This window comes from Staphylococcus sp. GW821-FHT11H10, assembly GCF_058807855.1.
This window is the reverse complement of sequence record NZ_JBXARC010000004.1, coordinates 57,672-146,270: the sequence shown is the minus strand read 5'-3', so window position 1 is coordinate 146,270 and position 88,599 is coordinate 57,672. Positions and strand designations below refer to the sequence as shown.

Sequence of the window (88,599 nt, the reverse complement as noted above, 5' to 3'; positions counted from 1 at the left end):
TAATATAAGAAAAGTAGTAGCTCAACGAGCTGAAAATAATCAAAAAATTTATAAAAAAGACAATTTCTATATTATTTCAATAGAAATTGTCTTTTTTTCACTTATCCAAGAACTTTATGTCCCGGACTCTTCGAATACATCATTATTTAGAAATGTTATTAACTAAATCTTTTACTTCTTCTTGAGTAGCACAATTAATTGCACGATTTGCTAATTCAGACATTTCATTTTTACTTAAACCATTAATTTGTCTTCTAGCTTTTAAGATAGATGTCGCACTCATTGAGAATTCATCTAATCCTAAACCTAATAATAATGGGATAGCTGTTTCGTCTCCAGCCATTTCACCACACATACCAGTCCATTTACCTTCTTTATGAGAAGCTTCAATGACTTGTTTAACCAAGCGTAAAATAGCTGGGTTATAAGGTTGGTATAAGTATGAAACGCGTTCTGACATACGGTCAGCTGCCATAGTATATTGAATTAAATCATTAGTACCAATACTGAAGAAATCCACTTCTTTAGCAAAGATATCAGCTAAAGCAGCTGTAGATGGAATCTCAACCATGATACCTAACTCAATTTCATCAGAAACGTCATGACCATCATTTTTAAGATTTTCTTTTTCTTCTAACAGAATGGCTTTAGCATCACGGAATTCATTGATTGTAGCTACCATTGGGAACATAATGTTTAATTTACCGTAAGCTGACGCGCGTAATAATGCACGTAATTGTGTTCTGAAAATATCTTGTTGATCTAAGCATAGACGAATTGCTCTGTAACCTAAGAATGGGTTCATTTCTTTAGGTAGATTTAAATAAGGTAACTCTTTATCGCCACCAATATCTAAGGTACGAACTACAACTCGTTTGTCTTTCATTGTTTCTAGCACTTTTTTATAGGCTTCAAATTGCTCATCTTCAGTTGGCATTTGATCTCTACCCATATATAAGAATTCAGTTCTATATAAACCGATTCCTTCAGCACCATTTTCCATTACACCGTATAAATCATCAGGTGTACCGATATTAGCAGCTAATTCAGCATGTTCACCGTCGATTGTTACCGTTTCAGCATCACGTAATTTTTGTAATTCTTTTTTATCTTCAAAGAAACGTTCACGTTTGTTTTGATAAGCAATTAACTCATCTTCTGTAGGGTCAACAATAACGTCACCTGTGATTCCGTCAACGATAACCATATCGCCTTGTTTAACTTCTTTAGTAACTGATTTTGTACCAACAACTGCAGCAATTTCTAATGATCGACTCATAATTGCTGAATGGCTCGTACGACCTCCAATATTTGTTACGAAACCTTGAACAAATTCTTTATTTAATTGTGCAGTATCTGAAGGCGTTAAGTCGTTACCAACAATAATAACACTTTCATCAATCATACTTGGATTTGGTAATTCAACACCTAAAAGATGTGCTAGCACACGTTTAGATACGTCTCTAATATCTGCTGCACGCTCTCTCATGTATTCATTATCCATAGATTCGAAGATTGTAATAAATTGTGAAGTTACTTCATCAAGCGCTTCTGGGGCACTTACTTTTTCGTTCGCAATTTTGTCTTCGATTGGTTGAATCAACTCTGGATCATCAAGTACTAATAAATGCGCATCAAAGATTGCGGCTTTATCAGGACCTAATTGTTTTTCAGCATTATTTCTGATTTTTGTTAATTCAATTTTAGAAGCTTCTAACGCATTTCTGAATTTTTGGATTTCGGCATCAGTATCAGTGACTTTTTCATTAGTGAATGATAAATCAGGTTCTACTAATAAATAAGCTTTAGCAATTGCGACACCGTCTGATGCCGCAATACCATTAATTAATTTTGACATAATTATTCAGTTAAACCTTCTTTAGATAAGACATCACTGATAGCTTGAATTGCGTCTGCTTCATCGCTTCCATCAGCATAGATAGTGATTTCAGCATCTTTACCTACACCTAAACTCATAACACCCATGATTGATTTTAAGTTAACTTTTTTACCGTTATATTCTAATTGAATATCTGAATCAAATTTTGATGCAGTTTGAACTAACATAGTTGCAGGACGTGCATGAATACCAGTTTCATCGATAATTACATAAGATTTTTGTTCCATAATCTATTTCTCCTTCGCAAAGTTAGAATATTCAAATTTGTCATAATCTAACATAATTTTATACCATAACACTACCAAAATATAATACTAAATTCAATTCTAATAGGATTGAAAAACTATTATAATCGGTTTTTATAGAAATAAACAAGTGTTTCAAATTGTATAAATTAGATTCTAATCTTCAATATTTATTACTTACTTATGATATGCACAAAACACTAATTAAAATCTCTATAACAACTTCGGTTTAAATGATAATTTAAGACAAATTTGTATGATAATTATTTTAGCTTTATCACTAAGCTCACTTCAATTATACTACAACATTTTCAATTTAAATAATATCATGAAGCACTTTTTCACATTTTTCGATATGTTCACGTCCAAGTTTATTCATGAAATAATAGCTTATTGATGCTGAGACAGCTTGTCCCACAACTGGGAACCATTTAGTTTGTTTTGCTGCCGCACGTTTTGCCATATCTCTAATGATCACTTTAAGCACTGCACTAGACACTTTTTTACCGATAAATGAACTACCTTGTATAGCAGCTGCTGCAAGAATTCGTTCTTTCACATCATCGCCAAGTGTATTAACTTGTTTGTGATCTAAACCATAAATTTTATTAATATCTTCAATAATATCTCTCATTAATTTAATATCTACACCGAAATCTAATCCTGGAATTGGTACAACACTCATACCTGAAGATAAAAGTGACTTCTTCTTCACAATTGTTTCTGCTTTAGCTCTGCGCTCAGCTATTTCTTCTTTAGTTGTTGGCAAAATACTTTTTTCTTTAATTTCTTCAATGTTTAGAACTTTATTACCAACTTTGTTTGTAACTCCACTTGAAAATCTATTCATAATGCCCATTAATAGACACACCTTTCATAATTCATTCATTACACATTTATACCCACTTTTTATTATTTAATGCTTGATATTAATGAATACAGCTTTTAAATATTTTGAGGGTTTATAGTGCGGATGTGTTTTAAAGTCCTTAGGTAAGCCCATTACTTCCTCAATTTCGTATGTTACACCCGCTTCGTTAAGTGTCGTTTTAATAACATTTTTAAATACTTTTAATGAGAAAGTACTTGAATTTGTACATAATAATAACGAGCCATTTGGAGCAAGTATACTTAATGCACCATTAATTAAATCATCATAATTCTTTTGTACTGAGAATGTTTTCTTCTTATTTCTTGCAAAACTTGGTGGATCAATAACTATTGTGTCGAATACTTTACCATGTCGTGCAGCATAATTGTAAAAATCAAATGTATCCATGACATATATATATTGACTTTTAGGGTCAATACCATTTAAACCAAAGTTTTCTTCAGTTAAACTACGTGAACGGTTGGCTAAATCCACACTTGTCGTTGATTTAGCATTTTGAGCAGCCACTACTGAAAACGCACCTGTATAACTAAATAAATTTAGTATATCTTTCTCTTTTGCAAAATGATCACGTAATTTCTTACGTACTTCTTTTTGATCTAAGAATATACCTGTCATCAAACCATCATCTAGGTCTACATTGTAAAATGTAAAATTCTCCTCTATAACTATTGGAAAATCAGGTGCTTCACCGATTACATGTCCACCGGTGTATTCAGAGTCTTTAAAACGCATTTTTTCATAAATTGACTTAAATGGAAATACTTGTTGAATGGCTTCAATGACATTATAGCGAAACTTATATATCCCCTTTGAATACCATTGAATCAATAAGTGGCCATCGTAATTATCGATTGTTAAGCCTCCAACACCATCGCCTTCAGCGTTAAATAGTCTAAACGCATTGGTTCCTTCAATGTGATAGTAATAATCACGCTCTTGTAATGCAATTTGAAATTGTTTTTCGAAAAAAGAAGTATTAATGGCTTCGTTTTGATCATAACTCAATACCCAGCCTAAACCCTTATGTTGACGTCCTACATATGCAGTAGCAACGTACTGTTCTTGACCGTTCATAAGATAAAATAAATCGCCTTCTTTTAAATGATCATTTTTATAAATATCATCTTCATCCACAAGTGGATATTGATTTAAATACTTTGATTCCTTACCTCTATTTAAAGTTGCTATTTTCATTTTTTAAACGCTCCTAATTAGAATGCTTTTGTAGTTTAAAGTTTATAAAAAATTTCTAAATATTATTCGTTATTATTTTAACAAATATGAATTTGTCATTACACAAAATAACATAAACAAAAAAGGTGGATCGCGAAGTCTATTTTGTCACCATAGATTTCACGCTTCCACCTAAGTAAAATTTGAAATAATTAAGGTTTTTCTCTCAATTGTAACGTAAATGCGATAATAACCGCCATCAACATTAAGATTAGAGTTGGAGTAATAAAAATCGATAATAATAATCCATGAATCATAATGTTTACGAATTCAGTTAACAATTTAAAGAATAGAATACTAATCATAAATAATTGTAAATAATAATATTTACCTCTTAAGAAATGTGTAAATGTAGTTGCAATGTATGTAATGATTACAAACATTAACAATAACAATGTTACCCATTCAACAACATATTGCGTTTGAGATAGTTCCCATTCACCAGAAACAAACAATGCGTTTCTGTTATTAAATTCAATAAATGTAAATAAGAATAGAATGAAGCCACAGAATATTTCTACATATGCTGGTTTAATCCATTTAGGACGTCTCATCCAATTTGGTATATCATCTTCTTCAATATTAAATACATTTTTGAATTTATTTTTAAATTTATCACGTTTTGATCTGATTTTTTCTAAATCGACACTTCTTCTCGTCTTACGTGCATATTCTGATGTTTTATCTTGAAGTTGTTTAAAATGAACTTTAGACTGATTCGAAACATTTCCCTTACTTGTTCTTGATAATTCAGGTTCTTCTTCACCCAATTCTTCTTTAGTTAATGGTAAAGCTCTTCTTAAGAATAGGAAATTCCATATTGAAGCTTGCGCTAATAACCACATAACTAAGAAAAATGTATTTACACTTAAGATATCTATTGGTGCAATTTCATTGGCATCAATTTTACCGTATAGAGAAATTTGAGTAATTAAATAACTTATTCCGTATGAAAAGATAATCCATAGATAATGGCTTTTTCTATTAGCAACATTAAGTTCATCTTTATATACAATGTAGCCTGTGTGAATTATAAAAGGAATAATAAAGATAATTGCCCAAAAACTGTACACTTGAGTCATTAAAGTAATTGAAATGAGGAAGTATAAAATCCCAATAATTAAAAAGAAAATTGAGATGTCGTAATCATATTTCGTAGTTCTAAATAATGCATATCCAATAAGCATTACAAGAATACCAAACAGAATAATTATGACTGCACTAATAATAGGAAAGCTGCCTATGAACCTACTCATCACTCTAATTATTTCACTGAAGAATGCATTAAGAAAATCCCATAAATTATGAATTTTCAACTCAACTTTTTCTTTATCTTTTAATTGATTGATTAAAGGTAAGTTTATTAATATTATGAGACCCGTGAAGAGTGAAACGATACCGATAATATAACTAAAAATTATCTCGGTGTGTTTCTTAAGAAAAGACATACTGTTCACCTCAAAATTCATTATATAGTAAGATGTTCATCTTGTCTTTATTAAACAATAAAATACATCTCGAGACCTATATAAGTTTATCCTACTTTTATGTGGGTAAACTTAAATTGTAATCATTAATCTATCAAGGAGTGTTAATTATGACAAACGAAGATGCTAAAAAAGCAAAAGAAGTAGAAGAAAAATTAAAAGAACAAAAAGAAGAAAAAACTGATGACATCGAACAAACTAAAAAAGATGTTCAAGACACTTTAGATTAATTATTAAGAAATCTCAATTCGCAGGAGTTGAGAACAATATACTATTTAACCGCTACACTGCTAAAAAGTAGTAGTTAACTAAAAACTGAGAGAACGCTCTTTCCGAGCTTTTCTCAGTTTTTATTTTTAATACAAGGTTTAAATATTTTAGAGATTTCACTAGTTAAGTGTATTAGGGAATAGCGTATTCAGAGTAAAACCAAATCAAATCCCCTTTTTTATTTGTAACTTAGCAAAATCATCTTGACATTAAATCTTAAAAGTCATACATTTAAAATAAATTAAATATAAAATGCACTAGGGGTGTGTATACTGAGATGAGGTTTAACCTCGAACCCTTTGAACCTGAACTAGTTAAAACTAGCGTAGGAAAGTGTTGCTAATATAAATAATTGTGGTAAATACATATAGCATTTTATTTAAATTCACGCACAACTTTCTACGGATGGTTGTGCGTTTTTTAGGAGGAAATAACATGTCAAAAGGTTTAAAGCTTTCAGAAATATTAGTAACTGTTCTGATTGCAGTAGTATTTGCTATTATTTATAACTTATGGTGGTTTGCATATAATGTGGCCCAAGTTGCCGGTGTTCACATTGAGCAATTAACTTATGGCGTTTGGTTTATGGCAGCTATCGTTGCGTATTTAATAATTCCTAAACCTGGTATTGCACTAATTGCAGAATTTGCCGCAGGTGCTGGTGAAACAATTGTTATGGGTAAATTTGATATCCCTACAATTGTATATGCTATCCTTCAAGGTTTAGCTTGTGAAATTATTTTTGCTATTTTCAAATATAAATCTAGATCATTAATGGTTGCTATATTAGCAGGATTAGCAACTGCATTAATTTCATTTCCAGTTGATTATTATTACGGTTATTTAGCTGAAGTCGCAGGATGGAATCTTCTTTTATTCATTATCTTCCGTTCTATTAGCGGTATTGTCATTGCAGGCTTATTATCTTATCTGATTGTTAAAGCATTAGATCAAACAGGTGTAACGAAATTATTCCGCCCTGCATCTCAAAAAGACTACGACAACCTATAAGGGGAAATTAAAGTGTTAAAAGCGAAAAATTTACGTCTAAAATATCCTAACGGCGAACGTAAAATCTTCGATAATTTAAATATTGAAATTAAAGATAAAGAAAAAGTGCTTTTACTAGGTCCTTCTGGATCTGGTAAGAGCACATTGCTTAATGTTTTAAGTGGTATCGTTCCAAATCTAATTGAATTACCGATGAAATATGATGAGCTTGAAATTGACCCACACTCCGGCGTCATTTTTCAAGATCCAGATACGCAGTTTTGTATGCCTAAAGTGTATGAAGAACTTGCTTTCGTTCTAGAAAATAAGCAAGTACCACGCAATGAAATGGACGCACTTATAGAGAATGCTTTAGCATCGGTTGATTTAAATGTTACGGACAATACTTTTGTCAATCATTTAAGTGGTGGCATGAAACAAAAGCTCGCTATTGTTGAAACTATTTTACAAGAAGCTAATACGCTTTTCTTAGATGAGCCTACTGCCATGTTAGATGTAGATGCTACAGCTGATTTGTGGCAACGACTTATTCAGTTATGGTCCGATCAAACTGTGCTTATTGTCGAACACAAAGTTGAACATATTTGGGAGCATGTCGATAGAGTCATCTTATTGAATTATGAAGGGCAAATCATAGCAGATGGCACACCGGATTACATATTAAACAACTGTGAGCATTTACTCACTGAATTTGGCGTTTGGCATCCTCATGCTTGGGATCATGCGCCAAAGCCGATTACATTTCCATCTAATGAAGCTGAAACATTATTTACTTTTAAGAATGGTCAAGTTATTCGTGGTAAAAAACAATTATTCCAGACATCCGAATTAAATGTTCATTCTGGAGAATGGATTACGATAACTGGGAAAAATGGTACAGGTAAAACAACGCTGTTAGAATCAATGATGCAACTTATAAAATATGAAGGCACGATGGCTTATAAGAATACAATATTGAAGAAAATTAAAGATGCAGCCAAGCATATGTATCTCGTTTATCAAAACCCTGAATTACAATTTATAACAAATTCAGTTTATGAAGAAATATATATACATTATAATCATCAAGAACCTTCAATCGCTGAAAATGAAACGATGAAACTTTTAAAATTATTGCATTTAGAAGCTATTAAAAACCAACATCCATTTGAATTATCTATGGGTCAGAAACGACGTCTTAGCGTAGCTACTGCACTAAGTTCAAAAGCCGACATCATCTTGCTAGATGAACCAACATTCGGACTGGATAGTCACAATACATTCCAATTGATTGAACTTTTCCAAGAAAGCGTCTCTAGTGGTCAAACCATCATTATGGTTACACACGACCCGGAAATCATTCATCGCTATCCAACACGTCGTTTAATCGTCGAAGATAACCAACTCATTGAAGAGGAAGGTGAATCACATGTTTGAACGTTGGAAGAAACACTATTCCTTTGTAGATGACGTTAATATCATTACGAAACTTTTACTTGGTGTAGCGCTATTCATTTTCATTATATTTGTCCATGATTTTGATTATATGATTTACATTACCATTATTATGTTTTTATTTTTAATGGCATTTAATGGTACGCAGTTTAAAATTACCGGAGCCTTTATTTTAGCCACTGTGCTATTTGCGCTATTATCGTCATTATTTATGATTCTTTACGGCGATGGTACACATATGTTATTTAAATGGGGCATTATTCAAATTAGTACTGAAAGTATTGTACGTGGCTTGCATTTATCATTACGTACAATTACAGTGTCGATGTTTGGTATTTTATTGGCCCTCACATCCGAAATTGTCATGATTTTTTATAGCCTAATGCAACATTTAAAAGTAAAACCTAAAATTGCATATGCGTTTATGGCTGCGATCAGAATGGTCCCTCTCATTTTCACATCACTCATTCAATTGAGACGTTCGCTTAAAATGCGTTATCAAATGATTGATGCTTCAAATTATAGAGGGCTTAAACGTCTAAAACATTTATTAATACCTATCTTAAGTCAAAATATCCGTCGTGCGCATCAATTGTCTGTTGCGATGGAATCTAAAGGCTTCAAAGATGGCCCAAGAACATATTATTATAAAGCACCGTTTTCTTATAAAGATATTTTATTTGTAATTTGTGTTGTGGCCATATTAATCATCGCATTTTATCTTTCACAATACTTCCCTATCACTGGGATTACTGATGCTCGTGTATCAGGTTATACCTCATAAAAAAATAGGGCGTATCACTGTCCATCAGGATACGCCCTATTTTTTACATTTACTTATTCAATGCCTTATTTCCAATATCATGACGATAAAATAGGTTATCACTCTTAATTTTTTCTACATTGTTATAAGCTACTTTCTGTGCATCTTCAATTGTTGCACCTTTTCCAAGAGCTAATATCACTCTGCCTCCTGAAGTAACAAATGCATCATCTTCTTTACGCAATCCACTCACAAAATAAGTATCATTTAATTCAAAGCCTGCTACTTTAGCTCCTTTAGCGTAACTTCCTGGATATCCTTTAGAAGCTAACATAACTCCTACAACAAAATCATCTTGCCATTGAAATAGAATAGGTTCTTTACGATCTAAAGCAACAATTTGAGCCATTAAATCACTTTCCAAACGACTTAATAAGACTTGAGCTTCAGGATCACCAAAGCGCGCGTTAAATTCAATTACTTTAGGGCCTTCTGACGTTAAAATCGCACCAATATAAAGTAATCCAAAGTAATCATAACCTTCAGCTTTCATCGCTTTTGCAATAGGCTGTGCAATATCTTTATTCGTACGTGTTAAAACATCTTCAGTTATATGTGGCACCGGACAATATGCACCCATTCCTCCAGTGTTTGGTCCTTCATCATTATCAAAAGCACGTTTATGGTCTTGCGCAATACAATCAAATGGAACTGCATAATCCCCGTTAATAAAAGTCATTAATGAAAATTCTTCACCCTCTAAAAATTGCTCAAAGACCACTTCACCATGTTCTTCAGGATAAAGTGTTTCTACTGCTTTAATTGCGTCTTCACGTGTTTCAGCAATGATTACACCTTTACCAGCAGCTAAACCATCTTTTTTAACTACAATTGGTAAATCACAATGATTTACATACGCCAGCGCATCTGTTTTGTTATTAGTTTCTTTATATTCTGCTGTTGGAATATTATATTTTTGCATAATTTTTTTAGCGAATAGCTTAGATCCTTCAATTTGAGCTGCATCCTTATTAGGACCAAACACTTTAACTCCAGTTTGACGTAATTTATCTGGCAATCCATCAATTAATGGTTGTTCAGGACCAACAACCACCCATTCAATCTTATTTTCTTGAACAAAGTTTAAGATGGCTTCATGATCACTTTCCGCAATGTCAGTATGCACTTCTGCAACATTAACCATAGCGTCATTACCTGGAATTGCGTGTAATTGATCAATTAATGGTGATTGACGCAATTTATTAGCTAAAGCGTGTTCTCGGCCACCCGCTCCGATAACTAAAACATTCATCATTATTACCCCTTCCATTATTTAAATGATAAATTAATGCTTGAAGTGACGCATACCAGTTGTCACCATAGCAATGCCATATTTATTCGCCATATCAATTGAATCTTGGTCTTTAATTGAACCACCAGGTTGAATAATAGCTTTAATACCATGCTGTGCAGCCAATTCAACGGTATCATCCATTGGGAAGAAACCATCTGAAACTAGGGCAACATTGTCATTGATTTCTATTGCACGCTCTAACGCAATTTTTGCAGAGCCAACACGATTCATTTGACCAGCACCAATCCCTACCGTTTGTTTCGTATTACTCAAGATGACAGCATTACTTTTTACAGAAGGGATTACTTTCCAACCTAATAGCATCGCATCCCACTGATCGTCGGTAGGTGCCTTGTCAGTTACAACTTTCATATCTTCTTTAGCAACTTCAAAGTTATCTTTGTCTTGGACTAAATAGCCACCAGATACAGAAACAAATTCTTCTTCACGATTATCAATCGTCATATCAATTTCTAATAGACGTATGTTTTTCTTTTTAGTTAAAATGTCTAAAGCTTCATCAGTAAATCTTGGAGCAATCACTACTTCTAAAAATATAGCATGTAATGTTTCAGCTAAATCAGAAGTTACGGTTCTATTTAATGCAATAATGCCACCAAAGATCGATTGGTTATCTGCATCATAAGCATGTTTAAATGCAGTTTCAATATTATCTCCAATACCAACACCACAAGGGTTCATATGTTTAACTGCAACGGCAGCAGACTCTTTAAATTTCTTAACAAGTGAAAGTGCAGAATCAGCATCTTTAATATTGTTAAAACTTAAAGCTTTACCATGTAATTGTTTAGCACCTGCAATTGTGTGTTTGCTATTCGAAGTACGAACAAAACGCGCTGATTGTTGAGGATTTTCACCATATCTTAATTGTTCGCTATCTCCTTTAAAGAAGCTTACAATAGCATGATCATATTCGTTCGTATGTGCAAAAACTTTGATCATTAATTCTTTACGGAAATCCTCATCGAGTCGGTCTTCCTTTATGCGTTCAATGACTTCATTATAATCAGCTGGATGTACAATTGTAGTCACATGTTTAAAGTTTTTAGCTGCAGCACGTAACATAGTAGGTCCGCCAATATCGATGTTTTCAATTGCTTCTGCTTCAGTTACATCTGGTTTTGCGACTGTTTTTTGGAAAGGATATAAGTTAACTACTACCATATCGATTAAATCAATATGTTGTTCTGATAACTGTTCTAAATGTTCAGGTTTATCACGATCTGCTAAAATGCCACCATGTACTGCCGGGTGTAATGTTTTAACACGGCCATCCATAATTTCAGGAAATTGTGTTAATTCTGAGACAGATTTCACCGGTACAGAAGCATCTTCTAAAGCACCTTTAGTTCCTCCAGTTGAATATAATTCATAATCTAATTTGATTAAAGATTTAGCAAACTCCACTATTCCACTTTTGTTTGAGACACTTAAAATTGCTTTTTTCATGATTAGATTAACTCCTTATTTAATAACTTTAGCTATAACACTTGGATAAAGTTCATACTCCAAACGCTTTACACGTTCTTCCAAATTCTCTTTAGTATCGTCCTGTTTTATATCACATTGTCGTTGTTCAATAATTTCTCCCGTATCCATACCACTATCAACATAATGTACAGTTGAACCAGTTACCTTATCGCCACTATTAAACGCTTGTCCAATAGCATCTTTCCCCTTATATTTCGGTAATAGTGATGGATGGATGTTTAAAATTTTACCTTCGTAAGCGTCTAATAAATCAGGTCCAATTAATCGCATATAGCCAGCAAGTATTATCCACTCAACTTCTTCACGTTGTAACAGTTCTATTAAATGTTGTTCGTAATCTGCTTTTGATTCGAAATCTTTAGGTTCATTAATATTGACAGCTACTTTTAATTGTTCAGCACGTTTGACGCAGTAAGCATCGTGATGATCAGTATATAAAGATGTAATTTCTATATTATTGAGTTCCCCTTTATCTGCGTATAATACAATATTTTCGAAATTACTACCTGAACCAGATGCAAATATTGCTACTTTAGCCACTACTCTACCCCCTCAAGATGAATAGGCGTGTCTTTGTCTTCAATAATTTCACCTATTTCGAAAGCAGATATACCCTCTTGTTTTAAAATATCGAGTGTTTGCGCAACATCTTTTTTATCGATTATGACAGTGAAACCAATCCCCATATTAAAGACATTGTACATTTCTTTAGTATCTATATTGGCTTGTTGTTGTAGCCAATTAAATACGTTTGGTGTTGGAAATGCTTGTGTATCAATGTTAGCTGCTAAACCTTCTGGTAACCCACGTGGAATATTCTCATAAAAACCACCACCAGTGATATGATTCATTCCTTTAATTTGAACAGCTTTTTTTAGAGCAAGAATAGGTTTTACATATAGCTGCGTTGGTGCTAGAAACGTTTCTAAGTACGTACGACCATCAAAATCGTCATTTAAATCTATACCAGATTCTTTAATTAATTTACGTACTAAGCTATAACCATTTGAATGTATTCCGTTAGAGGCTAAACCAATGATGGCTTGACCTTCTTGAATTGCTGATCCATCAATATAGTCGTCTTTCTCGACTGCTCCAACAGCAAATCCGGCAAGGTCATATTCACCTTCATGATACATTTCACCCATTTCAGCTGTTTCTCCACCAATAAGTGCAGTGTTAGTCTCTTCGCATCCATCACTCACACCTTTAACAATCTGTTCGATTACTTCTGGAACAACTTTATTCGTTGCAATATAATCTAAGAAATATAATGGCTCAGCACCAGTAGTCAAAATATCGTTTACACACATCGCTACTGCATCAATTCCGATTGTGTCGTGTTTATCATTATCAATAGCCAATTTCAATTTAGTACCAACACCATCTGTACCAGAAACTAGTACGGGTGCCTTCATATTTAATTGAGACAAATCAAAGGTAGCACCAAATCCACCTAAACCACCTAGTACCTCTTTACGCATTGTTCGTTTAACATGACTAGACATTCTCTCAACCGCTTCATAACCTGCATGAATATCAACACCTGATTGTTCATAAGCTTTAGACATGAATATTACCCTCTCTATCAAAGTAGTGTTTATGATTATTAATATAATCCTGTTGACGTTGACTTAAGTTCTTATAATATTTATCTTCATAATCAAATAGTCCTGCTGGATAATCACCTGTAAAGCTCTCTACACATAAACCACTATACGGTGCGTCATAATCTAATCCAATCGATTCAATTAGACCGTCTACGCTTAAATATGATAATGAGTCTGCACCAATATAATCACAAATTTCTTTAGGTGACTTACTTGCAGAAATGAGTTCAGCAGTCGTTGAAACATCTATACCGTAAAAGCTTGGGAACATAAATTCTGGAGAAGCGATTCTTACATGAACCTCTTTAGCTCCGGAGTCCTTTAACATTCTGACAATACGTTTACTCGTTGTTCCACGCACAATTGAATCATCAACTAATACAATTCGTTTACCTTCTACGATATCCTTGACTGCCGACAATTTAACGCGGACACCTTGTTCTCTTAACTCTTGAGTCGGTTGGATAAATGTGCGAGCTACATATTGGTTCTTCACCAACCCCATTTCATAAGGTAGGTGACTTTCTTCAGCATACCCACTTGCAGCTGATAATGATGAGTTGGGTACACCAATAACCATATCTGCATTTGCAGGGCTTTCTTGTGCTAATTTTTTTCCAGATGCTTTACGAACAGCATGAACATTTTTGCCAGCAATAGTAGAATCAGGACGAGCGAAATAAATATATTCCATAGCTGAAATAGCCGTATTTGTATGACTCGTATATGATTTCACTTCAATACCTTCATTATTAATAACAACATATTCTCCAGCATGGATATCTTGCACGTATTCAGCACCTAATACATCAATGGCACATGTTTCACTAGCTAAGATGTACGTGTCATCTTGCATTTTACCTACTACCAGTGGACGGATAGCGTTAGGATCTACTGCTCCATATAATGCATCTTTAGTAAGTATTGCAAATGTGAATCCGCCTTTAATTTGTCGCAAGCTCTCTTTTAACGCTTTTTCAAAAGTTGGTGCTTTACTTCTGCGTATTAAATGCATAATCACTTCAGTGTCAGATGAAGAATGGAAGATTGCACCATGTTTTTCCAAATATTGACGTAACGTCTGGGCATTAATTAAATTACCATTGTGGCAAATCGCAACGCTCATATCGTAAAAGTGATATAAAAATGGTTGTATATTTTCAATCCCTTTATTACCTGATGTGGCATAGCGAACATGGCCAATGGCGTTGTGTCCATCTTTAAGTTGATCCATTTGATCACCTTTAATTGCTTCTGTTAACAATCCAAGACCTCGTTCACCTTTTAAAATTTCTCCATCTGATACAACAATACCTGCACCTTCTTGACCACGATGTTGTAAACTGTGAAGTCCCATATAGGTTAATTGAGCGGCTTCTGAATGATTCCAAATGCCGAACACACCACATTCTTCGTTTAATCCACTGTAGTTAAACACTGTGCAATTGCTCCTTCCCAACTTTCTTTAATCTCTGAGACTTTTTCAACAATCGAACTTTGAGCATTAGTAACTTTAAATTCATCAACATCTGTCAATTGACCAATTTCTATAGCTTCATCAATATTTAACGTCTGTCCTTCTTTAACAACAATAATATATCGACCTTGCGTTTCACTAAACAATTGTGCATCTGAAAGGTCAATTGAAGCTTCTAATCCTAAACCATAATGGGCACTGATACGCGCTAAAGTAATTAATAAGCCACCTTTACCAACTGTTTGTACGTGAGAAGCCACGCCACTTCTAATCGTATTCTTGACTGCTTCTCCTTTATTAACTTCATCGCTTAAATCAATTGCTTCAAATTCATGATTGACTTTACCGTATAATAATTTTTCAACTTGGCTACCACCAAAATCATCTCTTGTTTCACCAACTAAATATAATTTATGACCAGCTTCAGGATGGAAATCCTTCAGATAATCAATATCCTCTATCAAACCTACCATTCCTACGACAGGCGTTGGGAAAATAGATGTGCCACGTGTTTCGTTATAAAGTGATACGTTACCTGAAACTACCGGTGTTTTTAATACTTCACACGCTTCTGACATACCTTTCGTTGAATCAATTAACTGCTGATAGATTTCTTTCTTTTCAGGAGAGCCATAATTTAAGCAATCCGTCATAGCAAGTGGAGTTGCACCTACTGCTATTAAATTGCGATAGGCTTCAGCTACGACCATTTTTCCACCTTCATAAGGCTGATTAAACACATAACGTGCTTCGCCATCAATTGTAGAGGCTACAGCTTTATTCGTACCTTCAACACGAACAACTGAAGATTGTAAACCTGGTTTAATGATAGTATTAGCACCAACTTGTTGATCATATTGCTCATATAAATAATGTTTTGAGGCAATCGTTGGATGTATTAGAAGTTTCTTAAATGTTTCTTCGACATTTATAGAGCTATAGTCATTTTTAGATGTGTTGTACTCTTTCTCTTCACCTTCTAAAACATAGACCGGCGCTTCATCTGCAAGTGATTGAACCGGTATATCCGCGAATACTTCATCTTCATATTTAAGTACGAAGCGGTCAGTATTTGTTACTTCACCAATTACCGCACTATCAAGTTCATGTTTTTCAAATAAATCTAAGAATTTTTGTTCAGTACCTTTTTCAACAACTAATAACATTCTTTCTTGTGTTTCAGAAAGCATCATTTCATAAGGTGAAATACCTGGTTCACGTGTAGGCACTTGATCTAAATGTAATTCCAGACCACTGCCACCTTTAGCTGCCATTTCTGATGATGAAGACGTTAAACCAGCGGCACCCATATCTTGAATACCAACTAATTCGTCGAAAGTAATCGCTTCTAATGTGGCTTCCATTAATTTTTTACCTACAAAAGGGTCACCAATTTGAACAGATGGTCGTTTACTTTCACTTTCTTCAGTTAACTCTTCAGATGCAAAAGTTGCACCATGAATACCATCACGACCTGTTTTTAACCCTACATAAATGACTGAGTTACCTTCACCTTTAGCAGTCCCTTTTTGAATCATGTCATGATCAATAACACCTACACACATGGCATTAACCAACGGATTTCCATCGTAACGATCATCAAATTCAATTTCTCCAGCTGTTGTTGGGATACCGATACAATTTCCATAACCGCCAATACCACGTACTACACCTTTAAGTAAACGTTGGTTCTGTTTAACTGACAATTCACCGAAACGTAGACTGTTTAACAGATTGATTGGTCTAGCTCCAATTGATACGATATCTCTAATAATGCCACCTACACCAGTTGCAGCACCTTGATAAGGTTCGATAGCTGACGGATGGTTATGTGATTCAACTTTAAATACTACTGCTTGATTATCACCAATATCCACAACACCTGCGCCTTCACCTGGTCCCATTAAGACATGCTCACCAGTAGTTGGAAATTGTTTTAAGAATGGTTTAGAGTGCTTATAAGAACAGTGCTCACTCCACATAACCGAGAAGATGCCTACCTCTGTAAAATTAGGTTCTCTTCCTAATATTTCACAAACTTTGTTATATTCTGCGTCACTTAAGCCCATATCTTGATATAATTTTTCAAGCTTAATTTCTTCAATACTAGGTTCGATAAACTTAGACATTTTGTTCCCTCCAACTATTAACCATTGCTTCAAATAATTTCACGCCACTGTCAGTTCCAAGAATTTTTTCAAGCGCACGTTCAGGGTGTGGCATCATTCCGCAAACATTACCTGCTTTATTTACAATACCTGCAATATTTTCATGAGAGCCGTTTGGATTATCTTCATATGTTAAGATAATTTGATTATTTTCAACTAATTCGTTATATATGTCATCTGTACAATAATAATGACCTTCGCCATGCGCTACTGGATAAACTACAATTTCATTTTCACCATACAAATTTGTAAAAGGAGTTTGATTATTGGCAATTTTTAGATTTTCATTTCTGCTAATAAATAAATGAGAATCATTATGGAGTAATGCACCAGGTAATAAACCAATCTCAGTGAGAATTTGGAATCCGTTACATACACCTAGAACGGGTTTGCCATCATTTGCCAAGCGTTTTACTTCGTTAATTATTGGTGCTACACTAGCCATTGCACCTGAACGTAAATAGTCTCCAAATGAAAAACCACCAGGAATTAATACGCCATCGTAACCATCCAATGACGTCTCACGATAATCAACATAATCTGCTTGCACACCTGACTTAATCGCTGCGTTGTACATATCTCTATCACAATTAGATCCTGGGAATACGAGAACTGCAAATTTCATCTTATGCATTCTCCTTTTCGTCAACAATTTTATAATTATATTCTTCAATTACAGTATTTGCGAATAACTTTTCACTTAATGTCGTCACAATGTTATCAACCGCTTCATCAGTTGCTTCGTCAACCGTCATGTATAATACTTTACCTACACGAATATCATTAACTTGTTTATAACCTAAGTCGTGAACAGCTCGATTTAGTGTTTGTCCTTGAGTATCTAACACCTGTGGTTGTAATGTAATGTGAAGTTCAATCGTTTTCATTATTTTAGTTCCTCCAATTTATTTAAAAATGTTGTATAAGTGTCAATAAGTGAACCTGTATCATTGCGATAGACGTCTTTATCAAAGTTAGTATCAGAATATTTATCCCAAATACGACATGTATCTGGAGAAATTTCATCAGCTAATAAAATTTTACCGTCAGAAGTTTTACCAAATTCAACTTTAAAATCAACTAATCTTAAATCCATCTCATCCATCAATTGAACTAATACTTTATTAATATCTTTAGCCATAGTTTTTAATGTTTCAATTTCACTCTCGCTCGCTATTTTTAAAAGTTTAACGTGATCATCTGTAATTAATGGGTCATTTAAGTCGTCATTTTTATAGAAAAATTCAACTAACGGTGCTTCGAATTCATAACCTTTGTTAAAGCCTAAGCGTTTCGTTATAGAACCTGTTGCTATGTTACGTACTACAACTTCTAGTGGAATGATTTTAACTTCTTCAACTAATTGTTCCGTTTCCGAAAGTTGCTTAATAAAATGACTCGCAATTCCATGATGAGCTAAATATTCAAATATTATAGAGGTAATTTGATTATTTAATCGTCCTTTACCTTCCATTTTGTCTTTTTTTGCACCATTACCAGCCGTAACTTCATCTTTATACTCAACTCTCAATTGACCTTCATTGTCTGTTGAGAAAATTCTTTTCGCTTTTCCTTCATATAATAGCGCCATTAACTATTCTCTCCCTTCAAACTGTTTAAGCATAGCTTTCTCAGTTTCATCTACATTATTCGTTAAAATTGTCATATGCCCCATTTTACGATTAGGTTTACGTTCAGGTTTCCCATAAATATGAACATGCCATTCTGGATGATTAGCAAACTTATCTTCTAATAAATCTAAATCGCGCCCCAACAAATTCATCATTACTGCAGGTTTTAAAATCTCAATTTCTTTTGGAAGATTTTGTCCAGTAACTGCTAATATATGTGTATCAAATTGTGAATAATCACAAGCTTCAATTGAATAATGTCCGGAATTGTGTGGACGTGGTGCAATTTCATTTACATATAAATTATTTGATTTATCGATGAAGAATTCGACTGTAAATGTACCTACAAAATGTACCTCATTAATAATTTTATTTACTTCATCTCTAGCTTCTTGTTCCTTATCACTTCTCGCAGGCACAATGGTTTTAAATAATATTTGATTTCGATGTTCATTTTCTTGAAGAGGGAAATACGTAATTTGTTTTTGGTTACCAATCGTAACAGTTAAAGAAACTTCGAGTGCAATATCAAGAAATTGTTCTGCTACACACTCTTGTTGTGAAATGAGATCTTTAGCTTCTTGAATTGATTCTTCATTTTTAACTAAGACTTGTCCTTTACCGTCGTATCCACCAAAACGCGTTTTAACTATAAATGGATATCCTAATTGATTAATCACAACATTTAGGTCTTTTTCCTCTTTAATAGGTAAAAAAGGAACAATTTTAGATCCCGCCTGTTGTAATGTTTGTTTTTCAGTTAAACGATCTTGTAATAATTGAATAGCTTGATAACCTTGAGGAATATTGAATTTTTGAGTTAGACGAATAAGTTGTTCAGCTGAAATATTTTCAAACTCATAAGTGATAACATCAGATTTCTCACCGAGTTCATGCAAAGCTTCTTCATCGTCATAAGCAGCAGTTATAAATTCGTGAGCTACTGATTTACACGGACTATCAGGGTTAGGATCTAAACAAATGACTTTAAAGCCCATTTTTTGAGCAGATTGACCCATCATTTTACCTAATTGACCGCCACCGATAATACCGATTGTGTCACCGAACTTTAATTTATTGAAGTTCATTTTGCATTTCACCAACTTTATCTACTAGACTTTGCTCATATTCATCTAAATGTTTACGAACCGATTCATTACTAATACTTAAAATTCTCGCAGCTAGTATCCCAGCATTTTTTGCACCTGCATTACCTATTGCAGTTGTAGCCACTGGAATACCTCCTGGCATTTGAACAATCGATAATAAAGAATCCAATCCTTTTAAACTCTTGGACTCAATCGGTACACCTATAACAGGTATTGTTGTCATTGATGCAACCATTCCTGGTAGATGCGCAGCACCACCTGCACCAGCAATAATGACATCGTATCCATTTGTTCTAGCTTGACTTGCAAATTCATACATTAATTTAGGCGTACGATGTGCCGAAACGACTTTCTTTTCGTACGGTATTTCGAATTCATCTAACATCGCACAACTTTCTTGCATAACCTTCCAATCTGAAGAACTACCCATAATAACCGCTACTTTCACGTTGTACACCCTTTCAAAAGTTTGAAATTTAGTTACGATTAGTTGTATATTACAGATATAGCATAACAATCATGAGATGCTTTTTCAATCAAAAATCGAACTTTAACTTAATTTTTACTTTTAATTTACGTCTTTTGACTATCAATTGACGTGACCAAAGATTTAAAGTTAAGGTATAAGTATGATTTAAACAAACAAGGAGGAATTTTTTGTGGTTGCAAAAATTTTAGATGGGAAACAAATTTCTAAGGACTACAGACAAGGTTTACAAGATCAAGTTGAAGCTTTAAAAGAAAAAGGATACACACCAAAATTATCCGTAATCTTAGTAGGTAATGATGGTGCTAGTCAAAGCTATGTAAACTCTAAAAAGAAAGCTGCTGAAAAAATCGGTATGATTTCTGAAATTGTTCATTTAGATGAGGATACTTCTGAAGAAGATGTATTAAAAGAATTAGACCGTTTAAACAATGATGATTCAGTAAGTGGAATATTAGTTCAAGTACCTCTTCCTAAACAAGTAAGTGAACAAAAAATCTTAGAAGCGATTAATCCTGAAAAAGACGTTGATGGCTTCCACCCTTCAAATATCGGTAAGTTATATATTGATGAGCAAACTTTTGTTCCATGTACACCACTAGGCATTATGGAAATTCTTAAACATGCTGATATTGATTTAGAAGGTAAAAATGCAGTTGTTATTGGCCGTAGCCATATTGTTGGTCAACCTGTATCAAAATTATTACTACAAGCAAATGCTACAGTAACTATTCTACATTCACGTACTAAAGACATGCATAGCCATTTGAAAGATGCTGATGTTATTGTCAGCGCAGTTGGTCAACCAGGTTTAGTAACTAAAGATGATGTAAAAGAAGGCGCTGTTATTGTTGACGTTGGTAATACTCCAGATGAGAATGGTAAATTAAAAGGTGACGTTGAATTTGAAGAAGTTAAAGAAGTTGCAGGTGCAATTACGCCAGTTCCAGGTGGTGTTGGCCCATTAACAATTACTATGGTGCTTAATAATACATTATTAGCTGAAAAAATGCGTCGTGGCATTGAATAATGTAATTATTCTTACTTAAACTATATGTATGTTGAGTAATTCGTTTAAACTTCAATTAAACAAAGCGAAATCAAAACCACCCGTGTGAACGGGTGGTTTGTTCTACGGCTATAAGCCTTCCTTACTGGCCAGCCCTAAAAGGGCACTGACAGGTCAGCCAACTGCACTACTTTCCCAGCACCCCTAAAGGGGTACTATTTTTTTCGTCTTTTTTTAATTTCTTCTCCTGTAAAAGGATCAAGATATTCTTCCATTGAAATTTGATCTGCAACGATATCTTCTTGTAATTGATTACGAATATAATTTTCAATTACCTTTTTATTTCTACTTACTGTATCGACATAAAATCCTTTACATCAAAACTTTCTATTACCATATCTATATTTTAAATTAGCATGTCTATCAAAAATCATTAAACTACTTTTACCTTTTAAATATCCAACAAATGAGGATACTCCTAATTTAGGCGAAATACTAACTAACATGTGAATATGATCTTTACATGCTTCTGCTTCTATTATTTCTACGCCTTTTCTTTCACATAGTTGACGCAAAATAACTCCAATATCCCTTTTTATCTTTCCGTATATCACTTGTCTTCTATATTTTGGTGCAAAGACTATGTGATACTTACAATTCCATTTTGTATGTGCTAAACTGTTTGTGTCGGATGACATTAAATAGCATCTCCTCGTGTTGAATATTTGGTTGGCTGACCAATATATATTTTAGCACGTAGAGATGCATTTTTTTAGATAACGGTGAAACCTTTTCTGAACCATACGCATAGCGTATGGTTTTCTTTATACAATAAAAGCACAGGGATGATGTTTATTAAATATCATCCCTGTGCTTTATTCATTTATAATTTATACAAAATCTTATTAATAAATATCTATTTCAATATTAAACTGCAACACTTAATTTTGGTACAAATGTTTCATAATGAATATGACTTTGATCAACATCTAATGCTTTTAATACTTCAATAACTGATTGTATGAATTTAGCACCACCACAAACATAAATCTCTGTATTTTCACTTATATATTTTTCTAAGTATTCTTTAGTTAAATAGCCATTTTTTTCGCGATCATAAAGTTCATATTTTGCTTTGTCTGATTTTTGACTAATATTTTCTAAATATGAAGTGAATGGTGTATCGTTGACATCTCCAGTTACTTGAATAAATTGAGCATTGCTATCTTTAACAATCACTTCATTAAACATTGAAACTAATGGCGTAACACCGATACCCGCACCAATAAATAATTGAGGGTTTTCAGGATTTGCAACCGCAAATGGACCTACAGGTGCTGATAAATTAATTTTGTCTCCTTCGTTTAATTCATCATGCAATATAGTTGAAACTTCACCTTCATGGTCAGTTGTCACATCACGTTTAACAGCAAATGTTAAGCGCTCTTTTTCTCCAGATACAATTGAATAATGTCGTTTTGCACGATAAGGTATTTTTTCACTACTTACATCCACAGTGATGTATTCACCAGGTGTAAATTGACTTAAATCATAGTCAGTAGATTTAACTGTGAAAGCTTTGATATCTGAAGATAATTGTTCGATTTTTTCGATTTCAAAAGGTTGGAAACCTTCCCAAAGCATACTAGCATAGATATCTTTTTCAACTTGAATAAACACATCTGCGATTTCTTGATAAGCTTTCTTCCAAGTTTGGATAATTGGATGATCATCTTCTAGTCCTACTACTGCCTTAATTGCTTCTATTAAATTTTCTCCAACAATGTCATAACCTGCTGGCGGAACTTCTAATGCACAATGTTTATAAGCGATTTCTTTAACTACAGGCATGATGTTGCCTAAATTATCAATATTAACAGCTGCTGCTAAAACACTTTGTGCTAATGCAGTTGATTGAAATCCTTTTTGTTGGTTCGTTTGGTTAAACATATTTTTTAATTCTGGATGTTGATTAAACATTCTATTGTAAAAATATGATGTTATTTCAGTGCCTTTCTCTTGTAATACAGGTACCGTTTCTTTGATAATGCCTTTTTCTTTTTCATTTAACATGAAAGTCACTCCCATTTAGTTAAATATTTCAAACCTTTTCCAAGTTCATTCTATTCCAATTTGCAAAATTTTTAAATCAATTGTAATTAAATTCACAAATTGTTCATTTTACATAATCTTAATATATATTTTTCTTCTTATTATTTAAATTCTTAAAATAATACGATATATTAGGACTATAGTATGATGTTTATTTTCAGCATATATTGTATAGTTTAATTAAATTACTCAATGACTTTATTTTTTTAACGGAGGTTAACTTAATGAATAAACTAATCCAGTCACTTTCAGCGCTAGGCGTCTCCGCAACTCTAGTTACCCCCAACTTAAGTGCAGAAGCAACAACTAATCACTCCCCTGAGCTTAGAGGTGTGAATGATATCGTAATCGAAAAAGGCCAAAATTATAATCTACTAAATGGAATTAGTGCTTATGATAAAGAAGATGGTGATTTAACACATAAGATCACTGTAGATGGTCATGTTGATACTTCTAAAGTAGGCAAATATAAAGTGAAATATAATGTCATTGATTCAGATGGTGCAGAAGAAACTTCAACTCGATACATAGAAGTTAAATAATATGACAAATTTTTGAGATGAGATGAATAATCTCATCTTTTTTTGTGTCAAAAAACCTTGAAAACACTGAAAATGATAACGTTTCTCAACTATATGCGTATTTCACTTAAATTTGTCATTTTTCACAGAATAGACACATAATTTTAACAAATCTTACATTCCCCGTCATTCCTATTGTTTCTAGTTGTTTCCTATATATAATTATAATTTTTTTCGGATAAGTACTTGTAAATATTGCGTAATAAACTAAAATTAATGATAAGCCCTACATTTGTAGTATTAGGAGGTCAAAAAAGTGTCAAAATTTAAGTCTTTGCTTCTAATGTTCGGCACGCTAATTTTACTTAGTGGTTGTTCGAATGTTGAAGTATTTAATGCAAAAGGGCCAGTAGCAAGTAGTCAGAAGTTCTTGATTATCTATTCAATCATCTTCATGCTTGTTATTGTTGCTGTTGTACTTACCATGTTCGCTATTTTTATTTTCAAGTATAGCTACAATAAAAACAGCGAAACTGGTAAGATGCACCACAATTCTTTAATTGAAACAATTTGGTTTGTGGTACCTATCATTATCGTAATTGCTTTATCTATTCCAACAGTTAAAACTTTATACGATTATGAGAAACCACCAGAAAGTAAAGAAGATCCAATGGTTGTATACGCAGTAAGTGCTGGATACAAATGGTTCTTCGCTTATCCAGAACAAAAAGTTGAAACTGTTAATACTTTAACTATTCCTAAAAATCGTCCTGTAGTATTCAAATTACAATCTATGGATACGATGACAAGTTTCTGGATTCCTCAATTAGGTGGTCAAAAATATGCCATGACTGGCATGACAATGAATTGGACTTTACAAGCCGATGAAACAGGTACTTTCAGAGGACGTAACTCAAACTTTAATGGTGAAGGTTTCTCTCGCCAAACGTTTAAAGTTCACTCTGTAGACCAAAGTGAATTCGATTCTTGGGTTAAAGATGCTAAGAGCAAGAAAACACTTAGCCAAGATGAGTTTGATAAACAACTCTTACCAAGTACACCTAATAAAGAATTGACATTCAGTGGTACGCATATGGCATTCGTTGACCCTGCAGCTGATCCAGAGTACATCTTCTACGCTTACAAACGTTACAACTATGTTCAAAAAGATCCTAACTTTGTAGCTGAGAAAGACTTGTACAAAGATGTTACTGATAAACCACAAAAACCAGCTCGTAAGGTTCAAATCACTAACGCTAACTATAAGCGTCATGGTATGAAACCTATGATTCTTGGTAACAATGATCCTTATGATAATGAATTCAAGAAAGAAGAAGATCATAACTCTAAGGAAATGGAAAAAATCAGTAAAAGTGCAAAAGACGAAAATGCGTCTAAATTTGGTAGCAAAGCAGACAATGATCATGGAGGTGGACATTAATGAATTTTCCATGGGATCAATTGCTCGTTAAAGGTAACTGGATGATTACAATGGCACAAATTGGTGCGCCATTCCTAGTTATTGGTTTAATCGCAGTAATTACTTACTTCAAGTTATGGAAATATCTTTACAAAGAATGGTTCACATCCGTAGACCATAAAAAAATCGGTTTAATGTACTTAATTTGTGCCGTACTTATGTTCGTTCGTGGTGGTATTGATGCATTACTATTACGTACTCAATTAACAATTCCAGATAATACTTTCTTGGAATCAAATCACTATAACGAAATCTTCAGTACGCACGGCGTTATCATGATTATCTTTATGGCTATGCCATTCGTATTTGGTTTATGGAACGTAGTCGTTCCACTACAAATTGGGGCTCGTGATGTGGCGTTCCCAGTTATGAATAACATTAGTTTCTGGTTATTCTTCGTTGGTATGATTTTATTCAACCTTTCATTCATTATTGGTGGTTCACCAGCAGCTGGTTGGACAAACTATGCACCATTAGCTGGTGAATTTAGTCCAGGCCCAGGTGTTAACTATTACCTAGTCGCAATTCAGATTTCAGGTATTGGTACTTTAATGACTGGTATTAACTTCTTCGTAACAATACTTAGATGTAAAACACCAACAATGAAATTCATGCAAATGCCAATGTTTACTGTAACAACATTTATTACGACTTTAATCGTAATTCTTGCGTTCCCAGTATTCACAGTTGTACTTGCATTAATGACTTTTGACCGTGTATTTGGAACTGCATTCTTTACAGTTGCCGATGGCGGTATGCCAATGTTATGGGCAAACTTCTTCTGGGTATGGGGGCACCCTGAGGTTTATATCGTTATCTTGCCTGCATTTGGTATTTATTCAGAAATTATTCCAACATTTGCTCGTAAACGTTTATTCGGACACCAAAGTATGGTGTGGGCAACTGCTGGTATCGCATTCTTAAGTTTCTTAGTTTGGGTTCACCATTTCTTCACAATGGGTAATGGTGCTTTAATCAACTCATTCTTCTCAATCTCAACAATGTTAATCGGTGTACCAACCGGAGTTAAATTATTTAACTGGTTATTAACATTATATAAAGGACGTATTACGTTCGAGTCACCTATGCTATTCTCATTAGCCTTCATCCCTAACTTCTTATTAGGTGGGGTTACAGGTGTAATGTTAGCGATGGCATCAGCTGACTATCAATACCATAATACTTATTTCTTAGTAGCTCACTTCCACTATACATTGGTTACTGGTGTTGTATTTGCCTGCCTAGCTGGTTTAATCTTCTGGTATCCTAAGATGATGGGTTACAAATTAAACGAAAAATTAAACGCATGGTGCTTCTGGTTATTCATGATTGGATTTAACGTATGTTTCTTACCACAATTCATTCTTGGATTAGACGGAATGCCTCGTCGTTTATACACTTATATGCCTTCTGATGGTTGGTGGTTATTAAACGTAATCTCTACTATTGGTGCATTATTAATGGCTGTTGGTTTCCTATTCTTAGTAGTAAGCATTGTATACAGTCATATCAAAGCTCCACGTGAAGCTACTGGAGATAACTGGGATGGTCTTGGACGTACTTTAGAGTGGTCTACTGCTTCTGCAATTCCACCTAAATACAACTTTGCTATCACTCCAGATTGGAATGACTATGATACATTTGTTGATATGAAAGAACATGGTCGTCATTATTTAGATAACCATAATTATAAAGACATTCATATGCCAAACAATACACACACAGGTGTAATTATGGGTATATTCATGTTATTAGGTGGTTTCTTCTTAATCTTCGAAACTGTAATCCCTGCTGCAATCTGCTTAGTAGGTATTCTTGGTTCATTAGTTTACCAAAGTTTCGTACAAGATCATGGTTATCATATCCCTGCTTCTGAAGTTGCTGAAAATGAAGCTCGCTTAAGAGAAGCTCGTATTAAAGAAAGGGAGGCTGTAGGTCATGAGTCATGATACAAATACTGTTGATTCACGTACGCACGAAGGTCAATTAAATAAACTTGGCTTCTGGATTTTCCTTACAGCCGAATTCTCATTATTCGGTACCTTGTTCGCAACGTTATTAACGTTGCAACATGGTGGCGATTATGCTGGCAAAATGACAACAGAATTATTCGAGTTACCGCTTGTATTAATTATGACGTTTGCCTTATTAATTAGTTCTTACACATGTGGTATTTCAATTTATTACATGCGTAAAGAAAAACAAAACTTAATGATGTTCTGGATGATTCTTACTGTCCTTTTAGGTCTAGTGTTCGTTGGATTCGAAATTTACGAATTTGCTCACTATGTTTCTGAAGGCGTAACACCACAAATTGGATCTTATTGGTCTAGTTTCTTCATCCTATTAGGTACACACGGTGCTCACGTATCATTAGGTATTGGTTGGATCATTTGTTTATTAATTCAAGTGGCTACACGTGGTCTTAATAAATATAATGCTCCTAAATTATTCATTGTAAGTTTATACTGGCACTTCTTAGATGTTGTTTGGATCTTCATCTTCACTGCCGTATATATGATAGGGATGGTGTATAGCGGATGAATACAATCGTAAAACATACAGTCGGCTTTATTGCCTCAATCGTCTTGACGTTATTAGCAGTTTTCGTAACTCTATACACAAACATGACATTCCATGCTAAAACAACAATCATCTTTGGCTTTGCTTTTATTCAAGCTGCAGTTCAATTATTAATGTTCATGCACTTAACTGAAGGAAAAGATGGTCAAGTACAATCGTTCAAAGTTATCTTTGCGATTATCATCACATTAGTGACTGTTATTGGTACGTATTGGGTTATGCAAGGTGGACATTCTCACCACTTATAATTTAATATTTATCTCACACAAAGAACCTGTTATGAAACTCGTCAGAGTTTCAAACAGGTTCTTTCTTTATGCTTTCATATCATACCTGATTTAAGTTATCTTTAATTTAAATCATTTATTGTGAAGGAGATGCATTTGAATAATGACTTTACCTATAATCATAGATACTGATCCAGGAATTGATGATGCTGCTGCATTGAGTGTTGCCCTATTACATCCATTCTTCGATGTAAAAATGATTTCCACAGTCAATGGAAATGTCAGTATAGAAAAAACGACTGCTAATGCTCTGAAATTAAAAGCTTTCTTCAATAGTGACGTACCTGTTCACAGAGGTTCTGCAAAACCGTTAATTAATAAAGCAATAGATGCAAGCCAAGTTCATGGAGAAAGTGGTATGGATGGATACGACTTCCCATCTATATCAAATGACCAATTAGCTTCTACTAACTCAATATCTGCAATGAGGGAGATACTTTTACATTCAGACACCCCTATTACGCTTATAGCGTTAGGTCCACTTACGAATATTGCTCTATTGATAAGTACGTTTCCTGAAGTTAAAGATCATATTAGAGAAATTGTCTTAATGGGAGGAAGTTCAGGACGAGGTAATGTAACGCCACTTGCAGAGTTTAATATCTATAGTGATCCTGAATCAGCACATATTGTATTTGAGAGTGACCTTCCCATTACTATGATTGGACTTGATTTAGCACGACAATCGCTGTTAACTCATGACTATTTAGCATCATTTGAGCATTTGAGTAGAACAAGTGCAATGCTCTATCAAATCTTTCAACATTATAGAGAGAATGACTTCGCTAAAGGGTTAAAATTATATGATGTCTTCACTGTATTATATTTACTTGATCCTGAAAGCTATGAAACGATACTAGCTAGTGTACGAATTGAATTACATGGGACATTGACCAAGGGAGCTACAGTTGTTGATTACGACTCCCACTATCCAAATTGTAAAATTGTTACTTCAAGTATAAATAAGAACTACTGTTCAATATTTAAAGACACAATTAAATAATTCATTTAAATTAAAAAAGCTATAACAAAATGCATTTTTATTACATTTCGTTATAGCTCTCTTTATTTGGTTTCATAAATATTTTGACCGAGTAATTGATAATAAATATGAGAAATAATTGACTCATTTGACACTTTAGAATAATCAACTTTATTCGTAGCCAGTACAATAATATAATCTTCATTAAAATATACCGTGAATATTTGACCGAAAAACACACCATTAATTCGATTGACTTGAGGAGTCGAATAGAATCCATATCTATAAGATTCTGGATATTTAGTGCTTCCAATTTCTTGGAGTAAAGATGTTGTAACTGCTTGATTGAAAATATTATTTTGCTGTAAATCATTAACTAATCTAGCCATATCATGTGTAGACATAAATAAATTTCCTGCACCATAATATTGATCTAATGTATTAGGTTTCATCGTTTTTAGTTTCTCATTTTTCACTTTATATCCAGTAGCCATATTCTTTTTATAAGGCTTTTCATTAAAGAAAGCACTATGCTCTAAATGATAGGGTTCTGCTAAGAATTTATAATAATTTTCCACATAAGAATGATGCGTTACTGCTTCTATAACTTGCGCAAGAACTAGATAGTTAGCATCGTTATATAAATGCTTATGATAATATTTACTATTAATCCCTCTTCTTTGAATATCATGAACTGCCCCATCTAAACTCTTTGTATTAGGATTAGCACTAAATTTATATAAACCACTTCTATGTAACATTAAATCTTTCAAGGTAATAGTTTTATTTGTCTTAAACCAAGGCAAATACTTAGTAACAGGGTCATTAATATTAATTTTGTTTGATAATTCTAAGTGCTTGAGTATTAAGCCAGTAGTGAATTTTTGAGCTGATCCAATTAAATACATCGTATTTGCATTGCTTTTTTTCTTACTGCTAATATTTTGATAACCATAACCTTTATCAAGCATTAATTTTCCATCTTTTAAAACTGTAATTGATCCATTGAAATGGACATTTTTTAAATACGTATTAATTTGTTCAATATTATCATCTTTTGCTTGAACCGTTTTGAGCTTATCGACTGTTTTGTGGTTTTTATCACGATGTTCTATATAAGCCTTATTATCATTAACATTGTTATATTCACTGTCCTTGATACTATATTTAGTAACTTTAATGACGAATAATATAATGAGAAGTATTAAAACAATTAATACTAAAATAAAAGCTATAATTTTTAATTTGTTATTTTTCATGGGGTCCCTCTTACGTCTAATTATAGAAGTATATCTAAATTAAAACCTATTCTATCTAAATCATTTTTTATTCGTTTAATATTTTATATTATATAACACAACACCATTGAATTCATCTCTTTAATCATACACCTATAATTTTTTATTACATCGTACTTTAGTATGATAAAGTATTATCTAATATTGCTTTATCATCTTTTGTAAATTCTATTTTAATAATGTAAATTTTGTATTAAACTTAAAGTTGTAATTCTCTCCAAAAAGTAATACAATTTAAGGCTATGAGAGTATACATTATATATAATTGCACCATCCTTACAACTTTGAATACAAGCAAAAAATAAAAAATATAAATTTATTTTTGATTTTATACTTCATGTTAAATAAAAATATAACGATTTTTATTTTTCAAATCATAAAATCTCTTATAAAAGATAATATGTATAGGAGCAAATGCTATGAACCGATTTTTAAAATATTTTATGATGCTACTTACATTAGTACTAATCGTTGTTCCTGTAATTTTTATCATCAATTTGTATAAAACTTCTGAAAGTGCAATGCAAGCCTCATACGATAAATCTGATTCGAAGCGTCAATCAAACATACGTGAAGGAAAAGTAAATCCTTCTAAAGATGCTGTTTCAATCTTATTTTTAGGAATTGATGATAATGAAGGTCGTCGTAAAAATGGCCAAACTACAGAACATTCAAGAACGGATTCTATGATTCTTTCTACCTTCAGTCCTGAAAAGCGTCAAATACGATTACTTAGTATCCCACGTGATACGATTAGTTATATACCAAAAGTTGGTTATTACGATAAGATAACTCACGCACATGCTTACGGAGGACCTGTAGCAGCTATGGATTCTGTCGAGGCGACATTAAACGTTCCTGTTGATTACTATGTTCGAGTAAATATGGATGCCTTCGTTGAGGCTGTTGATGAACTTGGCGGTATTTATTATGACGTCCCTTACGACTTAAATGAGCCTAATACAGACGATAGCGGTAGAATTAAAATTAAAAAAGGCTATCAAAAACTTAATGGTGATGAAGCGCTAGCCGTTGCAAGAACACGACATCATGATTCTGATTTAAAACGTGGCGAAAGACAAATGGATTTAATTAAATTATTATTCCAAAAAGCTAAGAGCCTTGATTCATATGACAAATTAGATGATTTAGTACAAATAGTTGGGAAAAATGCGAAACATAATTTAACTTCTTCTGAAATCAAATCTCTAGCATCTATGTACTTATCTGACGACATTGAATTTAAAAAATCTCAACTTAAAGGTAAAGATGATTACTTACAAAATATTTACTATTATAATCCGAGCGTAAGTAGTATTATGAAATATTCAAATATATTGCGTTCTGATTTAGGACTATCTAAAATAACAGATAAGGATGAATTCTTAGATCAACGCGTTATTAAACATTACGGTACACTTATACCACTTACACCTCTTGATCAGTCTTTATTGAAAAACAATCAAAAAGATTCATCTTCTTCTGATGATAACAACGATGATTCAACAAATTCAGATAACAATAATAATATACAATCATCTGAAGAAAATAGTTCAAACTCAAATGAAGGTATTGACCAAAGTAGTCAAGGTAGTACTCAAAGTGATAACTACAATCAGACAAATAGTTCTAATTCATTCAATAACAATCAAGATCAAATGAATCAAATTTACTAATTGAGAGGAGCACAAACTATGTCACGTAAAACATATGAAAAAGCTGCTAACATTAATGGTATGTTTAATGTTTTAGAGCAACAAATTATTCATAGCAAAGACATGGCATTATTTAGAAGTGAATTCTTTTACGTTAATCATGAACATCGTGAAAATTATGAAGCATTATTAGTCTACTATGGTGAAAATTCTGTTAATCCAATTGTAAATGGTGCTTGCTACATTCTTGCTTTGCCAGAAATCTTCAATAAAGTAGATGTTTTTGAATCAGATTTACCGTTCTCATGGGTTTATGATGAAAATGGTATTACTGAGACAATGCAAAGTATTAGCGTTCCTCTTCAATATCTTATTGCGGCAGCATTAGAAGTTACTGATGTAACATTATTTAAACCTTCAGGCTTTACAATGGGAATGAATAATTGGAATATTGCTCAAATGAGAATATTTTGGCAGTACAGTGCGATTGTTCGCCAAGAAGCCTTATAATCAAATAATTTCCACTCCTTTTTACAAATTTGTTGTAAAAAGGAGTTTTTTTATATCTTTAAATCATATAGAATAACTTTATACTTTTATAAATTTAATTTTTGCAACTTTTAATAATTACATATATGGGGGGGTAAGATGTTTGAAATAGTAAAAAACAAAGATATGTTATCAGAATGCTTTTATATTAGAAGAGAAGTATTTGTGAAAGAACAAGGTGTTCCCTTGGAAAATGAATTAGATTCATTTGAGGAAGAATCTATACATATTATTGGCTACGACAAAAATCATGTACCTTTTGCATGTGCGAGATTTAGACCTTATAACAACGCAGCAAAAGTAGAAAGAGTTGCTATTTTAAAACCTTACAGAAAAGATGGATATGGCAAAACAATGATGCACGCTATTGAACGTTTTGCAAAAGATAAAGGATACAATCAATTAGTTTTAAATGCTCAAGTACAAGCTCAAGGCTTTTATGAGAAACTAGGTTATATTCAAACTGGCCCAGTTTTTATTGAGGAAAATATCGATCATATAAAAATGTATAAGAATATTTAAACTATTTATATTCTAAATTCATAGAGTGCATGTAATTAATTAAATAAACTATCTCATTTTTTTAATAGTAGCTTAAACTAATGTATTTTAAATTATCATTGCTTAGCAATATCGTCCTTAGTAAAACCATAATTTGTTCACTATTTGTAAGAAAGTATTAAAGTTAGTTTACAAATAAGTTAAATCAAATCATAGTCAAAATTTTAATACTATAATAGCATTGTAATAATAAAAATAATGAGGAGTAACAATATGAAAAAAAAGTTTAATTTAAAATTTCCTTCGATGATTGCGATCACATTATTTGGTGCTGCATTTACTTCACAACATGCACATGCAGCTGAAGCGAATCAAAATTCGAATAATACAAATAATGTTATTGATGATCAACAAAATATAGAAAATGCTGAGCAAGCTAAAAAAGAAGTAACTAATTCAGCTCAAAATGTATCAGGGGTACAAACGTATCAAAACCCTTCTGATGTTAAAGCATCTGTTGCTACAGTAAGCAAAACGTATGATGCTAAATTAGATAATTTAGCGACAACACAACAGACTTCACAAGATCAACAAAGTACGCAAAATCAAAGTACTGCTAACACAAGCGCTACTAATTCAAATAGTGAGCTAGCTAAGGTTCAAGATAACGAGCAAGAAGTTTCAACTTCAAATAAATCTGATCAAACAACTAATATTAATAACACACATAGTAATACTGATGCTAATAAGCAAACATTGCAAGCTTCTAAAAACGCTTTATCATCATCTCAAGTTCAGTCAAATGATGATACGTCTGCTAATAGTAATCAAAACACTACACAATATGTTAATAATCAAATTGATGAAAGTAGCTCTAACTCACAACAAGAGAATAGTCTAACTTCATCAAATAAGAATCAATTGAATTCATCATCTGTTACTCCATCACAATCTAATCAAGTGGCTCAGTCTAACAACCAAATAGAGTCTAAGCAAAGCAGTGATAAGAAAGTAAGTACTTATAGTAATAATGATAATAATGCAACTCAAGTAAACGTAGATCAAGCTAAAACATCACAAGAAGCTAATACTAAGAATGCATCAGCATCAAAAACAACTCAAACATCTACAAGTAACAGTACACAATCAGGTTATTCTGGATTTAGATCTGTTGGTGGCAAAGGTGGTCCTGCTACTTCAGTAAAAACAGTTAAACGTTATGCAGCTAAAGCAACTACATCATCTTTACCGAAATATAAACCACAAGTAAGTTCATCAATCAACAATTATATTCGTTCGAATAACTTACAAGCACCTAAAATCGAAGAAAACTATTCATCTTATTTCCCTAAATATGGATATCGTAATGGTGTTGGCAAACCTGAAGGTATTGTAGTTCATGATACAGCTAATGATAACTCAACAATCGATGGCGAAATTAATTACATGAAAAACAATTACAATTCAGCTTTCGTTCATGCATTTGTAGACGGTAACCGTATTATAGAAACTGCCCCTACTGACTACTTATCATGGGGTGCGGGTCCAAATGCTAATGGTCGTTTTATAAATGTTGAAATTGTTCATACACATGACTATGCTTCATTCGCTAAATCAATGAATAACTATGCAGATTATGCTGCAACACAATTACAATATTACGGATTAACACCTAATAGTGCTGAAAATGATGGTCAAGGTACAGTTTGGACTCACTATGCAATTAGTCGATTCCTAGGTGGTACTGACCATTCTGACCCACACGCTTACCTACAAAGCCATAATTATACTTATAATGAATTATACGATTTAATTAATGAAAAATATTTAATTAAAACAGGCCAAGTAGCACCTTGGGGTACTACTTCAAGCAGTAGTAGTTCATCGAATACCAATAAAGGTGGTTCTAGTAATAGTGGTTCCACTACTACATCACCTAAATTAACTGTTAAGTCTAATAGTGGCTTAGCTCAAATTAAAACTGATAATAGTGGTGTTTACACAACAGTTTATGATGATAAAGGTAAAGCTACTAACCAAGTTCATAACACTTTATCTGTAACTAAATCTGCCACACTTGGTAAAGATAAGTATTATCTAGTATCTGACTACAATAGTGGTAAAGTTTACGGTTGGGTTAAGCAAGGAGAAACCGTTTATAATACAGTAAAATCTCCTGTAAAAGTAAACCAATCATATAATATAAAATCAGGTGCTACTCTATATACAGTGCCATGGGGTAACTATAATCAAGTAGCTGGAACTGTTTCAAAATCTAATACAGCACCATTTAAAGCAACAAAGTCTCAACAAGTTGGCAAAGCCACTTATTTATATGGGTCTTTAAATGGTAAAAATGGATGGGTTAGCCAAGCATTTCTATCTAATATAACTAAACCATCTTCTGGAAGTAAAACACCTACTGTAGATAATACTTTAAAAGTATCGAATCTTAAGAATACATTAGGTCAAGTTTCTACTAAGAATAAAGGAACGTATACAACCGTTTATGATAAAAATGTGAAAGCTAACGCAACTATTGGTGGAAAAACGTACAACATTACTAAGAAAGCTACGTTGAACAATAAAGATTATTACTTAATTTCTGATTATAACGGTAATACTTCACGTGGTTGGGTACCTGCTTCAGAAATTTCTGTTAAAACTACAACACCTAACAAAACTAATGCCACTTATTACGATATTAATGGAAATGCAAATATTTACGACACACCTTGGGGAACAGCTAAACAAGTTAAAGCTACAGTACCTTCAAGTGGTAAACAGTTAAAATCAATTGATAACCTTAAAGTTGGTAACGAAACTTACTTACACGGTGTAATCAACAATATTTGGGGTTGGATTAAATCAACTGATGTTAAACAAACACCTAAAGTAAATGCTAAATTTGCTGTAAACACTAAAGCTACTAAGCCATCTACTACATCAACTCAAACTGTGTCTAAAGTAGCTCAAGTTAATGCGAACAACAGTGGTGCACGTGCAACTGTTTATGATAAAACAGGTAAAAATGCAACTAAGTATGCTAATCGTACTTTCAACGTTTCTAAAGAAAAAACAATTGATGGTAATACTTATGTGTTACTTCAAAATACTACGACAAATACACCTTTAGGTTGGTTCAATGTTAAAGACTTGAAAGTTCAAAACTCTAGTTCTGAACAAAAAACATCAGGTACTTATAAAATTAACAACAAAAATAATGGTCTATACTCAATTGCATGGGGTACAAACCAACAACGTTTAGATAATAAAGATTTAGCTAATAAATCATTTAAAGTATCTAAATCAGTTGTTATTGGAAACACAACTTATCTATACGGTACAGTTAACGGTAAAACTGGTTGGATCGCTAAGAATGATTTAACTTCATCAAATATTTCATCAGATAATGGTGAAAAATATCAATATGAATTTATTATCAACACAACTAATGGTTATTACTATGATGACCCTAGTTCAGCTAAAGCAACTTCATTAAAAGCTTTTAATGAACAAATTTTCCAAGTTACAAATCGTAAAGTCGTTAATGGTAAAACTTGGTATTATGGTAAATTAAGTAATGGCAAATATGTATGGATTAAAGATACTGATTTGAAAAAAGAATTAGTTAAATATTCAAAATCATATAGAACATTAAATCAAGTTGTATCACTTCAACAAAATGCGTACGGGGCTCCACCACAAGTTCAAAGAAATGGTTATGGTTGGTCAAACGCAACTTATAGTGAAATTAAAAATGCTATGAATACAGAAAAATTAGCTAAAGATGATACGCTTAAATACCAATTCTTACGCTTAGATCGCCCGCAAAATCTTTCTGTAGCAAGTTTAAATCAATTACTTAAAGGTAAAGGTGTTCTTGAAAATCAAGGTCAAGCATTCAGTCAAGCTGCTGCTACTTCAGGTATCAATGAAATTTACTTAATTGCACATGCATTAATTGAAACTGGTAATGGTCAATCTCAATTAGCTAAAGGTGCAAACATCGTAAATAATTATGTTACAACTAAAAGTGCTACAAAATATCATAATGTATTTGGTATAGCTGCTTTTGACGCTAATCCACTATACAATGGTATTAATTATGCTAAGCAAGCTGGTTGGAATTCAGTATCTAAAGCGATTATTGGTGGTGCTAAATTTATAGGTAAAGACTATATTAAAGCAGGCCAAAACACGCTATATAAAATGCGTTGGAATCCAGACCACCCTGCTACACACCAATATGCAACTGATATTAATTGGGCTAATGCTAACGCTCAATATTTAAAACAACTTTATAATGAAATTAAAGCTGTTGGTAAATATTTTGATATCTCAAGCTATAGTAAATAAATAACTATATTCACTAATAAATTGAATGAGACATAAAATTCTCATTTGAATTACCAAGATTCTAGGACATTAAGTTCTTGGACAAATTAAAAAGACAATTTCTATTGATAATCTATAGAAATTGTCTTTTTATAATTATTTTAATTATATATGTTGCTAGTTCGTACAATTTTAAATATTGAATTAAAAGTTATATTCTTTATGCCCATTTTACTATACTAAAAAAGCCCTATCGCTATAATGATCATTTGGATAAATTCATTAAGACAATAGGACTCATTTATTTAAATATATATATGACGACTATTTAGCTTATCTAATAGTTGATTTAAACTTTGAATTTCTTCCTTACTTAGACACTGACAACGTGCTTCTATTAACTCACATCTTGCCGTATTGATTTGTTGAATCAAATTACGAGCTTCTTCTGTTAGGTATAAGTCTTTGCAACGTAAATCTTCATGGGATTGTAGACTAGTTATATATCCTTTTTGCACTAATTTCTTAATCCATCTAGATACAATGGATTGTTCTCTACTAATCTTCATCGTTAAATCATATTGCGACAATCGATCATAACTATATAAAATTCTCAATAGTTCTAATTGATCATTTGTAATATCTGTACGTTGTCCAAAACGTCTATTAACCAAATTAAGGTCATTATTAGTTAGTGTAATAAGTTTTTCTAGTTGATTATACATTGTTGTTCTACTCCACTTTTGTAATTGATAATACTATTATACTATGATTTTTTTATATGTCATGTACTTTCAATATTTTGTCACAATACAATTCTAAATAATTCAATTTTAATTTCATTAAGTTTTAAAGCAACTCGCTAAATATATATTTAAACTATGAATCATTGATTAAATCCATTGCTATTGTTATTTATAATTAGGATTGTCCTTGTTAAGGTAATAATTACCGGCATTTAAATAACTTGCAAATGCAGACCAAAGTACGTATGGAATCTGTAATAATCCAGCCACTCGATGTATTTTAAACATTGATACTGCATTAGTAACTACTGAGATAAACAACATGATACTCTCAATGAATGCAATACCTCTTACTTTCTTTTTAAAATAAAGTATCGACCATAAATAGTTTAAAGTTAACTGCGTATAATGTGTCACTTTAATTCGAGTTGTCTTTGTTTTATTTTTAGTAGTGATTAAATAAGAAACGCCCATTAATAAATATAATATTGGCCAGACAATCGGAAATGCTTTTGTAGGTGGAGAAAATGGTGGTTTTCTAAAATTTTTGTAGTCCTGTCGTGATTCCTTTGCTATGATTCGACCGATGATACTCCCACCTACCATTGGATGTATCAGCTTAATTATGTCTTTTAATATGTTAATGTTGATCCACTCCTTTAATGTGATAACTTGCTCTTCCCTATTATGCAAATACTATTCATATTTAAATCTAATTTTCTAAAATCAAATAGAATTTACATACAAATAATAGTTATTACCCAACATTTCATCCTAAATTGTTGCATTTCAATGTTAATATATACTAAATTAAATACAGTTATTAATTAAAAAGGAGACAATCGTATGTCGATGGATACAAAAAGAGATTACTTTTTCGATAACGCGCGCGCCATCCTTATCTTTTTAGTCGTATTCGGTCATATGATTCAACCTTATACTTCTGAAAGTAAATATTTATCCGCATTATATTTGTTAATTTATAGTTTCCATATGCCATCGTTTTTATTTATCTCTGGATACTTTGCGAAACATTTAGATAAACCACATTATCTAGAGAATGTAGCTAAAAAGTTAATCGCACCTTACGCTATATTTTATGCATTCTTTTCTATCTATTATTTTGTAACTGGTAAAAGTGATGCAATTCAAATGGACCCTTTTAATCCTGTATTTGCTTTGTGGTTCTTACTTACATTATTTTGTTTCCATGTCATCCTTGTCATAGTACGTCGCTATAAAGCGTATTATGTGTTACCTGTCGCTTTGATTATTTCAATACTTGCAGGTTTTTCTGATGATATCGATGGTTATATGAGTATTTCAAGAACAATCGTATTTTTCCCGATTTTTTATGTTGGTTATTTAACAACGCGAGCGCATACTCAATTATTGAGAAATAAAAAATTAAGGCTAATTTCAATCATTGTACTTATTATATTTTTCATCGTTTACTATATACACCCAATCAATTCAGATTGGCTTTTGGGTAGTAGTCCCTATACTTCACTTGAAAATAATAATGAAGATGTGTACAGCCCATTGAAAAGACTATTGCTATACTTCGTTATCTTTGTAGCTATGTTCTCATTTCTCAATTTAATGAGTAATCATAAACGTGTTTATACTTATATAGGAAATCGCACAATGTACGTCTATTTATTACATGGTTTAGTTATAGGTATAGTTAGAGGATTGGAAATATATCCTTTTAAAGATCATATATCAGTATTCACTTACGGTTATTTAATTCTCATTTCAGTATTAATTGTATATTTACTATCGACGAACTTTGTTTGTAAATGGACGAATCCTTTAATTAATTTAAAGAAACCTTCTTCTTTTAGAGGATAATAAAAAAATTTAATACAAACGGACTTGCCAAATTATGGTGACTCAAAAATATGTTATTATAAGATTATTCTAAAAATTTTGTAGTAACATTCAAGGTTACTATAATTTGGTTTTTTGAGGTGTAAAAAATGAAATTATCTTTAAATACGAATTCCAAATTTTTAAGAGCACCAAGTATACGCCAGTTCTCCAATCGTATGAAGCACATTGATGATTGTGTAAATTTAACGATTGGTCAACCCGACTTTCCTATGCCAGATGTGGTAAAAGAGGTATACATCAATGCGATTAAAGAAGATAAAACGAGTTACTCACACAATAAGGGATTGCCGGAAACTCGACAGGCAATAAGTAATTATTTCAAAAATAAGTACGGTTTTTATTATAGTGAAGAGGAAATCATTATTACGAATGGCGCGAGTGAAGCGCTTGATACATCATTGCGAAGTATTATCGAACCTGGAGATGAGATATTAATTCCAGGACCTATTTATGCAGGCTACATTCCTTTAGTTGAAACATTAGGTGGTAAGCCTATTTATATAGATACTACAAATACAGAATTTAAAATCACTCCAGAATTAATTGCACAACATTACACTGATAAAACAAAAGCAATTTTGCTGAATTATCCTACGAATCCAACTGGTGTGATATTAGAACGTGATGAAGTAAAAGGCATTGTAAATTATTTGAAAGAAAAAGAAATTTTTATTATTAGCGATGAAATTTATGCAGAAAATACTTTCAAAGGTAGTCATGTCTCATTTGCAGAATTTGAGGAAATTCGTGATCAATTATTACTTATTGGTGGGTTAAGTAAGTCTCACTCCGCTACCGGTATTCGTATAGGCTTCTTACTAGGTCCTGAGTACCTAATTGAAAAGTTAACATTTATGCATGCATATAATTGTATATGTGCAAATGTACCGTCACAAATCGCATGTATTGCTGCACTTAATGAAGGATTAGATGCGCCTCAATACATGAACCGAGCTTATATAGAGCGTCGTAACTATTTAGTAAGTAAATTAAAAGAATTGGGCTTCGAATTGGATGCTCAACCAGAAGGTGCTTTTTATATATTCCCAAGTATTCGTAACTATACTTCTGATGATTTCGATTTCTGCGTCAAAGTGCTTGAAGAAGCACACGTAGCAATGGTTCCCGGATCATCATTCACCGATATGGGTAAAGGTTACATTCGTATCTCTTATGCATATGATATGGATGTCTTAAAAGAGGGTATGCGTCGATTAGAAAGATTCTTAAAAGCAAACTACAATAAATAACCTTAATTAAAAAAGGACACTTAAAATAGTGGTTAACTGTCAATCAGTTTATCACTATTTAAGTGTCCTAAAATTATACATTTTTATATTACCGTTACTGATTTATGGGAATTTAGGGAATTGATCGAAGTCTGGATCACGTTTTTCTTTAAACGCGTCACGACCCTCTTTAGCTTCATCAGTAGTGTAGTAAAGTAATGTAGCATCTCCTGCCATTTGTTGTAATCCAGCCAAGCCATCAGTATCCGCATTCATAGCAGCTTTTAAGAAACGTAAAGCAGTTGGAGAATGTTTCATAATTTCTTTACACCATTGAACTGTTTCATCTTCGATTTGATCTAATGGTACCACTGTATTAACTAAGCCCATGTCTAAAGCTTCTTGTGCATTATATTGACGACATAAGTACCAAATTTCACGTGCTTTTTTATGACCAACGATTCTTGCTAAGTAACCAGAACCATAACCAGCATCGAATGAACCTACTTTAGGACCTGTTTGTCCGAAAATAGCATTATCAGCAGCGATTGTTAGGTCACATACTACGTTTAATACGTTACCACCACCGATGGCATAACCTCTAACCATTGCGATAACTGGTTTAGGAATGACACGGATTAAACGCTGTAAATCTAATACATTTAAACGTGGGATTTGGTCTTCGCCTACATAGCCACCGTGTCCACGTTTCTTTTGGTCACCGCCAGAACAAAATGCTTTGTCACCTTCACCTGTTAAGATGATTACAGAAATATTTTGATCATCACGTGCACGACTAAATGCATCAATCATCTCAGCTACTGTTTTAGGTGTAAATGCATTTCTTACCTCAGGTCGATTAATCGTTACTTTAGCAATTCCTTCGTAGAATTCATATTTTATTTCATCATATTCTCTAAGTGTTTCCCACTGTCTAGTCATTTTGCTCCTCCTTTAAAAAAACTAATACTATTGTATCAAATTCCGCTTTATCTTCCACATGAATTGTATGACCTACATTTGAAAAAATATGGATTTGACTGTATTTCATACCCTTATTCATAGCTTGTCCAGTTTTTACAAATTTTTGGTCTAATTCACCAGTTAAAATAAAACAAGGTATTTGAATATTACCAATTTGTTCCCATAAATTAGGCATTTGACCAGTGCCATAATCACGCAATGCTTTTGCTAATTTATGTGGATCTTGGGATAATCGCATTTCTCTTATAGCCGACTTTTTATCTTTATCTAGTTCATATTGCGTATAAAATAATGGTAATTTTTCCCAATCATTAACGAATACCTCTAACCCAGCAATATCTAATACTTTCGCTCTTGCTGCATCTATTTGTTGACGCTCATGTCGATTATTTTCATCTTTGATTCCTGGAGAACTACTTTCAATTATCAATTTTGACAAAGAGCATTTACCGTACACCGCATAATACAAGGCCACTCTACCACCCATTGAATATCCGAGTAAAGTAATATCATAAGATTTGTATATATCTAATAACTCATCTAATTGTGTCGTAATGTATGGAAAGTCCCAAGTTACATCAATTGGTGATTGATCTTGTCCATGCCCTGGTAAATCGATTGTAAGAACATTAGCCTCCTGTGAAAAATATTGAACATCATCATTAAACGTACGACTATCACTAATAAAGCCATGTAAAAGTACTAATAACTGATTTGAATTGTTTTGTGATTGATAGAAGTTATAGTGTAACATTTAGAATACCACTCAATTTCTTATATAGAATTTGATGTTGTGACATATTGTCATCACGATTGGTTACCATTTCGTAAATATGTGAATTCACATGTGATAGCTTTTCTTGAGTGAAATCTGCCACAGTATTAAATCGTTTGAATGTAAAATCATAAAGTAATGCTGTATATTCAAAATTCAATCCAGTCGGCGTTCCAAACAAACGTTCAAAATATGCTTCAGCAGATGCTTTTTGTGGAAGATATGAGAATATACCGCCACCATCATTATTAAGTAAAACTATATTTAAATTAATATTATTAATTTTAGCCATTAAAAGACCATTCATGTCATGGTAGAATGCTAAATCGCCGATTATCAGCGTGATTTTCTTGTGTACAGCCATTCCAATTGCAGTTGATACAACTCCATCGATACCATTTGCACCGCGATTCGCATATACTTTAACTTCACTATTATAAAGTAGATTATCGATATCACGAACTGGCATACTGTTACTTACAAAAATAGCATCGTCTTTAGTTAATTTATCAATTAAAATTTTTACAAATGCCGCTTCATCTGTTGCATTTGTCATATGTTTATCGATTGTATTTCTAGCCTGTGATTCAAGTGTTCGCCACATGTTTATCCAGTCTTTTCGATCGACAGCTGCTTCTTCGATAAGATTTCTAAAGAAATCATTTGCAGATATTTCGTATGAAATACTCGGTGGCGTTGGAAATACATCTATCTTGTCATTATTCTGCACTAAAATTTGATATGCATTTGTGCGCTTAAGCCATTGATTTAATTTTTTTGAGATAACAGGTTTACCAACTCTTATTACGAAATCAACATCTATGTCGAGTCCTGCACGATAGTATAAATCATATGTCGTAATCACATTTGGATGATTATACTTACGTAATTGACTTAATGGATCTGCAAGTATAGGTATGTCATGCACGGTCGCATAAGTAAGTATTTGATCGATAGCTTGATGTTGCATATCACCAACTATTATTAACCCTTTTTTCTCTTTTAATATATGTCTGATGTCTTGAACATTAATATTTTTTTGATAATGCGGCAGCTTTTTAGAATAAGATGTTAGCCACTCTTGTCTTTCTAAGTTAGGTGTTAATGGCTCTCTAAATGGTAAATTAAAATGGATAGGACCTCTATGTGGACCATATAGATACTGACTTGCAATTTGCATTTGATAATAAATTGCGTCTAGCATGTAATCAGTACCATCTGCTACAGGCATATCAAATTGAAAATTAACATAATTTGCGAACATATTAACTTGGTTAATTGCTTGTGGTGCCCCCACACTTCTTAATTCATGTGGACGATCACTTGTTAATACAATTAAAGGTATACGACTGATTTGGCTCTCTGCAATTGCTGGTGTATAATTTGCCGCCGCAGTCCCAGAAGTACATAAAATAGCTACAGGGCGTTCGCTACCTTTTATTAAGCCTAAAGCAAAAAACGCTGCACTACGTTCATCAGGATGTATCCATGTCTTAATATTAGGATGTGCTTCAAAAGCAATGGCCAATGGCGTTGATCTTGAGCCGGGACTAATTACAACTTCACGTACTCCATAGGCATATAACTCCGAAGCAAATGTATATACTTGTTTTGTTAGTGCTTCATTATGATTCATTCTTATCCACTACTCCTAAAGCATTCATCATCGGTGAAAATTTAACTGCAGTTTCAGCCAACTCACTATCAGGGTCAGAATCTTTTACGATACCACACCCTGCAAATAACGTGGTTTGGTTTTGTTTTATTAACATTGAGCGTATTGCTACAATAAATTCACAATCATCATTCATGTCGATATAACCAACTGGTGCACCATATAAGCCTCGTGTTCCAAATTCATTTTCTTCAATAAATTTGAGTGCTTCATTTTTAGGATAGCCACCTAAAGCTGGTGTAGGATGCATTTCATCAATTAATCCTATAAAGGAATTGTTTTTCAACTGACCTTGAATTTGAGTATATAAATGATATAGATGGTCGTTTTTTAAAATATTAGGTGAATGATTATATTCAATATTATCAACATAAGGCTTTATGTCATCTAGAATACTTTTAACTACAAAATCATGTTCACCTAAATTCTTTTTATCTTTTAGAAATGCTTGTATATTTTTTTCATCTTCGTCTATGTCGTTAGATCGCTTAATCGTACCAGCTACAGCTTTTGTAGATAGAACACCGTCTTCTACTTTTAAAAGTTGTTCTGGCGTTTGTGAAAAGAATACAGATTGATTGGATTCTAAAATGAATAAATAGCTGTTTCTTTCGCTTTGTAATGCTCGATTAAGCACATAAGGTATACTAATTGGTTTATCAAATTTAATCATACGACGTCTTGCAAGAACGATTTTTTTAGTTTCATCAAGCTGAGCAATCGCATCCCTAACGAGTTCTTTCCACTCATCAACATAGATATCTTCCATTCGTAAGATATTCCCCAATGTTTCATCATGTTCAGCTTTAGCAATTTGAGTTTCTTCAAAGTAATTCACTACTTCTTTAAACTGTTCAATATCAAATTGGGCTCTTTCAACTGTATATGTCAGATAAGTAGTTTGTCCGATATTTGATATTAAAACTTGAGGTATTACAAAATGATTAATGCCAAATTCACGCCATTCATCATCAGATTTATGGCTAGAAAATTGAAATCCTCCTATGACTTTCAAATGATGCTTTTCTATATCCGGGTGTACCAATTCAATATCTTTTTTAAATTTTTCCCACTCACGAAAGATCGATTGCTTATTATCAAAGTTATTTTTGAATCTTTGAACAGCATGATAGCCGAAAAATGAAGACGCATTATCATTTAAGCGAAAATAGAAGCGATCTCCTGCCTGAGATTCTGTTAAATTGAACAATTCATCAGGTGCAAGTTCTCTATCAATTTTCACTTCAACAGATATCCAGCTTTTGTTACTTTCATATATTGACTCAATAATGTCATCTTCCTTTATATTCGCAGCCATTCATTTCACTTCTTTCATTATCTATTTTTTCTCATTACAATATTGTATCATTTTTAACTATTTATGGTGGCATAATTGCTTAATCTTCTAGAGAAATATTTCACGTTGATTGACCTTTATTTACTATTCCTTTAAAATACATATATTAAAACAATATACAATAAGAGGTAGATCAAATTATGGCAAATCAATATCAACAATATTCTACTGTTAGAAAATATTGGCATTTGATGCGACCTCATACTTTAACTGCCGCTGTTGTACCGGTTTTAGTTGGTACTGCAACTGCAAAACTTTTTTTATTAGGTAGTCAAGATAACATCAAGTTCATGTTATTTATTGCAATGTTAATCGCTTGTTTACTTATCCAAGCTGCAACAAACATGTTTAATGAATACTATGACTTTAAAAAAGGTTTAGATGATCACACATCCGTTGGTATCGGTGGTGCTATCGTAAGAAATGGTATGAGTCCAAAACTTGTCATGAATCTAGCAATTGCTTTTTATATCGTTGCTGCATTACTTGGTATCTTTTTAGCAGCGAATAGTTCATTTTGGATCATTCCAGTAGGAATCGTTTGTATGGCAATTGGCTATTTATATACAGGTGGCCCAATGCCAATTTCTTGGACACCTTTTGGTGAACTGTTTTCTGGTTTATTCATGGGTATGATTATTATTTTATTAGCGTTCTTCATACAAACTGGCAATATCAATAGCTTTGTGGTTTGGATTAGTATTCCAATAGTAATTACAATTGGTCTAATTAACATGGCTAATAATATACGCGACAGAGTCAAAGACCAAGCGAGTGGACGTAAAACTCTACCTATTTTATTAGGTAAACGCGCTTCAATTACATTTATGGCAGTTATGTATATCATTGCATACGTTTTCGTTGTCTATACTGCATTATTTGTAGATGGTGGTTCACTATTTTATCTACTTGTATTGTTATCATTCCCTATGCCAGTTAAAGCTATTCGTCGTTTCAAAAAGAATGATATACCTGCAAGTATGATGCCAGCTATGGCTGCAACTGGAAAAACAAACACAATTTTTGGTGTATTATACGCTTTAGGTATTTATATTAGTGCTTTATTAGGTGGAATTTAATATATTATTAGACAGATTTTAAATATTCACTAGTAAGATAATACGGGGTGAGGCAATGAAACTAATTAGAGTTTCTGTCTCCTCCGTTTTATTTTTACCTATTTTGAATAAACCATATGTAAATATTGATGGTCATACAATTCTATATCCTCAGTCCATTTAAAACCTAAGCGTTCGTATAATTTCTTAGCTCTAGGATTATCATAGTCACAACTTAAGCTCCACTTTCTATCTGGGTATGTAGATATTAAATAGTTAAATAATTTAGTTGCAATACCCTGTCCTCTATATTCCGAGAATGTTGCAACAGCCTCAATGTACCATTCATCATCTTTAGATTCTTTCAAAGGTAATGGCGTACCTAGTGCTTTTATGTCTTCTTCCAACGGTAATTTATTCCATGCTGCTTCTAACTCTAATTCTTTATCACCCTTATATGCTATGATGCATCCCGCAACATGATTGTCTTGCTCATATACCCAAATGTTATTATAATTCGTTCTATAATTAATATTGACTATACTTTCTTCAATTGCATGAATAACACGTTCTTTAGTGATTTCTTGTACAATATCTAGTTCCATATCATGCCAAATGATATAACATAATTCCGCTATTTGCTTACTGTCGCTCGGACGTGCTTTTCTGATCAATTTACCGTTCTCCTCTCCATAAGTTTTTGTTAACTATATTATATAAAATTTACAAATAATAATAAATTAATTGCAGTAAATTGAAACATATTAATTGTGATTATAATCATTTTTTCAATCACCTTAGTAATATTTGATTTAATTTTTGAAATGCTTAAAATATGAGATTAAGGAGGCAACAAAGTTATGAGAGTTAATAAAACATTATATGTATTATGTTCTTTATTTCTGGGTGGTGTCGGCATTCATAAATTTTACGCAGACAAAGTGTGGCAAGGCGTGCTTCATTTAGTGTTCTTTTGGACTACTATTCCAACCATTATTTCAATTATCCATGGTATTATCATAATCTTTACAACTAAAGCTGATCAAAATGGCTATATATTTATACCAAATAACCGCCATCCAAAAATTTAATCAGTAATTTTAGAAATTATCTTTAATAATGTGTAGAACGGGTAAACTCAAATAAACATAAAAAAGGAGTAAGCTAGTATGAATATTATCAAACGCGTACTTAGAATTGTTATAACAGGATATTTAGTAAAATGGATTCGTAATAAAATTGAGGGAAAATCAAACGGTGGTCAAAAATAAAATGTAAAAAGGTCTATTCGCTAACTTTGATTTAAGTAGTGAATAGACCTTTTATAATGAGTTACAGGATCCTAATTTACTCATTGAGAAATGCCTCCAGATTTTTATATTCAGTGGTATAGTTGATAAATTCTTCCTCGTTCTTATTAATCAACGCTTCATCAATCAATTTCATTAACTGTTTCTTTCGTCCCTGACGAAGTGCCTCTTCAATGACTAGCTCAACGCCTAAATCATTAACTGTCGTTACAAAATCTTCTAGTGTCGTATTCTTGACATTCGTGTTGTGATTCATTGTAATCACTGCCTTTCTTTTTTGTATAAGGATAGTATACAAGCTTTTATTTTTTAAATCAATCGAATATTCTGACTTTTCACAAAAAATAAGTGTAATTTTATATGTAATGATTATCTTGACAACATATAAAAACTTTATATAATAAATTTATATTATTAATCGTTGAGTTTTTAGCGCTTAATAATGATATAAATTTAAGGAGGTTAAGAGATGACAAATATTTCTCAAAGCCAAAATACTGTATATATTATTCGAAAAGGAGATATGATAATCAAACCCGTCATTGATGATTATGAGCAAACAAAAGGATCAGAAATATGGAAATATGATTCCACAATAGTTTCAAGCCCATTCAAAACTCAAAAAATCGTCGAACGCTCATGTAAATTTTATGGTAATAGCTATATTAGTAAGAAATCCGAAACACAACGAATTGCCGGCATTACTAGTAAACCACCTATTTTATTGACTCCTCTCTTCCCCACTTATTTTTTCCCTACGCATTCAGACCGTTTAGAAGAAAACATGTGGATTAATATGCATTATGTACATGAAATTAAACCTCTTAAAAATCGAAAATGTAAAATTATTTTTGCAAATCATCAAACATTAACACTTAATGTTTCCTACCACAGTATTTGGCACCAATACTCTAACTGCATTTTTTATTATTACATGGTCGATAAACAATCTCGTATGAAGTCAAACAATCCAGAAATGCCAATAGATTATGAGAAAACGACTTTAAATATTTTCGAAGCACTTTCACATTATTCACTATTACAAGATAAATAGTTTTACGTTTAATTTTAAATCATACGGGACTTTTATATTAATATAGTGTAAATGTTCCGTATATTTTTTAAATATAATCCCTTGCAAATTTTAAGTTTATTGATATAATAATATTTGTGCTCATAGAGATACATTATATAAATACATATTATTCCGCAGTAGCTCAGTGGTAGAGCTATCGGCTGTTAACCGATCGGTCGTAGGTTCGAATCCTACCTGCGGAGCCATATGGAAACGTACTCAAGTTGGCTGAAGAGGCGCCCCTGCTAAGGGTGTAGGTCGCGAGAGCGGCGCGAGGGTTCGAATCCCTCCGTTTCCGTTCATTAGTAAAAATCTATAAAATTTGTTAACTCAAATCATTAAAGAACGTTGATATATAAACGTTCTTTTTATTTTTCTTAAAAATCTGAAAAAGTCTATTTTAAAAATTTTTGTCAACGAGTGGACAAAGTGGACATAATTTGAAAGTTCGTTGTCCACTTTTGATACCCCCCATGATTTTATTCATTCTAAAATCACGAAGTTATACCACCATCTTTAAGTAGTTGTTCCTAGTATTTAAAACTATATGCATGATTGTTTTGTCTTTTTTGACATTGATTACCCTACTCTACGTACACCTTTTTAAGAACACCTTAATTATTACTAATATTGATCTAAAATTAAAGATTTTTTTCGTTATCACTAACATTTTTATATTTCGCACTATTTTTTAATGTTATAATCTTATTGTAAATCGTTAAATTGTATAAATGAATATTTTATATAAATTAAGTGAAGCGTACGAAATGGATATACATAAAAACAATAAAATTAAATACGGTAACAACACTTATTACAATAATTATTCTATTATGTTTGAATCATTACGAGTGTTTGGATATGAAAATTTAAATTAAAGGAGTTTTTCTCATGGCTAACAAAACTAAAAATTTAGATTTGATAAAAGATGTGTTTTTACATGATAACGAAACAATTATTTATGCAATATTTGGTGCTTATAAAACTAAATCTCTTGGTAAAAATACAATAAGACATGGTGTTCTAGCAGCCACTGACGAAAGAATAATCTTTTGCGCAAAACGATTGAGTGGATACGATTCTGAAATTTTTCATTATAGTAAAATTAGTACTTTTGAATTAAGCAAAATCTTAATGTGGAATACTATTTCTTTTTATTCAAGTGGTAATAAGGTTTCTATGAAGTGGGTTAATGATAAAGATTTAGACAAATTTATAGAATTTGTAAACAAGAATGTTGAAGGAAGTAATAATTCTCTAGGTCTTATTGATCAAGCAACTCATTCAGATAATGACTTACAACCTCTTGAAAAAATTAAAAAATTAAAAGAGTTATTAGATATGGATGCTATTACACAGGAATAATTTGATAAGAAAAAACAGCAATTGTTAAATTCATAAATTGTTATGTCTTAATTATTAAAGGAGATATATAATGAAAAAGTTTTTAGTCTTATTATTTACTAGTTTCTTAATTCTAGGTGCATGTAGTAATAAAGATTCATCAAGCGAAAACTCAAATAAAAGTTCTATAAATAAATCAGATAAAAAATTACACGATAATAAAAAGAAGAAAGATAAATCAAAAGAGAAAAAGAAAGAATATAAGAAAAATTCTTCTAGTAAAGAAAATCAAGCTAGCCAAGAACAAGCACAATTACAACAAGATATCACACAAGTGCCACAACAAAATAACCTACAATCTACATCTCAAGAACAAAGTTCTCAACAAAAACAACAAACTAATGCTAATAATCAACAAACTCAACAAAGATACGACTATGACCACAATGGCGTATATAGAACTCCTGCTGAACAAAAAGCACATGAACAGTGGATTAAGGATCAAGTAGAATGGAACAAGCAAAATGAAACTAGAAAACAAAAGTTACAAGATGAATATTTCAATCTTTCAGATAAAATGTATGAAGATAGAGTTAGCAAAGCCGAATATAATTCTATGGAAAAACGTCAAAATGAAATATTAGATGAAGTTCGACCTATCAACTGAAATACACTACAATGGTTGCTCAATTAATGTTGATTTTTTAATCTTGTATTAGAAATTTTGCAAAAATGAATCATTGATAAAGAAACAATTTATAATCAACTCACTTCTAGCTACGGTGAAAAATTCACACAAAAAGAAGCGCAATATGCTATTGACCATTTAGATAAATAAAAATATAGCGGCTATAGAATTAACTCCTCAATAGCCGCTTAGTTATATTAATAAGACATTAATTTTAAGATAGCCTCTTTCTCAATATCACCGAAATAATGATAAAAGTCAAAGTCTTCCATAGCTTCTTTAATATGCGTATAATCATGTAACGCCCCTATTAAAGCATTCTCTAATTCAGTGACATCTCCTTCACCAAAGAAGTCTCCAAAGATTCTAGCATGTTCAATTTTGCCTTTTTTAACATCGAATTTAATTTGTACAAAGCCTTTTTCAAATTTTTCATCGCGTTCAAAATTATATTTAGGATTTCGCCCGTAGTTCCAATCCCATGTACGGTATTTCTCATTGCTTAATGCTTCAATATTCTTCCAGTCTTCATCTGTTAACTTATATTCTTCGACTTCATGTTCACCAAAGATTGTTTTCAAAATGATTTGTTTAAAGTCATCAATGGAAATCGATTCATCTAAAAATTCGTCGATATTTGCTACACGCTTACGCACTGACTTAACACCTTTAGATTGAATTTTTTTAGGATTAACTTTCAATGCATTTTGTACTTCTCCTAAGTCACTATTTAACATTAATGTACCGTGACTAAACATTCTATCTTTAACTTTAACCATGGCATTCCCTGAAATTTTAGCTTGCCCTACTTGAATATCATTACGACCAGTCATTTCAGCATCTACACCCATTGATTGAAGTGCTTGTACAATTGGCTCTGTAAACTTTTTGAAATTATGGAAGCTATTATCATCATCATCTGTAATAAAACTAAAATTTAGATTACCTTGGTCATGGTATACAGCGCCACCACCTGAAATACGGCGTACAACATGTATGTTATTTTCACCTACATATTGTTTATTAACCTCTTCTATAGTATTTTGATTTTTTCCGACAATGATAGACGGTCCATTTACATAAAATAGAAAGTAACTGTCATCCGAAGGTAAATGTTTTAACACGTACTCTTCCATGGCAAGGTTAATTGTAGGATCAGTAATATTATTATTGCTTACAAATTTCATCTATATCTCTCCTTTGACTCTCTCGTATATGCCCTTAGTTTAGTTATGCCTTATATTTAGTTATTTTGCCAATTATTTACTCAAATTTGACATTATTTTCATAATTAAAATATTATTTGCCATTTTTAGCATATATTTGTTTATTATTATGCAAATTTTTAGTACAATATAGCCTAGTTATGAATTTAGGAGGACTCCGTATGACTGTTGCAGAAGTAGGAAATATCGTAGAATTTTATGACGGTTTAAGAGGCCGTGTTGAGAAAATTAATGACAATTCAGTTATTGTAGACTTAACAATTATGGATAACTTCAATGAATTAGACTTACCAGAAAAAACAGTTATTAATCATAAACGATATACTATCGTTGAATAAGAAGGTATACATTAAAATGAAAAATATATCAAAAGCTTTAATTTGGTTTATAGCAAGTTTCATTGTATTCCATTTGATTTTATTTGTTATGTGGGGAGAGCATCAAGAGTACTGGTATCTATACACTGGTATTATGTTAATTGCAGGTATTAGTTATGTATTTTACCAAAGAGATATAGAATCCAAACGACTTTTAACTTCTATCGGAGTTGGTATCGCTACAGGTATCGTCTTGGTTATAATACAATTAATTTTTTCATTACTTTCACCACAAATAACATATGCAGAACTTATTAAAGAATTATCAAGAACAGGTGTTTATTTCAAATGGCAAATGTTAGTGACGTTAATTTTTGTAATTCCTTGTCATGAGTTATACATGAGAACTGTTTTGCAAAAAGAACTAACTCAATTTAAATTGCCTACTTGGTTAATCATCTTGATTACTGCATTATGTTCTAGTTCTTTATTTATTTATTTAGATAAATGGTGGATAGTGGCATTTATTTTTGTAGCTCAATTAGTATTATCATTGAGTTATCAATATACACGTCGCATCGTAACTACCTCTTTAGGACAAATTGTGGCAATTATACTATTATTAATATTTCATGGATAAAAAACTTTTCTTAGTTAAAACTAAGAAAAGTTTTTTTGAAGTAATTTACAATTTAAATACGTTTACTTATATGAGTACTATTTTTAATACGCTACTGAAAAATTAGAGTCCAACTTTAAATAATAATCAGGTTGATTTAGCTTTTCAGCGATAAGTGAACTCATCGGTCGATCATATGTGGAATGAAGTATTGATTCATCTTCCAAGTATTGACGATAATTTCTATAACAATAATCTGTCATTGTAACTCTATACTTTTCATCTAACTCAATATTTTTTATATTCACTCTATCAAAACGAGGCGCTGACATATCTACCTCATAATCAAATCCTTGCCACAATGTACATAATGTTTCATCAATAATAGTCATACTTAATTGATTTTGCTCAAATTGAATATAAGAATAAGTATATTCAAGCATTTTTTTAATTTGATGGCCTCTAAGTGTTATATCTATTGCTTTATCAGGGTGTGGATAAGCATTATAGACATCCTCATTAGTCACTATACCTTTTAATCCCTTTTCGCCATTTTTAGGCACGTTAATACAAGTAATATTATTCACATAGGCTAAATGTAGACTATCATGTAATAATTGTATAAATGGATGTGGACTACTTAGTAAGTCTTCCAAGCCATTAACCTGTAAATCGACTTTATTCTCTGAAACAATATCCTTTGACCAATGTTCTAAGGCTTTACGATCATAATAAGTTGTCTCAAGTAATTCCTGATCTTCTGGAAACTCACTTAAATTAATTACTGTAGATTCAATATCTTCTTTTTCGAACGAGTTCGTACGTTTTTTAAATTTAATTTTGACATGTACTAACTCTTGAGCATCTTGTCCTGCTTGAACATATACTGTTTCAAAATCATTACCTATAATCGTTTGATGCTGGTGCGCTGTTATCATTAAATCGATCACACCTATTTCCTTCATTATTTTTTCCGCTTCATGAGAACCTTTTCTATGTCTTGTATTTGTTTGATTTATTTTATATAGTCCTCCATGATAGATTACAATTAAGAAGTCAGGATGTTCACTTTCATGTATATATCTAATCCAGCGTTTAGCAGATAATAGTGCTTTTTCAATACTAACCTCTTTCTCCATTTCAGCGAATTCGTTTTTCATTAATCCATCTGCAGTTAAACCTACAATTGCGATTCGAACATTATCGTATTCTTTAATTATATAAGGTGTTGAGAAGTATGGTTCCTTTGTTAATGCAAATTCTATATTCGCAGATAACCATTGAAACCTTGATAGTGATACTGCTTTAGTCAAAAATGATAATCCAAATTTAAAATCATCCGGACTTATACCACTAGCATCATACTGCATAGCATTCATTAATTTAATCATAGGATGACGTTTATAGGGTGCGACAATAGCATAATAATGCGCAGCCAATGAGCCAGCTACACTTCCCCCACTATCTAATAAAATGACTTTATCATTGTTTTCTCTAATATTTTTAACATAGGTACCAGCACGATATATATTTGATCCAAAATCTCCATTCATAAAATGACTATGCATATCTGATGTTGCCAAGATATCTATATTTATATGTTCATTTTTCTCCAATTTACACACCCCTTATTTAAAGCTAGTTTAACATTTATTAATCTGTTGGTGCTATTTATTTCTAATCAAAAAAGCATTCTCAGAATTAATAATTTCTGAGAATGCTAATATATTTAACCAATTTGAACACGTTCTTTAGGATAATGGTATTTATCCGGTTCCTTACGTCCAGCTATCATAATAATAAATGAAATTAAACCAACACGACCTATAAACATTAATATCATTAGTATTACTTTAGTAAGTCCACTAATATCGTCTGTAACACCTAAAGATAGACCACATGTTCCAAAGGCTGACATGACTTCAAAGAATACTTGTAAAAATGTTAGATTTGTTTTTTCAGTAGCGAGAATAACAATCATACTTACAAATGTTAGAATTGATGCCATAGTAAATACGGCGAATGAACGTTGAATATCAACTACATGTATTTCTCGATTGAACACTTTTATAGCTGTTTTTTCAGCATTATTATTAAAGTTAATTACAAAGAGAATTAGTATCGCAAATGTAGTTGTACGTATACCACCACCAACTGAACTTGGAGATGAACCAATAAACATGAGGATACTCATTATTACATTCGTTGCATCACTAAAGTTTGTTACATCAATGGTTTGTAATCCAGCACTACGTGTTGTTGCAGATTGAAATAATGAATAAAATAAGGATTGATGCCAACTTAATCCTTTAAAAGCATGGTGATGTTCTAATGCTAATATGGCTAAAACACCAAAAACAAATAAAAATAGATATGTGCATGTAGTTATTTTGGTAAATAGTGAAAATCTAAAATGGCTGACCCTATTCCTTACATATGCTCTGATTTCAAGTAATACAGGAAATCCTATTGATCCTAATACGATTAGAAACATAACAATCGTTTGAACAAAATAATCCTTAGCGTAAGGTATTAATGATTGCCCTGTGATATCTAATCCACCGTTAGTAGTAGCAGAGACAGACACAAATAAACCTTGCATGAGTGCATTTTTCAAATCTGGATTATCTCTATAGAAATAAAATGCTAATAACAGTGCACCTATAAATTCTATTGTTAATATCGTTTTGATGATTTCTAATATCAGCTTAACGGTTCCACTCATTGTATCTTTATTATTATCTAACATAATTAATTGGCGTTCGCGGATACCTATATGTTTCCCTAACACAACCCATAGTACTGTACCAACCGCCATGACACCAATACCGCCTATATTAAGTATGATTAATATAATAATTTGGCCAAATGTTGAATATGTATCTACTATGTTAACGGGAGATAGTCCAGTAACACTAATGCCTGATACAGCAACGAATAACGTATCGATTGGGCTAACATCCACACCATGTTTATGCACAAATGGGAGGTTTAATAATAAAAAAGCGACAACTATGGCTATCAAATAATATAAAACTATCCCCTGTTGAGGGCTAGATTTTTTAAGCAACTTACTGAAAATAGACACTCATTTGTCACCTCAACATTATTTCAATTTTATTCTTATCTCTTGAGATTTTCCTTCTCTATAAATTTTAGCCGACAATGTTTTTAAGTCTTGTCTATGATTAAAAATTATTTGTCTATACTGTAAATTATTTTGAATTGATTTACTATCTAATTCTACAACTACATCACCAATTTTTAAACCTGATTTTTTACCTAAACCATTTTCTTTTAACTTTTCTACTACGATTCCATTTTGAACATCTTCGGGCACTTTTAATAAATTTCTTTCATAAGGCATTAAATCTGAAACATTTTTAATTCCAATACCAGTATTGGGATATTGAATTTCACCTTTTTTCTCTAGTTCCTCAGCAATTTCTCGTGCAGCATCTATTGGAATTGCAAAGCCCATGCCTTCAATATTAGGCATATTTATTTTTAACGATACTAAGCCTACTAATTCTCCAACTCTATTGACGACAGCACCTCCTGAATTACCTGGGTTAACTGAAGCATCAATTTGAAATGTATTAACCCATTCATCATTCTTATTATCTTTATCGAAATCGACAGGTACTGCCCTATTTAATCCGGAAATAATACCTTTCGTCACTGTATTTTTAAAATCATTTCCAAGTGGATTACCAACAACTAGGATGGATTCACCTAGCTTTAAATGTTTTGAGTGACCTATTTTAATTGGCTGCATGTTTTTATTTTTTATCGTTGCTTTAAGCACTGCAATATCTGACCACATATCTCTCCCAACGACTGTAGCAGTAGCTGTTTTATCATCATCATATGTAATATTTACTCTTTTATTACTTCCAACTATATGTGTATTGGTTAAAATAAAAAAAGTATCGTCTACAGCTTTGTAGACGACACCTGAACCAACTTCATTATTTGAGTTTATATTTGTTTTATCAATTGTTTGTGTTGTTATGTTCTTAGGTGTGTCATTCTCAATTGTTACCACTGATTTAACAGCAGTTTCTGCATTCTTCATTGTTGTTGTGTATTTTGTATCATTATTACTACTTTGTTCAATACTACTATTTTGGTTCATCGTTGAGATAATTGCACTAATTAGTATAACAATTAATATGATTGCAACTACTATGACTATTTTAAGCCAATGCAATTTTAAAAAGTCTTTTACTTTGTCCATCGTATCATTGTTCTTAGGCTCATTTTCTAAGTGTTCATTTTCTTCTAACTTATTAGAATGAGCTAAATTTTGACTAGATGCTTTCTTTAAGTCTTGATTATCTTCAACTTTATTGTTTTTATCTTTAGTATAGGAATTTAATTCCTTGTTAGAAGTTTCATTAGAACTTGCTTTTTGTTCCTTTTGTTCAATTTTTTGACTTTTATTTGTTTCTAAAACGTCTTCCGATGATTCTTTAGTTTCTTTATGTTTTTTAGTTTGTTCACTTTTATCAAGATGATTAACTTCACTTTTATTAATATTATCTTGTTTTTGTTTGCCTTTATTCTTTTCAACTCTACTATATTTAGGTTCTATTTCATCGTGTTTGGAAGAGGCAGAATTATTGTCTTCTTTCTCCTGTTTTTCCATTTCGTCAGTAGATTTAGTTACCTTATCATTATTTTCTTTATGTTCATTTTTTAGTTGTTGCTCTTCAGGTAGTGTTAAATGATGCGTGTTAGTATCATTTAATTCTTGATCAGATTCATTATCAGATCGTAATTTAGCTAAATGTTGTTGCTGGTGAATTTCTTCTTGTGTTAATTTCTCAATTCTTGCTTTTCGCATGTTATCTTTAACACGTTCTTCATTAACTTTTGCTTGTTCTTGCTCTTTTTTGGCAAGTCTCTCACGTTGTTCTCTCTCTCGTTCTAATCGTTCTTCACGTTCTTCATTATGGAAATACTCATGTCGTTTTCGACGATACTGTTCACGTGGTATTACGTGTTTTTTATCATTATCCAAAGGTGTCCACTCCTATCGACTAACTCACAATCTATCATGCTAACGTTAAATTATGTTTTATGGTTGTGGCTTTATTTAAATTATTCATTAACTAAAGTTTAATATCAATATCGCCAATTAGCAATGAATTGAAGGTTCAAAATTAAATTTTTCTTATCAAATCACTAAATTGCACAAATGATAATAATAAAGCCTTTTAAACTTAATGATATACATCAAATCTAAAAGGCTCGAATCACTTATTTAATACTATTTATTGGCTTTCTTCTTGTTGCTACGTACTGATGTTAACCAACCGATTACGACTAAAAGAATCATAACTGTCCAGAAGATAGCTTGCCATAATGTACTATGAGGGAAATGTTCAGGTAAAATACCTATATCTTCATGAGCAAGTACTATAACAACTAATTTAATACCTACCCAACCTACAATTGCGAAGGCAGCTCCTTCTAATCCAGGATATTTATTTAGTAAGTCAACAAACCATGTAGCGGCAAAACGCATTAGAATAACACCGATCATTCCGCCAATAAACATTACTGAGAATTGACCTAAGTCCATGCCACCAAAATGAATGCCAACTTCAGGTAATGTAACAGCAATTGCCATCGCTGCTAACATTGAGTCAATTGCAAAAGCTATATCTGCAAATTCAACTTTTAAAACAGTGCCCCAAAATTGCATAGGTCCGACTTTTTTCTCAACGCCAGACTCGTCAAAATGATGGTCGTCACCTTCAGGCTGATCTTCATGTTCTTTGTGGAAGAATTGCCAGAGATTTCTTATTGACATAAAAATTAAATACGCGGCACCAAGTGCTTGGATAAACCAGAAATTTGCGATAACACTAATTAAGAATAAGGCAAGAAAACGGAATACAAATGCACCTAGCAAACCATAAAATAACGCTTTTTTACGTTGTTCAGGTGGTAAATGTTTTACCATAACAGCCATTACAACCGCATTATCAGCTGCTAATAACCCTTCTAAAAATACAAGAACGAGAATTACCCATAAGTAAGGTAAAATTAAACTCGGATCCATAGTGGACAGCTCCTTTTTGTTTTAATACAAATAAAGAGACCTATGCTAAATAATAGCAAAGGTCTCACTTAGCAAATAAATGCCCACTTTACCGGAAGATAATACTTCGTAATGACGATAAAGCGCTAACCATCAAGTAGTTGATGGTCTTCAAGTTACTCCCCTCTGACAAATTGTCATAGGTATTCATTTGTTAAGTGTATTATACACTATACTTAATATAAATAAACAATTAACGTATAACAAATTGTCTATTTAAAGAGATATTTTTAAATACCCATTATTTTCAATCATAATCTTATAAAAGACTATACAATTTAATTTCTGGGAATTTTTCTTCGAACCAGCGTGTTGCAAATTCATTTTCGAATAAGAAGACGAAATTATCATATCTATCTTTCACTAATATAGAACGAGACGTGTTCATTTTATCTTGTATATCATCTTCGTTTTCAATCCAACGCGCAATTTTTCTACCAACAGGTTCCATAACAACATCAACGTTATATTCGTTTTTCATTCGATGTTCAAACACTTCAAATTGTAATTGACCAACGGCACCTAAAATAATTTGATTAGTGTGAAGCGTTTTATAATATTGGATTGCTCCTTCTTGAACAAGCTGTTCAATTCCTTTATGGAAATGTTTTTGTTTCATTACGTTTTTAGCTGAAACTTTCATAAATATTTCCGGTGTGAATTGAGGTAAATCTTGGAAACTATATTTTTGCTTGCCACCAACTAAAGTATCTCCAATTTGATAATTACCTGTATCATATAAACCAATGATGTCTCCAGCTACTGCATGGTTAACAGTTTCTTTATCGTCAGCCATAAATGATGTTGAACGCGTAATTTTTTGTTTTTTGCTCGTACGTTGTAATGTTACATCCATACCACGTTCGAATGCACCACTAACAACACGCATAAACGCAATTCTATCACGATGTTTAGGGTCCATATTAGCTTGAATTTTGAAAATAAATCCAGAAAATTCATCATCAAATGGGCTTACTTCAACTTCTTCATTTGTCTGACGTGCATTAGGCATCGGTGCATGATCAACATATGCATTCAAGAAGTTTTGAACACCGAAGTTAGCTAATGCAGAACCAAAGAATACGGGTGTTAATTCACCATTTAATAGCGCATCATTATCAAACTCTTCACCTGCTTCTTTTACAAGCATAAATTCTTCGATAGCTTGAGCAAATGCACTGTCATTACGAATAGCATGCTCTTCTTGTAGTTCATAATCATCATTTAAATGTAAAACATTTTCTTCATCTCTAAATGGTTCTATAGATTTAGAATCACGATCGATAATACCAAAGAAATTTTGACCCATACCAATTGGCCAGTTCATAGGATAAGTATCAATGTTTAATGTTTCTTCAATCTCATCTAATAATTCAAATGGCTCTTTACCTACGCGGTCCAATTTATTAATGAATGTAAAAATTGGAATTCCTCTCATTCTACAAACTTTAAATAGCTTTAAAGTTTGAGGTTCAATACCTTTGGCACAGTCAATAACCATCACTGCACTATCCACTGCCATTAAAGTACGGTAAGTATCTTCTGAGAAATCTTCGTGTCCTGGTGTATCTAATATATTAATTTTGTAATCATCATAGTCAAATTGCATTACTGAACTCGTTACTGAAATACCACGTTCTTGCTCCACTTTCATCCAGTCACTAGTTGCAAATTTACCTGTTTTTTTACCTTTAACTGTACCCGCTTCTCTAATTGCACCACTAAAATATAACAACTTCTCAGTCAGTGTCGTTTTACCAGCATCCGGGTGAGATATTATGGCAAACGTCTTTCTTGATTCAACTTCTTCTTTTAAACTCATCTATTGATCTCCTTTAAAATCATTCACAATCCAGTTTGTTAAATTCGAAGCAATTTTGATTGCTTCATTTTCCTCGATAAAAGCAAATAATTGCATTACCAATTCTTCTTTAACATCATTACTGTCCATATTCAAATCAAGTTCTATTGACCAAAATATATCTGGAATAGCCAACATGATTTGATTTTTATCTTCACTTATATATAAGTAAACATTAACAATTTCGTCATTTATAGATAATTGTTTAATGTTCACTTGGGCCACCGCCAAATTTTTTGTATGCCGCTTCAAGTCCAATTAAATCATCTCTATGTGGCACTTTAATATGTCCAGGCATGATTTGATAAGGTTCTCTTCCTTTAGAAGCTAATACTACTGTATCGCCCGGTTCAGCTATATCAATGGCATGTTTGATCCCTTCAGCTCTATCATCAAATTCAACATAATGATTATGTGTTGCGCCTTTAGCTAGTTCAGCAGTCAACATTTTAGGATCATCATTAGCAGGATTATCTGGCGTAAATATTACGTAATCTGCTCTACAAGCTACTGCGCCCATTTCAGGTGTTTTAGTTAAGTCACGTTCTCCAGCCATTCCAATTAAAAAGATTAATTTTTGTTTCACGAAAGGTTTTACTGCATCTATAAGTTTATTCATTCCGTCAGCAGTATGTGCATAGTCAATAATTAAATCAATTGGTAGCGAAGGATCTAGAACTTCCAAACGCCCTTCAACTGGCTCTAAATTCTCAACTACTCTGACGATATCTTCCATAGATGTTCCTTTACTCCAGACGGCAATCATGGCAGCCATAATATTTGAAATATTAAATTTACCTACATATGGTGTTTTAACACTGTAAGTACCTATAGGCGTATCGAAATCAAAGTGAACACCTTGTAAAGATTCTTGAATATTTTTAGCCATAAATTGAGCGTCATGGTCTATTCCATATGTAAATATTTCATATGGTGTAACTGATGCTAAATATTTGGAGAAATCATCATCATTATTTAAAACAGCATATTTCTCTTTCGATAAATCTTCTCCCAGTTGACTAAATAACAATGATTTAGCATGTCCATAGGCTTCCATTGTGCCATGAAAATCTAAATGGTCTTGTGTTAAATTTGAGAATATCGCAACATCAAATTCTACACCTCTTAATCGCCCTAGTGATAAACCGTGACTAGATACTTCCATAGTCATAGCTTCCGCATTTTCATCAACCGCTTGCTTAATCTTTTTAGTTAAAGACACTGTTTCTGGAGTTGTATTGGCACCTCTAGTTTTATGTTCATTTATTTGGAAACCATTTGTTCCTAAATATGCGCTTCCTTTACCTAAACCTCTATAAATAAGATGAATCATAGTAGCAATTGAAGTTTTGCCATTAGTGCCTGTCACACCTATTGTAGTTAATTGATGGCTAGGAAAATCATATAAAGTATGTGCTAACAGGCTAGCAACTCTTAATGTATCTGGTACGATAACCTGCGTCACGTCACCGTTAATGTCTTGTTGATGGTTAACCACAATGACTTTTGCACCTTGATCAACAACATTTTGACAAAATTTATGGCTATCAACTGTATAGCCTTTTGATGCGACGAATATACTCCCTTCACTAGCGGTACGTGAATCTGTAGTGATATCAGTAACATTTATATCTAAAGTACCTATTACTTGTTTAACTCGTATTTTTTCGAACAACTCATTCGCATTCAAAATGTATCGCTCCTTTTTTTACAATAATTTTATTATACACGTTTTGAAGTTGTTGATAAATTTATAATCATTAAAATATTGATTAGATTTAATACGAACTTGATATGTTTTACACCTCACACTAAAGATTTCATTAATATAATTGAAGGAATTATTAATTAATAGTTAATTATTTTAAAATTTCCTATATATATCATTTTAATTCAATACTTTTAAATCTATTAATGCTAGGATAGTTATATAAAGATGATGTTAACTTCCTTAATATGCTATAATGCACTATAAATGAATTTTATACTTTCAGTAGAGGGTATATATATTATGATAACTATGTAAGTATGTTTATTGCTACTATAGTTAAATCAGAATGCGTTATTGCGTGTTTTAAATTTAAATTAATGGAGGGTGACTATTAATGGTTACTCAAAATAAAAAGATATTGATTATTACCGGCTCATTTGGAAATGGACATTTACAAGTGACACAAAGTGTTGTTAATCAACTCAATGAAATGAACTTGTCTCATCTATCAGTTATTGAGCATGATTTGTTTATGGAAGCACACCCAATCTTAACTTCTATTTGCAAAAAATGGTATATCAATAGCTTTAAGTATTTTAGAAATATGTATAAAAACTTTTATTATAGTCGCCCTGATGAATTAGATAAATGTTTTTATAAATATTATGGATTAAATAAATTAATCAATCTACTACTTAAAGAAAAACCAGACTTAATCTTATTGACATTCCCTACTCCAGTAATGTCAGTGTTAACAGAGCAGTTTAACATAAATATTCCAATCGCAACTGTTATGACAGATTACCGTCTACAAAAAAACTGGATAACGCCTAACTCTCATAGATATTATGTAGCTACTGACGATACTAAACGTGATTTCGTCAATGCTGGTATCCCTGCTTCTGATATAAAAGTGACTGGAATACCTATTTCCGATAAATTTGAATCTGACATCGATAAAGTGGCTTGGTTGAAGAAACATAATTTAAATCCTGATAAACCAACTATTCTGATGTCTGCCGGGGCATTTGGTGTATCAAAAGGATTTGACTATATGATTGATAACATCCTTCAGAAAAGTCCACAATCACAAATCATAATGGTTTGTGGTCGTAGCAAAGGGCTAAAACGTACTTTAGAAATGCAATTTAAATCATATGACAATGTCCTTATTCTAGGATATACAAAACATATGAATGAATGGATGGCATCAAGTCAACTTATGATTACAAAACCAGGTGGCATAACGATTTCCGAAGGTTTAACACGTAGTTTACCAATGATCTTCTTGAATCCGGCTCCAGGTCAAGAACTTGAAAATGCATTATATTTCCAAGATAAATCATATGGCAAAATCGCGAATACACCTGAAGAAGCTATAGATATTGTTTCTGATTTAACAAATCACGAGTACCGCTTACAAGCTATGACTAATAAAATGACTGAAGAAAAGGTTAACCATTCAACTTATAGACTATGTACCGATTTATTAAATATCTTGGACAGTTCATCACAACAACAAGAAATATATGGAAAGGTTCCTTTATATGCCAGATTCTTCGTTAAGTAATAAAGGAATTAGTAAAAACTTCAAGATAATGCTCGTTATTTTGTTCTTAATGGAGTTTGCACGGGGAATGTATGTATTAAGTTACGTTAATTATTTACCAACCGTTACCTCTATTGCTGTTGCAGTGACTTCAGCGGCATTATCAATTCACTTTATATCCGATGCGGCAACGAATTTTGTCATCGGATTTCTTTTGAAAAAATTTGGTACTAAGCTAGTATTAACCTTAGGTTTTTTATTAGCTTTTATTAGTTTATTCTTAGTCATTTGGTTCCCAACTAATCCAATAGTTATCATTTTGAGTGCTATCATGTTGGGGATTGCTGTTAGTCCTATATGGGTTATCATGTTATCTAGTGTAGAAGAAGCACAACGTGGTAAACAAATGGGCTATGTTTACTTTGCTTGGTTATTAGGGTTACTCGTAGGATGGGCATTTATGAATGTTCTAGTTAAATTACATCCTACTCGATTTGCATTTATGATGTCACTTGTTGTAGTCATTGCATGGGTATTGTATTATTTTGTTGATATTAAATTAACAAATTATAATACTAAACCGGTTAGTGAACAATTAGGACAAATCGTTGATGTTATGAAACGTCACTTAGTGTTATTCCCTGGTATTTTATTACAAGGTGCTTCTATTTCAGCATTGCTACCTATACTACCTACATATGCTACAAAGGTAGTAGGCGTAAGTACTATTGAGTACACCATTGCCATCGCTATAGGTGGTGCCGGTTGTGCCTTTTCAATGTTATTCTTATCTAAGATTATTGATAAAAATAGTAAAGGCTTTATGTATGCAGTTATTTTTACAGGTTTTATACTATTCACAGCATTTATCTTCGGTTTATCTTTAGTAACAAATATCCTTATCGTTTGGATTGTAGCGATATTTATAGGTTTAATGTATGGGATATTATTGCCTGCATGGAATACATTTATGGCAGGACAAATTGATCCCGCTGAACAAGAAGAAACTTGGGGCGTATTTAATAGTGTTCAAGGATTTGGTTCTATGATAGGTCCTTTATTTGGAGGCTTAATCGCTCAATTTTCTAATGGTTTAAATAATACATTTTATTTTTCTGCAGCAATCTTTTTAGTATTAGCGATATTCTACGGTGTTTATTTTGTAAAGTATCGAGGCAAAGCAAATCGTTTCTAATAAAAAGTAGATAAAACACTAAAAATCTAGTTAATGTACATCATACACTGTACATTAGCTAGATTTTTATTTTACATATTATTTAATTTTACGCTAACTTAAAAGTATCAATCACTTTCCATTTATCCTCTTCTTCGTCATAGCGTAATAATGAAAGTTCTTCAATTTTTTCTTTAAGGTCTACCCCTACTAATTCTACTTGACCAAATATATCCTCGAATTCTTGGCTTGTTAAACCTTGAGCAATCGTAAAGTGTGGCACGAATGGATGCTCAGCTTCACCATGAAAATCTTCAGTATTAAATAAATTGAAAAGTTGTTCTAATTCATCAGTTTTAGCAACTTTAAAATAAATTACATTGTTAGTTGGTTTAAAACTTGAAGCTTTTGTAGCATGAACATCTACAGGTCCGAAACCTTCTAATCTTTTTTTAACTTCTTCTTTTACTGAATCTAATTCATCATCATTGATTTCAAAGTGTGATTTGATCGTAATATGAGGCATGATACGTGCATACTCAGTATCATAACGTTTACGATAACCATTCACTTCATCTTGAAATGATTTTGACGGAATTAATGCTAATCCTATATTCATTGAAATTCCTCCTTTGTTTAACATATTACCATTATAGCAAAATTCTATATTTTACGTTATTAGTTAGCAGAATTTTTTGAAAAGGTTTACAATATCTAAACAATTTATTTCGTAGTATTGTACATTAAATAATCTCAATTACATCTTAGCATTGATTATCCTATTAAAAATACAAGTAATTAAACCTCATTTGACTCTTGTGTAATTAGCTCATCGCTTAAATAATATTTAAGTATGTCTGATAATAGAGGTTTCCAAGATTTCCAGTTATGTCCACCCTCAAATTCTAAATAATGATATGTGAGCCCTTTGTCTTTAATTACTGTTGCTAAATCTCTATTTGGCGTTAAAAAGTTTGCACGTTCTCCAGTTGTTGGCAAAGCAAAATCTTCTTCTTCTAAACCAATAGCGTGCCAAATAGACAATTCACTATATTGTATACACTTATTAAATTTATCTATTACAGTTTCATCTGAATGCGGGCTAAGCATTGCTACTTGACTGAAAATAGTTGGGTAAGTCAAGGCGGTTAAAAGTGCTATACTACCAGCAAGACTATCTCCCATTAAAATTCTGGCATTACCTACTTTATAAGTTGGAAACGTCTTATCAATAAATGGTAGCAACTCTTTACCAACAACTTGTACTGTTTTATGACTTCTAGTACCCTGCGGATGGAATTCTTCTCTACGTTTATCAACATCTTCATAATGAAATCCAATTATAATGGCTCGTTGAATTTCATCTTCTCTTCTCAACCGTTCATATTCACGTTGAAGTCTTCCAAATCTTAAAAAATCTAGCCCGTCAAAACATATAATGACTTGATACTTAAATAATTCAGAGTAATCTTCAGGCAAATATACTGATAATGTAACATCTCTTTCTAAGATATTACTATGTAATATATGTTTATTAATTTTGCCTGGTTTGAAATTCGACATGATATTGACGCCCCCTAAATAGAATATACTTATTGTATCAAGATAATGATGACTTTTAAATCTCTGATAAAAATCTAATGTTTCATACTCACGAAATTTGGTAATTTATACAGAGTTATAACACTTTTTCAAAATGTAGCTCTATATTTATTAATTTCAATATTAAATATGAACTTCATTAATCTCAGTGTACCTCTCTAGAAGTTAAAATTTCCCTTTTTAACGCGTCTTAATTGATATATACTAATTAAATAATGAACAAATGAAAATAGGAGGACGTAAGCTTATGCTTAACAAAGTTTGGTTCCGAACAGGAATTGCCCTAGTTATCTTGTTCGTGCTAATTAAATTGTTTATGGAAGTACAAAGTGTTTTTGCACCTATTGTAACCATTATCGGTTCTGTATTTCTTCCATTTATGATTAGCGGATTTTTATTCTATATCTGCTTACCTTTCCAAAGTATTCTTGAAAAGTGGGGTTTCCCACGTTGGGCAAGTATCACTACAATTTTTATTGGTTTAATTGCTATTATTGCTATCGTAGTCGCATTTATAGCACCAATTATTATCTCTAACGTGAATAGTTTAATCAAAGCAACACCATCACTGCAAAAAGAAGCTGAACATATTGTTAACTTCTCACTTACGCAAATGGATAAACTTCCAAGTGATGTAACAGATAGAATTAATTCTGCTGTAAAATCAATTGGTGATAGTATGACTGGAATTTTGGCTAATTCATTTACATACTTAACGTCATTTATTTCAACTGTCTTCTTACTTATCATGGTACCGTTCTTCTTAATTTACATGTTAAAAGATCATGAAAAATTCATTCCTGCTCTTGCTAAATTTTTCAAGGGAGAACGTAAAGTATTTGTAGTCGACTTAATGAAAGATTTAAACTTCACATTAAAATCATACATTCAAGGACAAGTGACTGTAAGTGTTATTTTAGGGGTCATTTTATATATTGGTTATACCATTATTGGTTTACCATATACACCTTTATTAGTACTATTTGCTGGTGTAGCTAACTTAATACCTTTCTTAGGACCATGGTTATCATTTGCACCTGCAGCTGTGCTCGGTATCATAGATAGTCCTACTACTTTTATTTGGGTTTGTGTTGTTACATTAATCGCTCAACAACTTGAAGGTAATGTGATTACACCAAATGTTATGGGTAAATCTTTAAGTATTCACCCACTTACAATAATTGTTGTTATTTTAGCCGCAGGAGATTTAGGTGGTTTCACACTTATTTTAATTGCCGTACCACTCTATGCAGTACTTAAGACTATTGCGAGCAATGTCTTTAAATATCGTCAACGCATTATTGATAAAGCTAATAGCGACGTTAAAGACTAGATTGATATAAATTTAAAAAACGTTTCAGTAGTGAACTTGAATTTACAATGCATTCAAGTTCACTTCTTTTTGTAAACATAAAAAAAACTTGGTGCTGTACACACCAAGTAATTGATTTAATTTATTATTTTATTGCGTGGAAACCACTATCTACATGGATATTCTCACCAGTTACGCCACTTGAGAAATCACTCAATAAGTAAGCAGCTGTTTTACCTACTTCTTCTTGATCCACATTTCGTCTTAATGGTGCACGTTCTTCAATTTCTTTAAGGATTGTGTTGAAACCACCAACACCTTTAGCACTTAACGTACGAATTGGACCAGCAGAAATAGCATTTACTCGAATGTTGTCCGGGCCTAAATCATAAGCTAAATATTTAACATTAGCTTCTAAACTTGCTTTAGCTACACCCATCACATTATAGTTTTGAACGGCAAATTCACCACCAAGGTATGTTGTTGCAACAATACTACCACCGTTTGGCATTATTTTCTTCGCTTCGTGCGCAACAATTGTTAATGAATATGAACTGATATCTTGCGCAAGTAAGAAACCTTCACGTGATGTTTCAGAGAAACGTCCACGTAAGTCTTCAATGTTTGCAAATGCGATAGAGTGATATACGCCATCAATATTGCCTACTTCTTCGCCAATTTTAGCGAAACCATTTACTACATCTTCATCTTTTTGAACATCGATTTGATATAATTTTGGCTCTTCTTGGTTTAATTGTTCTAATAATTTTTCTAATTCTTTGCGGCTACGGTCTTTACGATAAGTGAAAACAAGTTTAGCCCCTAATTGATCTAATACCTTTGCAACGCCAAATCCGATACTACGTTTATTAGCAATACCCATAATTACGAAGGTTTTATTTTCAAGATTAATCATTCGAAATAACTCCTTAATCATCGTTTTTTATATCTTAATCTCACTGTACAAACAATGTAGACTAATCTAACGTTATTATTTTACCATTTTTGCTTCATAATTATAAAGCAATATTATTACCTGGTCATATAGGAAATAGGCTGGGACAAAATAAAATGTCTCAGCCTATTTTATCATTTTGTCAGTAGCTGACTGATTTGAAAATGCGCTTGAATCAAGCTTTTTTCAAACCTAGTCATCCTTGCCGGGGTAGTACAACGAAATAAATTTTGAGAAAATATTATTTCTGTCCCACTCCCAGACGTCTAATATTGATTTTTCTATATTAATAATAAAACTCTAGATCTGATTTTAACTCATCTACGTATTCTTTTGAACCAGTCACGATAAGTCTATCTTTGTATCTAAGTTGTGTATCACCATGAGGCACGATTGATTCATTATTACGAATAATTCGAACGAAGATAATATCTCCGCCAAATGGGAAATTACGTAGTTGAATATTTTCATATTGATGATTTAACATTTCAATTTCATACAATGATGTTTCAACATTGCTTAAAATGTTTAACATATTTGGTGTTTCAATTAAGCCTTGTAGGAAGATTTTATTACTAATGAAATTACTGAATACTTCAATACCTTCACCTTTCATTTCTTCATCTTCGTTACTATTTTCAAGTCGACAAATTACGCGTTTAACATCATGTGCTTTGGCTAATTTTGCCACATCACGGTTAAGACTATCATCATTAGCAGAACAAACTACGATGTCTTGATTGAATAACCCTAATCTTTCTAGGAGTTGTTCTTCATAATTCGCTATTTCTACAACAGTTATATGGTCAGATAAATTACGCTTATCTCCTAAATCTTTGCGATAATATAATGTCACATTATATAAGTGTGGTGATAAGTTCTGCACAATTGGAATCGTCAATTGATTCTTGCCGATTAATGCAATATCAATTTTACGATTAGCCTCATCTGGAATTGGGAACATTTTCTTGAAAATAATCGGTACAAACACACACGTGATGATTGCACTTAAAATCAATATGCCTGACATTTCAGATGATATTGTATTCAATTGCTCTGCAATTTTAGCAGATGCTATAACTAATGATAATGTTGAAGTAAGTAAAAATGCTGATGCTATCGTTGTCTTATTATCAAACCAACGTCTAATAAAGAAAACTGGAATTAATTTTGAAATAATAAAAGCTAAAATGAGCACCGGAATAATTAATAATAACGATGGTTCTTTAATTAATGACGGAATATTTAAATCAACACCAACCATGATAAAGAAGATTGGTATAAAGAACCCGTATCCAAATGAATCGAGTGTATGCACTAATTCTTCATCTGGTTTCAGCAAGGAAACAACCACACCAGCTAAGAATGCGCCTAGTATATATTCAGCGCCTACACCCTCTGCAAGTGCAACTAAAAGAATAATTAATGCAAAGATTGCTCTTATACCTATTTGTGTAGTACCACCAATTAAGCGATGTAAAAATTTCATACGCTTAAATACAACGCCTAATATATAGAAAATAGCAGTAAATACAAGTAAAATTGCTGAAAGCCAAACTGAACCATTACCACTACCATTGATACCACCGTAAATAGTTAACAGTACCATCGTTACTAAGTCAGCCAATACGGCTACTAATAATATAAATTGACCGATAGTTGTACGCATTATATTCATTTCTTTTAAAGTAGGCACTACGACACCTAGTGATATCGTTGATATGATAATTATCATCAATAAAACATCATCTACGAGTCCTAACCATTTGAACGCGTAAGCTAATATTACTGATATAATCATAATAAATGCGAATACGGTTAGCGCTAAATTAAGATGGCTTGGTACATCTTTTTCATGTTTGTTCGTACCTTGTCGATTTCTCTTATCTTTTTTAAAAGTGCTAAAGTCAATCTCTAATCCACTTAAAAACATTAAAAAGATAAAACCCAACGTTGATAATATGTTGAGCATACTATCTTTATGTACTAGATTTAAGAAAGACTGTCCAATAATAATACCCATGATGATTTCGGCTACAACCACTGGTAAAAAATTGATGTTCAGCCTATTTATAATAATTGGTGTAAAAAACGCTGCAAGAACTACAATGACTAGTGAAAAGAACTCCATTTTGTCCCCCTATGTTAAATATGACATGAATGTTGTTGCTAAACCAAAGTAAATTAACATACTTACAATATCATTAATTGTTGTAATAAATGGTCCGCTAGCTACGGCTGGATCAATATTCAGTTTATTCATAAATAATGGAATCATAGAACCAACTAACGTACCAACCGTCATTGCAATAGTAAGACTGCCTCCAACTATTAGTGCTAAAAATGGTTGTCTATATATAACAACGATGATAATAAATAAAACAATGGCACAAACTAATCCTGAAAGCAAGCCACTTCCCGCTTCTCTCAATGCAACCTTAAATTTACTTTGTTCATCAATTTCCCCAGTAGAGATATTACGTACAGACACCGCAAGTGATTGTGTACCAGAATTTCCGGACATACCACTAATAATAGGTATAAATGCAGCTAATAATGCAACTTGTGATAATGTTGCTTCAAAACTACCCAAAATAGTAGCGGTAATCATGCCTAAAAATGTAAGTATAATAAGCCACGGTAATCGTTTTGTAGCAGTTTTGACAACAGAATCGTTTGTCGAGTCGATATCAGATACCCCAGCTAAACGTGAGTAGTCTTCACTAGCCTCTTCATCCATAACATCTAAGATATCATCGATTGTGATAATACCAAGTAAATGCTGTTGATAATCAATAACTGGCATTGCAATAAAGTCATAATCTCTCATCTTTTGAGCTACATCTTCTTGGTCATCTGCGACATTAACACTAATGACACGTTCACTCATGATATCTTCGATGTAAGCATCATTTTCTGCCACGATTAAATCTCTTAAAGATAATACACCAACTAATTGTCCGTCCGTGTTTACGGCAAAAATAACATAAATCGTTTCGGCATCTGGTGCTTGTTCTTTTACTAACATTAATGCTTCTTTAACCGGAGTATTGACATCTAATGAGATATATTCCGTCGTCATAATACCGCCGGCTGTATCTTCTTCATAATGTAATAGATGCTTAATTTCATTAGCATCGTCACGGTTCATTAACGTTAGCAAACTAGCTACTTTTGGTTTCGAAAGTTCATTTAATATATCTACAGCGTTATCAGAAGACATCTCTTCTAAAACTTTACTAGCATAATGTGCATTCATCGTATCAAAAAGGTCTTCATATGCTTCATCATCTATTTCTAATTGTTCAAAGAATTCCCCTACTTCTTGAGGTGATAAAAATTCAAATATCTTTTGTCTATTTTCATTTGTAGTGTCTTCAAAATATTCACTTTGTTCATACTCGTGCATTGCTAGAAATTCTTCTCTAAAACGATCTATATCGTCTTGTTTTAATAGATCATCTAACAAATTTTGGTTATACACTTCGTCAGTATTATAGTCATTATTTTCTGTTTCTAATGACAACGTCAACACCTCCAAATCTTATTATAATTCTGCAAAAATGTTTTGTAGCCATTTATAATCTATTTCTATCTCAATTTCTCTATTATAAATTGGATGTATGAATGTCACTTTATAGCATTGTAAAGATTGCGTATAAATTTCAGGATGACTTCCTTCATATAAATCATCACCAACAAGAGGATGTCCTACATAATTAAAATGAACGCGTATTTGATGCGTCCTTCCAGTATGTAATTTAATTTCACATAAACTCGCTTCAGGTTTGGTCATTACTGTTTCATATGAAGTCTTTGCGTATTTTCCTGAAGCATCAACTTTCCTAGTAATAATACTCTGGCTATCTCTAGCAATCGGTTCTTCTATAACACCACTCAATTGCATTTGACCATAACATACACACATATACCTTTTATCTATTGCACTCGTCGTCATTAAATGATGGATATGCCCATGCTTAGCAAATATTACAATGCCTTTAGTGTTACGATCTAAACGTGTAACAATATGCGGTACGATCGATGTATCGATTAACTGACCAACATTTAAATAATAAAGTACACGTTCTATCAAACTATCGTGCGGATGTTCTCTTGACGGAGTGCTATTTAAATAGTTTGGTTTTGACACGATGATTAAATAATCATCTTCATACAATATTTCAATTGGATTACGTGATGGAATCAAATATGAGCTAGGTGTTTCATCAGGTAACATAATAGTTAACTTATCTCCTGCCATCATCATTTTCCTGACAGTTACATGACTGTTATTAATAATTAAAGCGCCATTATGTTTAATGGCGCTAATTGTCTTTTTAGAATATTGGTGACGCTGCAAAAAAGACTTAAGCATTTCATTATGCTGTATCACATATTCAAATTTCATCGTCCATCTTCACTTTCAATGAATGAATCATGTACTCTTTTCCAAAATGGGAAAGGTCTAAATCTAGCAAAACGCACTTTCTCATTAGCCACTCTAAACTGAATACCATTGACATTTTTATGTTTTAAACTAACATGATCAATTGTTGTTAAAATGGTATCGTGATTAACAGGTGTGATTAAACATGTATGATGCTTTGGCAAAACAAGTGGTGAACCCACTGTTCTAAATACTCTATTATTGATAGAGGCTATTTCTGCAATCTGCATAGCTTCAAGTGAGGGATGTATTAGTGCTCCACCTAATGCCTTATTATAAGCAGTTGAACCTGAAGGGGTTGATATACATAAACCGTCACCTCTAAAACGTTCAAATTGCTTACCACGAATGCCCACATCAACTACAAGTGTTGAACCATTTTCCGTTTTCATTGTTGCTTCATTTAAAGCTAAATAACGTGTTTCATAACCATTATCATTGTATCTGACAATAATTTCTAATAATGGATATTCAATGACTTGAAATTCAGAGTTATTAATTTCAATAATTAATTTCTCAACTTCATGAGGTAACCAATCAGCATAAAAACCTAAATGTCCTGTATGTACACCTACAAATGCCACTTGAGAAAGCATGTGGCTGTATTGATGAAAGGCTTGTAATAAAGTTCCATCTCCACCTACCGAAATAACAATTTCTGGATTAACGGCATCTTCTACCATGTGGAAATCTTTCATATGATTTATCATTTTATGCTTTAATGCATTGGATTTTGAATCACCTTTAGACAAGATAGTATAACGCATCCCCACACCTCATTAGTCATGTTTTTTTGCACGTTTTTGAGAATAATATTTCTGTGCTTCTTGAATTTCATCTTTAATCTCAGACATCTCTTCATCTAGAAGATATGCCGCTTCAGCTGCACGCTCAAGACGATGCTGAATTTCCGCTGGATAATCCCCGTCATATTTATATCTTAATGTATGTTCAATTGTAGCCCAGAAATTCATTGCTAATGTTCGTATTTGTATTTCCGCTAAAATGGCTTTCTGACCGTTTAATGTTTCAATTGGATATTCAATAATCACATGATATGAACGATAACCACTTTGTTTTGTGTTATTGATGTAGTCACGTTCCTCAATCACTTTGAAATCTTGTCGTTGTCTCAGCATATTAACAACCACATCGATATCGTCCACAAATTGACACATCATTCTAAGACCAGCAATGTCGTACATCTCTTCACGTAGTCTATCAAACGGTATACCCCTTTTATTCGCCTTATCAATAATACTCGTAATTGGTTTTACTCGACCAGTAACGAATTCAATGGGTGAAGCATCTTCTCCAACTTCATATTGCTTACGCAAACCTTTTAATTTTACCTTTAATTCATCAACGGCTTGTTTATATGGTGTTAAAAATTGATCCCATTGATTCATATTGTTTCACTCCGCTTCACTTTAGGTCAAAAGTTTCTTCAACAGCTGAAACAAACTCCTTACCATAGTTATTATTTCCTTCAACATTCTCAAGTATGTAATCTAATTCCTCTTGAAAATGTTCTAAAACCAAGTCATCGTTTACTATTAGTTTCTTGCCTCTATTCTCATGCAACATGGACCATGTTTCTTGAACGAAAATCAAGTAATCATATGATTGTCCGTCATCTAATAAGTAGGCAAATCCGTAATTATCACTATCAACAAGCATTTGCCCTACTTCTACTAATCCATCAGTTGGATCTTCTGAGTAGCAATAAATGCCATCATCTTTAATTTTAATTTCATTTACATAAATACGCATGCTTGTTCCTCCTTATTATTCTTTATTAGTTTAACATAATTTAACTGTATAACACACGTTTGAAATGCACTTCTTACTCGTCTATCCACTATTGAATGAAGCTCATTATGTCGTGACAAATCAAATCATTTTATAAACTATACTTAAGTACTCAGATTTACCTTTTCATTCATATATAATTACTTTAAATATTTATATAACTCAGTCATAATGAATTACAATAAATGGATTTAGAGGTGCAAATTATGGCGACGAATAATGAAATAGAATTTAAACAATTACTAAGTAAAGATGTATACGATAAATTTAAATATACTTTTTTTGAAGATAAAGAACCTTTTATTCAAATAAACTACTATATTGATACTCCTAACTTCACATTGCGAGATCATAAATCCGCATTACGAATCCGAGTTAAAAACGACACATATGAAATGACCTTAAAAGTGCCCGCCGACGTAGGTTTGATGGAATATAATCATATGGTTAAACATATACCTAAAACAGGTGATGTAATATTTAATAACTCACTACCAGAAGATATACGAGAAATTGTCGAATCATACGGTATTAATGACAACGAATTAACTATATTAGGCGCATTGAGAACAGCTCGTTTAGAAACAAACTATAAAAATGAATTGTTAGTATTAGATCGAAGTGATTATTTCGACAAAGTTGATTATGAGTTAGAATTTGAAGTTACTGACTATAACAATGGTTTGAAAAAATTTCATAGTTTATTAGAAGAATTTAATCTTGAGCACACCGTACCTAACAATAAAGTTCAACGTTTCTTTGACTATAAGAATCAAATTGACAAGTAGCAGTACGTCGCTGTAAAAAGTCAAATTACTTTTAAATGTAAAAATTCATGTTATATTAGTAATATATTAACGGAAATTGGTGATATTATGTCTAAAACGCCATACGATATTATAGGTGAAACAGCACTTTATAATATGATTGATCATTTCTATGCTCTAGTTGAGAAAGATGACAGAATCAATCATTTGTTCCCTGGGGATTTTGCCGAAACGAGTAGAAAACAAAAGCAATTTCTCACTCAATTTCTAGGTGGACCAAACCTATATACTGAAGAACATGGACATCCGATGTTAAAAAAGAGACATATGGAATTTAAAATTACAACTTATGAAAGAGATGCATGGTTAGAAAATATGCATACTGCAATAACCGAAGCACAGTTTCCAGCTGGTGTTGGAGAGTATTTATATGAACGTTTACGTCTAACCGCTAACCACATGGTAAATTCCTAAATATAATTGAAGGTGAGTAAAACATGGCTGAAGAACTAAAAATTGTAGACAATAGAAGTCGTGAAGATGCTAATCTGTCACCTGTAAATAAAATTGAAATTTATTCATTTTTTGATCCATTTAATACAGATTGCTTTAAATTATCAGCGATTATTTCTAAATTAAGAATTGAATATAATCAATATATCCGTATCAGACATATTCTAAACCCTTCATTGAAAGTACTTACTAAGTGCCAAGCGCAAAGTACATCTGATTTTGATAATATCGCCTTAGCTTATAAAGCGGCTGAATTACAAGGTCGTTTAAGAGCGGAACGTTTCATCCATTTAATGCAAAATGAAATTATTCCTAAGAAGGATATTATTACGGAAGAAATGATTTGTGACTGCATCATTAATGCAGGTTTAGATTACAATGAATTCAAAGAAGATTTACAAAAAAGCAAATTAACCGAAAGTTTAAAAATAGATTTACACATTGCTCGAGAAATGGAAATTGAGCAAGCACCTTCACTCGTATTTTTCAGTGAAGATGTTCATGAGGAAGGCCTGAAAGTAGAAGGATTATATCCATATCACATTTACACATATATTATTAATGAATTAATGGGTACGCCTATTGAAAAAAATCTTCCACCTAAAATTGAGCATTATATTCAAAAGAAACAACTCGTTACTACGGAAGAACTATTGACCATATATGAGTGGCCCGAAAAGTTAATGACAAAAGAACTTAAGAAATTAGCGTTACAACAAAAAGTAGAAAAACTTCAATATCCTGAAGGAGATTTTTGGCAATCAAAAATGCCTAGAATATAGGATAGCTAACAATAGCCATTCAATGATGATTATATTCATGCATTGGGTGGCTTGTTTTTGTGTACACATCAATTTAAGGTTGAACGACTCTGTTTCTATTATTGTTATATAAATCAATTGCAATGTATAGTAGTGGCGTCGAAGTACAATGAAAAATTTATATACAATGAGGAATTCATTGATAGTGGTAGTTATTAAAAAAGAGTATAAAAAAACGCCGTGTCTGATTACACGACGCTAAACAAAGGGGATGGGAGAAATTTTTCACTTCAAACAAAGGGGTATGTTTGTTATGTGATTAATTTCATGTTCATAATATAACACGCTAATATAGGTGTTTCAATATTAAAGACCCCTTATTTTAAAATTGTCACAAACTTGACATATTGTAAACGGATACAGTCATTCTAAGCTTTCATAAGTTTTTCAAAAGTATCTAATTTTTGTTCAAAGACCTCACAAGCCTGCTCAATAGGTTCTGGTGAAGTCATATCCACACCGGCATTTTTCAGAATCTCAATTGGATAGTTAGAACTTCCTTTTTTCAAGAATTCATTAATATATCTTTCAACTGCAGGTTTACCCTCAGTTAAAATTTGATGACTTAAACTTTGAGCTGCACTATATCCAGTAGCATATTGATATACATAGTAATTCATATAGAAATGAGGGATTCTTGACCATTCTTTGCTAATATTGTCATCTGTTTCAACAACATCACCAAAGTATTGTTTATTCAATTTAGCATATTCATCATTCATACGTGTTGCAGTTAATGGTTCGCCTGCTTCTTCAATTTGATGAATTTTATGTTCGAATTCTGCGAACATAGTCTGACGGAATAAAGTCGCTCTGAATCTTTCAAGTTCTTGATTTAATAATAATAAACGACGTTCATCGTCTAAATGTTTATCCATATAATCACTTAGTAATGCTTCATTACAAGTTGATGCAACTTCAGCAACAAAGATTGAATAATCACTAGAATTAGATGGTTGATGTTTACGACTGAAATAACTATGTGCTGAATGACCAAATTCGTGGATAAGCGTATATAAATCAGAGACAGTATCTGACCAATTTAATAAAATGAATGGATTAGTTAAATGTGCACCAGATGAGTAACCACCTGATCGTTTACCTTTATTTTCATAAACGTCGACCCATCGATTATTCAAACCTTCTTTTACTACATCAAGGTACTCTTCACCCATAGGTTCTAACGCTTTTAACATCCATTCTTTTGCTTCTTCATAAGGCATTTCAAATTTAACGTCCTTAACCATTGGCGTATATAAATCGTACATTTTCAGCTCATCAACAGCTAATAATTCTTTTCTTAGTTTCGTGTATCTGTGCAATAATGGTAAATATTTATGCACAGTTTTTACTAAATTATCATAGACTTCTTCTGGTATATGATTATTACTTAACGCACGCTCACGAGCTGTTTTATAGTTATGTGTTCGAGCATTAAAGACATTCTTCTTAACTTCCCCTGCTAATGTTGAACCTAGAGTATTATTATAAGCACCGTAAGCTTTATATAAATTATTATATGCTGATTGACGTAACTCGCGATCATCAGATTCTAAATATTTGATAAAAGTTCCTTGTGTTAATGGATGTTTTTCACCATCTTTATCTACTGCATCTTCAAATTCTAAATCTGCATTACTAAACATACCGTACACATTACTTGGTGTAGATAGTGCATCTTGAGCCTCAGTAAGTAATCTCTCTTGCTCGGCATCTAAAATGTGTGGTCGTTTTTCATTGATAAGTTTTAAATCAAATTCATAACGTTTTAAGTTGTCATTAGTTTCGATAAATGATTGAAGTTTATCTTCATCAATTTGAAGAATTTCTGGTACTAAGAAACTCCATGCGGAACTAATTTTAATTATAAGTTGATGTGCACGTGACTCGAATCCTGTATATTTATCGTTTGAAGTATCTTGGTCTTGTTTTAAATGTGCATAGACATATACTTTCTCTAGTTTAGTACCAATTTCATCTTCTAATGCAAGCGCATCACATAATGTATCAGCGCTATCTGCTAAGTGCCCTTTAAATTGCTCTTCTTTACCTAGATAACCTTCAACCTCTTTTAATGCTTCTTCAAAAGCTTCATCATTTTTAAAAATCGTTGTTAAATCCCACGTATCATTTGGATATTTACGTTCTTGCTCTTCTCTTGTTAATTGTTGACTCATATAGTAAACCTCCTATAATAACTAATGTTATAATTTTCTCATTATTCCCTATGAATTGCACGTTTTAACTATATTTAATGTAATGATTAATAAGTTCTGAGACAACACAATCCATAGAAATAGTGTTAAGGTACATCTGCCTAAATTTAAGAAAGGCTTTTAAACACTGATGTACATCAAACTCTTGTTCATTAAATAATTTAAATTGTAATTGCCACTGAACTGGATGATTCTCAATATAAAGTTGATAAGGGAATATGTAGCCGAAGTTATGATAAACAGCTTCATCTGTTAATCTTAACTGGTATATTGCGCTTAACGATGGTTCAAGGACGGAATTTTTCCTTCTACATTGATTCAAGTAATAATGTATTTTAGATTTAGTTAGTTTGAAAATGTGTTGATATGGCGTAGACATGATACTAATCAGATTCACTAATTCGTTGATTTCAATTACTGTTTGTTTTGCGATAAATTGTTTGCCACCAATATGCTGAATTTGACTATATAAAACAACACACTTGTTCTTTTGATTCCATACATATAAACACCTATTTATTGGATGTATAAAATGTGCTTGAAATGAATTGAGATATAGCCTCCCCCTATGATATCGACAATCTTGAATTAACCAAATGACTTCCATATTCAGCTGTTTAAATCCCTTTGTTCGTTCTATGATCTCTTCAATATCTATTCTAGAAAATTGAATTTCAATTACGTATTTTGAATTCACTAGTATGTCTGGGTATTGTTGAATAGTTGGACAATAAGGTTCAATTTGAACGTGATAATGTAGTTGTGATAACATCTTCGCAATAAAACACTTTACAAAGTAATGTTGTTCGGATTCTTGTTTTGCACAATAACATACGCTATCAACCTTATGCGCGAAATGCGGGATATTTTTTGTGCCACACTTTAATAGTAGTTGTGAGCTACAATGCGGACAAAAATAGCTGTCCTGTTTCTTTGCACGATGTGCATATACTTGCTCGCCTTGTTGATTTATAGCGATTAACATAAATTTCACTCACCTCATAAGATTAAACGTATGAAATGGTGATTTTACTTCTCAACACAAAAAACCGAAGCAATATTCATTGCCTCGGTAAAAATTTTCATTATTCAACTGTGTCTGAGAAATAACGTCTCACTTGAGCAGTTACATTATGACTCATAATAATCTTAGCATAATCATTTAAGTATACTTCAGTTTTATCTGTTGGATATGCAAACTCTAACATCTGACTATAACTATCGTTAATCATTTCTTGACTGACTGATTCATCAAAGTGAATAGCATAGTAATATTTATTGTCATTCATATATAATAAATCTTCAAATTCATCAGTTGATAAATTATGGTGATATGCATAACTAATAACTTGCTCTAAATCATCAAATTTAACGATAACTGTTCTTATGTTCGGACGTTGTTTCGTTTGTTTTTGTTCAGACTTATGAGAGTGCTTTTGTTGTTGTGCTCTTTGTTCGAATAAATCTTCAATGCTCTCTTCATTTTCTAATGTATTTGCAAGTAATTCGTTAACTTGTTCTTCAAATTGCTCGTTTGCATCTTCATCAGACATATTCATAGCTTCTTCATTTTTAGATTTAGAAACCGTAACTTCCACACCTTTTTCAAAGGCATGTACTTGTATCCAAAGAGGTCCTTCAACTACGAAGTCTTCTTCTTCATTGATTTCATCCATCATTGACCAGAAGAATTCTTCGCCTCTTTTACGGTTAGTCCATAAATCTTCTCGACTGAATCCTCTAGCTTCAATATCACTATAAGTTATAAATAATTTGACTGTTGTGTCATCAACGCGTTCTATTCTCATATCATCTCACTCCTTACAGTCGATGAATAGTAACCATATTGTATTAGAACGTGGTGGAAATTACAATTTATTTGTTTGATTAAATTTAACTATTTTACGATCGTTATATATACTAACATATTCCCTTTTTGAGTTACAAAAAACAGCACTAAAATAGTGCTGTTTCATATTATTATAATCTTCAATTAAATTTTAAAATTAATCAACAAGACGTTGCGCTTCTTGTAATTGGAAAGTACGAACCTTTCTAGGTAAGAAACGTCTAATTTCATCTTCGTTATAGCCAACCTGTAAACGTTTTTCATCTAGAATAATTGGACGACGTAATAGTCCTGGATTATCTTGAATGATTGCATAAAGATCTTGTAGTGGTAAAGAATCAATATCAACATTTAATTTTTGGTATGTTTTAGAACGAGTAGAAATAATTTCGTCAGTACCGTCTTCAGTCATTTTTAAAATTTGTTTGATTTCATCAATTGTTAAATGTTCAGAAAAAATGTTACGCTCCGTATATGGAATGTCATGTTCTTGTAACCATGCTTTCGCTTTACGGCAAGATGTGCAACTTGGTGAAGTAAATAATGTTACCATACATCTCACTCTCCTATTGAATGAATATTATTCATTATTTTTGAATTTATTGATTAAGAAATGTTAATTTATTTAGTCCTCTTAACCCTACAATGTTAGTATAACCAACTAACATTAAAATTAAATGAGAAAATCCTAATTTTTCTGAGAAATCTCAAATTTTCTAAAAACCTAAATTTAAAGGCTTAGAATTAACGTATAACTACATACTAACATAACTTACATTTTAAAGAAATACTGTTATAATTTAAATAATATGAATTAAAACTAAGAAAGTAGGCATCTAATATGGAGACATTATTTTCAGGAATTCAACCTAGTGGAATACCCACAATTGGTAATTATATTGGGGCATTAAAACAATTTGCTGATGTACAAAATGATTATGATTGTTATTTTTGCATCGTCGACCAACATGCAATTACTGTGCCACAAGATAAAATCAAATTACGTAAACAAATCCGTCAACTTGCGGCTATTTATTTAGCATCTGGCATAAACCCAGAAAAAGCTACCTTATTTATACAATCTGAAGTACCAGCACACGTGCAAGCAGGTTGGATGCTCACAACAATTTCAAGTGTTGGAGAACTTGAACGTATGACTCAATATAAAGATAAAGCTCAAAAACGTACTGACGGTATTCCAGCAGGATTACTAACTTACCCACCATTAATGGCTGCAGATATTGTGATATACAATACTAATATTGTTCCAGTTGGTGAAGACCAAAAACAACATATGGAATTAACACGTAACTTAGTCGAACGTTTTAATAGTCGTTATAATGACATTTTGGTTAAACCAGAAATTCGTATGCCTAAAGTAGGTGGTCGCGTCATGAGTTTACAAGACCCAACGAAGAAAATGAGTAAAAGTGATGATAATCAGAAAAACTTTATTTCATTACTAGACGAGCCTAATGTGGCAGCAAAGAAAATTAAAAGTGCTGTAACAGATTCAGATGGAATTATTAAATTTGATCGTGATAATAAACCAGGTATTTCAAATTTATTAACAATATACTCTAGCTTAACAAATGAATCTATTAAAGATTTAGAAGCTAAGTACGAAAATGAAGGATACGGTAAGTTCAAAACAGATTTATCAGAAATCGTCAAAGATTTCTTAATTAACTTCCAAGAAAAATATAATGAATTTTACAATTCAGATAAATTAGATGACATCCTAGATCATGGTCGCGATAAAGCTCAAAAAGCGTCATTCAAAACATTGAAAAAAATGGAACGTGCTATGGGACTGGGACGTAAAAGATAAAATAAAAAGTGAGACGAGTGTTAATTAACTCCTCTCACTTTTTTATTGATCTATATTTATTTTCTACCTTTAGGGTTAAAAGCATCTTTCAACCCTTCACCGACAAAATTAATACTTAAAATTGTAAACATAATCATTAATGCTGGCGGCATCCAAATCCACGGCTTAGAACTAATGATATCTCCTTCTTGAGCATCACTTAACATGTTTCCCCATGATGGAATTGATTTACTAATACCAAATCCTAAAAAACTCAATCCAGATTCTACTACAATCATTCCGGCAAAGGTTAAAGTAGCTTGTACAATAACCACGCTTAAAATATTAGGTAGTAAATGCTTTAAAATAATTTTGTAGGTAGGCGTACCTATTGACTTTGCAGCTAGAAAGTATTCGTTTTCTTTCTCTTGCATTACTTTTCCTCTTACTAATCTAGCAATACCTCCCCAACTTAGGATAATAATAACTGCAACTAGTATTATAGCTGAGCCATATGGATTTTTAATTTTATCGCCTAATGCTGCATTTAATACGATAGCAAAAATTAAAAACGGGAACAGCATTACGAATTCAGTGACTCTCATCAGTATCGTATCAAGTAATCCTCCAAAGAATCCTGATATAACACCGATAGCAATTCCTATAACCAACATACCAATCGTAGAAACTAAACCTATAGACAGTGACATTCTACCTGCATATAATAATCTACTAAAATTGTCCCTACCACCTGAGTCAGTCCCTAAAATATTCTGAGATGTCATATCTCCTTTTATATTTAATAAATCTTGTTGATTAATTGGTAATGGTGCTAATAGTGGCGCAATAATAGATATGATTGCTATTAGAATCAAAAAAATTAATGAAGCCATAGCAATTTTATTTTTAGCAAACTTTTGTAAGGCAATCCTTGTAGGTGAAGATGCTTTATTTATCGTTGTTGAATTATTATGTCGTTTTATCATCATTTACCCCTTCCTCTTCTCATTCTAATTACTACGAATTCTAGGATCGACAAAATTATAAGTTATATCAGATATAAGATTTCCGAATAAACCTAAAAATGAAAAGAACAGGGTTAATGCCATCATTAATGGATAATCTTGACCTGTTACAGATTCTAAAAATAATTTACCAATACCATTAAATGAAAAAATAGTTTCAGTAATTACTGCACCACCTAAAATACTAACGATATCAGCTCCTAAAAAAGTAATAATTGGAATTAATGAGTTTCGTAAAATATGTTTATTATATATTTTATTAATAGTTAGACCTTTTGCTTTGGCAGTTAAAACGTAGTCTTTATTAGCGTTATCAATAATGTCATTTCTTAAATATTGAATATAACCCGCTGTTGATAATAAACCTAAAGTTAAAGCTGGCAAAATAGTATGATAAAGTTTACTCAAATAATATGTGAAACTACCTTCTTGAAGATTGATATTCACTGATCCCTGAAAAGGAAATATTGGAAATTGAAATGCAAAGATATAAATAGCAAATACACCGGCAATAAATGAAGGAATTGCTAGCATAACGTAATTGAATACTTGAATTGTGTAGTCTCCTAACGAGTATGCATATCTCCCTGAAATAATTCCTAGAATAAACGACAATATATATGTAATTATTAGAGATACCACGCCAAGCAATATTGTATTGGGCATGCGTTCGATAATCAAATCCATCACGGGTCGCTTATATTTTATAGATTCTCCTAAATTACCATGTGCAACATTTCCAATCCATCTCACATATTGCGTTGGTATAGAATCATTAAGACCTAGTTTTTCTCTCTGAGCGTCAATCGCCTCTTGCTTAACATGAGGGTTATACTGTCCACTAAAAGGATCACCTGGTTGAATAATTGCTAAACTAAATACTACTATCGATATTAAAAATAATAGTGGTATCATTAACAAAAATCTTTTTAAGATAAGTTTAATCATTTAATATTCACCCTTTCAGTAAAGAAGCAAGCAACATGATGATTCGGTTTAATTTCTTCAAGTTTTGGTCTTTCCTCGCGACACTTTGCTTGTGCAATAGGACATCTAGTATGGAATGGACATCCCTTCGGTGGATTACTTGGAGAAGGTAATTCTCCTTTCAAAATAATTCTATTCCCCTTAGATTTATTAAATTGTGGGATAGAAGAAATTAAAGCTTTAGTGTATGGATGTTTAGGATTTTTATAAAGTTCCGTACTATTTGCAATTTCTACCATATGACCTAAGTGCATTACGCCTATCACATCACTAATATGTTTTACTACGCTTAAATCATGTGCAATAAATAAATAGCTTAAATTAAATTCCTTTTGAAGATCTTTCATAAGATTTAATACTTGAGATTGCACTGATACATCTAAAGCACTTACAGGTTCATCAGCCACTATAAGTTTAGGTCTTATTGCTAATGCTCTAGCAATACCTATTCTCTGTCTTTGACCTCCGGAAAATTGATGTGCATATTTATAAAAAGTATCCTCGCTCATACCTACACAATTTAATAAATACATTACCTCATCTTTTAGTTTCTTTTTATCTACTATATGATAATTTTGCAATGGTTCTCCTATTATATCTCCAACCATTTGCATTGGATTTAATGAAGCATAAGGATCTTGAAATATCATTTGAAAATTTTTACGAGCTTCTCTTAATTTTTCCCCATTTAATTGCGTAATATTAACACCATTAATTTTAATTTCACCAGATGTTATATCTTCCAATCGAACAATTGATTTACCAAGTGTCGACTTACCACATCCTGATTCTCCTACTAAACCAAATGTTTGCCCTTTTTTAATTGTAAAAGAAATATCGTCAACAGCTTTTACATATTGAGTTGGTTTGAAAATTCCTGATTTAATAGGATAATAAGTTTTTAAATTCTGTATTTCTAAGATGTTATCCATTTTTATTCCCCTCTATTTAAAAAGATGACAGCGAACTTGACTACCATCCCTACTTATAAGTTTTGGTTCTTGTTGATTACAGCTTTCCATTCTCACTTCACATCTATTAGCAAAGCGACATTGATTCTTATTAAATTGAGTTATACTAGGTACCATGCCATCAATCACCTCTAAATATTCTACGCTTTCATTTAATCTAGGAATGGTACGCAATAGTTTTTTGGTATACGGATGTTTAGGATGATTTAGAATTTGCTGTAAATCACCGAATTCTACAATTTGTCCAGCATACATGACGATGACTTTATCACAAAATTCTGATACCACACTAAGATCATGTGTTACTAGAATAATCGACATATTAGTTTCTTCTTGCAATTTTTTTAATAACTCAAGAATTTGTGCTTGTATCGTTACATCCAGCGCTGTAGTTGGCTCATCAGCAATAAGTACTTTAGGGTTACAAGAAATTGCTATGGCAATCATAACTCTTTGTCGCATACCACCAGATAATTGGTGAGGGTAACTATTTAGAATCTCGTCCGCTCGAGCTATTCCTACTTGTTGTAATAATTCTTTAGCTAGTAAATACGCTTCCTTTTTATTTTTATTTAAATGTAAAATAATAGGTTCTATTATTTGATTCTTAATTTTAAAAACAGGATTCAATGCAGTCATTGGTTCTTGAAAAATCATTCCTATATCTTTACCTCTGATTTTTCGGTATTCACTTTCACTAGCATTTTGCAATTCTTTGCCATTAAATATAATTTGCCCTTGAGTTATTTTGGATATTTTTTCTGGCAAGAGCTTAACTATTGATTTATTTAAAATTGATTTACCACACCCTGATTCTCCTACAATCCCTAATATTTCATTACTTTTTAATTTAAAAGAAATTTGATCAATTGTAGGATACCACTCGTTTTCAATCCTAATTG

84 protein-coding genes, 2 tRNA genes, 2 pseudogenes and 1 riboswitch (1 of these 89 cut by a window edge) are annotated in these 88,599 nt (G+C 32.2%); of the genes and pseudogenes, 36 read left to right on the top strand and 52 right to left on the bottom strand.

What is annotated here, in order from left to right:
* A pseudogene (locus AC1RRU_RS04205) lies at positions 1-185 on the top strand (hypothetical protein); the annotation flags it as partial.
* On the opposite strand, the gene ptsP reads toward AC1RRU_RS04205, so the two are convergent.
* The 5 genes from ptsP to auxA form a co-directional block, all read right to left on the bottom strand.
* On the bottom strand, positions 143-1,858 hold the full coding sequence (ptsP, locus tag AC1RRU_RS04200; protein ID WP_011276147.1) for a phosphoenolpyruvate--protein phosphotransferase: 1,716 nt from the start codon (positions 1,856-1,858) through the stop codon (positions 143-145). The pseudogene AC1RRU_RS04205 and the gene ptsP sit on opposite strands and share 43 nt — an antisense overlap.
* Positions 1,859-1,860: 2 nt before the next feature.
* Positions 1,861-2,127, bottom strand: a complete 267-nt coding sequence (locus AC1RRU_RS04195; protein ID WP_011276148.1) for a phosphocarrier protein HPr — start codon at positions 2,125-2,127, stop codon at positions 1,861-1,863.
* Between the two features lie 334 nt (positions 2,128-2,461).
* On the bottom strand, positions 2,462-3,004 hold the full coding sequence (locus AC1RRU_RS04190) for a DUF697 domain-containing protein (RefSeq protein WP_011276149.1): 543 nt from the start codon (positions 3,002-3,004) through the stop codon (positions 2,462-2,464).
* Between the two features lie 57 nt (positions 3,005-3,061).
* Positions 3,062-4,234: a class I SAM-dependent rRNA methyltransferase gene (locus AC1RRU_RS04185; protein WP_053023346.1), complete on the bottom strand. Its 1,173-nt coding sequence runs from the start codon at positions 4,232-4,234 to the stop codon at positions 3,062-3,064.
* A 191-nt stretch (positions 4,235-4,425) separates the two neighbouring features.
* The gene (gene auxA / locus AC1RRU_RS04180) at positions 4,426-5,721 is read right to left on the bottom strand and encodes a lipoteichoic acid stability factor AuxA (protein WP_011276151.1); all 1,296 of its coding nucleotides are present in this window, start codon (positions 5,719-5,721) and stop codon (positions 4,426-4,428) included.
* Positions 5,722-5,870: 149 nt separating this feature from the next.
* On the opposite strand from auxA, the gene graF reads away from it, so the two are divergent.
* The 4 genes from graF to AC1RRU_RS04160 all read left to right on the top strand — a co-directional run bounded on the left by graF (position 5,871) and on the right by AC1RRU_RS04160 (position 9,259).
* Positions 5,871-5,990: a glycopeptide resistance-associated protein GraF gene (gene graF / locus AC1RRU_RS04175; RefSeq protein WP_011276152.1), complete on the top strand. Its 120-nt coding sequence runs from the start codon at positions 5,871-5,873 to the stop codon at positions 5,988-5,990.
* 289 nt (positions 5,991-6,279) lie between these two features.
* Positions 6,280-6,379, top strand: a riboswitch (TPP riboswitch).
* A gap of 86 nt (positions 6,380-6,465) precedes the next feature.
* Positions 6,466-7,041 carry an ECF transporter S component gene (locus AC1RRU_RS04170; RefSeq protein ID WP_011276153.1) on the top strand — a complete coding sequence of 192 codons (576 nt, stop codon included), beginning with the start codon at positions 6,466-6,468 and terminating at the stop codon, positions 7,039-7,041.
* Positions 7,042-7,053: 12 nt separating this feature from the next.
* A complete protein-coding gene (locus tag AC1RRU_RS04165) occupies positions 7,054-8,457 on the top strand; it encodes an ABC transporter ATP-binding protein (protein WP_046309458.1) in 1,404 nt (467 codons plus the stop codon).
* The gene (locus AC1RRU_RS04160; RefSeq protein WP_053023345.1) at positions 8,450-9,259 is read left to right on the top strand and encodes an energy-coupling factor transporter transmembrane component T family protein; all 810 of its coding nucleotides are present in this window, start codon (positions 8,450-8,452) and stop codon (positions 9,257-9,259) included. The genes AC1RRU_RS04165 and AC1RRU_RS04160 overlap by 8 nt, the downstream gene beginning before the upstream one ends.
* A 49-nt stretch (positions 9,260-9,308) precedes the next feature.
* On the opposite strand, the gene purD is transcribed toward AC1RRU_RS04160, so the two are convergent.
* The 11 genes from purD to purE are packed head-to-tail and all read right to left on the bottom strand — an operon-like array spanning position 9,309 to position 20,547.
* On the bottom strand, positions 9,309-10,550 hold the full coding sequence (purD, locus tag AC1RRU_RS04155) for a phosphoribosylamine--glycine ligase (RefSeq protein ID WP_053019952.1): 1,242 nt from the start codon (positions 10,548-10,550) through the stop codon (positions 9,309-9,311).
* A 33-nt stretch (positions 10,551-10,583) separates the two neighbouring features.
* Positions 10,584-12,062: a bifunctional phosphoribosylaminoimidazolecarboxamide formyltransferase/IMP cyclohydrolase gene (gene purH / locus AC1RRU_RS04150; protein ID WP_011276157.1), complete on the bottom strand. Its 1,479-nt coding sequence runs from the start codon at positions 12,060-12,062 to the stop codon at positions 10,584-10,586.
* A 15-nt stretch (positions 12,063-12,077) separates the two neighbouring features.
* Positions 12,078-12,644: a phosphoribosylglycinamide formyltransferase gene (gene purN, locus AC1RRU_RS04145; RefSeq protein WP_053017786.1), complete on the bottom strand. Its 567-nt coding sequence runs from the start codon at positions 12,642-12,644 to the stop codon at positions 12,078-12,080.
* Positions 12,644-13,675 carry a phosphoribosylformylglycinamidine cyclo-ligase gene (purM, locus tag AC1RRU_RS04140; RefSeq protein WP_011276159.1) on the bottom strand — a complete coding sequence of 344 codons (1,032 nt, stop codon included), beginning with the start codon at positions 13,673-13,675 and terminating at the stop codon, positions 12,644-12,646. The genes purN and purM overlap by 1 nt, the downstream gene beginning before the upstream one ends.
* The gene (gene purF, locus AC1RRU_RS04135; RefSeq protein WP_493196450.1) at positions 13,668-15,152 is read right to left on the bottom strand and encodes an amidophosphoribosyltransferase; all 1,485 of its coding nucleotides are present in this window, start codon (positions 15,150-15,152) and stop codon (positions 13,668-13,670) included. Before purF ends, purM begins: the two co-directional genes overlap by 8 nt.
* Positions 15,131-17,320, bottom strand: coding sequence for a phosphoribosylformylglycinamidine synthase subunit PurL (gene purL, locus AC1RRU_RS04130; protein WP_011276161.1), 2,190 nt, complete (start codon positions 17,318-17,320; stop codon positions 15,131-15,133). Before purL ends, purF begins: the two co-directional genes overlap by 22 nt.
* Positions 17,313-17,984, bottom strand: a complete 672-nt coding sequence (purQ, locus tag AC1RRU_RS04125; protein WP_053017783.1) for a phosphoribosylformylglycinamidine synthase I — start codon at positions 17,982-17,984, stop codon at positions 17,313-17,315. Before purQ ends, purL begins: the two co-directional genes overlap by 8 nt.
* A 1-nt stretch (position 17,985) precedes the next feature.
* Positions 17,986-18,246: a phosphoribosylformylglycinamidine synthase subunit PurS gene (purS, locus tag AC1RRU_RS04120; RefSeq protein ID WP_053023344.1), complete on the bottom strand. Its 261-nt coding sequence runs from the start codon at positions 18,244-18,246 to the stop codon at positions 17,986-17,988.
* Positions 18,246-18,950 (bottom strand): phosphoribosylaminoimidazolesuccinocarboxamide synthase, encoded by a 705-nt coding sequence (gene purC / locus AC1RRU_RS04115; RefSeq protein WP_011276164.1) that lies wholly within the window; start codon positions 18,948-18,950, stop codon positions 18,246-18,248. The genes purS and purC overlap by 1 nt, the downstream gene beginning before the upstream one ends.
* A 3-nt stretch (positions 18,951-18,953) precedes the next feature.
* Positions 18,954-20,078 carry a 5-(carboxyamino)imidazole ribonucleotide synthase gene (gene purK, locus AC1RRU_RS04110; RefSeq protein WP_053023343.1) on the bottom strand — a complete coding sequence of 375 codons (1,125 nt, stop codon included), beginning with the start codon at positions 20,076-20,078 and terminating at the stop codon, positions 18,954-18,956.
* Positions 20,065-20,547 (bottom strand): 5-(carboxyamino)imidazole ribonucleotide mutase, encoded by a 483-nt coding sequence (gene purE / locus AC1RRU_RS04105; RefSeq protein ID WP_011276166.1) that lies wholly within the window; start codon positions 20,545-20,547, stop codon positions 20,065-20,067. The genes purK and purE overlap by 14 nt, the downstream gene beginning before the upstream one ends.
* Before the next feature lie 211 nt (positions 20,548-20,758).
* Between purE and folD the strand changes: the two genes are divergently transcribed.
* Positions 20,759-21,616: a bifunctional methylenetetrahydrofolate dehydrogenase/methenyltetrahydrofolate cyclohydrolase FolD gene (gene folD / locus AC1RRU_RS04100; RefSeq protein ID WP_016931330.1), complete on the top strand. Its 858-nt coding sequence runs from the start codon at positions 20,759-20,761 to the stop codon at positions 21,614-21,616.
* A 194-nt stretch (positions 21,617-21,810) separates the two neighbouring features.
* Here the strand turns inward: folD and tnpA are convergent.
* A pseudogene (gene tnpA, locus AC1RRU_RS04095) lies at positions 21,811-22,293 on the bottom strand (IS200/IS605-like element ISSep3 family transposase).
* A 229-nt stretch (positions 22,294-22,522) separates the two neighbouring features.
* Positions 22,523-23,668 (bottom strand): globin domain-containing protein, encoded by a 1,146-nt coding sequence (locus AC1RRU_RS04090; RefSeq protein ID WP_037557890.1) that lies wholly within the window; start codon positions 23,666-23,668, stop codon positions 22,523-22,525.
* Positions 23,669-23,931: 263 nt separating this feature from the next.
* Here AC1RRU_RS04090 and AC1RRU_RS04085 point away from each other — a divergent pair, with 263 nt between their 5' ends.
* From AC1RRU_RS04085 to rihC, 6 genes are all read left to right on the top strand, one after another.
* A complete protein-coding gene (locus AC1RRU_RS04085; protein ID WP_011276172.1) occupies positions 23,932-24,249 on the top strand; it encodes a DUF5011 domain-containing protein in 318 nt (105 codons plus the stop codon).
* Between the two features lie 295 nt (positions 24,250-24,544).
* Positions 24,545-25,669 carry a cytochrome aa3 quinol oxidase subunit II gene (gene qoxA, locus AC1RRU_RS04080; protein WP_053023327.1) on the top strand — a complete coding sequence of 375 codons (1,125 nt, stop codon included), beginning with the start codon at positions 24,545-24,547 and terminating at the stop codon, positions 25,667-25,669.
* Positions 25,669-27,657, top strand: coding sequence for a cytochrome aa3 quinol oxidase subunit I (qoxB, locus tag AC1RRU_RS04075; RefSeq protein WP_011276174.1), 1,989 nt, complete (start codon positions 25,669-25,671; stop codon positions 27,655-27,657). Before qoxA ends, qoxB begins: the two co-directional genes overlap by 1 nt.
* Positions 27,647-28,252, top strand: coding sequence for a cytochrome aa3 quinol oxidase subunit III (gene qoxC, locus AC1RRU_RS04070; RefSeq protein ID WP_011276175.1), 606 nt, complete (start codon positions 27,647-27,649; stop codon positions 28,250-28,252). Before qoxB ends, qoxC begins: the two co-directional genes overlap by 11 nt.
* A complete protein-coding gene (qoxD, locus tag AC1RRU_RS04065; RefSeq protein ID WP_011276176.1) occupies positions 28,249-28,539 on the top strand; it encodes a cytochrome aa3 quinol oxidase subunit IV in 291 nt (96 codons plus the stop codon). The genes qoxC and qoxD overlap by 4 nt, the downstream gene beginning before the upstream one ends.
* Before the next feature lie 142 nt (positions 28,540-28,681).
* Positions 28,682-29,581 carry a ribonucleoside hydrolase RihC gene (gene rihC / locus AC1RRU_RS04060; protein WP_016931375.1) on the top strand — a complete coding sequence of 300 codons (900 nt, stop codon included), beginning with the start codon at positions 28,682-28,684 and terminating at the stop codon, positions 29,579-29,581.
* Between the two features lie 62 nt (positions 29,582-29,643).
* Here the strand turns inward: rihC and AC1RRU_RS04055 are convergent, their stop codons facing one another.
* The gene (locus AC1RRU_RS04055) at positions 29,644-30,819 is read right to left on the bottom strand and encodes a serine hydrolase domain-containing protein (protein ID WP_053023326.1); all 1,176 of its coding nucleotides are present in this window, start codon (positions 30,817-30,819) and stop codon (positions 29,644-29,646) included.
* A gap of 458 nt (positions 30,820-31,277) precedes the next feature.
* On the opposite strand from AC1RRU_RS04055, the gene AC1RRU_RS04050 reads away from it, so the two are divergent.
* The 4 genes from AC1RRU_RS04050 to AC1RRU_RS04035 all read left to right on the top strand — a co-directional run bounded on the left by AC1RRU_RS04050 (position 31,278) and on the right by AC1RRU_RS04035 (position 37,922).
* Positions 31,278-32,534 (top strand): LCP family protein, encoded by a 1,257-nt coding sequence (locus tag AC1RRU_RS04050; RefSeq protein WP_011276179.1) that lies wholly within the window; start codon positions 31,278-31,280, stop codon positions 32,532-32,534.
* Between the two features lie 18 nt (positions 32,535-32,552).
* Positions 32,553-33,023, top strand: coding sequence for a DUF2538 family protein (locus AC1RRU_RS04045; RefSeq protein ID WP_011276180.1), 471 nt, complete (start codon positions 32,553-32,555; stop codon positions 33,021-33,023).
* Between the two features lie 138 nt (positions 33,024-33,161).
* A complete protein-coding gene (locus AC1RRU_RS04040; protein ID WP_011276181.1) occupies positions 33,162-33,584 on the top strand; it encodes a GNAT family N-acetyltransferase in 423 nt (140 codons plus the stop codon).
* A gap of 252 nt (positions 33,585-33,836) precedes the next feature.
* A complete protein-coding gene (locus AC1RRU_RS04035; RefSeq protein WP_049426423.1) occupies positions 33,837-37,922 on the top strand; it encodes a GW dipeptide domain-containing protein in 4,086 nt (1,361 codons plus the stop codon).
* A gap of 284 nt (positions 37,923-38,206) precedes the next feature.
* Here the strand turns inward: AC1RRU_RS04035 and AC1RRU_RS04030 are convergent, their stop codons facing one another.
* Positions 38,207-38,626: a MarR family transcriptional regulator gene (locus AC1RRU_RS04030; RefSeq protein WP_011276183.1), complete on the bottom strand. Its 420-nt coding sequence runs from the start codon at positions 38,624-38,626 to the stop codon at positions 38,207-38,209.
* 186 nt (positions 38,627-38,812) lie between these two features.
* Positions 38,813-39,253, bottom strand: a complete 441-nt coding sequence (locus AC1RRU_RS04025; protein ID WP_227489852.1) for a TspO/MBR family protein — start codon at positions 39,251-39,253, stop codon at positions 38,813-38,815.
* A gap of 240 nt (positions 39,254-39,493) precedes the next feature.
* Between AC1RRU_RS04025 and AC1RRU_RS04020 the strand changes: the two genes are divergently transcribed.
* Positions 39,494-40,501: an acyltransferase family protein gene (locus AC1RRU_RS04020; protein WP_011276185.1), complete on the top strand. Its 1,008-nt coding sequence runs from the start codon at positions 39,494-39,496 to the stop codon at positions 40,499-40,501.
* Positions 40,502-40,629: 128 nt separating this feature from the next.
* The gene (locus tag AC1RRU_RS04015; protein ID WP_048668057.1) at positions 40,630-41,793 is read left to right on the top strand and encodes an aminotransferase class I/II-fold pyridoxal phosphate-dependent enzyme; all 1,164 of its coding nucleotides are present in this window, start codon (positions 40,630-40,632) and stop codon (positions 41,791-41,793) included.
* A gap of 102 nt (positions 41,794-41,895) precedes the next feature.
* Here the strand turns inward: AC1RRU_RS04015 and menB are convergent, their stop codons facing one another.
* The 4 genes from menB to AC1RRU_RS03995 are packed head-to-tail and all read right to left on the bottom strand — an operon-like array spanning position 41,896 to position 46,524.
* The gene (gene menB, locus AC1RRU_RS04010; RefSeq protein ID WP_011276187.1) at positions 41,896-42,714 is read right to left on the bottom strand and encodes a 1,4-dihydroxy-2-naphthoyl-CoA synthase; all 819 of its coding nucleotides are present in this window, start codon (positions 42,712-42,714) and stop codon (positions 41,896-41,898) included.
* Positions 42,707-43,510 carry a 2-succinyl-6-hydroxy-2,4-cyclohexadiene-1-carboxylate synthase gene (gene menH, locus AC1RRU_RS04005; RefSeq protein WP_011276188.1) on the bottom strand — a complete coding sequence of 268 codons (804 nt, stop codon included), beginning with the start codon at positions 43,508-43,510 and terminating at the stop codon, positions 42,707-42,709. The genes menB and menH overlap by 8 nt, the downstream gene beginning before the upstream one ends.
* On the bottom strand, positions 43,497-45,167 hold the full coding sequence (gene menD / locus AC1RRU_RS04000; protein ID WP_053023325.1) for a 2-succinyl-5-enolpyruvyl-6-hydroxy-3-cyclohexene-1-carboxylic-acid synthase: 1,671 nt from the start codon (positions 45,165-45,167) through the stop codon (positions 43,497-43,499). Before menD ends, menH begins: the two co-directional genes overlap by 14 nt.
* Positions 45,157-46,524 (bottom strand): isochorismate synthase, encoded by a 1,368-nt coding sequence (locus tag AC1RRU_RS03995; protein WP_053023324.1) that lies wholly within the window; start codon positions 46,522-46,524, stop codon positions 45,157-45,159. The genes menD and AC1RRU_RS03995 overlap by 11 nt, the downstream gene beginning before the upstream one ends.
* 179 nt (positions 46,525-46,703) lie before the next feature.
* Between AC1RRU_RS03995 and AC1RRU_RS03990 the strand changes: the two genes are divergently transcribed.
* A complete protein-coding gene (locus AC1RRU_RS03990) occupies positions 46,704-47,642 on the top strand; it encodes a 1,4-dihydroxy-2-naphthoate polyprenyltransferase (RefSeq protein WP_011276191.1) in 939 nt (312 codons plus the stop codon).
* A 98-nt stretch (positions 47,643-47,740) separates the two neighbouring features.
* On the opposite strand, the gene AC1RRU_RS03985 is transcribed toward AC1RRU_RS03990, so the two are convergent.
* Complete coding sequence (locus AC1RRU_RS03985) at positions 47,741-48,295, bottom strand: GNAT family N-acetyltransferase (RefSeq protein ID WP_011276192.1); 555 nt, start codon at positions 48,293-48,295, stop codon at positions 47,741-47,743.
* Between the two features lie 186 nt (positions 48,296-48,481).
* On the opposite strand from AC1RRU_RS03985, the gene AC1RRU_RS03980 reads away from it, so the two are divergent.
* Both AC1RRU_RS03980 and AC1RRU_RS03975 read left to right on the top strand, forming a co-directional pair.
* The gene (locus AC1RRU_RS03980) at positions 48,482-48,712 is read left to right on the top strand and encodes an NINE protein (protein WP_011276193.1); all 231 of its coding nucleotides are present in this window, start codon (positions 48,482-48,484) and stop codon (positions 48,710-48,712) included.
* Positions 48,713-48,790: 78 nt separating this feature from the next.
* Positions 48,791-48,892, top strand: coding sequence for an SAR1012 family small protein (locus AC1RRU_RS03975; protein WP_011276194.1), 102 nt, complete (start codon positions 48,791-48,793; stop codon positions 48,890-48,892).
* 76 nt (positions 48,893-48,968) lie between these two features.
* On the opposite strand, the gene AC1RRU_RS03970 is transcribed toward AC1RRU_RS03975, so the two are convergent.
* Positions 48,969-49,187, bottom strand: a complete 219-nt coding sequence (locus AC1RRU_RS03970; RefSeq protein ID WP_011276195.1) for an IDEAL domain-containing protein — start codon at positions 49,185-49,187, stop codon at positions 48,969-48,971.
* Positions 49,188-49,400: 213 nt separating this feature from the next.
* On the opposite strand from AC1RRU_RS03970, the gene AC1RRU_RS03965 reads away from it, so the two are divergent.
* The 6 genes from AC1RRU_RS03965 (at position 49,401) to AC1RRU_RS03940 (ending at position 52,188) form a co-directional block, all read left to right on the top strand.
* On the top strand, positions 49,401-49,985 hold the full coding sequence (locus tag AC1RRU_RS03965) for a competence protein ComK (RefSeq protein WP_011276196.1): 585 nt from the start codon (positions 49,401-49,403) through the stop codon (positions 49,983-49,985).
* Positions 49,986-50,137: 152 nt separating this feature from the next.
* A tRNA-Asn gene (locus AC1RRU_RS03960) sits at positions 50,138-50,212 on the top strand.
* Between the two features lie 3 nt (positions 50,213-50,215).
* Positions 50,216-50,304 (top strand) — tRNA-Ser (locus AC1RRU_RS03955).
* Positions 50,305-50,897: 593 nt separating this feature from the next.
* Positions 50,898-51,371, top strand: a complete 474-nt coding sequence (locus tag AC1RRU_RS03950) for a PH domain-containing protein (RefSeq protein WP_016931369.1) — start codon at positions 50,898-50,900, stop codon at positions 51,369-51,371.
* A 70-nt stretch (positions 51,372-51,441) separates the two neighbouring features.
* Complete coding sequence (locus AC1RRU_RS03945; protein ID WP_011276200.1) at positions 51,442-52,017, top strand: hypothetical protein; 576 nt, start codon at positions 51,442-51,444, stop codon at positions 52,015-52,017.
* A 69-nt stretch (positions 52,018-52,086) separates the two neighbouring features.
* Positions 52,087-52,188 (top strand): Ltp family lipoprotein, encoded by a 102-nt coding sequence (locus tag AC1RRU_RS03940; protein WP_076684686.1) that lies wholly within the window; start codon positions 52,087-52,089, stop codon positions 52,186-52,188.
* A 47-nt stretch (positions 52,189-52,235) separates the two neighbouring features.
* Here AC1RRU_RS03940 and lplA read toward each other — a convergent pair whose 3' ends face one another.
* Positions 52,236-53,225 (bottom strand): lipoate--protein ligase, encoded by a 990-nt coding sequence (gene lplA / locus AC1RRU_RS03935; RefSeq protein ID WP_016931368.1) that lies wholly within the window; start codon positions 53,223-53,225, stop codon positions 52,236-52,238.
* Positions 53,226-53,425: 200 nt separating this feature from the next.
* Here lplA and AC1RRU_RS03930 point away from each other — a divergent pair, with 200 nt between their 5' ends.
* Both AC1RRU_RS03930 and AC1RRU_RS03925 read left to right on the top strand, forming a co-directional pair.
* The gene (locus tag AC1RRU_RS03930; RefSeq protein WP_011276202.1) at positions 53,426-53,602 is read left to right on the top strand and encodes a YkvS family protein; all 177 of its coding nucleotides are present in this window, start codon (positions 53,426-53,428) and stop codon (positions 53,600-53,602) included.
* Between the two features lie 16 nt (positions 53,603-53,618).
* Complete coding sequence (locus AC1RRU_RS03925) at positions 53,619-54,221, top strand: CPBP family glutamic-type intramembrane protease (RefSeq protein WP_011276203.1); 603 nt, start codon at positions 53,619-53,621, stop codon at positions 54,219-54,221.
* An 83-nt stretch (positions 54,222-54,304) separates the two neighbouring features.
* Here the strand turns inward: AC1RRU_RS03925 and AC1RRU_RS03920 are convergent, their stop codons facing one another.
* From AC1RRU_RS03920 to AC1RRU_RS03890, 7 genes are all read right to left on the bottom strand, one after another.
* The gene (locus AC1RRU_RS03920; protein ID WP_016931306.1) at positions 54,305-55,816 is read right to left on the bottom strand and encodes a bifunctional metallophosphatase/5'-nucleotidase; all 1,512 of its coding nucleotides are present in this window, start codon (positions 55,814-55,816) and stop codon (positions 54,305-54,307) included.
* 113 nt (positions 55,817-55,929) lie between these two features.
* Positions 55,930-57,288, bottom strand: a complete 1,359-nt coding sequence (locus AC1RRU_RS03915; RefSeq protein ID WP_493196448.1) for a TrkH family potassium uptake protein — start codon at positions 57,286-57,288, stop codon at positions 55,930-55,932.
* 18 nt (positions 57,289-57,306) lie between these two features.
* On the bottom strand, positions 57,307-59,226 hold the full coding sequence (locus AC1RRU_RS03910; protein WP_053028158.1) for a S1C family serine protease: 1,920 nt from the start codon (positions 59,224-59,226) through the stop codon (positions 57,307-57,309).
* 249 nt (positions 59,227-59,475) lie between these two features.
* Positions 59,476-60,273: a TerC family protein gene (locus AC1RRU_RS03905; protein WP_011276207.1), complete on the bottom strand. Its 798-nt coding sequence runs from the start codon at positions 60,271-60,273 to the stop codon at positions 59,476-59,478.
* A gap of 298 nt (positions 60,274-60,571) precedes the next feature.
* Positions 60,572-62,134, bottom strand: coding sequence for a peptide chain release factor 3 (locus tag AC1RRU_RS03900; protein ID WP_011276209.1), 1,563 nt, complete (start codon positions 62,132-62,134; stop codon positions 60,572-60,574).
* Positions 62,135-62,389: a YueH family protein gene (locus tag AC1RRU_RS03895; protein ID WP_011276210.1), complete on the bottom strand. Its 255-nt coding sequence runs from the start codon at positions 62,387-62,389 to the stop codon at positions 62,135-62,137. It lies immediately after the preceding gene.
* Positions 62,379-63,863, bottom strand: coding sequence for a UDP-N-acetylmuramoyl-L-alanyl-D-glutamate--L-lysine ligase (locus AC1RRU_RS03890; protein ID WP_011276211.1), 1,485 nt, complete (start codon positions 63,861-63,863; stop codon positions 62,379-62,381). The genes AC1RRU_RS03895 and AC1RRU_RS03890 overlap by 11 nt, the downstream gene beginning before the upstream one ends.
* A gap of 415 nt (positions 63,864-64,278) precedes the next feature.
* On the opposite strand from AC1RRU_RS03890, the gene AC1RRU_RS03885 reads away from it, so the two are divergent.
* Complete coding sequence (locus tag AC1RRU_RS03885) at positions 64,279-65,454, top strand: diglucosyl diacylglycerol synthase (protein ID WP_016931309.1); 1,176 nt, start codon at positions 64,279-64,281, stop codon at positions 65,452-65,454.
* Positions 65,432-66,628, top strand: coding sequence for a lipoteichoic acid biosynthesis MFS flippase LtaA (ltaA, locus tag AC1RRU_RS03880; RefSeq protein WP_029376686.1), 1,197 nt, complete (start codon positions 65,432-65,434; stop codon positions 66,626-66,628). The genes AC1RRU_RS03885 and ltaA overlap by 23 nt, the downstream gene beginning before the upstream one ends.
* Before the next feature lie 88 nt (positions 66,629-66,716).
* Here the strand turns inward: ltaA and AC1RRU_RS03875 are convergent, their stop codons facing one another.
* Complete coding sequence (locus AC1RRU_RS03875) at positions 66,717-67,226, bottom strand: YjcG family protein (RefSeq protein WP_011276214.1); 510 nt, start codon at positions 67,224-67,226, stop codon at positions 66,717-66,719.
* A gap of 179 nt (positions 67,227-67,405) precedes the next feature.
* Positions 67,406-68,170: an esterase family protein gene (locus AC1RRU_RS03870; RefSeq protein WP_016931310.1), complete on the bottom strand. Its 765-nt coding sequence runs from the start codon at positions 68,168-68,170 to the stop codon at positions 67,406-67,408.
* Positions 68,171-68,456: 286 nt separating this feature from the next.
* On the opposite strand from AC1RRU_RS03870, the gene cozEa reads away from it, so the two are divergent.
* Positions 68,457-69,542: a lipoteichoic acid biosynthesis protein CozEa gene (gene cozEa, locus AC1RRU_RS03865; protein WP_011276216.1), complete on the top strand. Its 1,086-nt coding sequence runs from the start codon at positions 68,457-68,459 to the stop codon at positions 69,540-69,542.
* Positions 69,543-69,666: 124 nt separating this feature from the next.
* Here the strand turns inward: cozEa and fabI are convergent, their stop codons facing one another.
* From fabI to AC1RRU_RS03830, 7 genes are all read right to left on the bottom strand, one after another.
* Positions 69,667-70,437 (bottom strand): enoyl-ACP reductase FabI, encoded by a 771-nt coding sequence (fabI, locus tag AC1RRU_RS03860; RefSeq protein WP_011276217.1) that lies wholly within the window; start codon positions 70,435-70,437, stop codon positions 69,667-69,669.
* A gap of 325 nt (positions 70,438-70,762) precedes the next feature.
* Positions 70,763-72,607: a monovalent cation:proton antiporter family protein gene (locus tag AC1RRU_RS03855; protein WP_011276218.1), complete on the bottom strand. Its 1,845-nt coding sequence runs from the start codon at positions 72,605-72,607 to the stop codon at positions 70,763-70,765.
* Positions 72,608-72,616: 9 nt separating this feature from the next.
* The gene (gene mgtE, locus AC1RRU_RS03850) at positions 72,617-74,002 is read right to left on the bottom strand and encodes a magnesium transporter (RefSeq protein WP_016931313.1); all 1,386 of its coding nucleotides are present in this window, start codon (positions 74,000-74,002) and stop codon (positions 72,617-72,619) included.
* 21 nt (positions 74,003-74,023) lie between these two features.
* Entirely contained in the window at positions 74,024-74,887 is an 864-nt protein-coding gene (locus AC1RRU_RS03845; RefSeq protein WP_011276220.1) for an RluA family pseudouridine synthase, read from the bottom strand.
* Complete coding sequence (locus AC1RRU_RS03840) at positions 74,884-75,693, bottom strand: NAD kinase (RefSeq protein WP_011276221.1); 810 nt, start codon at positions 75,691-75,693, stop codon at positions 74,884-74,886. The genes AC1RRU_RS03845 and AC1RRU_RS03840 overlap by 4 nt, the downstream gene beginning before the upstream one ends.
* Positions 75,694-75,705: 12 nt before the next feature.
* Complete coding sequence (gene yjbM, locus AC1RRU_RS03835; protein ID WP_011276222.1) at positions 75,706-76,335, bottom strand: GTP diphosphokinase; 630 nt, start codon at positions 76,333-76,335, stop codon at positions 75,706-75,708.
* Between the two features lie 16 nt (positions 76,336-76,351).
* A complete protein-coding gene (locus AC1RRU_RS03830) occupies positions 76,352-76,699 on the bottom strand; it encodes a UPF0738 family protein (RefSeq protein WP_011276223.1) in 348 nt (115 codons plus the stop codon).
* A gap of 245 nt (positions 76,700-76,944) precedes the next feature.
* Here AC1RRU_RS03830 and AC1RRU_RS03825 point away from each other — a divergent pair, with 245 nt between their 5' ends.
* The 3 genes from AC1RRU_RS03825 (at position 76,945) to yjbH (ending at position 78,800) form a co-directional block, all read left to right on the top strand.
* Positions 76,945-77,526: a CYTH domain-containing protein gene (locus tag AC1RRU_RS03825; RefSeq protein ID WP_011276224.1), complete on the top strand. Its 582-nt coding sequence runs from the start codon at positions 76,945-76,947 to the stop codon at positions 77,524-77,526.
* An 87-nt stretch (positions 77,527-77,613) separates the two neighbouring features.
* Complete coding sequence (locus AC1RRU_RS03820; RefSeq protein ID WP_011276225.1) at positions 77,614-77,979, top strand: truncated hemoglobin YjbI; 366 nt, start codon at positions 77,614-77,616, stop codon at positions 77,977-77,979.
* Positions 77,980-78,002: 23 nt separating this feature from the next.
* The gene (yjbH, locus tag AC1RRU_RS03815) at positions 78,003-78,800 is read left to right on the top strand and encodes a protease adaptor protein YjbH (RefSeq protein WP_011276226.1); all 798 of its coding nucleotides are present in this window, start codon (positions 78,003-78,005) and stop codon (positions 78,798-78,800) included.
* 407 nt (positions 78,801-79,207) lie between these two features.
* Here the strand turns inward: yjbH and pepF are convergent, their stop codons facing one another.
* The 4 genes from pepF to spxA all read right to left on the bottom strand — a co-directional run bounded on the left by pepF (position 79,208) and on the right by spxA (position 83,457).
* Positions 79,208-81,016 (bottom strand): oligoendopeptidase F, encoded by a 1,809-nt coding sequence (gene pepF / locus AC1RRU_RS03810; RefSeq protein ID WP_011276227.1) that lies wholly within the window; start codon positions 81,014-81,016, stop codon positions 79,208-79,210.
* 64 nt (positions 81,017-81,080) lie between these two features.
* Complete coding sequence (locus AC1RRU_RS03805; RefSeq protein WP_049394681.1) at positions 81,081-82,040, bottom strand: competence protein CoiA; 960 nt, start codon at positions 82,038-82,040, stop codon at positions 81,081-81,083.
* A 100-nt stretch (positions 82,041-82,140) separates the two neighbouring features.
* A complete protein-coding gene (mecA, locus tag AC1RRU_RS03800) occupies positions 82,141-82,863 on the bottom strand; it encodes an adaptor protein MecA (protein ID WP_053028157.1) in 723 nt (240 codons plus the stop codon).
* Positions 82,864-83,061: 198 nt separating this feature from the next.
* Positions 83,062-83,457 carry a transcriptional regulator SpxA gene (spxA, locus tag AC1RRU_RS03795; RefSeq protein WP_011276230.1) on the bottom strand — a complete coding sequence of 132 codons (396 nt, stop codon included), beginning with the start codon at positions 83,455-83,457 and terminating at the stop codon, positions 83,062-83,064.
* Positions 83,458-83,745: 288 nt separating this feature from the next.
* On the opposite strand from spxA, the gene trpS reads away from it, so the two are divergent.
* Positions 83,746-84,735, top strand: a complete 990-nt coding sequence (trpS, locus tag AC1RRU_RS03790; protein ID WP_011276231.1) for a tryptophan--tRNA ligase — start codon at positions 83,746-83,748, stop codon at positions 84,733-84,735.
* 56 nt (positions 84,736-84,791) lie between these two features.
* On the opposite strand, the gene opp4C is transcribed toward trpS, so the two are convergent.
* The 4 genes in view from opp4C to AC1RRU_RS03770 are tightly spaced (at most 24 nt apart) and all read right to left on the bottom strand, a layout consistent with a single transcriptional unit that may run on beyond the window.
* Positions 84,792-85,700, bottom strand: coding sequence for an oligopeptide ABC transporter permease (gene opp4C / locus AC1RRU_RS03785; RefSeq protein WP_087503617.1), 909 nt, complete (start codon positions 85,698-85,700; stop codon positions 84,792-84,794).
* A 24-nt stretch (positions 85,701-85,724) separates the two neighbouring features.
* Complete coding sequence (gene opp4B / locus AC1RRU_RS03780; RefSeq protein WP_053021630.1) at positions 85,725-86,687, bottom strand: oligopeptide ABC transporter permease; 963 nt, start codon at positions 86,685-86,687, stop codon at positions 85,725-85,727.
* On the bottom strand, positions 86,684-87,658 hold the full coding sequence (locus AC1RRU_RS03775; RefSeq protein ID WP_053023162.1) for an ABC transporter ATP-binding protein: 975 nt from the start codon (positions 87,656-87,658) through the stop codon (positions 86,684-86,686). The genes opp4B and AC1RRU_RS03775 overlap by 4 nt, the downstream gene beginning before the upstream one ends.
* 12 nt (positions 87,659-87,670) lie before the next feature.
* Positions 87,671-88,599: the 3' portion of an ABC transporter ATP-binding protein gene (locus tag AC1RRU_RS03770; RefSeq protein ID WP_053019857.1), read on the bottom strand. 40 nt of this gene lie beyond the right edge of the window; the window shows 929 of its 969 coding nt (coding positions 41-969); its start codon lies beyond the right edge, outside the window; it ends in the stop codon at positions 87,671-87,673.

Bases quoted from the DNA above. Each gene is read 5' to 3' on its own strand.
- ptsP (WP_011276147.1), bottom strand. From the start codon at position 1,858: ATGTCAAAATTAATTAATGGTATTGCGGCATCAGACGGTGTCGCAATT.
- AC1RRU_RS04195 (WP_011276148.1), bottom strand. From the start codon at position 2,127: ATGGAACAAAAATCTTATGTAATTATCGATGAAACTGGTATTCATGCA.
- AC1RRU_RS04190 (WP_011276149.1), bottom strand. From the start codon at position 3,004: ATGGGCATTATGAATAGATTTTCAAGTGGAGTTACAAACAAAGTTGGT.
- AC1RRU_RS04185 (WP_053023346.1), bottom strand. From the start codon at position 4,234: ATGAAAATAGCAACTTTAAATAGAGGTAAGGAATCAAAGTATTTAAAT.
- auxA (WP_011276151.1), bottom strand. From the start codon at position 5,721: ATGTCTTTTCTTAAGAAACACACCGAGATAATTTTTAGTTATATTATC.
- graF (WP_011276152.1), top strand. From the start codon at position 5,871: ATGACAAACGAAGATGCTAAAAAAGCAAAAGAAGTAGAAGAAAAATTA.
- AC1RRU_RS04170 (WP_011276153.1), top strand. From the start codon at position 6,466: ATGTCAAAAGGTTTAAAGCTTTCAGAAATATTAGTAACTGTTCTGATT.
- AC1RRU_RS04160 (WP_053023345.1), top strand. From the start codon at position 8,450: ATGTTTGAACGTTGGAAGAAACACTATTCCTTTGTAGATGACGTTAAT.
- purD (WP_053019952.1), bottom strand. From the start codon at position 10,550: ATGAATGTTTTAGTTATCGGAGCGGGTGGCCGAGAACACGCTTTAGCT.
- purH (WP_011276157.1), bottom strand. From the start codon at position 12,062: ATGAAAAAAGCAATTTTAAGTGTCTCAAACAAAAGTGGAATAGTGGAG.
- purM (WP_011276159.1), bottom strand. From the start codon at position 13,675: ATGTCTAAAGCTTATGAACAATCAGGTGTTGATATTCATGCAGGTTAT.
- purL (WP_011276161.1), bottom strand. From the start codon at position 17,320: ATGTCTAAGTTTATCGAACCTAGTATTGAAGAAATTAAGCTTGAAAAA.
- purQ (WP_053017783.1), bottom strand. From the start codon at position 17,984: ATGAAATTTGCAGTTCTCGTATTCCCAGGATCTAATTGTGATAGAGAT.
- purS (WP_053023344.1), bottom strand. From the start codon at position 18,246: ATGAAAACGATTGAACTTCACATTACATTACAACCACAGGTGTTAGAT.
- purC (WP_011276164.1), bottom strand. From the start codon at position 18,950: ATGGCGCTATTATATGAAGGAAAAGCGAAAAGAATTTTCTCAACAGAC.
- purK (WP_053023343.1), bottom strand. From the start codon at position 20,078: ATGAACTTCAATAAATTAAAGTTCGGTGACACAATCGGTATTATCGGT.
- AC1RRU_RS04090 (WP_037557890.1), bottom strand. From the start codon at position 23,668: ATGTTAAATGAAAAAGAAAAAGGCATTATCAAAGAAACGGTACCTGTA.
- AC1RRU_RS04085 (WP_011276172.1), top strand. From the start codon at position 23,932: ATGAATAAACTAATCCAGTCACTTTCAGCGCTAGGCGTCTCCGCAACT.
- qoxB (WP_011276174.1), top strand. From the start codon at position 25,669: ATGAATTTTCCATGGGATCAATTGCTCGTTAAAGGTAACTGGATGATT.
- qoxC (WP_011276175.1), top strand. From the start codon at position 27,647: ATGAGTCATGATACAAATACTGTTGATTCACGTACGCACGAAGGTCAA.
- qoxD (WP_011276176.1), top strand. From the start codon at position 28,249: ATGAATACAATCGTAAAACATACAGTCGGCTTTATTGCCTCAATCGTC.
- rihC (WP_016931375.1), top strand. From the start codon at position 28,682: ATGACTTTACCTATAATCATAGATACTGATCCAGGAATTGATGATGCT.
- AC1RRU_RS04055 (WP_053023326.1), bottom strand. From the start codon at position 30,819: ATGAAAAATAACAAATTAAAAATTATAGCTTTTATTTTAGTATTAATT.
- AC1RRU_RS04050 (WP_011276179.1), top strand. From the start codon at position 31,278: ATGAACCGATTTTTAAAATATTTTATGATGCTACTTACATTAGTACTA.
- AC1RRU_RS04045 (WP_011276180.1), top strand. From the start codon at position 32,553: ATGTCACGTAAAACATATGAAAAAGCTGCTAACATTAATGGTATGTTT.
- AC1RRU_RS04040 (WP_011276181.1), top strand. From the start codon at position 33,162: ATGTTTGAAATAGTAAAAAACAAAGATATGTTATCAGAATGCTTTTAT.
- AC1RRU_RS04035 (WP_049426423.1), top strand. From the start codon at position 33,837: ATGAAAAAAAAGTTTAATTTAAAATTTCCTTCGATGATTGCGATCACA.
- AC1RRU_RS04030 (WP_011276183.1), bottom strand. From the start codon at position 38,626: ATGTATAATCAACTAGAAAAACTTATTACACTAACTAATAATGACCTT.
- AC1RRU_RS04025 (WP_227489852.1), bottom strand. From the start codon at position 39,253: ATGGTAGGTGGGAGTATCATCGGTCGAATCATAGCAAAGGAATCACGA.
- AC1RRU_RS04020 (WP_011276185.1), top strand. From the start codon at position 39,494: ATGTCGATGGATACAAAAAGAGATTACTTTTTCGATAACGCGCGCGCC.
- AC1RRU_RS04015 (WP_048668057.1), top strand. From the start codon at position 40,630: ATGAAATTATCTTTAAATACGAATTCCAAATTTTTAAGAGCACCAAGT.
- menB (WP_011276187.1), bottom strand. From the start codon at position 42,714: ATGACTAGACAGTGGGAAACACTTAGAGAATATGATGAAATAAAATAT.
- menH (WP_011276188.1), bottom strand. From the start codon at position 43,510: ATGTTACACTATAACTTCTATCAATCACAAAACAATTCAAATCAGTTA.
- menD (WP_053023325.1), bottom strand. From the start codon at position 45,167: ATGAATCATAATGAAGCACTAACAAAACAAGTATATACATTTGCTTCG.
- AC1RRU_RS03995 (WP_053023324.1), bottom strand. From the start codon at position 46,524: ATGGCTGCGAATATAAAGGAAGATGACATTATTGAGTCAATATATGAA.
- AC1RRU_RS03990 (WP_011276191.1), top strand. From the start codon at position 46,704: ATGGCAAATCAATATCAACAATATTCTACTGTTAGAAAATATTGGCAT.
- AC1RRU_RS03980 (WP_011276193.1), top strand. From the start codon at position 48,482: ATGAGAGTTAATAAAACATTATATGTATTATGTTCTTTATTTCTGGGT.
- AC1RRU_RS03975 (WP_011276194.1), top strand. From the start codon at position 48,791: ATGAATATTATCAAACGCGTACTTAGAATTGTTATAACAGGATATTTA.
- AC1RRU_RS03970 (WP_011276195.1), bottom strand. From the start codon at position 49,187: ATGAATCACAACACGAATGTCAAGAATACGACACTAGAAGATTTTGTA.
- AC1RRU_RS03965 (WP_011276196.1), top strand. From the start codon at position 49,401: ATGACAAATATTTCTCAAAGCCAAAATACTGTATATATTATTCGAAAA.
- AC1RRU_RS03950 (WP_016931369.1), top strand. From the start codon at position 50,898: ATGGCTAACAAAACTAAAAATTTAGATTTGATAAAAGATGTGTTTTTA.
- AC1RRU_RS03945 (WP_011276200.1), top strand. From the start codon at position 51,442: ATGAAAAAGTTTTTAGTCTTATTATTTACTAGTTTCTTAATTCTAGGT.
- lplA (WP_016931368.1), bottom strand. From the start codon at position 53,225: ATGAAATTTGTAAGCAATAATAATATTACTGATCCTACAATTAACCTT.
- AC1RRU_RS03930 (WP_011276202.1), top strand. From the start codon at position 53,426: ATGACTGTTGCAGAAGTAGGAAATATCGTAGAATTTTATGACGGTTTA.
- AC1RRU_RS03925 (WP_011276203.1), top strand. From the start codon at position 53,619: ATGAAAAATATATCAAAAGCTTTAATTTGGTTTATAGCAAGTTTCATT.
- AC1RRU_RS03905 (WP_011276207.1), bottom strand. From the start codon at position 60,273: ATGGATCCGAGTTTAATTTTACCTTACTTATGGGTAATTCTCGTTCTT.
- AC1RRU_RS03900 (WP_011276209.1), bottom strand. From the start codon at position 62,134: ATGAGTTTAAAAGAAGAAGTTGAATCAAGAAAGACGTTTGCCATAATA.
- AC1RRU_RS03885 (WP_016931309.1), top strand. From the start codon at position 64,279: ATGGTTACTCAAAATAAAAAGATATTGATTATTACCGGCTCATTTGGA.
- ltaA (WP_029376686.1), top strand. From the start codon at position 65,432: ATGCCAGATTCTTCGTTAAGTAATAAAGGAATTAGTAAAAACTTCAAG.
- AC1RRU_RS03875 (WP_011276214.1), bottom strand. From the start codon at position 67,226: ATGAATATAGGATTAGCATTAATTCCGTCAAAATCATTTCAAGATGAA.
- AC1RRU_RS03870 (WP_016931310.1), bottom strand. From the start codon at position 68,170: ATGTCGAATTTCAAACCAGGCAAAATTAATAAACATATATTACATAGT.
- cozEa (WP_011276216.1), top strand. From the start codon at position 68,457: ATGCTTAACAAAGTTTGGTTCCGAACAGGAATTGCCCTAGTTATCTTG.
- fabI (WP_011276217.1), bottom strand. From the start codon at position 70,437: ATGATTAATCTTGAAAATAAAACCTTCGTAATTATGGGTATTGCTAAT.
- AC1RRU_RS03855 (WP_011276218.1), bottom strand. From the start codon at position 72,607: ATGGAGTTCTTTTCACTAGTCATTGTAGTTCTTGCAGCGTTTTTTACA.
- AC1RRU_RS03845 (WP_011276220.1), bottom strand. From the start codon at position 74,887: ATGAAATTTGAATATGTGATACAGCATAATGAAATGCTTAAGTCTTTT.
- AC1RRU_RS03840 (WP_011276221.1), bottom strand. From the start codon at position 75,693: ATGCGTTATACTATCTTGTCTAAAGGTGATTCAAAATCCAATGCATTA.
- yjbM (WP_011276222.1), bottom strand. From the start codon at position 76,335: ATGAATCAATGGGATCAATTTTTAACACCATATAAACAAGCCGTTGAT.
- AC1RRU_RS03830 (WP_011276223.1), bottom strand. From the start codon at position 76,699: ATGCGTATTTATGTAAATGAAATTAAAATTAAAGATGATGGCATTTAT.
- AC1RRU_RS03825 (WP_011276224.1), top strand. From the start codon at position 76,945: ATGGCGACGAATAATGAAATAGAATTTAAACAATTACTAAGTAAAGAT.
- AC1RRU_RS03820 (WP_011276225.1), top strand. From the start codon at position 77,614: ATGTCTAAAACGCCATACGATATTATAGGTGAAACAGCACTTTATAAT.
- yjbH (WP_011276226.1), top strand. From the start codon at position 78,003: ATGGCTGAAGAACTAAAAATTGTAGACAATAGAAGTCGTGAAGATGCT.
- pepF (WP_011276227.1), bottom strand. From the start codon at position 81,016: ATGAGTCAACAATTAACAAGAGAAGAGCAAGAACGTAAATATCCAAAT.
- AC1RRU_RS03805 (WP_049394681.1), bottom strand. From the start codon at position 82,040: ATGTTAATCGCTATAAATCAACAAGGCGAGCAAGTATATGCACATCGT.
- mecA (WP_053028157.1), bottom strand. From the start codon at position 82,863: ATGAGAATAGAACGCGTTGATGACACAACAGTCAAATTATTTATAACT.
- spxA (WP_011276230.1), bottom strand. From the start codon at position 83,457: ATGGTAACATTATTTACTTCACCAAGTTGCACATCTTGCCGTAAAGCG.
- trpS (WP_011276231.1), top strand. From the start codon at position 83,746: ATGGAGACATTATTTTCAGGAATTCAACCTAGTGGAATACCCACAATT.
- opp4C (WP_087503617.1), bottom strand. From the start codon at position 85,700: ATGATAAAACGACATAATAATTCAACAACGATAAATAAAGCATCTTCA.
- opp4B (WP_053021630.1), bottom strand. From the start codon at position 86,687: ATGATTAAACTTATCTTAAAAAGATTTTTGTTAATGATACCACTATTA.
- AC1RRU_RS03775 (WP_053023162.1), bottom strand. From the start codon at position 87,658: ATGGATAACATCTTAGAAATACAGAATTTAAAAACTTATTATCCTATT.